Here is a 111,307-nt window from a genome sequence, read left to right as displayed (position 1 = left end):
TGCTTTAGCTGATAGTTGCCAGTGAGTACCGTTTTGCAAAACCTCACACATTTTCAGTGTTTTTTCAGCACCAAGCGTATCCATGTAATCTAGATATATACGATATTCATTGTCGACTTTTAAGAAGTCTCTCAAAGTGTAATAGAACATTTTGTAGTAGAAATCGCTATGAGAGCCTGCGTTATACTGGTTGTGATCAAGAGAGTTTTTATTTAGGACAACGGTAGATTTGAAGTTAACCTCCTGATCATCCAAGATTAAATCAATCAAGTCCTTATAGAGAGGCCACTGATGTTTGTTCAGTTTGCTCCATTTCAGCTCCGGTTTGTAGTTGTGTTTGTGCCTCAGGCTTTTGATACTTCGAGTTAAATTCTCTGCTTTTTCCGCACTGCAATGAAAAGCTCCCAGCACCATTACGTCACTGCCATCGTGAAGTAGGTGACAGCTTTCATCACAAAATATCTTGTAGACTGCCATTTCTAGGTTTGTACCGAAACATTATGATTGATGAAGAATAATCTCATAAAAAACGCAACATAATCAATTGCAGAGTTCTTTCATTTCTGTATGAGTGGAGGGGCAGTTTTTGCTCTTTACTATTGATGCTTCCCCCCTACTTTTTCTAAGTCAATTCATCAGAGAGAGGCTACTCCCTAGCTCAAATTGTCCAAAAATGAGTTAGCTCTACTCCTCGTATCCTTCTCTATCCCAATTTCTACTTATTTGTGATGGATGTCACGAAATGTGGGGTGTAGTTTCAAAGTAGCGGAAAGAATTCCAATGAAACTGAAACCTACACTTAAGCTGTTGATTCGAGATAAAACCTTGCTTCATTAATCATGCTGTATATACTAACAGTGTGCTGTATAAACTTACAGGTAGATTATGAAACCCTTAACGCCCCGTCAAACCGAAGTGTTTGAATTGATCCGTCGTAACATTCAAGACACAGGCATGCCGCCAACTCGCGCTGAAATCGCCAAAGAGCTGGGCTTTCGCTCGGCCAATGCTGCCGAAGAACATTTACGCGCCTTAGCTAAAAAAGGGGTGATTGAGATGATCCCCGGCGCTTCGCGCGGGATCCGTATTAGCGAAGACCATTTACCTGCTAATGCCGCGAATGACGAGCCAGAAGAAATCGGCTTGCCGCTGATTGGACAAGTGGCCGCAGGTGCCCCTATTTTGGCACAACAACATGTTGAGTCGCACTATGCGGTCGATGCTAATTTGTTTCATCCGCATGCCGATTATCTGTTGCGGGTGCAGGGCATGAGCATGAAAGACATCGGAATTATGGATGGCGATTTATTAGCGGTGCATAAAACCAACGATGTGCATAATGGTCAGGTGGTGGTGGCGCGCTTAGACGATGAAGTCACTGTGAAGCGCTTTCAACGTGACGGGAAAATGGTCTACCTTCATCCCGAGAACGAAGCACTTTCAACTATCGAAGTTGATTTAGAGTATCAAAGTGTTGATATTGAAGGTTTAGCGGTGGGGATCATCCGTACCGCAGACTGGATGTAGTTACTCCCTAAAACTAAGTTCCCTTCTTTTTAAAGCCCAAATTATAGCAATTTGGGCTTTTGTCGTTTACTTCACAGCTTTTATTTTAAATGTCTATATTTATAACATTCTATTTACAATTATTTAACTAAGCGTCTATTTTATAAGCAGTAAGGTATTTTAATTGCGAAGCCTTGCTGCTTTGGGAAGGGAGTTTTCCCTTATTTTGCGGCCACTTTATTATTGTAAGCAGCGATGTTTGCAATGAAGTGACCGGCCTTGGCTACGAGCAAAGGAGAGCGCTGTGGGCCGATGGATACCGCTAGTATTGCTGGCATGTTGGGTGAATCAAGCATGGGCGCAACAAACGATGTCGTTCAATTTACGCCCTGGTGTCACCGCCATTAGTGAGCAGGTTTACGGCTTGCACATGACTATTTTTTATATATGTTGTGTCATTGGGCTGGTGGTGTTTGGGGTGATGTTCTGGGCGATTTTTCATCATCGAAAGTCCAAGGGAGCCGTTGCCGCACAATTTCATGAGAGCACCAAAGTTGAAATTGTCTGGACGATAATTCCCTTCATCATTTTGATCGGCATGGCGATTCCTGCCACAAAAACCTTATTAGCGATGGAAGATCCTTCCGATGCCGATCTCACTATTCAAGTCACTGGTTCGCAGTGGAAGTGGCACTACCGCTATTTTGATCATGAGCTGGAATACTACAGCGTGTTGGCCTCGGATATGAAGCAAGTACAGGGCAAGCTTGCTAAGCGCGATAACTACTTATTGGAAGTAGATCATCCACTGGTGCTGCCAGTCGGCAAGAAGGTTCGTTTTTTAATGACTTCGGAGGATGTGATCCACTCCTGGTGGGTACCCGACTTTGCGGTCAAAAAAGATGCTAATCCGGGTTTTATTAACGAGGCCTGGACCAAAATTGACCAGCCGGGGATTTACCGCGGCCAATGTGCCGAACTTTGCGGTAAAGACCACGGCTTTATGCCGATTGTGGTGATTGCTAAACCTCAGGAGGAATACCTTGCTTGGTTGGCTCAGGCCGAAGCCGCTTACGTAGAAAAGCAGCAACAAGAGTTGGCCATGGTGGCGTTGACCATGGATAACGAGGAGCTGATGTCCTTAGGCAAAAGCGTTTATGAGAAGACTTGCGCCGCCTGCCACCAAGCCAATGGAGAAGGCCTGCCAGGGGTATTTCCAGCCTTAAAAGGCAGCCCAGTTGCGACCGGTGATGTGAACCAACATATCGACATGGTGGTGCATGGTGTGGCAGGAACCGCGATGCAGGCCTTTGGTAAGCAACTCGGTCTGAAAGAATTAGCGGCAGTTATTAGCTACGAGCGGAATGCTTGGGGGAATGATACGGGCGATATGGTGCAGGCTAAGGATGTCGCGGCAGTACAAGACGCGGCCAAGTAGCCACGGTTGGATAAATCGATTGGTGATAGCGGAACGACTAAGGACGTTGCCATGTTCAAGTACGACACGACGCGGCGCAATAGGCAATAGAAGGGAGAGTTAGATGAGCGCGACCACGGAGCTTAACCCGCAACAGGTAGAACATCACCACGCACCGCGTGGCCTATTGCGCTGGGTATTAACCACCAACCACAAAGACATTGGCTCAATGTATTTGTGGTTTAGCTTTGCCATGTTTATTACCGGCGGCGCGATGGCGATGGTGATCCGTGCAGAGCTATTCCAGCCGGGCCTGCAATTGGTGGAGCCAAACTTTTTTAATCAAATGACCACCATGCACGGCTTAATCATGGTGTTTGGCGCGGTGATGCCCGCCTTTACTGGCTTAGCTAATTGGTTGGTACCGATGATGATTGGCGCTCCCGATATGGCCTTGCCTCGTATGAATAACTGGAGCTTTTGGATCTTACCCTTCGCTTTTACCATGTTATTAGCCTCGTTATTTATGGAAGGGGGCGGGCCCAACTTTGGTTGGACGTTTTACGCGCCACTTTCCACCAAATATAGTCCCGATAGCACCGCCTTATTTGTGTTTTCAGTACATATCATGGGGATCAGCTCCATTATGGGCGCGATTAATGTGATTGTGACCATCATGAATTTGCGTGCCCCCGGTATGACTTATATGAAATTACCCTTGTTCGTTTGGACTTGGTTGATCACCGCCTTCTTGTTGATTGCGGTGATGCCGGTGTTGGCGGGAGCTGTGACCATGGTGCTTACCGATAAATACTTCGGCACTTCGTTCTTCGATGCCGCAGGCGGGGGCGATCCAGTATTGTTTCAGCATATTTTCTGGTTCTTCGGCCACCCCGAAGTGTACATCATGATTTTGCCTTCATTTGGCATTATTTCGGCGATTATTCCCGCTTTTTCTCGGAAGAAACTCTTTGGTTATGCATCGATGGTGTATGCCACTGCCTCGATTGCCGGTTTAAGTTTTGTGGTTTGGGCCCACCATATGTTTACCACGGGGATGCCGGTGGAAGCCGAGTTATTCTTTATGTTTTGTACCATGCTGATCTCGGTGCCAACCGGGGTTAAGGTCTTCAATTGGGTTGCCACCATGTGGCGCGGCAGCCTGACGTTTGAAACGCCGATGCTATTTGCCGTGGCCTTTATCGTACTTTTTACCATTGGCGGTTTCTCTGGTTTGATGCTGGCGATCACGCCAGTGGATTTTCAATACCATGATACTTATTTTGTGGTGGCGCATTTTCACTATGTGTTGGTGACGGGGGCTATCTTCTCGATTATGGCGGCCACCTATTATTGGCTGCCGAAATGGAGTGGCAAGATGTATGACGAGGGGCTGGGGCGCTTGCATTTTTGGTGCTCGCTGATATCGGTGAATGTATTGTTTTTCCCGATGCACTTTCTTGGTTTAAGTGGTATGCCGCGGCGTATTCCCGACTATGCGCTGCAATTTGCCGATGTGAATGCCATCGTCAGTATTGGTGGTTTCGCTTTTGGTTTGTCACAATTTATCTTCCTGTATCTGGTGATCAAGTGTATTCGCAGCGGTGAGCCTGCGCCAGCGAAGCCTTGGGAAGGCGCGGAAGGTTTAGAGTGGGATCATCTGCCATCCCCTGCGCCCTACCATAGTTTTACTACGCCGCCGGAGATTAAATAACATGGCTGCCCACCGCCGTTTAGTGCTTCGGCTGCTATTGGTGGTGGTGGCGATGTTCGGCTTTGGTTTTGCTTTGGTTCCGCTTTACGATGTGTTTTGTAAGGTGACAGGGATTAATGGTAAAACCGCCAATCAGGCCAGTGAGTTAAGTACTATTGCGCCTCAGAAACGCAGTGTCACGGTGGAGTTTATCACCTATGTACCACGCGCCTTAAATTGGCAATTTGGCCCGACGGTAAATCGAATTAAGGTTCACCCAGGGGAAAGCCTATTGGTTGACTTTAGTGCGACCAATCAGAGTGCTCAGACTACCACGGTGCAAGCGGTACCTTCGGTCAGCCCCGGTTTGGCGGCCAATCATTTTAAAAAGATCAGCTGTTTTTGTTTTCAACAGCAAACGCTTGCCCCGGGGCAGCGGCAAACGATGCCGCTGAATTTTTATATCGATCCAGAGTTACCCAGAGACATTACCACCATCACTTTGGCTTACACCCTATTTGCGCTTAGCGCGAATGAGCCGGAGCTGAGCAATACGGCGCAACAGCGTGCCGATGGAGAGCAGAGCAATGACGCAGCCTTATGAAAAATATTATGTTCCCGCCCAGAGCGTGTGGCCAATTATGGGGGCTGTGGGCTTATTTTTAACCGCGATGGGTGCGGGCTTTACAGTACAACAAATGGGCTCAGAACTTAACTATGGTTTGTGGATCTTGGGCTGTGGTTTTGTGGTGCTGATTAGCATGCTGTTTGGCTGGTTTGGCAATGTGATTAGCGAAAGCATGCAAGGCCACTATAGCGCGCAAATGGATCGCTCGTTTCGCCAAGGCATGAGCTGGTTTATTTTCTCTGAGGTGATGTTTTTTGGTGCCTTCTTTGGCGCTTTGTTTTATGCCCGAATGATTGCGGTGCCGTGGCTTGGCGGTGCCGGCAATAATGCCATGACCGCAGCGGTATTGTGGCCTGAGTTTGAAGCCATTTGGCCATTACTCGATACCCCTGGGGGGATCCAAACTGAGGCCATGGGTTGGTACGGCTTACCATTGTTGAATACACTTATTTTGGTGACATCTTCAGTTACCTTGCATTTCGCTCATGTCAGTTTAGAAAAAGATAAACGCACACCCTTGAAGTTGTGGTTAGCCCTCACCTTGGTATTGGGCTTTTCCTTTTTGTTTTTTCAAGTTGAAGAATACCTACATGCCTATCAAGAATTAGACTTGCGTTTAGACTCCGGTATTTACGGTAATACTTTCTTCTTGCTCACTGGTTTTCACGGTTTACACGTCACCCTTGGTGCCTTGATGTTAACGGTGATACTGCTGCGGGTTTTAAAGGGGCATTTTAGTGGCGATAAACATTTTGCGTTTATGGCGGCCAGTTGGTATTGGCACTTTGTTGATGTGGTGTGGTTGTGCCTATTTCTATTTGTTTACGTGTTGTAAGTGTCCGTTTAGTAGGGGCGAGGATGAGGTTGAATAAGGCCAGTGGCGAGGGCAAGTAAGATCAGGGCGATAATTAGCACGCTGAATAGCAAACGTCGCCCAAGGTAATGACTCATTGGTTTATCACCGCCTTTAAGCATTACCCGCAGCGCCATCAGCATATTAAGCATCACAATTAGGATAAATACGGTAATCACTATTTTTATGAACATCACTAAGCTCTCTTCATCGATGAATAAAAAACCAGTGTCTTATCGGCTACTGTCGTTTGTTTTGCTGATGGTGGCGCTCATCGCACTTATGCTCAAGCTTAGCTTATGGCAATGGCAACGGGCGGAGCAAAAGCAAGTTTTGTTAGATCAGTATCAGCAGCAATCACAGCAAATTATTAGTTTAGCTGAGGCGGTGGCGCAGGGCGGCAAGGCTTTTCAATTAGTGACCCCGGGCGAGCTTAAAGTGCTTGGTCCGCGCCTATGGTTAGACAATCAAATTCAGCAGGGCCGAGTGGGTTACGATTTATATTCATTGGCGCAAACTGCACAAGGTAAGGTTTTGATCCGCCAAGGCTGGCAACCAGCCAGTTATGATCGCCAGCAACTGCTGTGGCCAGTCGAGGGAGATCAGCAGGCCGAAGTTTATCGACTTCGTTATATTAGCTTACCGATATTGGCCAATTCACAGCAGTGGTTAGAGGTATTACCACAAGGTTTACGCGCTCAGCAGCTCAACCTCGCGGGTCTTGCCCAGCAATGGGGAATTCACTTACTGCCGTTTATCTTGGATCGCCAAATTGACACTTCGCCGCAACAGTTAATTGCAATGCCCGTGCAAAAGCATCAGGCCTATGCCTTGCAATGGCTATTGATGGCGGTAGTGGCGTGCGGCTTTAGTATTTACTTCCTTAAACGTAGCTACGGAAAGGAGTCGCGATGAGCAGCCAATCGCAAACTGTACTCAAGTTAGCGGCAGTATTCTTGTTACCTCTGCCTGTAAATGGCAGGGCTGACAGCTTGTTCAATATTGATTTCATCAAACGCAGTTATGTGAAGGAGTTGCGATGATCAGCCAACAGAAAACTATGCTCAAGTTAGTGGCGGTGTTTTTGGTGCCGATACTGTTGGCTTGGTTAGTGCTAAAAATGGGGTGGTTTGAGCGGGGTACCTTAAGCCATGGCGAATGGCTAGAGCCGCCAGTGCAATTGAGTGATTATCCGCAGGGGAAGTGGTCGATTGCGCAGGTGGTGGCCAAACCCTGTGAGCAGGATTGTCTGCAGCAATTCCAGCTGCTCTCCAAGGCTTGGATGGCTTTAGGGATAGCCAAGCAAAAGACCCAGCGCTTGGCCTTGCTGACCAAGGCCGCCGCTTTAGATGAAGCTTCGAGCTTGGTTGAGGAGACCCAGATTGCTGCATTGAGCTTGGCCAATAACCAGCAGCAAGCTTGGGCACAATACGATCAACGCTGGTTGGTGGTCGATCCTACAGGCTGGGTCATTATGAGCTATCAGCCACAGCAAGGTTATACGCAGGTAAAGGGGCTTATTTCCGACCTGCAGCGTTTGATTAAAAACTCCCGTTACCAATAAAAGAGAGGGGCTGAGCAGAGGAGGATGACAATGCAAAAAGGATTAATGGCTGCAATGTTATTGGCCCTAGTGGTGATTGGCCTTGGCGCTTTTACCCGTCTCACCGATGCGGGTTTGGGTTGCCCGGATTGGCCTGGTTGCTACGGGCATTTTGCGGTGCCGCAAACTGAAGCACAATTACAGCATGCAGCGGTCCATTTCCCCGAGCGTCCCTTAGAAAGACAGAAAGCTTGGCATGAAATGATCCATCGTTATTTTGCCGGTGCGCTGGGTTTATTAGTGCTGGCTTTAGCGGGCTGCGCTTGCTGGCGCAAACAACAGCGGGGCATCGCTTTGTTGGTTTGCTTGTTGATTGGTTTTCAAGCTATTTTGGGGATGCTCACCGTTACCAAGGGTTTAATGCCCTTAATCGTAATGGGTCATTTGCTGGGGGGCTTCTCGGTGTTAGCACTATTGTTTTGCTGGTATAACCGGGTTAAATATCCGCCTGCTAAATCGCGATCGCGGATCTGGCCGCTGGTTTTGGGCTTGGCAATATTGGTGCTGCAACTGGCCCTTGGTGGCTGGACTTCGGCCAATTATGCAGCTATTTCTTGTCAGGGCTTTCCGCTGTGTCATGAAGACTGGCAGCAGCTTTATCAGTTAAAGGCCTTCGATCCCCTGCCTCATTCCCCTACCGGCAATTATGAATTTGGTGTATTGAGTCATCCCGAGCGGGTCACAGTGCATGTAAGTCACCGAATATGGGCTGGCGTTACCGCCTTATATTGGTTACTGCTTGCCATGAGTTATTTGCTACGCCCGAGCAGCGCGCTAGAGCGTCGCCGCGCCTCGCGTTTACTGTTGGTATTATTCACTCAGTTGGGGTTGGGGCTGGCCAATGTTTGGTGGCAGCTCCCCTTGTTGGTGGCGGTGGCACACAACTTAGTGGCCGCGTTGTTGTTATTGAGTGCGCTGAGTCTGCTATTGGCGTGTTATCAAAAGGGCGGCGTGACTGCGCCGCGCGAGAAGGAGAGGCTTTATGGCGAAGTTGAATACCCTAAGCTGGTCTAAACCCTTAATCAATATTAATTGGCGAGCGCTGTATAAGCTGACCAAACCCAAGGTGGTGGCACTGATTGTATTAACGGCGGTGGTCGGAGCCTGTTTAGCGACTTCTGGTTTACCGCCCTGGCAGGCCTTATTGCTGGGGAATCTTGGGATCGGTTTAATGGCGGCAGGCGCGGCGGCTTTTAATCACTACATCGATAGTGAAGCCGACGCCAAAATGGGGCGAACTCAGGGACGTCCGCTGCCCACTGGCGCAGTATCCAATTATTTGGCGCTACTATGGGCTTCGGCTCTGTCGGTATTGGGTTTTGTACTGTTGTACTTTGGGGTTAATCCCTTGACCGCTTGGTTAACGGCCGCCAGTTTGGTGGGTTATGCAGTGGTTTATACCTTATGGTTAAAGCGTGCCACTCCACAAAATATCGTGATTGGTGGCTTAGCAGGAGCGATGCCACCTTTACTCGGCTGGACGGCGGTTAATAATAGTATTTCGGCAGAGCCTTTATTGTTGGTGATGTTGATCTTTACTTGGACACCGCCACATTTCTGGGCCCTTGCCATCGCTCGGCGTAAAGAATATGCCAAGGTGAATATTCCGATGTTGCCGGTGACCCATGGGGTGGCTTTTACCAAATTGTTGATCTTGATGTACAGCGTATTGCTGTTTGCAGTGGCTTGGTTACCATTTTTGGTCGGCATGAGCGGCAGCCTGTATTTGGCCTTCAGTTGTCTGTTGAACCTGCGCTTTATTCAACTCGCTTGGCGTTTATATGGCGGCGATAACCACACCGACGCGATGCGCCTATTCGGTTTTTCCATCGTGTATCTGATGTTGTTGTTTTTGGCCCTGCTCGCGGATCATTGGCTATTTTCCTTGTTATAGTCTGGGCTAAAGTCAAAGGCTGCCAGCCTTGATTTATCTTGGTTGAGTATTAGGACGGTTGGGTGGGTGAGCGCTTATTTGTCTTGATTCGGTTTTAAGAGTTGCTCCACTGCGGGGTAACTTTTACACTGAATTTTGGTTTATTAACGCTAAGTAGTCATGAGATCTGTCCGACTTAAGGCGATTGCCGCCATCGCTTTACCAATGATTTTATCGAACATTACTATTCCTTTGTTAGGCTTGGTGGATACCGCTGTAATTGGTCATTTAGACCAAGCGCATTATCTGGCAGGGGTTGCGCTGGGCTCAATGATGATCAGCCTCGTATATTGGCTATGTGGCTTTTTGCGAATGTCGACCACCGGGCTGGTTGCTCAGGCAGTGGGTTTGGCTGATATGACCGCGTTGCTGAAGGTCGCGTTGAGTTCGGTCTTACTGGCTGTGTTACTCGGCTGTTTATTAGTGTTGTTTCAGCAGCCAATTTTGTCTCTAGGTTTGAGTTTGGCTGGTGGTGGGGAACTTAGTTTGCACTACGCCGCCGAGTATTTCTCGACACGGATCTGGGGCGCCCCAGCGGCACTGCTAAATTTGGTGTTGTTAGGTTGTTTACTGGGCTTACAAAATGCCCGTGCTCCAATGGTATTACTCATCGTCGGGAATTCATTGAACATTGGCTTAGATCTTTGGCTGGTCTTGGGCTTGGATATGAAGGTGCAGGGCGCCGCCTTAGCCACTGTCATCGCCGACTACCTTAGTCTTGCTCTGGGCTTATATTTATGCCGTCAATCCTTAACCCGCTTGGGGCTGAGTATGACCGACGTTGCAGCGGCACTCAGGGGCTTAGCCTTCGATCAATTTAGTCGTTTACTGCGTCTTAATCTGGATATTTTCTTTCGCTCTTTAAGTTTGCAGCTCTGTTTTGCTTTTATGACGTTTCAAGGCAGCCGGCTGGGTGAAAATATTGTGGCCGCCAACGCGGTACTGCTCAATTTTCTGATGTTTGTCTCTTTTGCTCTCGATGGAGTCGCCTATGCGGTGGAAGCCTTAGCGGGGAAAGCCAAGGGAGCTCAAGATAGAGCCCAGTTTGTTGGGGTGATAAACGATTGTTTACTGTTAGCCGCAATATTCGCTTTGTTGTTTAGTCTTGGTTTCTATTTATTTGGTCCCAGCTTAATCAATCTTCTCACCGATATTAGCGAGATTAGAGCGACCGCTAATCAATACTTGGCTTGGATGTTCGTGCTGCCTGTGGCCGCGGTATGGTGCTTTATTTTTGATGGCATCTTTATTGCGACAGCGGAAGGCAAAATGATGCGTAATTCGATGTTGTTGGCCAGTGTTGGGGTATTTTTCCCAGTATGGTGGTTGAGCCAAGATTGGGGGAACCATGCTTTGTGGCTCGCCATGTGCAGCTTTATGGCTGCCCGGGGCTTAAGTTTAGCCTACACTTATCGACTGGCCTTAAATCGACATTGGTGGTTTAAAGCCACGCCAGTGGGATGAATCTTCGGGGCCTAGCGACAATGGGATTTGACCGGTCAATGTTAATCCAGCCATCAATTGATGAGTGAGCAAGACGAGGATTTTGCAGCACTGTTGCTGAGGGGAGTACAACAGCAATAAACCACTCTCTGGTTGATTGCTGTTGTTTATTCATTTTCATTTCGCAGGGTTGGTTTGCTAAACCGCGTTGTGATATCCCAACTGACGCCAAGCCTCGTAGGCAAATACTGAAACCGCATTCGACAAATTCATACTACGGCTGTTGGCTAACATCGGGATCCGTAATCGATAAGTGCTGTCAATTTGGCTTAAAATCGCATCGGGCAAGCCACGCGTTTCTGGGCCAAACATCAGATAGTCATTCTCGGCAAATTGAAAGTCACTATGAAACCCGCTGCCTTTGGTGGTGCAAGCCAACAAGCGTGCTGGTTGTTCGCTCTCTAGAAAAGCCTGATAGTTGGCATGGCGTTTCACTTCGGCAAATTCGTGATAATCCAACCCTGCGCGTTTTACTTTTTTGTCGTCCCAGGCGAAACCCAAGGGCTCGATTAAATGCAAACTACAGCCACTATTGGCCGCTAAACGGATAATTGCGCCAGTGTTTTGCGGAATTTCGGGTTCAAATAGCACAATATTAATCATGGTCGGTCCCAGTCGTTGCAAAAGCGCTATTGTAGTGGCAAGCGTAGGCTAACTTCCAGCCCTTTACCGGAATGATTATGCGCACTAATACTGCCACCATGCTGGCGAATCGCCGATTCGGCAATCGCTAAGCCGAGGCCAACACCACCACTATCTCGATCGCGCGCTTCGCCACAGCGATAGAAGGGTCGGAAAATATTGTCTAATTCATTCTCGTCAATCCCCGGACCATCATCCCGGATGACAATGACTAAGTACTGTTGCTCGATGTTGGCCTCAAGCGTAACTTGCTGTTCGGCGTATTTTAACGCATTGCGGCAGATGTTTTCTAAGGCGGAGCTGAGTAATTGCGGGTAACAAAGCAAACTTAAATGTTCAGGATATGTCGCCTTAAATTTCTTACTCAGTTGTTCCGCTTCGAAGTTGCAATCATCGACTAAATCAATCATGAGTTCATCGAGCTGAGCTTGCTGTCGTTGCGCGTTTACTTGCATTCTTGATAGGGATAATAAGGCGTTAATCATCTCGGCCAAACGCTGTGATTCACGTTCGATGCGTTCTACTTCGGCACTACTGCTTTGGCGTTTTTTGTGTAAAGCCAGCGCCATATTGAGACGGGTGAGTGGTGAACGCAGCTCGTGAGATATATCACTTAATAAACGTTGTTGGTTGCTAATCGCCTGATTCAGCGTGTCGACCATGCGTTGTAAACTTTCCGAGAGCTGACCAATTTCGTCACCGCGATTAATTTCTGGCAGCTGGGTGTCTAATTGCCCCCGTGACAGCTTGTTGGCAGCGCTCTGTAGCCGTTTGAGGGGACTCACAATATGTCGGGTCAGCAAGAAACACAGTGCCAGACTTAGCAGGATGGCAACTCCCGCGAGAACCCAGGGGGAAGAGCCGCGTAACGGGAGCAGGTTGTTCATGAGCTCTGGGCTTCGGCGGCGCTCGAGGTAAAGCAAGTAGGTTTTGTCATCCAAGGTGATTGCCCTTGGACCAATGAACACCCGCTCATGGTCGAGCATAATCCGTGGATTGTTGACCTGGTCGTGATTGGCAATAAAGCGGCGTATGGCGCGGTCCACTTGCGGATGATTAACCACCAAGCCTTGTTCATCGACCAGAAAAGGCATGGTAAAACGTCCGCCACTATGCGGGGCGGGGCGTTGATTGAAGGCTTTGTTCGGGTTGTTTTGGATCCGCTGTTCGAAGTCTTGTAAGTTTTTCAGTGCCCATTCCGGCGCCGCAAAGTTATCGGTGCTTACCAGTCGTGACATGTTAAATGCCACAAAGGCGGTTATCAGCAAAATTAACCAGAAGGACACGAATATTTTGACAAATAGATTATTGAGTAGTCGTTTCATGTTTACCACTCCAACCACATGTAACCTTTACCACGTACGGTTTTTATTCTTGGGAGTTGGTCTTTTCTTGGTGGGATTTTTTTTCTTAGATTGCTGATGTGCATATCTAAGCTGCGGTCGAAGGCCTGCAGCCGTTTACCTAATACGGTTTGATTCAGCTTATTCTTATCTAATAGTTGGCCTGGATGCTCCAGCAGTTGCTGCAACAACAGTAATTCAGTGCTGGTGAGGTCTAGTTCAACATCTTCACAATGCGCCTGTTGTTTGGCGACCGACAGTGTTAAGTCTTGATGGCAAATTAAATCGCCATGTGCTTCAGAGCTGGGTGCGTTTTGGGTGCGGCGCAAGATGGCTCGGATCCTTGCTAATAATTCCCGTTCACTAAATGGCTTGGCTAGATAGTCGTCGGCGCCAAGCTCTAAGCCAAGGACTCGGTCGATTTCATCGCCTTTAGCGGTGAGCATTAATACCGGCTGCTGGCTGTCTTTGCGAAGTTCTTTTAAAACTTCGAAGCCATTTTTCCCGGGCATCATCACATCTAGTAGTACTAAATCATAACTTGTTTGTTGCAGTTGCTTTAAGCCGCTCAGACCATCGTTGCATACTTCACAGTCAAATCCTTCTAAGGCCAATAATTCGCCGAGTAATTCGGTGAGTTCTTTGTCGTCATCAATTAAAAGCAGCTTCACAGTTGATTCCTAGGTGATCATTGATAGCTAAAGTGTACAAAAATTCCTTGGCTTTGCGGATCTATCATAGGCTCATTTACATAGCTTTACACTTCCTTGCCATTAGTTTGCATTGGCCGCTATATACTGAAAATGTCTGAAACATACGAGGATTTAAAAATGAAAAAGCTACTTGTGACTACCTTACTTGGAACCCTGATTCTTGCCCCTGCTGCTTTTGCTGCCAATGGCAATCGACACGATGGTGAAGGTATGCGTGATAGAGATGGCCATCCGCGAATGCATTTAATGCGCGAACTTGATTTAACTGCTGCGCAGAAAGCACAAGTTAAAGAAATTATGCAGGCCAATAAGCCAAGCGGCGAGACAAAGCAGCGAGATGGTGAGCGAGCTCAGCGTAACATGATGCATCAGCAACATATGGCGATTGTGACTTCGGCAACTTTTGATGAAAACGCAGCCAAAAACTTACTTAAAAAAGAGCAAGAGAAGCATCAACAACGCGCTTTACATATGATGCGTTCGCAGAATGCGATATACCAAATACTGACTCCGGAACAACAACAGAAGTTCCAGCAGTTAACAGAACAGCGTATGGAAAAACGCGGGCAAATGAAAAAAGATGGTAAACACCAAAATTACCAACAAGGTGAAAAGCAACACAAAAACGCTAAAGCTAGCACTTAAGGGAGCAGCTTCTATACTTTACAAAACTTTCCCGTGAATTTGTAAAGTGGAAAAACAAAATTACCAGCGTTTAGTGACCCGCGCTACACAGCTTGCAAGCTGTGTAGCTTTGTTTTTATTACTGATAAAAAGTGGTGCCTATTTATATACTGGCGCAATTAGTATTTTGGCGTCGTTGATTGATTCACTCATGGACATTGGCATGTCCTTGGTTAATTTATTGGCGGTGCGTTACGCACTACAACCCCCCGATAAAGAGCACCGTTTTGGTCATGGAAAGGCTGAACATCTCGCGAGTATCGTGCAAGCTGCCTTCATTGTGGGTTCGGCTTTCATGTTGCTATATAGCGGTACGACCGAGTTAATGCGCCCGCAAGCTTTACAGCACAGTCAGTTAGGTATTTGGGTCATGATCGTTTCTACGTTGATTACAATTGCCTTAGTGCTTTTCCAAAAATATGTCGTTAAGAAAACTAACAACAGTTTAATTAAAGCCGATTCGATGCATTACGCGATGGATGTTTTTATGAATGTGGCAGTGCTTGTGGCCTTATTTCTTAGTCAATATGGATGGTATTGGGCCGATGGATTGTTTGCAGTGTTGATCGCCCTATATATTTGCTATGGTGCTTTTGGAATTGGTAAAGATGCGGTACAAAATTTATTGGATAGAGAGCTTCCTCGGGCTTTCCAAGTTCAGGTTTATCAAATTGCTTTGAAGCTTGCTGGCGTGTTGGGAGTACATGATGTTAGAACTCGCCAGTCGGGTCAGACTAAATTTATTCAACTCCATCTGGAACTAGATGATAAACTCACCCTTTACCAAGCTCATGATATTGCCGATAAGGTAGAGGCGGCATTGTTAGCGCAGTGGCCAGAAGCCGATATCTTGATCCATCAGGATCCCCAGTCGGTGGTGCCAGAAGAAAAGAAACAACAGTTTTTGTAAGGTGAAGTAAGTGGCAAAGCTAAGGGACTATCAAATTAAACAAACGTTAGCCGAAACCGTTTGGTTGCAAATTCGTGATGAAGCGCACCGAATGGCTGAAGATGAGCCGATGTTATCCAGCTTCTTCTATTCGACGATTTTGAATCACCATACGCTGGCCTCGGCCTTGAGCTTCCAATTAGCAAGTAAGTTGGATAGCTCAACGGTACAGGCGATTTTGTTGCGTGAATTTATTGAAGAAGCTTTATTGGCTGATCCAAATATTTTGGAAGCAGTGGCGGCTGACATTGTGGCAGTGAAAGATCGTGACCCGGCAGTAAAATACTACGCGATCCCCTTGTTATATCTGAAAGGTTTCCATGCCTTACAGGGCTACCGTGTGGCAAATTGGTTGTGGCATCGTGGACGCTTGGCACTAGCGCGTTATATGCAAAACCAAATCTCGGCGGTGTTTGCTGTGGATGTTCATCCGGCGGCCACCATCGGTAAAGGGATCATGTTTGACCATGCCACTGGCATCGTGGTGGGTGAAACCGCAGTGATTGAAGATGATGTATCAATCTTACAATCGGTGACTTTAGGGGGAACCGGGAAAGACCGAGGCGATCGACATCCAAAAGTTCGTCAAGGGGTATTGATTGGTGCGGGTGCAAAGATCCTTGGCAATATTGAAGTGGGACGCGGCGCAAAAGTGGGGGCGGGTAGTGTCGTTCTCGAGGATGTGCCTGCGCATACCACGGTTGCTGGCGTACCAGCAAAGGTGGTGGGCAGACCCGGTTGTGAGATGCCAGCCATTGATATGGGGCAAAATATCTAATTTAGTCGGTGGCGGCGATATAAGCGAAGCGCGGCATTGTTTGGCCGTCCACAACGACCTCTTCAACAAACATATGATAGGGCCGAACCCACAGTTTACCTTCTCCGTATAAAGGTCGGTAAAGTACCAACTGTTCTTCGGTTTCAGAATGGGTCACGGTATCGATCACTTGGTATTCCGGACCTTTGTAATGTCGGTATCGACCTTTCTTTAATTTCATGTTTATAAATTCGACAACTAGTTAGGTAAATAGAGTTCTACCCTTGTTGGGCATAGATGACAAGAGTATGCTGCTTTAAAGTAAGTCTTTATCAATATGTGAACACGATTAGGGTTCATTTATCCATGAGGACTGACTTTAGATAGAATATCTAGAGTGAGGTTAACAACAGATTAACGGGAGTAGGTTGATGTCTTTTGACGTATTGGAAAAATTAGAAGCAAAGGTTCAAATTGCAGTCGATAGTATTGAATTACTACGTATGGAAATTGAAGAACTCAAAGAACAAAATAGTAAGCTGAGTGATGAGAATAGTCATCTGTTACAAGAACAACAAGCTTGGCAAGAACGCCTTACTGCCTTGTTAGGGCGTATCGAAGACGTTCAAGCCGAGTAAGCTTAAATTCGCTTGGACCTTATTCGATATCGAGTGGTTCAGGCGATAAAATCACGCCAGTGGTGTCGGCATAAATATGATCTTCCGGTAAAAAAGTGACGCCACCAAAATTGACCGGAATATTCACATCACCAGTTTCGTCTTCGGCGTCAGCACCAACAGGAATGGAAGCCAGTGCCTGGATCCCTATATCTAAATCTTCAAGCGCGTCCACATCTCGAACACAACCGTAAACAATAATGCCATCCCATTCATTTTCGGCTGCAGCTTCGGCGATGGTTACATCGAGTAAGGCGCGTCGCAATGAGCCGCCGCCGTCTATCAATAATACCCTACCGGTGCCAGGCTCCTGAACGACCTGAGCAATTAAGCCCGAATTTTCAAAACATTTGATGGTGGTAATTTCTCCCCCAAAAGAGTTTCTGCCACCATAACTGGCAAACATGGGTTCGACGACATCAACCGTATCTGCGTATAGGTCACAAAGTTCAGAGGTATTATATTCCATGGTCTGGATCCTAAATTGGCCCGAGTTATCGCTACCAGTATAAACACTAAGTCGCGGTTTTCAATTAAGAAATAATAACTAAGCTAGAAAAGCAAAATAACCCGGCTGCAGACCGCATTACGGGGCTTAAAGGGGATTAGCAGAGTCATCAAATTGATAACTCTGCGAGGTATTTATAAAATGAAACGACTTAAATCTTCGTCGGCGACTAATTCGTCTAAAGATTTATTGACGTAATCGGCGTCGATGATCTCTTTCTGACCTGAATTATCAGAGGCCACAAAGCTTAATTCTTCCATTAATTTTTCCATCACCGTGTGTAGCCGACGAGCGCCAATATTCTCGGTGCGTTCATTCACTTGCCATGCCGCATCGGCAATCCGACGGATCCCTTCTTTGGTGAACTCAACGTCTAGGCCTTCGGTGGCCATTAGCGCCTTGTATTGTTCGGTTAATGAAGCATTAGGTTCGGTGAGGATCCGCTCAAAATCATCTGCACTGAGTGCATTCAGACTAACACGGATCGGCAAACGCCCTTGTAATTCAGGGATCAGATCGGAAGGTTTCGCGACCTGAAAAGCGCCGGATGCAATAAACAGGATGTGGTCGGTTTTTACCATGCCATGTTTGGTGCTTACAGTTGAGCCTTCAACCAGTGGTAGTAAGTCGCGTTGCACACCTTCTCGGCTTACATCTGGGCCTGAAACATCGCCGCGTTTACAAATTTTATCGATTTCATCTAAGAATACGATGCCTTGGTTTTCAACCGCGTACAGGGCTTTTTCTTTGAGCTCTTCTGGGTTGACCATTTTAGCGGCTTCTTCTTCCACCAATAATTTGAAAGCTTCTTTAATTTTGAGTTTACGTTTCTTGCTATCTTTGCTGCCAGATAGGTTTTGAAACATACCTTGTAATTGATTGGTCATCTCTTCCATGCCCGGAGGGGCCATGATTTCGACACCTATCTGTGGCTGAGCCACATCAATTTCAATTTCTTTGTCGTCAAGTTGGCCTTCACGCAGTTTTTTACGAAAAGCCTGGCGAGTCGAGTTGTCTTCTTTCTTCTCATCATGACCAAAGCTGTCTTTTGCTGGGGGCAGTAGAGCATCGAGGATCCGATCTTCTGCTTGGTCTTCGGCTCGAAAACGAAATTTTTCGGTTTCTTGCTCGCGGGTCATTTTGAAGGCAACATCGGCGAGATCGCGAATAATCGTCTCAACTTCTTTTCCAACATAACCGACCTCGGTGAATTTTGTAGCTTCTACTTTAATGAATGGGGCGTGCGCTAGTTTCGCCAAGCGCCGTGCAATTTCGGTTTTACCGACGCCTGTTGGGCCTATCATTAAGATATTTTTAGGCGTAACTTCATGGCGCAATTCATCATTGAGTTGCATTCTGCGCCAGCGGTTGCGTAAGGCAATCGCCACTGCGCGTTTGGCTTCAGATTGGCCGATGATGTGGTTATCTAATTCGGAGACAATTTCTCTGGGGGTCATTTCAGACATAATTTTTTCCTGCAAAGCTTTAAGCTTTCGCGTCTAATTCTTCAATAGTATGGTACTGGTTGGTAAACACACAAATGTCACCGGCAATGCTCAGGCTTTTTTCAGCAATTTGACGTGCGCCTAAATCGGTGTTTTGTAATAGGGCGAGAGCCGCAGACTGAGCAAAAGGCCCTCCAGAACCGATGGCGATTAAGTCGTGCTCAGGTTGAACCACGTCACCGTTACCAGTAATGATTAATGATGCTTCGCTGTCTGCGACTGCCAGTAGGGCTTCTAGTTTACGTAGCATGCGATCGGTTCGCCAATCTTTGGCCAGCTCTACAGCTGCCTTGGTAAGGTGACCTTGATGCATTTCTAGTTTTGCTTCGAAACGTTCAAATAGGGTAAATGCATCGGCAGTGCCGCCAGCAAATCCGGCCAACACTTGACCGTGATAAAGGCGGCGAACCTTCTTTGCGTTGCCTTTCATCACGGTATTGCCAAGGGAAACTTGGCCATCGCCAGCAATGATCACTTTGCCGTTGCGGCGTACGGAGACGATAGTAGTCACGATATTTCCTCAGTTTATACAGCTAACCATAAGAGTTAACTTGGCTATCTCAATGAAGTGGGGGGGCGTCGATAATTTTTCAAGGTATAAGCCAAAAACTGTGGTGCTTTAGTTGTGATTAAATAATTTCAACAACTGTTGCTGTTGTTCATCGTTGAGTGATGTGAAGTGACTCAATAGTACCCGTAATAATTTGGATTTTGCCAGTTGATGCTGCTGAGAAGCGTATTGTAACTGGTTTATTGCGGAGGCATCAAAGGTGAAAGTACAGTGCCGAAAGGTGGTGCTAGGCTTGTCGGCGGGAGCCTTTTTTGGATTGAGGCTCGGTTTTCCTAGTGCATAGTTTTCGGCATCATCGATGAATTGTTCGACGCTTATCTTTTTGGCTTGGCGGCGGCGATGCGGTTGCTTTTTTAAATCAGTTAAACTCATGGGAGTCTTCTTGCTGGATGGCGAGTAATTCAGTCACTATCGCTTTGATCTCATTGGCAGCTTTACCTTCGGGCTCTATCTCTAACACCGAACGGCCACTTTCTTCACTATCATCGTAGAGATTGCGAGCGAAGGTCACGGAGTCGAGCACGTGTAAGCCGAAGGAGCGACAAACTTCTTTGGCGTCGAGGATCCGATTTGCTTGGTTGGGCAGAGATGGGCATTGGGTGATTACAAAACTAGCGACCATTTTAGGGTTGACCATTTTACAGGTACTGAGCATGTCTTCCATATGCGGAAGAGTTTTAAGGTCACGGCGTTTGGGTCGTAGTGGAATTAATACATATTTTGCGACTGACATTGCTGCACGCATGGCTAAGTTGTCTTGACCACCACAGTCCACAATCACAAAATCGTAGCCATTTTCTAGGCTGAGTAAGTCCTTGCGGATTTTTCCGTAGAGTTGAATACAGTTAATCCCTGGTAGGGATTCATCTTCGTTGCGGGCTTGGATCCAATCGGAGGTAGTGCGCTGCGGGTCGCAATCAACCATTAAGATATTTGCGTCAAATTCGGTTTTCAGGTGAACGGCAATATTTTGTGCTAAGCAACTTTTACCACTACCACCCTTTTCCCCACCAACAAGTATCAACATGGTTCATCCCTCTTCTGCAACTTGCGACCAATTATAATTACTGGCTTTGTGGTACAAGTTTATTAAGTATAAGACAAACTGACATGTTTGCTTATCTGGACGAGAATTTTACAGTATTAACAAAAACATATTATAGCTAGAGAAGTTCTTACGATGACAACGCGCTACCTTTACTTTCATTTCCGCTTCAGCGGAATGTTTCGCAGTAAATTTAACTTTAAGTTTGGTGCCAATCGCTAAATCTTTATCATGAACAATCAACATGCCACGGCGAGAGATGTCGATACAAGTGGCTTCAATCACTGCTTCATCGTCTTCGTTATTGGTCAAAATGAGCTGCACCGGTTCGTTTTCCAAATCGAGTCGCATTGAGCCTCGTCGCTCAAGTTGCTGTAGTTCCGTGTTGTTCATAGTATCGCGTTCCTATTTGAGTCACGGTCTTGGTCTTATTTTGCCGTTTTTAGTCAAAACTGATTTATTAGAATAGCTACATTTTTATAACATAGTTGGGATATAAGTCAAATAAGTAATATTTTTAAGCGCTTAGCACAGGCAGTAATTGAATAATTAGCTACTTTAAGGCCTTTATACAAGATTTTACGTTATGGTTAAAGGTTATGGCTGTTGGTGGATAAGGGCGTCTTTATTCATATATGCTTTAGTATCAATCAAAGCCAACATCTCTGTTGGCTTGTATATAGTTTGGATGTCTTAAAAGCTCCCTACTTAAAAGCTCCAATGCCAAATTTGGCAACCATTGATTTTGGCGCGTTGTAATATATGCCGATCTCGTTCAGCATCTCGCTTGGTGGGATAGGGGCCCAACACCACGCGATACCAGGCGCCATTTTCCCCTTCGGTGCGCTTAATTTGACTTTCCAGGCCTGCAAAGGCAATTAAGGCTTTACTCTCTTCGGCGCGGTCTCGGCTACGGAAAGAAGCACACTGCATTTGGTAAGGGATGGCCGGCTGGCTTGGTTTGGCGGCCGGCTCAACTTCTACTTGCTTGTGTTCTAGCTCTTTAACATAGCTCCGCTCTTTTGGTGGCTCTGGCAGACTTGCTTTGGCCTTTGGCTTTGCGATGGGTTGTGGGTTTACCAACTCGCTGAGCTCGGGAGCTGGCGTGGGCGCGCTACCTTTAATATTAAATAGCAATACCGAGAAACCCACGATCGCTGCGATCACCGCGAGAGCTAAGGCGAAGGGGAAGCGTTTTTGATGACTGACCGCGCGGCTAGATCTAGCCGCGGGTTTTTTCTTAGGCTTGCTGCGCCCTACATAGTCCTTTGCCATGTTTACATCCGATCCAAAGTCTCGATCCCTAATAATGAAAGACCTTGATCTAACACTTTCGCTGTTAAAGCTGCTAAGCGCAGACGACTATGTTTCACCTCGCTCTCAACATCGTCCTTAAGGATTGGGCAAGCTTCATAGAAAGTCATAAATGCACCCGCGAGCTCGTAGAGGTAATTACACATCATGTGTGGCATACCTTTATCGGCTACATTGTTGACCGCATCGCTAAACTGAATTAATTTTTGTGCGAGAGCGATTTCGGCTTCTTCAGCCAATATAATGTTTTGCTCAAGGCTGTCGAGGTCGATTGCTGAGCGACGAAGAATAGATTGGATCCGAGTATAAGCATATTGCAAGTACGGTGCGGTATTGCCGTTGAAGGCCAACATGTTTTCCCAATCGAAGATGTAGTCGGTGGTACGGTTCTTCGATAAATCGGCGTATTTCACCGCGCCCATCGCGATTGCTTTGGCGGCCTCTAGTTGTTGCTCCGCATCCAGATCTCGAGACTTTTCAGCCACAATAACTTGTGCTCGCTGTTCCGCTTCTTCTAGTAAATCGACCAGCTTCACGGTACCGCCACTGCGGGTTTTGAAGGGGCGGCCATCTTTGCCTAGCATCATGCCAAAGGCGTGATGTTCTAGTGGCACCGACTCTGGCACATAACCAGCTTTGCGCACAATGTTCCAGGCTTGCATTAGATGTTGATGCTGACGGGAGTCGATAAAATATAAAACTCGGTCGGCATTTAAGTCTTGGTAACGGTATTTAGCACAGGCTATATCGGTGGTGGTGTACAAAAAACCACCATCTTTTTTCTGAATGATCACGCCCATTGGGTCGCCATCTTTATTTTTGTATTCGTTGAGGTAAACCACGGTTGCCCCGTTGTCTTCAACTGCTAAACCTTGTTGCTTTAAGTCGCGAACCACATCATGCAGCATGGGGTTATACATGCTTTCGCCCATCACGTCGTTTTTAGTTAGCGATACATTTAAACGGTCGTAAACAGATTGGTTATGATTCAAAGTGATGTCGACCAGTTTGCGCCACATGGTATTACAGTATTCATCGCCACTTTGCAGTTTCACCACGTAGTTGCGCGCGCGCTTGGCAAAAGCTTCATCGCTGTCGTAACGCGCTTTAGATTCACGATAGAACACTTCTAAATCGGCTAATTCAATATCGCCTGCGTCAGTACCGCGTTTTTCAACTTCTTCCAAGTTGGCGATTAACATGCCAAATTGAGTTCCCCAGTCGCCGATGTGATTGGCTCTAACCACCTTGTGGCCTAAAAACTCTAGGGTGCGAACCACCGCATCACCAATGATGGTAGAACGCAGGTGGCCCACGTGCATTTCTTTCGCAACGTTTGGCGCAGAGTAGTCAACCACAACGGTTTGTGCTTGTTCTGCCAATTTTACATTCGCCGAAGGAGAGCTCGACATGGCTTCAATTTGAGAGACCAGCCAATCATTATTAAGATAGAAATTAATGAAACCTGGGCCGGCAATGCTGGTTTTATCGATGAGTGTCGAACTTGGTAAATTATCGACAATCAACTGAGCTAGTTCACGAGGATTTTTCCCAGCGGGTTTGGCGGCCATTAAGGCAAGGTTGGTCGCTAAGTCGCCGTGAGCTTTATCCTTGGTTCGGTCAACTTGGATCCGAGGTTCGAATCCTTCAGGGAGCACCTGTTGTTGTTTCAGGGCAATGACCGTTTGTTCCAGAAGTTGTTGAATAAGCTCTTTCATGTAGGTTGACACCAATCTCGCGTAAATAAAATGTACAAGGCGGGCATTTTACCGACAATTGCCGCTGAAAACTATCTCTTATCTAGGCTAATTCGGTGTGATTTGATTTGATTGGAGCAAATCGCTACGCGCTTGGTTGTTGATGTTGCTGCTTTGCGTAAAGAGGCGTGTGATTACTGCATATCATAAGGGTCTATATCTAAGGACCAACGAACTTTACGGCTGAGTTTTAAGTTCTCCAATTGTGGTAACAGCCGATGGATAAGCTGATGTAGGCTGGTGCGCTGTTCCGCTTGAATTAATAGTTGCATCCGAAATTTTCCTGCGCGACGTGCTTGTGGCGCTGGGCAGGGAGGAAAAACCCAGCTATTCGCCTGCTGTAGTGGCTGGGCTAGTTGATAGAGCTGCTGGCTTAAGTCATGCACCGCCTGACCATCCACTGCTTCTAAGCGAAATAGCGCTTGAAAGCTAAAAGGGGGAAGTTCGGTGTCTTTGCGTTCATTAAGGGCAAAGCGCGCAAAGTGTTGGTAACCATTATTAATCAAGTCTTGCAGCAGTTCATGCTCAGGGTGATGAGATTGCAACATCACTTTCCCTTCTAAGTTGGCGCGCCCTGCTCGGCCAGCTACCTGCACATATAGTTGGGCCAGGCGTTCTGGGGCCCGAAAGTCGGAACAGAACAAGGCATGGTCGATATCGAGTAGGGCAACTAAGGTTACATTAGGGAAGTGATGTCCCTTGGCCAGCATTTGGGTTCCCAGCAAAATTTGATAGTGATTGTTATGGATCTGTTCCAACAATTGCTCCAAGCTGCCTTTGCGTCGTGTACTGTCTCGGTCGATCCGTGCCACTTTATATTCTGGGAAGATCTCCAGTAAGGCCTCTTGCAGTTGTTCGGTACCAAGGCCAGTGGTGACCAGATTGGTGGAACCACACTGTTGGCATTGATGTGGCACCGGTTGTTGGCTGCCACAGTGATGACAGGCCAAGTGACGGGGCTGCTGATGGTAGGTAAAATATGACTCGCAGCGTTCACACTCACAGACGTGCCCGCACTCATGACAGAGCAGGGCTGGCGCGTAACCTCGGCGATTTAAAAACAGCATCACCTGACGACCAGCCTTTAGCTCCATGCGCATTGCTTTCACTAAGGCGGGAGAAAGCCCCGAGTTGAGCGGTTGATGGCGAATATCCAGCAATTGTTGCTTGGCTAATACTGCATTACCTGCTCGTTGTTTGAGTTGTAGATGAACATAACGGCCGCTCAGGGCATTGTGCAGGCTCTCTAACGAAGGTGTGGCCGAGCCTAAGATGATAGGAATTTGTTCTAATCGAGCGCGTACAATGGCTAAATCGCGGGCGTGGTAACGAAAGCTGTCTTGTTGCTTAAAGGAGCTATCGTGCTCTTCATCGATGATGATTACGCCAGGCTTGGCCATCGGAGTGAACACCGCCGATCGGGTGCCAATGATGATGCCAGCTTCGCCTTGCTTCGCCTTGAGCCAAGCACTAAGCCTTTCACTATCATTCAGGCCCGAGTGGATCGCATAAACTGGAACTTCGAAGCGTTCGGCAAAACGAGCCAAGGTTTGTGGCGTGAGGCCAATTTCGGGAACCAGAACTAAAGCCTGCTGGCCCTTCGCCAGAACTTCGGCAATTACATTGAGATAGATTTCGGTTTTACCGGATCCGGTAATACCTTCAATGAGAAAGGCCTGAAAGCTCGATAGGCTTTGGTTGATGGCCGCTACCGCAATTGCTTGCTCAGGATTGAGCTGCAAGGCTTGGCTTTTGTTGGTCTGTTGTTGAGTCCAATCTGGCACGGTTGCGCGTGCTGTGACTTTTTCTAGCAAGCCTTTTTGCTGTAAGGCGGTGAGCGCAGAACGCGAGAAGTCTCGTTGTTTGGCTTGTTCATCGTTTAATTGAAAATCGGCTTGTTGTTGCAGCGCGCCAATGACTACACCTTGCTTGGGAGCACGCTTAAATTCTGCGAGCTTAGCTTGCTTGCCTTGTTCACTAAGGCGCCAGGCGACAATCGCTTTGGCCTGTGCGGGTTCGCCTTTACGTAACAGGCTGGGCAAGGCCTGGCTCAGTACGTCACCCAAACTATGGTGATAGTAGCTGCTGGCCCAATTTAATAGTTTAAATAGACTCGCGGGAAGTAAGGCCTGTTGATCGACAATTTGGCTAATGGTTTTTAATTTGTCGCTATCGATGTCACTATCATCGGGATGCTCCACCACCAAGCCAACTTTTTCACCTTTACCAAAGGGGACTTTGACCCGGGCACCGATCACTGGTATTGCCGAGTCATCGGATACTCGATAATCAAATAGTCGACGCAATGGAATTGCTAAAGCAACACGAACAATTAACACAAATTTATGAACCCATGAAAAAACCTGCCTCATTCTAAAGCTTGACTATGCATGGGGCAAATGAAGTCGCTGGTGTTTTTTTATCCGCGAATAGACCTTGAATACTTGCTAAGCGCGGAGCCATCCTATATGATCCGCCACCTAAAATTTATAGGCTCTGATAGAGTTGCTTTCGTGTGGTGTTTGGTGCCAATCGTGGTGATCAAATGGCGACGCGGCCCAAGTATTGAGGTAATCCATGAAAACTGATATCCATCCAACTTACGAACTACTTACTGCGACTTGTTCTTGCGGTAACGTAATCGAAACTAAATCGACTCGTACTGGTACTATGTTCCTAGACGTATGTGACAAATGTCACCCATTCTACACTGGTAAGCAACGTAACGTTGATACTGGTGGTCGTGTTGATCGTTTCAACAAAAAATTCGCTGTATTGGGCAAAAAATAAGCCAGCCTTATTTAAGCTTTACAGTAAAGAAAAAGCGCCGAAAGGCGCTTTTTTTGTGTCTGGTCATGATGCGAATGAGATATAAAGCAATTTTGCTCATAGCAGATTTGTATTTATTTTCGCTCAAATCGTTTTTCAGAAAGTCGCTTTACCTTTTTTGAGTTTTAGGGTTTTGCCATATAGCTAGATCTATAATGCTTGTCGTTGCCATCCACCATTTTTGGGCAGGTATAGTTTTGTCAGTTCAATTTCTCTTTCTTAGACTTTTATTTCGAAACAGTAGTAAAAAGTTGTACCGATCTGTGCGGGAATATCAGTTGCTTGTAGGGTCACTTTACCTCTCTTCCCTGACAGCACTGCGTTATTTGGAATAGTTTTTCAGGGCGTTCCTTTGTAATTCTTGACTGTCCATATATTCCGTAATCGAGAATAGTTGAAGAGATTTCAGAGCTTGTTTCTGTGCTCGTGCATCCTGAGAGAAAAATCAGGGGCAGTGTAGAGTAGTATCATTCTTATACTTAAAACATAATTCCATTTTCGCTAAGAACCGTAGTTGCAAGTGAATAATAAGCAACTTGGTAGTTATGTCGAATGGATTACTGAATTGCATTGTCTAGACGACCTTGTAGCTCAGGGGTTATTACGAAGCTGTTTGCCCTGCAACAACGCCCTTTCTATCTAAGGTGATTGAGTAAAAGTAGTCGCCTCTATGTTTTTAAATTCACATAACCTTTCTTATTATAATGTTTTTATTGACATGCACTTTAAATTCAATAGGTTATGTTTTTTTGAGAATGTTTAAGCGGAATGAATCTGTAGATATAGTTTCTTTATTTAGAGGGAGAAAACCATATTGAATTTTTGAAGGATTGTGTTGGGACGTTATATAGCAGTGTCAACAGTCGTAATTTAGAATTAAACAATTAAAAGGAATTTTTGCAATGAAAATATATTTTCAATTTGTAGTTAAGGTTATTTTAATCTGGTCGATTGCTGGGTCAAGCATTGCGGCAGTCATATTTACAGATGATTTTGATTCTGCCGCATCTCCTTTATGGGGAAATGAACAGGGTAGCTGGAATGATAAAGGTGGTGCATACCAGTCTACATCAGGGAATCAAGCATTTAGCTTGTTACCGACAGATTTAAGGGATTTTTCTGTTGAATTGGATATTAATGATGTATGGGATGGCGGTGTAGTTCTTCGTAGTTCATACAATGGGGGGCTTTTTAACGGAATAGCCTTAATCACAGGAGGTCTTGGTGGTGGAGGTACCGGGGTTTACTGGCACGAATTCGTAAATGGTGGCAATTCACCAGTTTTAAAGCATTCTGGTGCATTATTCCCATCTAAAAGTGATATTCATTTAAAAATCGATGTGTTCGGAGATACCTACTCAGCATTTGTGAATGGTACTTTGGTCACTACCTTAACTAGCAGTTTGTACAGCCAAGGACAAGTTGGCTTGTTTAATAACAGACTCGGTCAAAGTTTCGATAACATTAGTGTTTCATCTGTTCCCGAGCCATCCACGATATTTCTTGCGGCATTTGGTATTGCTGGCTTATGTATGCTTAGACGAAATAAAAAGTCATATAAAGTACAAGCAAGTGCTTAACTCTCTGCCGTGGGCGGTTGTTCCTGCAAGATAAGTGAGCTTATTCAAAAGTGTTTGTCTAGTATTTAACAAAAAAGCCGCTCAATGAGCGGCTTTGCAAAATCTTAATCTTCTTTATCCAATTCAGCTTCGGTGGCTTTTTCTAAGGCCGGGTCGGGTCTATCTTTTTGTAGATCGGCATCATCGGGCAGGGGTTGCCCAGTGTAAGCGTGTAAAAATGCTTCGCAGAGCAACTCACTGTTGGTGGCGTGCCGTAGATTGTTAATTTGTCTACGGGTACGCTCATCGGTCAGTATTTTCAATACTTTTAAAGGTATTGATACCGTTATTTTTTTTACTTGTTCGCTTTTTTTTCCGTGTTCAGCATAAGGGCTGATCCACTCACCATTCCAATCTGTCGACATACTTGAATACACACCAAACCAAAGAAACCCTATTGTAACGGGGGAAAAGCCACTTAGCAATCCAAGAGCAAAGACATTTAGACGTCTAGAAGTGTTGACGTCTTTATGGGGAGTGGTAAAGTGGCAGCATAATTAGAGGGAGTCAGTGAACACATGTCATTAAAAGATCTTCACGCCGCCACCATTGCGGTTCGCAGTGGTATTGAGAGTGATAGCCAACACGGAGCGGTGGTTCCGCCAATTTATTTGTCGAGTAATTATAGTTTCGCCGATTTTAAGCAAAAGCGGCAGTTTGACTACAGTCGCTCTGGTAATCCAACCCGTCAAATATTAGCCGATGCGATTGCCAACCTAGAGCATGGTGCAGGGGCGGTGATCACCAATACCGGCATGTCGGCCGTTCATTTAGTGACCGCTTTGTTAGCGCCTGGCGATTTGTTGATCGCACCGCACGATTGTTATGGCGGAAGTTATCGCCTGTTTGACAGTTTGGCGAAGAAGCAGGCCTTTGAAGTCGAGTTTATCGATCAAAATGATAGCGAGAGCTTGCAAACCGCCCTCGCCAAGCAACCAAAGTTAATTTGGTTAGAAACTCCCAGCAACCCGTTATTGCGGATTGTGGATATTCAAAAAATAGCTCAACAAGCGCATGCTGTGGGGGCTTTGGTAGTTGTGGATAATACGTTTTTGTCGCCTGTATTACAGAATCCAATTTTACTGGGGGCCGATATTGTGGTGCATTCGGCGACTAAGTATATTAATGGTCACTCTGATGTGGTGGCGGGTATGGTTGTGGCAAAAACTGAGTTATTGGCAGAAAGCTTGAGCTGGTGGGCGAATTGTCTAGGTTTAACAGGCTCAGCCTTTGATTCCTATTTAACTCTGCGGGGCTTAAGAACTCTGAAAGCACGGATGAATGTTCACCAACACAATGCTCAAACTATTGTTCAATGCCTGCAGCAGCAGCCTTTGGTGTCTGCGATTTATTATCCCGGCTTAGCAGAGCACCCCGGTCATGCGTTAGCCCAACAACAACAATCTGGCTTTGGTGCTATGTTAAGCTTTGAAGTTGCGTTAGATGAAACTCAAATGGTGAAATTTTTGAAAGGCTTACAGTTGTTTTCTTTGGCTGAGTCTTTGGGCGGGGTAGAGAGTTTAATCGCTCATCCTGCAACTATGACCCACGCGGCAATGTCGTCTGAGGCATTGGCTGAAGCGGGAATATCGGCGCAATTGTTACGGGTATCGGTTGGTTTAGAAGAAGCTGAAGATTTAGTGAATGATTTACAGCAGGCATTTGCCAATCTTTCGGTTGGCTAAAAGTTGTACAGGAGAACTTCATGTCGGTAGTTAATAGACATGTCCATAAATTTGGTGGCAGTAGCCTCGCTGACGCTAGCTGTTTCAAACGAGTGGCGGGTATTGTTGCGCAGCATTCACAAGCGCAAGATCTCATTGTGGTATCGGCTGCGGGTAAAACCACCAATCGTTTGTTGAATATCATTGATTTGGCGAAACAAGCCGATAATGCCGCTGCGGAAGCCTTAGCTGCTTTGATTCAGTTTCAGGCGCAGCTAGTTAAAGATTTATTGAGTGAATCGAGGGCGCAAGTGATCGAGCGAGAGCTTGTCGCAGAGCATCGACAAATTGCTCATTTGCTAGAGGCGGAGATTAATGCCTTTATCATTAACGAACTACTCTCTTATGGTGAGCGTTGGTCAGCAAGATTATTGGCTGCTCTTTTAAGTGAACAAGACTGTGCTGCGGAATGGATGGATTCACGACAGTTTTTCAAAGCCGAATTAGCGGCCCAACCGCAGGTAGATGTTGCGCGCAGCACCCCCTTGTTGGCGGCGTGTTTAGCGGATAAACCCGCTTGCCGAATTGTGGTGACAGGTTTTATTTGCAGTGATAGCGAACAACGCACGGTGACGCTTGGGCGTAATGGCAGTGATTACTCTGCAACCGAATTGGCGGCTTTAGCCGATGCTGTCTCGACCACGATTTGGAGTGATGTTGCGGGAATTTACAGTGCCGACCCGCGCTTAGTGAAAGATGCTCATTTGTTAGATCATTTAGCTTTAAATGAAGCCGCTGAATTATCAAGGATTGGTACCTCGGTACTTCATGCTCGAACGCTAGAGCCGCTGGCTCGCTCTCGGCAACGCTTAAGCTTACGTTGTAGTTATGCTCCCAATGATGGACAAACTCAAATCCATCGGAAAGAAGCCAAAAAAACCGCCGCAAAAATAGTCACCTCGGTGGATGACGTGGTGTTGTTAGAGCTGACATTTACTGAACATTTCCAGCAAAATGCCAGCGCGCTGTTAAGTGCGTTGGCAAGTGTGCAGCTGGCCCCGACCACGCGTCATAAACATACTGAAACTGGCTCGCTACGGATGGCCTACACGCGCGAGCTAGTTGCGGAGGCATTGACCAAGATTGACCAGTTGGCGGTGCAGTATCAGGTGCAACAAGTCGAACGTACCGAAGGTTATTGTTTAGTGGCCTTAGTCGGCGCTGGGGTTTGTGATAATCCTCAACAATGTTACTTGTTCTTTCAGCAACTAGCCGAGCAACCTTTAGAGTTTATTCATTCCAGCTCCGATAAAATGAGCCTGTGTGCGGTAGTACGTAAAATTACCTTGGAGCCAGTATTAATCGAGCTTCATAGTAACTTATTTAAACAGCGCCGTAAGGTTGGTGTGGTGGTGTTTGGCAAAGGCAACATTGGGGCTCAGTGGCTGAGCTTGTTTAACGAGCAACAAAGTTTGTTGGAGCAACACTATAAACTCGAGCTTTGTCTCGCTGGAGTGTTTACTAGCCAATCAGGACTACTCGATTTTGCTGGCTTGAGCCTTGCGCAAGCCTTCGATGATAGTTTAGCTAAGCCCTTGTTATGGCCGGAAGTATTGGCGCAACTGAAGCGGCATCCTTTTAATGAACTAGTGGTGTTGGATATTACCGCCAGTGAATCCTTAAGCGCGTATTATCATGAGTTTGCCAAGCTTGGTCTGCATTTGATTACCGCCAATAAACTTGCCGGAGCCAGTGCTTCAGCGAATTTTGAGCAGCTCAGTCAGAGTTTTCGTGACCATGGCTGCAAATGGTTAGCCAATGCCACGGTTGGTGCGGGACTGCCAATTCAGTCTAGTATTCAGCAGTTGCGGCAAGCGGGGGATCAGATCCTTGCTATTTCTGGAATATTTTCCGGTACTTTAAGTTGGTTATTTCAACAATATGATGGTTCTAGTCCATTTTCTGAGTTGCTGGTGGATGCGCTCAATCAAGGGTTGACCGAGCCCGATCCTCGAGATGATCTTTCGGGTAAGGATGTGCAGCGAAAATTACTGATCTTAGCCCGAGAGGCTGGTCTCAAGCTTGAGTTAGCGGATATTCAATTAGCTTCTCTGGTGCCAGAAGCCTTAGCAGAATTAGAACTTGAGCAGTTTATTGAACAGCTGAGTGATTTAGATGAGCCGATGTTGCAGGCGGTGCAGGATGCCCAGCGTCAAGGCAAGGTGATCCGCTATCTCGCCAGAGTCGACCATCAGGGCAAGGCTGAGGTCGGTTTACAGGCGATAGATGCACGGCATCCATTTGCCAATCTCAAACCCTGTGACAATGTTTTTGCGGTTGAAAGTCAGTGGTACCAGCAAAATCCTCTCGTCATTCAAGGTCCCGGAGCAGGCAGAGCCGTGACCGCAGGAGCGCTGCAAGCCGATTTAGTGAGTCTTTGTCAGTATTTGGCTTAAGTGAATTTAGCGTTGTGGCTTTGCTCGAGCTGTTTCGCTTAGATTTGAGAATTGAAATCTCACATAAAAAAGGCCTCCTAAACAGGAGGCCAAACAGGGTATATAAGGGTGTACAAACGTGAGAAGGTAAAGTGCTATTTAACTAGCAGCAAGCGCCCACTCAATCCACTTACTGCTATTTCGAAATGGTCTATATCAATGACGATCTCTGCGCCTGTGATTAAGTCGATAAGGGTACGGGTATCATCCAGTAAATCAGCGGCCAGACGGACCTTTTTTTCATCTGATGAAACGTTTAATAAATACACAATTTGCTGTTCTTTAGTCGTTTTTAATACGGCTAATAGATCTTTGTCGGCGTAGAGGTTCTGTACGCTACCTTGATATAGTGCTGGATTATTTTGCCGAACTTCCATCAATTGACTAACATAGTCCATCAGCGCTTGCTGTTCACGACTTGGGGTGAAACCATCGGTGACCCCTTTTATATGAGCGCTGGAGCGAGCAACATGGTCGTCACATAAACCTTGTGCTGCGCATACGCTGTTGTCTACTTGCGCGGCAAAGTTGGCAACTTCATCACCAATCTCATCACCGTAGTACAAGGTAATCGGTCCGCTATAGGCGGCCATATAAGAGAAAGCCGCTTTATGTCTCTCCCAATAATGGCTTAAGCCACCACGCTGAATCAGATCGCCGAAGCGAACTAAATCATGGTTGCCGAGCATTAAATTAGCTTGGGCGTGATCAGGATAAGAATTATGATCGTTCCAGCTGGCGGTTAAGGTGCTGGCATCGTGATCCCCTGAGCCACTTTCTTCTACCGCTAAGGTCTGTACGAGCGCATAACGACGGTTAAAATCGAAGGCCGAGGGCAGGGCTGGAGACGAATTACTGCCATAAGCGCTAGCTACGATTTCACTATTCCCATTCCATACCTCGGCAACCATATAGCCTAGGGTGCCCCATTGATTTCCGTTGATCTGGCACTTGCTGGCCTTGGCATTGTTGGCACTGGCATCTTTGACGGTTTGATGAATTTGTTGCCAGGCACTGAGCGGGACTTGATAGGCTTGGTCTAAACGCCATCCGTCTAAACATAATTCGCTGGTCCAGTACTCCGCCACTTCCTGGTAAAAAGCGAGGGTATCGCTGTTGGTATAATCCACAGGGTTTGAGCCACCAGCAGGGCTGAGCCCTTTTGGAGAAGTGACAAGGTTGCCTTTATGGTGGCCAAAAACCCCATCAAAGAATACGTATAAGCCTTTTTCATGAGCTTTCGTGACTAACTCTTCAGCCAGCGCTTTGGTCCCGAAATTAGGATCAATCTTAAAGTAGTTACTGGCAAAGTAACCTGTAGCATCTAGTTTGTCTGTCCATTCATCTTGGCCGTTGGTCGCAATAGACTCAAAGATCGGGGTGAGCCAGATGGCATTCATGCCTAAGGCTTTAATGTAGTCAAGAGAATCAATAATTCCCTGCAAGTCGCCGTTGTGATGGCTGGTGCCATAACCAGCACCATAATCAAACGAGCTATCTCCATCAACAAAGGATTCGGTCATGACTTGATAAATGCGCAAATCACAAAATTCACCAGTGGCGTTTTCACAGGGCAGGCGTTGTTGAGCACTCTCGGCCGAGCTGGTGATGTTGATGGCGTCATTGGTTGGTGTGGTGCTATTTCCATTTCCAGCATCACTGCCACCACCACAAGCACTTAAGCCGACGATGATAGAGATCGATAAAATGCTTTTTAACCAACTCATTTTACTTCCTTGATAAATACCATAAGGGGATAGGGCAAGTTAATCACAGCTTTGCATGACTAGATACTCGGTAACGTTTTCAAGATAATAGAAAATTGAGCTGGCTCGCATCTTTTTTGTTATTGATAAATAAAGAATTTTTTGAAAGGGTTTTCATGTCAGGTAAACAAGTTACGCTTGTCTGTGGAGACGAAATGTGATGTTTTTAATCAGTTTCAACTTGGGTTTTTTTCAGTGCTAGGTATGATGCAGCATATAAGTAGAGGGGAAGCTATGAGTGGCGTTAGGGCACAGCAAAAAGAAAAAACACGCAGAGCGATTATCGAAGCCGCGTTTAGCCAATTAAGTGCGCAGCGCAGTTTTTCCAGTTTAAGTCTGCGCGAAGTCGCTCGAGAAGCGGGGATTGCACCGACTTCTTTCTATCGTCATTTCTCTGATATGGAAGAGTTGGGTTTAACCCTGGTTGATGAGGGGGGCTTAACCTTACGCCAGTTAATGCGCCAAGCCCGGCAACGCATTATTGCCACCGGAGGTAGTGTTATTGGAACCTCGGTCGCGACTTTCATGGAATTTGTCTACAATAACCCCAATGTATTCCGCTTGTTGTTACGTGAGCGTTCGGGAACGTCGCCAGCGTTTCGGGCTGCCGTAGCGCGAGAAATAGCGCATTTTATTGCAGAGCTGACTGACTATTTAGAACATCAATATCGCTGTCCAAGAGAAGACGCGCAGATGCAAGCCGAAGCGATGGTGATTATTGTGTTTAATGCTGGGGCTTCAGCTTTAGATTTAGCTGAGTTTGATCGACAACAATTGGCCGAGAAAACCATCAAACAACTTCGGATTGTGGCAAAAGGTGCCGCTTTGTATAATCGTTCTCAAACACTGAGTTAAGAGGTGCATATGCAAGTCAGTAAAACTTTATTATTGTTGTCGTTTATTGCTGGTGTGAGTGGTAATGCTAGTCTTGCTCTGTTTACTGTTGCCGAGCAAGCATTTTCGATATTTCCTATCATTGCGTTTATATTGGCGGTGACGCAACTGTACCAGATTTATCTACATCAAGATCTGAGTGAAGACTCTCCTCTAACGAGTGTGGCTGCATTTTTATTGGGGGCGTTGGCTTACTCTGCAATGTTACGAACTCAATTCCCGGAAATCGGGAGTAACTTGTTAGTATTGATTTTATGTCTTGCGATCGGTCTTTGGTTGATGTTTAGATTGGGCGGTTTTAAGCGCTAATCTACAGCAACTAATGGTTCAATTGTTGCTGCCAAGCTTTGTCTGCGGTGGCTTGATAGGTCTGCCAGTGTCCCTTTAGCCAACGTTGGCGGCCTTTCTCTGCATAAAATAAGTGCAGTTCGTCGTCAAAAAATTCCCAGACTTGCCCATTAGTGGCGACTAAACCTTCGCCCGTTGATAGGGCGTTAGCGCAAAAGCCATTGTAGCGAGGACGATATCGTTCTGGAGCTTCGGCAAATTTATTGGCACTTTGCTGACTTGCAAAATACCAATCGGCATTATTCCAACGGACTAAATAATCTTGTTTACCCTGTAAAATACGGCGCTCGCCAAGCTGGTGGGCGCGGTGTTGGCTTAGCACATCGACACCACCGATAGCCTTATCACTCCAAAAACTTTTACTTACTGGCTCGCCAGCATAGCAATTCAAGCTAATTACAAAAATAATTCCAGTAATAATTGAATGAAACATAAGCCCCCCTATCAGATCTATATCTGATAGACCGGGCTGCTTAAGAAGCGCTTTCATTAATATGCCTAACGACGCTGCAGATAGAGCCCCACTTCTATATGATCGGTGTAAGGAAATTGGTCAAATAGAGCCCAATGGCTAATCTGATGGGTACGATTTAAGACTTGTAGGTTGTTATATAGAGTATTGGGATTACAAGATACGTAGACGATGTTGTCGTAGTCTTGCACCATCCTTAAGGTGGCGTCATCTAAACCGGCACGAGGTGGATCAACTAATATGGTGTCGCACTGATAATCACTTAAGTCTACTTGGGCTTCTTTTAGGCGGCGAAACTCACGTTCACCTAACATGGCCTGAGTGAATTCTTCGGCGGATAGACGAAGAATTTTCACATTATTAATGTGATTGGCTTTGATATTGTATTGTGCGGCTTCAACTGAGGGCTTGGCTATCTCGGTGGCTAAAACGCGTTGGAAGTTTTTCGCAAGTGCCAGTGAAAAATTGCCGTTACCACAGTAGAGTTCGAGCAGATCGCCCTGGCTGTTGGCAGTTGCCTGTTGCGCCCATTCCAACATATGTTGGTTGACGACGGCATTTGGCTGGGTAAAGCTATTTTCGATTTGCTGGTAAATGAGCTGCTCACCGGCAACTTCAAGTACTTCGTTAACCCTATCTTGTTCCAAACATATTTTTTGCTTACGTGAGCGACCGATCAGTTGTAGTGAAAATAGCTTCGATAGTTCTGCTTTTAGTTGCTCGGCAGCGGTCCGCCATGCTTCATCAATCGGTTTATGGTAAAGCAAGCTCACGATTACCTCGCCACTAAGAGTGGAAAGAAAGTCGACTTGGAATAGTTTATGACGCAAAACTTGCTCAGATTTGAGCTGTTCGATTAATAGCGGCATTAGGCGGTTAATTAACGCGCTTGCCGGCGGAAAGCTGTCGACTCTGAATTTTTGTTTGGTTGCTGGATCAAACATGATGTAGTAGAGGTCATCACCTTCGTGCCACATTCTAAATTCGGCACGCATCCGATAATGTTTGCTGGCTGAGCTGAAAATGCTAGGTTCAGGAGGATTAAATTCAGCAAATTGTTCGCGGCGTTTAGCGACCTTTTCGGCCAACAGTTGTTGGTATTTTTCTGGATAGTATGCAATTGCGCTCATGACCGCTCCTCAAATTTAGCAAGGAGCGCAATTTAAAGGCGCATTGCTTGCTTGTCCAGTTTATCTACAATAATAGTGAGATTATTTCTAAAGTTTTAAATACAGTCGCCGATAAGTTGTGACTAGGGTAAATCCAGGGGGCGTTATGAACGAACTTAAAGGCATAGGCAATTCGCCAATCCAGCAATATGCTGAGCGCTTATTGCAGCAGTCCACGCCGACTATCGCAAAGGGCAATCAATTAGCTAATGATAAGGCTAGTTTTAATCAGCAGGACCTGGTGGCCAGCCATGTATTGTTGAGTTCGATTGAAAAGCATACCTTATCGATTGCTGGTGGTGGGGTTAGTTTAGCCAAACCACAACAACCCAGTATATTTGATGCCGAAGAAGTGGCGAAGAATGTGCTTAATTTTGTTGCAACGACCTTATATGGTGCCAAGCAGGCTGGGATGCCAGAAGACCAGTTACAAGAAATGATGGCTCAAGCGCGTAAGGGTGTGGATATGGGGTTTGCCGGAGCCCGTGAAGACCTTAGTGACTCAGGGATCCTTAATGAAGAGTTAGAAAAAGGCATTGATAAGAGTTATGACTTGATCCAAGACGGTTTAGAAAAAATCGAAGCGGGTGACTACGAGATACAAAATTCTCCAATATTTAGTCAACTCGCCATGGGAAATCGTCAATCGGCAAGCATGGAGTTGGAAACGGCAGAGGGTGACAAAGTTACCATTAGTTATGGGAGTCAGTTGGCAGCCAGTTACCGAGAAGAACAGTCATCTTTTCAGGCATCGTTTTCTTCACAGCAGCAGTTTAGTTTTTCCGTTGAAGGCGACCTGAATGATGATGAGTTGGCTGCGATCGCCGATTTAGTGAAACAAGTGGATAAAGTGGGGCAGCAGTTTTTCTCGGGGAATCTGGATCAGGCGTTTGATCAGGCCTTAAACATTGGGTTTGATGAGCAACAGTTAGTTGGTTTTGCGGTGAACTACCAGCAACAACAAACGGTGGCGGTGACTCAGGCCTACCAACAAACAGCGGAGAAAAGCGCCGAGAATAGCACTGCTGGTTCAGAGCTAGTCCCCGACTTAAGTGAGTTTTTAGGTGCTTGGCAGGACATTCAAGCCAAAATGAGCGCTTTGTTTGCTCAACCAGAATCCGCGACCGAAACCCTACTTAATGGGGTTTTACCTGTTTCTAGCCCTTCGGAAGGAGAAGCGAAACAAGCCGATGTTGAACGGTTTAAAGGTTTCGCTGAGCGTATGGCCGATGTGCTTGCTGAATATAATCAAAAACGCGCGGCGGATGAAGCGACATCCGGCACTATTAGTTAATTTCATGTTTGCATAAAGTAAATGAAATAGGCTGTTCATTCGCCAAGTGCTGGCTTATACTCTCGCCCGCAGTGGTGCCTGAGCTAGCGAAGTTCAGGCTTAATAGGGAATCTGGTTAAAGTCCAGAACTGACGCGCAGCGGTAAAGAGGAACGAAAGCTCAAGGATTGGCCTTTTCCAAGGATCTCCAGACACTGTTTGCCCCGCAAACGGGAAGTCGTAGCCGTAGTAAATAAAGTCCCCCCGCCTCTAAGTCCGAATACCTGCCACATCGCACATGCTATTTAGCAGCAAACTACGACGCGAGAATTAGGATTATATCGATGAAGAAGTTCATATTACTGGCCGCAGTAGCGCCAGCTTTCGGCTATGCCCAAGAAACCCCTCCAGAACAAACGACCATGGTGGTGACCGCCAACCGTATACAGCAAAGTGCTACTAGCGTAATCGCGCCACTCACGGTGATCAGTCGCGGTGAAATAGAAAGTAGTGGTGCGCAAGATATTGTTGGTATTCTCAACCAACAGGTTGGTATTAGTGTCAACCGTAATGGCGGTAAAGGACAAAACGAGAGTGTGTTTATTCGCGGCTCAAGCTCTGCACAATCTTTGTACCTCATCGATGGCGTACGTATTAATACTGCCACTAGTGGTGGCGCTCAAATGTCATTACTGCCATTAGAATTCGTTGAGCGCATTGAGATTATACGAGGGGCTCGTGCGTCAGTATATGGCGCAGATGCTGTGGGTGGGGTCATCAACATTATCACGCGGCCGGAGTTTGGTAGTCAGTATTTTGGGATAAAAGCTGCGCTTGGCAATCATGAGAGTCGACGTTTAGCTGGGCGAGTTAATACCCCGATTGGTGAGTCGACTCAGTTGAATGCGATCCTCAATGGTGAGCGTAGTGAAGGTTATAATTTTAGACCAAGCAGCGAACTGGACGAGGTTTATGGATATGAATCCTTCGGTGGCTTACTGAGCATCGAGCATCAGTTCAGTGAAGCTTGGTCGGGCGGGGCCATGATATTGATGAATGATGGCGAAAATGAGTATATCTCCACGCAGTACGATTCATCTTATAATCCCTACGATGAAAAATGGCAAACCAAACAAAGGCAGAAAGTATATGCTGTGAATCTTGATTACAGTGATGACGCTTGGTTTAGCCATCTAGCACTGAATTATACCGAAAACCGTTCCAATGACGGCCCCGCCGATCAATATGCGGTGGTTTATCGTTATGTGACGGAGCGGCACAGTGCGAATTGGTTGTTAGCGCGTCAATTGAACAACAACTGGTTGTTACAAGGTGGTTTAGATTATCAAAAAGATGATATCTCAGGTTCCAAAACTACATATTTAAAAAGTACTCGTAATAATAAAGCCGCCTACCTTGGGGTTCGTGCCGATTACATCCGCCATTTACTGGAAGCCAGTTTACGCCAGGATAACAATCAGCACTATGGTGAACACACCACCTATAACCTGGCTTGGGCTTGGCAGTTACAGGACAATTTACGTTTTAATGCCTTGCATGGCACTGCCTTTAGAGCGCCAACCTTTAACGATCTATACTACCCGGGCAGTGAAACCCCCAATCTTAAAGCCGAAACTTCCAGTAATTCGGAATTTGGTTTTGCTTTAGATTTAATTCAAAGTCAGTGGCAGTTTAATATCTTCCGTAATGATGTTGACGATTTGATTGCTTGGGCGCCGGGGGAGGGTGGTTTATGGAAACCAGGAAATGTCTCTGATGCTCGGATCCAGGGCATTGAAGTACAGGGAGATTTTTCGACCGCCTGGCTGAATCATCGGGTTATTCTGGAGCATCTTGACGCGAAAGATCGTCAAAGCGATAAATACTTGGTGCGTCGTCCACAGGAGCAAGTCAAGTACAAGCTAGATGCGCAGTGGCATGCTTTGCAAGTGGTGGTGGATTATCTATGGCGAGGCGAGTCTTATAATGACGACGCAAATACGCTTGTGTTGGATAGTTATAGTACTTGGGATATTGGTGCGAATTATCGCTTTGCGAACGGCTTTAAGCTCGATGCCAAGTTAGCCAATGTATTTAATAAGCAATATGCCACAGTGCGCAATTATCAAGCCCAAGGTCGCAGCTTTGAGTTAGCAGCAAGCTATCAGTTCTAAAGTAAACGACTAGTGCTTTGCTAAACACTTCGCATTGCCAGCCAGCGTTAGCGTGATTACACTAGCGCTGGTGATTTACGAATTGGGTTTATTTACGCGATGCATGTGCTTGTTTTCGATTCCGGAGTCGGCGGTCTCTCGGTCCTTGAGTCTGTTCAATTACTTAATCCACATCTGCAATATAGTTATTTGTTTGATAACCGTTATTTTCCTTACGGTGAACTGAGCGAGCCGGAGTTAATTGAACGGGTTTGTGAGCTAGTTGCGGTCGCAGTGGCGAAACTACAGATAGATATGGTGGTGATCGCCTGTAATTCGGCCAGTACCTTAGCGCTACCCAAATTGCGTTCGCAGCATGCCATTCCAATCGTTGGGGTGGTGCCAGCGATAAAATTAGCGGCAAGTATGAGTCAAACGGGACACTTTGGCATATTGGCAACGCCGGGAACGGTAGAGCGTCAATATACGGCACAGCTAATTCAGGACTTTGCAGCGAATTGTATAGTTGAACTGATTGGCAGCACTGAATTGGTGGTATTGGCAGAGCGTAAGTTAGCGGGAGAGTTCATCGACAGCAGAGCAGTGCATGACATTGTTGCTTCATGGTTAGCCATGGAAGATTTAGATACAGTGGTACTCGGTTGCACTCACTTCCCTCTACTAAAAGAAGAGCTAAGCCAAGTATTAGGTGAAAAGGTTCAATTAATCGATTCTGGTCCAGCCATCGCCAAACGAGTGCAACACTTATCTGATGATTGCAATCGCATTGTATTCGACCATAAAAAAGCGGAAGTTAGTGCTTACTGCACTTTAACTTCCGCTAATACAGGCCTAGTTGACCAATTAACTGCTTATGGGATCAATTCTTTACAGTTAATAGACTAAGCTTCTTTACGTTCGTTGGCTTCGCGAACTTTTAAGGTACGTTGTTGAAACTCGTATTCGTTTAAGGCTGCGACCGCTTTGCCTGCATCTTCGCTAGCCATTTCCACAAAACCAAAGCCACGACGTTTGCCAGTTTGTTTATCTTTCAATAATCGAACTGAGACTACTTGACCATACTCAGAAAATAACTTGCGGATAGCTGATTCGTTAGCACGATAAGGCAGATTGCCGACGTATAGCGTTTGGGTATCAATGGCTTCGCCTAAGTTGTCTTCAGTTGAATCAGTTTGTGGTTCACTGTTTGATGGGCCAGCGGAGCTTAATAATACAATGGCTCCTCCAACAATCACTGCGACTGACAAATATAAAGGTTGGAGAGGTGCTACCGCGCCAGCGACGAAATAGGCTGCAATTGCGACTGCAATTAGAAACACGATGGATAGACTAGGATTTTTCATAATAAATTCAATGCTCAATGTATTCGAAATAATGGAAAGCAACTTAATTTAACAAAATTGCGACATCATGTTAGCCAGCTTTTATCGGATAAGCTAGAAAATGTACAATTTCTCTAGCAGAAACATGCTAAATGACACAATTACTTTTAATTCATAGCCTTGTTTTACCCAAAAGGTGCAGTTTTGTGGATAAGTTTGTGGATATTCTGTGGCTTTGTTGGGGGCAATCAAAATATCTCAAAATAACTGCAATTTTCTTCAAAAAAGGCTTGCACCGTAAGCGCGGATCCCTATAATGCGACTCCACTGACACGGCGGGCAGCACGCAATAGCGCAGCAGCAAGCGGTCAGGGTTGATAAGGCCTGAGGCTTTATCAGCGACGGTTAAACGCTTCAAACTTTCCTTAGAAAAGTTCTTCGGAAAAGATTGAAAAAAGCGGTTGACAGTCACCGAGGATGGCGTAGAATGCGCACCTCGCTTCGCAAGAAGCAACGCTCTTTAACAATTTATCAAGCAATCTGTGTGAGCACTCACAGAGCACTAAGCGAAAAAAATTAGCTTAAGTGGACTGGAGTGACACACTGTTTTAACAGTAATAATTTCAGTATTTACTTTGAGCGAAAGAACTTTGATTGAAGAGTTTGATCATGGCTCAGATTGAACGCTGGCGGCAGGCTTAACACATGCAAGTCGAGCGGTAACATTTCTAGCTTGCTAGAAGATGACGAGCGGCGGACGGGTGAGTAATGCTTGGGAATATGCCTTTACGTGGGGGACAACAGTTGGAAACGACTGCTAATACCGCATAATGTCTTCGGACCAAAGGAGGGGACTCTTCGGAGCCTTTCGCGTAGAGATTAGCCCAAGTGGGATTAGCTAGTTGGTGGGGTAATGGCTCACCAAGGCGACGATCCCTAGCTGGTTTGAGAGGATGATCAGCCACACTGGGACTGAGACACGGCCCAGACTCCTACGGGAGGCAGCAGTGGGGAATATTGCACAATGGGCGAAAGCCTGATGCAGCCATGCCGCGTGTGTGAAGAAGGCCTTCGGGTTGTAAAGCACTTTCAGTTGTGAGGAAGGCAATATGCTTAATACGTATATTGTTTGACGTTAGCGACAGAAGAAGGACCGGCTAACTCCGTGCCAGCAGCCGCGGTAATACGGAGGGTCCGAGCGTTAATCGGAATTACTGGGCGTAAAGCGTACGCAGGCGGCTTTTTAAGCCAGATGTGAAATCCCCGGGCTCAACCTGGGAATGGCATTTGGAACTGGGAAGCTAGAGTTTTGTAGAGGGTGGTAGAATTTCAGGTGTAGCGGTGAAATGCGTAGAGATCTGAAGGAATACCAGTGGCGAAGGCGGCCACCTGGACAAAAACTGACGCTCATGTACGAAAGCGTGGGGAGCAAACAGGATTAGATACCCTGGTAGTCCACGCCGTAAACGATGTCTACTAGTTGTCTGTGGGTTTAACCCGTGGGTAACGCAGCTAACGCATTAAGTAGACCGCCTGGGGAGTACGGCCGCAAGGTTAAAACTCAAATGAATTGACGGGGGCCCGCACAAGCGGTGGAGCATGTGGTTTAATTCGATGCAACGCGAAGAACCTTACCTGCCCTTGACATACTAAGAACTTTCCAGAGATGGATTGGTGCCTTCGGGAACTTAGATACAGGTGCTGCATGGCTGTCGTCAGCTCGTGTCGTGAGATGTTGGGTTAAGTCCCGCAACGAGCGCAACCCTTATCCTTATTTGCCAGCACGTGATGGTGGGAACTCTAGGGAGACTGCCGGTGATAAACCGGAGGAAGGTGGGGACGACGTCAAGTCATCATGGCCCTTACGGGCAGGGCTACACACGTGCTACAATGGCATGTACAGAGGGATGCGAACTCGCGAGAGCAAGCGGACCCCAGAAAGCATGTCGTAGTCCGGATCGGAGTCTGCAACTCGACTCCGTGAAGTCGGAATCGCTAGTAATCGTGGATCAGAATGCCACGGTGAATACGTTCCCGGGCCTTGTACACACCGCCCGTCACACCATGGGAGTGGGCTGCAAAAGAAGTGGGTAGTTTAACCTTCGGGAGGACGCTCACCACTTTGTGGTTCATGACTGGGGTGAAGTCGTAACAAGGTAGCCCTAGGGGAACCTGGGGCTGGATCACCTCCTTATTATGAACGTTTATGTTTTGTGACGTGTTCACACAGATTGCTTGATAGAAAGTAGAGAGAAGTTGACACCTGTTTAGGTCTGTAGCTCAGCTGGTTAGAGCGCACCCCTGATAAGGGTGAGGTCGGCAGTTCAAGTCTGCCCAGACCTACCAAGGTGCAACTTTAGTAAGAAATGGGGCTATAGCTCAGCTGGGAGAGCGCCTGCCTTGCACGCAGGAGGTCTGCGGTTCGATCCCGCATAGCTCCACCACTTCTTACCTAAAAACCAAAGATAAGTCGCCAAAAGATGGCCATTTAGCTTTGGTTTTTTTGTGAACCAATGCTCTTTAACAATTTGGAAAAGCTGATAAAAAATATCTCAAAAATACGAGTTAAATAACAAGTGTTTTTGGTATTCAAAAAAATAAGGTGATCGTACTCGAGTGGCAGGATTTATACAGCCTGACCATTCAAGTGATTTAAGCGACAACATTTAGGTGTTGTATGGTTAAGTGACTAAGCGTATACGGTGGATGCCTTGGCAGTCAGAGGCGATGAAGGACGTGTTAATCTGCGATAAGCCATGTTGAGTCGATAAAAGACGTAATAGACATGGATTTCCGAATGGGGAAACCCACTGCATTTTATGCAGTATCGTAACGTGAATACATAGCGTTACGAGGCGAACCCGGGGAACTGAAACATCTAAGTACCCGGAGGAAAAGAAATCAACCGAGATTCTGGTAGTAGCGGCGAGCGAACCCGGATTAGCCCTTAAGCTTCTTATAATTTAGTGGAACAAGCTGGAAAGTTTGGCCGTAGCGGGTGATAGCCCCGTACACGAAAGGTGATTTGAAGTGAAAACGAGTAGGACGGCACACGTGATATGTTGTCTGAATATGGGGGGACCATCCTCCAAGGCTAAATACTCCTGACTGACCGATAGTGAACCAGTACCGTGAGGGAAAGGCGAAAAGAACCCCTGTGAGGGGAGTGAAATAGAACCTGAAACCGTATACGTACAAGCAGTGGGAGCCTCTTTGAGGGGTGACTGCGTACCTTTTGTATAATGGGTCAACGACTTAATTTCAGTAGCAAGGTTAAGCGAATAGCGGAGCCGTAGGGAAACCGAGTGTTAACTGCGCGCATAGTTGCTGGGATTAGACCCGAAACCCGGTGATCTAGCCATGGGCAGGTTGAAGATTGGGTAACACCAATTGGAGGACCGAACCGACTAATGTTGAAAAATTAGCGGATGACTTGTGGCTGGGGGTGAAAGGCCAATCAAACCGGGAGATAGCTGGTTCTCCTCGAAAGCTATTTAGGTAGCGCCTCGGACGAATACTAGTGGGGGTAGAGCACTGTTAAGGCTAGGGGGTCATCCCGACTTACCAACCCTTTGCAAACTCCGAATACCACTAAGTACTATCCGGGAGACACACGGCGGGTGCTAACGTCCGTCGTGAAAAGGGAAACAACCCAGACCGTCAGCTAAGGTCCCAAAGTCATAGCTAAGTGGGAAACGATGTGGGAAGGCTTAGACAGCCAGGATGTTGGCTTAGAAGCAGCCATCATTTAAAGAAAGCGTAATAGCTCACTGGTCGAGTCGGCCTGCGCGGAAGATGTAACGGGGCTAAGCTATGCACCGAAGCTACGGGTACTTGCTTTGCAAGTGCGGTAGAGGAGCGTTCTGTAAGCCGTTGAAGGTGAATCGTAAGGTTTGCTGGAGGTATCAGAAGTGCGAATGTTGACATGAGTAACGATAAAGGGGGTGAAAAGCCCCCTCGCCGAAAGACCAAGGTTTCCTGTTCAATGTTAATCAGAGCAGGGTGAGTCGGCCCCTAAGGCGAGACTGAAAAGTGTAGTCGATGGGAAACAGGTTAATATTCCTGTACTTCGTATAATTGCGATGGGAGGACGGAGAAGGCTAGGCCAGCGCGGCGTTTGGTTGTCCGCGTTTAAGGTTGTAGGCTGGACACTTAGGAAAATCCGGGTGTCTAAGGCTGAGGATTGATGACGAGTCACTAAGGTGATGAAGTGGTTGATGCCCTGCTTCCAGGAAAAGTCTCTAAGCTTCAGATTATACGAAACCGTACCCCAAACCGACACAGGTGGTTGGGTAGAGAATACCAAGGCGCTTGAGAGAACTCGGGTGAAGGAACTAGGCAAAATGGTACCGTAACTTCGGGAGAAGGTACGCTGCTGTTGGTGATGGGACTTGCTCCCTGAGCTGACGGCAGTCGCAGATACCAGTTGGCTGCAACTGTTTATTAAAAACACAGCACTGTGCTAAATCGAAAGATGACGTATACGGTGTGACGCCTGCCCGGTGCCGGAAGGTTAATTGATGTGGTTAGCGCAAGCGAAGCTATTGATCGAAGCCCCGGTAAACGGCGGCCGTAACTATAACGGTCCTAAGGTAGCGAAATTCCTTGTCGGGTAAGTTCCGACCTGCACGAATGGCGTAATGATGGCCAAGCTGTCTCCACCCGAGACTCAGTGAAATTGAAATTGCCGTGAAGATGCGGTGTACCCGCGGCTAGACGGAAAGACCCCGTGAACCTTTACTACAGCTTGACACTGAACATTGACCCTACATGTGTAGGATAGGTGGGAGGCTTTGAAGCGTTGTCGCTAGATGATGTGGAGCCGACCTTGAAATACCACCCTTGTAGTGTTGATGTTCTAACGTTGTCCCGTTATCCGGGATGCGGACAGTGTCTGGTGGGTAGTTTGACTGGGGCGGTCTCCTCCCAAAGAGTAACGGAGGAGCACGAAGGTTGGCTAAGTACGGTCGGACATCGTACGGTTAGTGCAATGGCATAAGCCAGCTTAACTGCGAGACAGACACGTCGAGCAGGTACGAAAGTAGGTCATAGTGATCCGGTGGTTCTGTATGGAAGGGCCATCGCTCAACGGATAAAAGGTACTCCGGGGATAACAGGCTGATACCGCCCAAGAGTTCATATCGACGGCGGTGTTTGGCACCTCGATGTCGGCTCATCACATCCTGGGGCTGAAGTCGGTCCCAAGGGTATGGCTGTTCGCCATTTAAAGTGGTACGCGAGCTGGGTTTAGAACGTCGTGAGACAGTTCGGTCCCTATCTGCCGTGGGCGTTTGAGAATTGAAGGGAGCTGCTCCTAGTACGAGAGGACCGGAGTGGACGAACCGCTGGTGTTTGGGTTGTTATGCCAATAGCATTGCCCAGTAGCTACGTTCGGAACTGATAACCGCTGAAAGCATCTAAGCGGGAAGCAGGCCTTGAGATTAATTCTCACTAGGACTTTAAGTCCTCTGAAGGGCCGTTGGAGACTACAACGTTGATAGGCAAGGTGTGTAAGTGCTGTGAGGCATTGAGCTAACTTGTACTAATTACCCGTGAGGCTTAACCATACAACACCTAAAGGGTGTTGCTTATAGATACTTTATTTTAGAACCAAGAGTGCTTGTTATGCTCGTGGGATATGTCAGTTTTTTCGAATGTTAAAGACAACAAGTTTTTGCCTGGTGGCAATAGCGTTGTGGAACCACCTGAACCCATGCCGAACTCAGAAGTGAAACGCAACTGCGCCGATGATAGTGTGGGGTCTCCCCATGTGAAAGTAGGTCACTGCCAGGCGCCTATTTTAAAAACCCAGCTATGTGCTGGGTTTTTATTTCGCTGATATAGCTCAGTTGGTAGAGCGCACCCTTGGTAAGGGTGAGGTCGGCAGTTCGAATCTGCCTATCAGCACCATATTCAGAAAAGCCCGGCATTAAGCTGGGCTTTTTTGTTTCTATCGGTTTAATTATTAACCGAGTTTAGCCGTTAGATAAATGTTTCTTGACAGGATATCTAGCGATTCAAGTGAAATTACGCCCATGAAACACCTTTTTTAGGTGGGTTTTTTGTTAGTAACCTATTGTTTTATATCTGTTTATTTATATTTTTAAACAAATTTTAGACAATCCTACCAATTCAAAATCTAGGGTGTTATAATTTCGCGCCCTTTAATTAGGCAGCCAGAGATCTCAGCGCTAATTGTTGGGATCAGTTGTAACATATAGCGGAGCACTGAAATGATCCAAATGCAATCTACTATGGACGTGGCGGATAATTCCGGCGCGCGCCGTGTACAGTGTATTAAGGTCCTAGGTGGTTCGCACCGCCGCTATGCACGAATTGGCGACATCATTAAAGTTACTGTAAAGGAAGCAATTCCACGCGGTAAAGTTAAGAAAGGTGACGTAATGAATGCAGTGGTAGTGCGTACTAGAAAAGGCGTACGTCGTCCTGATGGTTCTGTAATTCGTTTTGACCGCAATGCTGCGGTTATTCTGAATGCAAACAATCAGCCTATTGGTACTCGTATCTTTGGTCCTGTGACACGTGAACTGCGCAACGAACAGTTCATGAAAATTGTGTCTCTAGCGCCAGAAGTACTTTAAGGAGTCCAAAATGGCTAATAAAATCCAAAAAGGCGATGAAGTAATAGTTATTGCAGGTAAAGACAAAGGCAAACGCGGTAGCGTAACCAAAGTTTTACCAACCGGTAAACTATTCGTTGAAGGCGTCAACTTAATCAAGAAACACCAAAAGCCAAACCCTCAATTGGGTGTTGCAGGCGGTATTGTTGAGAAAGAAGCGGCCCTTGATGCATCAAACGTAGCGATTTTTAACCCAGCCTCAGGCAAGGGTGATCGCGTTGGTTTTCGATTTGAAGACGACAAAAAAGTTCGTGTATTCAAATCGTCTAATGAAATTGTAAAGTAACTGGAGTTAACGATGGCGAAACTGCATGACCTATATAAGGAAAGTGTGACGCCTGAACTCGTAAAGGAGTTCGGTTACAAATCCATCATGCAAGTCCCTCGGATTGAGAAAATCACCCTTAACATGGGTGTGGGTGAAGCGGTGAATGACAAGAAAGTACTAGAGCACGCGATTGCTGATCTAGCTGCTATCTCTGGTCAAAAACCACTTACTACCAAAGCTCGTAAATCTGTAGCAGGCTTTAAGATCCGTGATGGATACCCGATTGGTTGTAAAGTGACTCTACGCGGTGAGCGTATGTGGGAGTTTTTAGAGCGTTTGATTTCAATCGCAATTCCTCGTGTTCGAGATTTCCGTGGTTTGAATGCTAAGTCATTCGATGGCCGTGGTAATTACAGCATGGGTGTGCGTGAGCAAATCATCTTCCCTGAAATTGACTATGACAAAGTTGATAAGGTTCGTGGTATGGATATTACTATCACTACGACAGCCGAAACCAACGAGGAAGGCCGCGCTCTGCTGGCTGCCTTTAACTTCCCATTCCGTAAGTAAGGTAGAGTTAGTTATGGCTAAAAAATCAATGAAAGCTCGTGAAGCTAAGCGCACAGAAACTGTCGCTCGTTTCGCAGAAAAGCGCGCAGCGCTTAAAGCGATTATTAGCAGCGTGAACAGCTCAGATGAAGAGCGTTGGGACGCAGTTCTAAAATTGCAATCGTTACCTCGTGATTCAAGTCGGTCTCGTCAGCGTAACCGCTGTAACGTAACCGGTCGTCCTCATGGGTTCTTACGCAAATTCGGCTTAAGCCGTATTAAATTGCGTGAAGCTATGATGCGCGGTGAGGTTCCTGGTCTTAAGAAAGCCAGTTGGTAATCCACTTAATTACGGAGTAAACGATTATGAGCATGCAAGATCCTATTGCGGATATGTTGACTCGCGTTCGCAACGGTCAATCGGCAAATAAAGTATCTGTTGTTATGCCTTCATCTAAAGTAAAAGTGGCGATTGCTAACTTGTTACAAGAAGAAGGTTATATCACTGGCTACGCTGTGACTGGTGACGTGAAAAAGTCATTAGAAGTTACCCTCAAATATTTTGAAGGTAAAAAAGTTATTGAAAAGATTGAACGTGTAAGCCGTCCAGGTCTACGCATTTATAAAGGTGCTAAAGACCTACCTAAAGTTATGGGTGGCCTTGGTGTTGCAATCATTTCTACATCAAAAGGCGTGATGACTGACCGTGCGGCGCGTAAAGCCGGCATGGGTGGTGAAATCGTCTGTTACGTAGCTTAACCGGAGGTAGGTAATATGTCTCGCGTAGCCAAGGCTCCCGTTGCAATTCCTGCTGGCGTTGAAGTAACTCTCAACGGCCAAGAATTAACGGTTAAAGGTAGCAAAGGTACATTGACTCGCGTATTTAATGACGCGGTAGTTGTAACCAAAGAAGAGAGCGAACTTAAGTTTGCAGTTGTTGAAGGCGCTTCAACAGCTCAAGCTGGTACAGCTCGTGCTCTAAGCAACAACATGGTTGTTGGCGTTACAACTGGGTTTGAGAAAAAACTTACATTATTAGGTGTAGGTTACCGTGCTGCTGTTAAAAGCAACGTTGTAAACCTAACTTTAGGTTTTTCTCATCCTGTAGATTACACCTTACCAGAAGGTGTTACAGCAGAGTGTCCATCACAGACTGAAATCGTACTGAAAGGTGCTGATAAGCAAGTCGTTGGTCAGGTCGCAGCAGACATTCGTGCGTTCCGTCCACCAGAGCCTTATAAAGGTAAAGGTGTTCGTTACTCAGATGAAAATGTCCGCCGTAAAGAGGCTAAGAAGAAGTAGGTTAACACTATGGAAAAGAAAATTGCTCGTCTGCGTCGTGCAACACGCACTCGCAAAGCTATGCAAGAGTTGGGTAAAACCCGCCTGGTGATTCACCGTACTCCGCGCCATATTTACGCGCAGGTGATTGCACCTGATGCTAAGGTTCTTGCCACAGCATCTACAGTAGATAAAGCCGTTCGTGAAGGGCTTGAAAGTTTAGGTAATGTAGCTGCCGCTGCAGCAGTGGGCAAAGCAATTGCTGAGCGTGCTGTTGAGAAAGGCATTACAAGCGTAGCTTTCGACCGTTCTGGCTTTAAGTATCACGGCCGCGTTGCTGCGCTTGCAGAAGCTGCACGTGAAGCTGGTCTTCAGTTCTAAGGAGTGAGTCATGTCTAAATTTGAAGCACAGGCCGGTGGTGATCTGAACGAAAAGCTTATCGCCGTAAACCGTGTGTCAAAAGTAGTTAAAGGTGGTCGTATCTTCAGTTTCACTGCGTTAACCGTAGTGGGTGATGGTAACGGTCGCGTAGGGTTTGGTTATGGTAAAGCACGTGAAGTTCCAGCTGCGATTCAAAAAGCAATGGAAAAAGCGCGTCGTAACCTTACTAGTGTACAGCTGAGAGGCACTACACTGCAGCATCCTATTAAGGGTCGCCACTCTGGGTCGCGTGTTTACATGCAACCTGCATCAGAGGGTACTGGTATTATTGCCGGTGGTGCGATGCGTGCTGTTCTAGAAGTTGCTGGTGTGCAGAACGTATTGTCAAAAGCATACGGTTCTACTAACCCAATCAACATTGTTCGCGCTACTATCGACGCTCTTGAGAATATGCATTCTCCACAAGACGTTGCTGCGAAGCGTGGCCTAAGCGTCCAAGAAATTCTGGGGTAATAAAGCCATGTCGAACAAAATTAAAGTAACACAGACTAAAAGCAGTATTGGGCGTTTGCCTAAGCACCGCGCAACCTTAACTGGTTTAGGTCTTCGCCGTATTAATCATACTGTTGAACTTGAGGATACTCCTTGTATTCGCGGTATGATTAATAAAGTTTATTACATGGTTAAGGTTGAGGGGGAATAATCATGCGTTTGAATACTCTTTCTCCAGCGGCAGGCTCTAAGCCAGCTGCTAAACGTGTAGGACGTGGTATTGGTTCTGGTTTAGGTAAAACCGGTGGTCGTGGTCACAAAGGTCAGAAATCTCGTTCTGGCGGTAGTGTGCGTCCAGGTTTCGAAGGCGGTCAAATGCCATTGAAACAACGTTTGCCTAAATTTGGTTTTACTTCACGTAAATCAATGGTAACTGCAGAAGTTCGCACTAGCGAGCTAGCTAAAGTTACCGCTGACGTGGTAGATTTGGACGCTTTGAAGGCGGCTGGTCTTATTACTCGCAACATTAAGTTTGCAAAAGTAGTACTATCTGGCGAAGTAAAAGCACCAGTTACCTTACGTGGCCTGCGTGTAACTAAAGGCGCACTAGCAGCAATTGAAGCTGCTGGCGGTAAAATCGAGGAATAAGTACAAAACATGGCTAAGAATCCAGGAACAGCATCAGCAAGTGCACAAGGTGGCTTAAGCGAGCTTAAGAGTCGTTTACTATTCGTGCTCGGGGCCATTATTGTGTTCCGAACCGGCTCCTTTGTGCCGCTACCTGGGATTGATGCCGCTGTACTGGCCGCGTTGTTTGATCAGCAAAAGGGTACCATTCTGGAAATGTTTAACATGTTTTCAGGTGGTGCACTTTCACGTGCTTCTATTTTCGCGTTAGGAATCATGCCATATATTTCGGCATCGATTATTATCCAGTTATTGACTGTGGTTCACCCAACGCTTGCCGAACTTAAAAAGGAAGGCGAGTCGGGTCGACGTAAAATTAGTCAGTACACGCGTTATAGCACGCTGGTTTTAGCAACTTTCCAAGCTGTTGGTATTGCCACAGGCTTACCAAATATGATGGCGGGTCTGGTGATTCACCCAGGTCTACCATTCTATTTCACTGCGGTGGTTAGTTTGGTAACAGGAACAATGTTCCTGATGTGGTTAGGTGAGCAAATTACCGAACGTGGTATTGGCAACGGGATTTCGATTCTGATTTTTGCTGGTATTGTGGCAGGGTTGCCTGCAGCGATCGGTAAGACGGCTGAACAGGCGCGTCAAGGAGAGTTACACCTATTGTTACTCTTGTTAATCATTGCTCTAGTGTTCGCTGTGACCTTCTTGGTGGTGTTTATCGAACGTGGACAACGTCGTATCGTTGTTAACTACGCTAAACGTCAACAGGGTCGCAAGGTGTTTGCTGCGCAAAGTACACATTTACCACTTAAGGTAAACATGGCCGGGGTTATCCCAGCAATTTTTGCTTCAAGTATTATTCTGTTCCCTGGAACTATCGCTCAGTGGTTTGGTCAAAACGAAAGCTTGTCGTTTTTGTCTGAGATATCACTGACGCTACAACCCGGGCAACCGTTATATGTGTTCTTGTATGCATCAGCCATTATCTTCTTTTGTTTCTTCTATACTGCGTTGGTATTTAACCCTCGTGAGACAGCAGACAACTTGAAGAAGAGTGGCGCGTTTATTCCGGGTATTCGCCCTGGTGAACAAACATCGCGATACATAGACAAGGTGATGACTCGTTTAACCCTAGCTGGTGCTTTGTACATCACGTTTGTATGTTTAATTCCTGAGTTTATGATGCTTGGACTTAATGTTCAGTTTTACTTCGGTGGTACTTCGTTACTTATCGTTGTAGTGGTCATCATGGACTTTATGGCTCAGGTCCAGACCCATTTGATGTCTCATCAATATGGTTCGGTTCTGAAAAAAGCTAATCTTAAAGGTTACGGCCGTTAGGCTCCCTTGGGATTGGACTTTAACTTTTACGGAGATAGCAATGAAAGTACGTGCATCCGTTAAGAAAATCTGCCGTAACTGTAAAGTTATCAAGCGCAACGGTGTTGTGCGGGTAATTTGCAGTGAGCCAAAGCATAAACAGCGCCAAGGCTAGTTAGTAGATTTCAAGACAATATTATTTGCAATGTGGTCATCTGTTGAGTATCCTTACGGGCTTTTCACAGATGGCCTTCGTTTACACGAAAAAATAGGAGTGTGCCAATGGCCCGTATAGCCGGCATTAACATTCCTGATCAGAAGCATGCAGTTATCGCTTTAACTGCAATCTTCGGCATCGGCTTAACCCGTTCACAAAAAATTTGTGCGGCAGCTGGTATTGCTGAAGATGTTAAGATCAGAGAACTTGACGAAACACAGATCGACAAACTTCGTGACGAAGTGGCTAAATTCACCGTTGAAGGTGATCTACGCCGTGAAGTTTCCATGAACATTAAGCGCCTGATGGACCTCGGTTGTTACCGCGGACTCCGTCATCGTCGCAGTTTGCCCCTTCGCGGTCAGCGCACTAAAACTAATGCGCGTACCCGTAAAGGTCCTCGCAAACCTATTAAGAAATAAGGGGTGAGTGAAAATGGCTAAAACTCCGACTCGCGCTCGTAAACGCGTAAAAAAACAAGTTGCTGATGGCATGGCTCATATCCACGCCTCTTTCAACAATACTATCGTGACTATCACTGATCGTCAGGGCAACGCGCTTTCTTGGGCTACCGCAGGTGGTTCAGGTTTCCGTGGTTCTCGTAAGTCTACTCCGTTTGCTGCACAGGTTGCTGCTGAACGTGCTGCGGAAGCAGCTAAAGACTACGGCCTTAAGAACGTAGAAGTGTTTGTAAACGGCCCAGGTCCTGGTCGAGAGTCTTCAATCCGCGCATTACATGCTGCTGGTTTCCGCGTGACTAACATCACCGACGTGACTCCGATTCCACACAATGGTTGTCGTCCACCGAAGAAACGCCGCGTGTAGTTTCTGGATAGATTGGAGAAAGAAAAATGGCAAGATATTTAGGTCCAAAGCTTAAACTTAGCCGTCGTGAAGGTACCGATCTTTTTTTGAAAAGTGGTGTCCGTGCGATCGACACAAAGTGTAAGCTGGATACAGCACCTGGACAACATGGTGCTCGTAAAGCGCGTCTTTCAGACTACGGTTTACAGCTTCGTGAGAAGCAAAAAGTTCGTCGTTTATACGGCATTCTTGAGAAACAATTCCGCAATTACTATAAAGCCGCTGCTCGCTTAAAAGGCAACACCGGTGAAAACTTGCTGCAATTGTTGGAAAGTCGTTTAGACAACGTTGTTTATCGTTTAGGTTTTGGTGCAACTCGCGCTGAAGCTCGTCAACTAGTTAGCCATAAAGCTATCCTAGTTAATGGTAAAGTGGTTAATATTCCTTCTTACAAGGTATTAGCTGAAGACGTTGTTAGTGTTCGTGAAAAATCTAAGAAGCAAGCGCGTATTGTTGCTTCATTAGAAATCGCCGGACAACGTGAAGCGGCAACGTGGGTAGAAGTAGACGCAACTAAGATGGAAGGTGTTTTCAAACGCTTACCTGAGCGCGCTGACCTGTCTGCGGAAATTAACGAACAGCTGATCGTCGAACTTTACTCTAAGTAAAGTTGAATTATAGAGAGGACACAATGCAGGGTTCTGTAACAGAGTTTCTAAAACCAAGGCTAGTTGAGATCGAACAAGTTAGCCCAACTCGTGCAAAGGTTACGCTTGAGCCATTAGAGCGTGGCTTTGGCCACACTTTAGGTAATGCTCTTCGTCGTATTCTTTTATCTTCTATGCCTGGTTGTGCGGTAACGGAAGTGGAAATCGATGGCGTGCTGCATGAGTACAGCAGTAAGGAAGGCATTCAAGAAGACATCTTGGAGATCTTGCTAAACCTCAAAGGTATTGCTGTGAAGTTAGAAGGTAAAGACGAAGTTACCCTTAGTCTTACCAAGTCTGGAGCAGGTCCTGTGGTTGCAGGCGACATTCAGCATGATGCTGATGTCGAAATCACTAATCCTGAGCACGTTATTTGTCACTTGAGCAGCAACGCTGAAATCAGCATGCGAATCAAGGTAGAACGTGGTCGCGGTTACGTACCAGCTTCAGTTCGGGTTCATTCTGAAGATGAAGAGCGTCCTATCGGTCGTTTGCTTGTTGACGCGGCTTACAGCCCAGTTGAGCGTATTGCTTATACTGTGGAAGCTGCTCGTGTTGAACAACGTACTGATTTGGACAAATTGGTTATCGATATGGAAACCAATGGTACTCTTGATCCAGAAGAAGCCATCCGCCGCAGCGCAACAATTCTTGCTGAGCAGTTGGATGCCTTCGTTGACTTACGTGATGTAAGTGAACCAGAAGAAAAAGAAGAGAAGCCAGAGTTTGATCCAATCCTGCTTCGTCCTGTCGATGATCTAGAGTTGACAGTTCGCTCTGCTAACTGTTTGAAGGCAGAAGCGATTCATTACATTGGTGACTTGGTACAGCGTACCGAGGTTGAGCTACTTAAAACGCCTAACTTAGGCAAAAAGTCGCTTACAGAAATCAAAGATGTTCTAGCATCACGTGGTCTTTCTCTAGGTATGCGCCTAGAAAATTGGCCGCCAGCTAGTATCGCTGATAAGTAAAGTCACTAGTTTTAACGTCTTATTATAGAAGGATAAGGTCATGCGCCATCGTCAGAGTGGTCGTCAATTGAACCGAAATAGTAGCCATCGTCAGGCTATGTTCCGGAATATGGCCAGTTCATTGGTTCGCCATGAGGTTATCAAGACAACATTGCCTAAAGCCAAAGAGCTTCGTCGTGTTGTTGAGCCATTGATTACATTGGCTAAGAATGACAGTGTTGCCAACCGTCGTTTAGCTTTTGCTCGTACTCGTGATGCAGAAGTGGTTGGTAAGTTATTTGCTGAAATTGGTCCACGATTCAAAGAACGTGCAGGCGGTTATACTCGCATTTTAAAATGTGGTTTCCGTGCTGGCGACAATGCCCCTATGGCATACATTGAATTGCTAGACCGTCCAGAAGTTGAAGAAGTTGCTGAAGAAGCAGCTGAGTAAACTCGGACAACGCTTTAAAAGCCGGACTTAGGTCCGGCTTTTTTTTGCCTTAAATATGGCTGACACTCGAGCGAGTCACTCTGCCGATTGACAGTTTTTTAGCCTCTGTCTGCTATTGATTTTAAACGGCCGACATTCATCACAAATCTATTTCATACTAATTGATTACTTATATATTCAACTTATTGCGCTGAATAGCTCTGTCGATAATCAGACATAAAGTGCAGTTGTTCGTGACTCTAATTACAAGATAGATAACCCTATTCGCACTGATTTTGGCCAGCAACAATCAACAGATAATGGATTGGGCTGGTATTAGTCGTAAGCTGACAAATGTTAGCTTAGTTACAGACTCCAAAGGGACTTAGCAAAGCCATGTGTATATTTGCTGCGTCGTCTTCATCGCTTATCTCATGGTGTCTGCTCTATAGGTGCTTGTTGTTGTCAAAAAAGTAGGAGATCCGAGCACGTGGATTTAAGTATTCAAATATTTCTTCGGGTAATGCGCTAGGTTTTACCGCTTTTTCGATGGTGAGGCCCGCAGCTTCCAAGTCGATAATGGGGGCTTCGGTACGAGGAATATTGGCATCATATACTTGCACCGTTGGATACAATAAACGTTCTGAATTGACTGACATGACTAGACCAAACTGCCCAGAGCTTAATTGCACAACACTGCCTGGTGGATAGATCCCTAATAAACGGATCAACACCCCTAAATCAGCGTTGTTAAGTTGTTGTTTACGTTGCTTATACATATAAGCAATAACCGTAAATGGAATACGTGACAGTCGCGGATCTCGGGGATGACAGAGGCTGTCGTAATCATTGACGACCGCGATTAATTGGGCGAGACGATCGATTTCATCGCCCTTTAATTTCTGTGGGTAACCGCTGCCATCGAGATATTCGTGATGCTGGAAGGCAATTGTTTTTACTTGCGGAGGAAGGGTCGAAGATAGTTTTAAAAAATCGGCACCGTACTTGGTATGCAGTTTTAATAAATTTGCTTCTTGAGGGGTCAGTTTCCCGGGTTTACGTAGAATTTTATCAGGGATCTTCATTTTCCCGACATCATGAAATAAGCCTGCTATACCCAGAACTTTGATGTCTCGCTCAGAAAAACCCGCAGCTTTAGCTAGCATCATCGATAAAATGGAAACGTTGAGGCTATGATAATAGAAGCTATCAGCATCTTTGCTGTCATTCATTAAATGTAAGACGACGTTCTCACCAGAGAGTAGATCTTCCGCTAGATTGTCAATAAGCGCGGTGGCATCGTTCACCGCATTGAGCGGTCTATTTTTTAATTTTCCCATCACCGCTCGAACTTGAGCCATAGAACGGTCGAACTCGTTCTCCACCTTCATTAAATTTCGACGATAGTTTTTCAGCTCCTCGATACGAGAACGCTTTTCCTGCCAAAGTGCTTCCTGAGCTTTATTTGATGCGTCCTTGTTATCATTATTTCCCTGCTCTTTACTCTGGTCGACAGGTAAGGGGGCGTTATCGCTTTTTTCAGGAACTACGATGACATGTTTTAATCCCAGATTTCGAATCACTTCGATCTGGTCTTGGCTTTTTATTTTGAAACTAGTGAACATGAAAGGGTGTTCTCCCCATTTTACGGGAAGTTTAACGAAAACACCTGTTTGTAAACGTTCTACACTTAGTTTTATTTCGGCCATTTGCCTTTACAACTCAAAAAATACTTATTGCATTATGAATAAATATCAACACAAAAGCAGCTGATTTTAACAAGTTCTAGACTTATAGATAGATCCAATTACAATAGGCCTCTAGATGTCTAGACATTCAAACTTGTAGTTAAAGTGGAGTAAATCATGCCAATATGCATTCCGGACCAGTTGCCCGCCGCGGAGGTGTTGCGCAATGAAAATATTTTTGTGATGCCAGAGAGTCGCGCAGCGCATCAAGATATACGTCCTTTGGAGGTGCTCCTACTTAATTTGATGCCGAAGAAAATTGAGACTGAAAATCAGTTGCTACGTTTGTTATCGAACTCGCCGTTGCAAGTGAATGTAAGGTTATTGCGTATTGACCATCGCGTCTCTAAGAATACTCCGCAGGAGCACATCGATAGGTTTTATCGAGATTTTGATAAGTTAAGAGAACGTAATTTCGATGGCTTGATTATTACTGGGGCCCCTTTGGGCCAAGTTCCCTTTGAGGAGGTATATTACTGGGACCAAATCAAGGAGATTATCGATTGGTCTACCACCCACGTTACCTCGACTCTGTTTTTATGCTGGGCTGCACAAGCTGCCTTATATCATTTGTATGGTTTGGAAAAGCAAACTCGTGAAGACAAGTTATCGGGCGTTTATTGGCATCAGACCAAGCACAAACACAATCCTTTGGTTCGTGGTTTTGACGATGCTTTTCTCGCCCCGCTATCGCGTTTTGCTCATTTTGATTCAAATAGGATCACCGAAGATACAGATTTGCAGGTGTTAGGCGATAGTGAGCTGGCGGGAAGTTATCTATTTGCCAGTGAGGATTTTCGTCAAGTATTTATTACCGGACATCCAGAGTATGCCGCAGATACTTTACATAATGAGTATTTGAGAGATTTGCAAGAAGGGCTCGCGCCGATGTTACCAGAAAATTATTACCCTAATGATGATTGCCAAGCCACGCCTTGTGCGACTTGGCGTAGTCATGGGCATCTTTTATATAACAACTGGTTGAATTACTGTGTTTATCAAATCACCCCTTACAATTTGGCTGAACTGCAGCCTAAATCCGATAATATCTTGAAATAATTTCATATAACTTTAAGCCAGCAAAGCCCCGATAGGCAGTGTGCTACACTGCCTTTTTTTAAATCTCTGCAATACCAATAGGATGTTCCCGTGTCAGTAAGGCTTGAACTAGAAAAACAATTATTGCAACGAATCATGATTATTGATGGTGGTATGGGCACCATGATCCAGTCTTATAAGTTGCAAGAGGCTGACTATCGTGGGGAGCGTTTTGCTGATTGGCATACCGATGTAAAAGGCAACAACGACATGTTGGTGCTGACCCAAGCGAAGATTATTGCAGATATTCATCGTGAGTATTTGTTAGCGGGCGCCGATATTCTCGAAACCAATACCTTTAATGCCACCACTATCGCCATGGCTGATTATGATATGCAGGATTATTCTGCTGAAATCAATCGCGAAGCCGCACGTTTAGCTAGACAGGTGGCCGATGAGGTGACGGCCCTTCAGCCTGAGCGCCCACGTTTTGTAGCTGGGGTATTAGGGCCAACTAACCGTACTTGTTCTATCTCTCCTGATGTGAATGATCCCGGCTTTCGTAATGTCACCTTTAATGAGTTAGTCGAAGCCTATAAGGAATCGACTATCGCGTTAATTGAGGGGGGTTGTGACCTAATTCTTATCGAGACGATCTTTGATACCTTAAATGCCAAAGCTGCGGTATTCGCGGTTAAAACCGTCTTTGATGAATTGTCTATCGAACTGCCGATTATGATCTCTGGCACCATTACTGACGCCTCTGGTCGAACCTTGAGTGGTCAAACCACAGAAGCATTTTATAATGCCTTACGCCACGCAGAACCGATTAGTATGGGACTTAACTGTGCATTGGGGCCTGATGAGCTGCGTCAGTATGTGGAAGAACTTAGCCGGGTGAGTGAAAGCTATGTATCGGCTCATCCGAATGCCGGCCTGCCGAATGCTTTTGGTGAATACGATCTTGAAGCGACCGAAATGGCGGAACACATTGGTGAATGGGCTCGTGCCGGTTTCCTAAACCTTGTCGGTGGATGTTGTGGGACCACGCCGGAGCATATTAAGGCGATGGCTGAGGCTGTTGAAGGGGTTGCGCCGCGTCAACGACCTGAAATTGAAGTGGCCTGCCGTTTGTCTGGTTTGGAACCGCTCACGATCACGCCTGAAACATTATTTGTGAACGTTGGTGAACGGAATAACGTGACCGGTTCGGCGATGTTTAAACGGTTAATCGTCGAGGAAAATTACGATAAAGCGATTGAAATAGCACTGACCCAAGTGGAAAACGGCGCGCAAATCATTGATGTCAACATGGATGAGGGGATGTTGGATTCAAAAGCTGCGATGGTGCGCTTTTTGAATATGATCGCCGGTGAGCCTGATATCGCTAAGGTACCGGTGATGATCGACTCGTCTAAGTGGGAGATTCTTGAAGCGGGTCTGCAGTGTGTCCAGGGCAAACCCGTCGTGAACTCCATTTCCATGAAAGAAGGCGTGGAGCCCTTTATTCGTCAGGCTAAAATTTTACGTCGCTACGGTGCTGCGGTGATTGTTATGGCCTTTGATGAAGAGGGCCAGGCAGATACCCGTGAGCGTAAGTTTGAGATCTGTAGCAAGTCCTACGATATTTTGGTGAATCAGGTGGGTTTTCCACCGGAAGATATCATTTTTGACCCCAATATTTTTGCGGTTGCGACCGGTATTGATGAGCATAATAACTATGCCGTTGATTTTATCGAAGCGGTCAAAGATATTAAACAAAATCTACCCCACGCGATGATCTCAGGTGGAGTGTCTAACGTTAGTTTCTCCTTCCGCGGGAATAATCCAGTTCGAGAAGCGATTCATGCGGTGTTTTTGTATTATGCCATTAAAAATGGCATGGACATGGGGATTGTTAATGCAGGTCAACTGGCCATTTACGAAGACATTCCTAAGGAACTAAAAGATAAAGTCGAGGCAGTTGTTCTTAATACGCATAACAATGCGACTGAAGAACTACTCGAAATTGCCGAGAAGTATCGTGGTGACGGGAGTCAGCAAGAGAATAGTCAAGACCAAGAATGGCGGAGTTGGCCGGTTAACAAACGTCTTGAGCACGCCTTGGTGAAGGGGATCACAGAATTCATCGAAGATGATACCGAATTAGCCCGTCAAGCTGCAGAGCGCCCTTTACATGTGATTGAAGGGCCCTTGATGGATGGCATGAATGTGGTCGGCGATCTGTTTGGTGAAGGGAAAATGTTTTTACCGCAGGTGGTTAAATCGGCGCGAGTGATGAAACGAGCGGTGGCTTATCTGCAACCCTTTATTGAAGCGGAGAAAGGTGAGGGGAAGCGCTCTAACGGTAAAATTGTGATGGCCACCGTAAAAGGTGATGTGCATGATATTGGTAAAAATATTGTTGGAGTAGTGCTGCAGTGTAATAATTTTGAGGTTATTGATCTCGGGGTGATGGTGCCTTGCGATAAGATCTTAAAAGTCGCTAAAGAAGAAAATGTGGATATGATCGGTCTATCAGGGCTGATCACTCCGTCGCTAGATGAAATGGTGCATGTCGCTAAAGAAATGCAACGTACAGGCATGGATATCCCTTTACTGATTGGTGGTGCAACAACCTCCAAGGCGCATACAGCGGTGAAGATCGAGCAAAACTACCAACATCCGGTGGTCTATGTTTCCAACGCCTCACGAGCGGTTGGGGTATGTGCAAGTTTATTATCTGATGAACAGCGGCCGGATTTTGTTAAAAAGTTAGCCAAAGATTATGAGATTGTTCGAGAGCAACATGCGCGCAAACGTCCGCGTACCCCACCTGTCAGCCTTGAAGTCGCCCGCGCCAATAAGTTGCAGCTTGATTGGGAAAATTATACGCCGCCAGTGCCGAAGCAATTGGGGATCCAGCATTTCGAAGACGTCGCTATCTCAGAGATTGAACCTTACATTGATTGGACGCCATTCTTCATGACCTGGTCTTTGGCCGGAAAATATCCACGTATTCTAGAAGATAAAGTAGTTGGCGAAGAGGCCAAACGCTTATTTGCCGATGCCAAAGCAATGTTAGAGCGATTTAAACAAAAACGTGAGGTTAAAGTTTCTGGTGTATTTGGTTTGTTCCCAGCCAATAGTGTGGGTGATGATATAGAAATTTACCGTGATGAATCTCGCTCTGAGTTATTGGGGCTAAGCTGCCAACTTCGCCAGCAAACCGAGAAGGCGAAAGCGGCTAACTATTGTTTGGCTGATTTCATCGCACCTAAATCTAGCGGTAAAGCCGATTATTTTGGTGGTTTTGCGGTCACTGGTGGATTTGGTGAAGATGAATTGGCGGAGGCTTATAAAGCAGAAGGCGATGATTACAACGCGATCATGGTGAAGGCGATAGCTGATCGTTTGGCGGAGGGATTTGCTGAATACTTGCATGCTCAGGTACGTAAAAGGTTTTGGGGCTATGCGGCCGATGAAAGGCTCGCTTATGAAGAGCTAATCCGTGAAAACTATCAAGGGATCCGCCCTGCGCCGGGTTACCCTGCTTGTCCGGAACATACTGAAAAAGGCTTGATTTGGGAGCTGTTAGAGGTTGAGCAACGGATTGGGATGCAGTTAACGGATAGCTATGCGATGTGGCCTGGAGCCGCTGTGTCTGGCTGGTATTTCTCTCACCCTGATAGTCGCTATTTTGCAGTGGCTTCGATCCAACGCGATCAGGTAGAGGATTATGCGCAACGTAAAAATATGAGTTTAGAGCAAGCCGAGCGTTGGCTGGCGCCTAACTTGGGTTACTAGCGTTTAGTCATTTGTTTTCCTGCCGCTTATTTCGCCTGATAAGCGGCATAAATTCCTTGTATTAAAAGCATAACCCTCCTACAATTTGCGCCGATTTTGTCATCGAGATTTGTTTATGACCCCTGACCCCGACAGTCGACATTTAAATTCTTTTTCCTATTTTCTATCACCGTTTTTAATCGCGTAGTCGGTCATTTTTCGCCGAGCTCTATGCGATAGCTGGAGCAGTTAATGGCACATCTTCACCAAAAATTAGAGCTTGCCTTAGTTAGTCTTGATAAATCAAGTTTGCGTGCAACTTTAGACGATTACCACCTTGCCGATATTGGTAAAGCACTCGCTGAATTTGACCCTAAAGAAGCGCTTCCGTTAATTTCGATGTTCTCTTTGGCAGATCGAGCCAAAGTTTTTTCTTATTTTCCTCCTTATTTGCAAGCTGAAGTTGCAGGCTTGATGAAACGACATAAATTAGCGGCTTTGTTTTCCCGAATGGATGCTGATGAACGAGCTGATTTGTACAATGATCTAGATGAAGAACAACAGGCGATGGTGCTTCCTGGTTTAGCGCAGGCTGAACGTGAAGATCTACGTCAACTCGCCAGTTATGCGGAGGGAACGGTTGGTGCGATTATGACTTCTGACTACGCTACGCTGAAGGAGCATTGGTTAGTGAGCCGAGCGCTCAAGCAGTTGCGTTTAGAAGCGCCCGATAAGGAAACCATTTATCAAACCTACGTGATTAATGCGCAACGTCGCTTGTTGGGGACGATCTCCTTACGTGAATTGATTCTAGCCTCGCCAGATAAGCAGGTAAGTGAGTTGATGCGTACCGAAGTGGTTGCAATGGCGGTCGAGGATAGTCAAGAGCACGCCAGTCAGCAGATCCGTCATTATGATTTGCTGGCATTACCAGTGGTAGATGAGCAGCACAAACTGGTGGGTATTGTCACCTATGACGATGCCATGGATGCGGCTGTGGAAGAAGCCACCGAGGATGCGCAAAAGAGTGCTTCAGTGGGGAAGCTGGATCAAACCGTCGACCGAGTGAGCATCTGGGAACTGTACCGTAAGCGAGTGCTGTGGTTAGTATTATTAGTATTTGGTGCGATGTTTTCCGGCGCAGGAATTGCGCATTTCGAAGACATCATTGCCAGCCATGTGGCCTTAGTATTCTTTTTACCTTTATTAATCGGTAGCGGCGGTAACGCCGGTTCTCAAGCCGCAGCCTTAATGGTGCGAGCCTTAGCTACTGGTGAAGTCGATAAAAGTGACTGGGCGAAGTTATTTAGTCGCGAATTACTGGTTGGCTTGGCGCTTGGTATGACGATGGCGATTGCTGTCTATGGGGTGGGTATATATCGTGGCGGCCCAGAAGTGGCGTTGATAGTATCGATGTCGATGGTGGTTATCGTATTGGTCGGATCTTTGGTCGGTCTTAGTTTGCCGTTTTTATTAAACAAAATGAAGCTAGACCCTGCCACCGCTTCTGGGCCATTGGTTGCCACTATTGCCGATGTCTCTGGGGTATTAGTGTACTTTAGCTTAGCCAGTGTTCTGTTGCATTGGTAGCAAAAGAAAATCTGGCGGGTCACGATGACCTGCCAAAGAGAAGCCGTTTAGTTTTTATCTTTACTGGTTTGCGGTTGAGGTCGAATCAGGCTCACCCCTTCTTTTATAATTAATAAGCCAATACTGACTAGTTTTAAGCAAACATATAAAAATACGATGAGCACAATCACCTTAATAAATGTTTGAAATATTTCGAAAAACTCTTCACTCACTTGACTGTTAATCGCATTTGTATCGGCCATTAACCAGCTAAAGAAATGCTGCATAAAGGGGGCATCTTGCGGTAGGGTGATGAGGTTGACGGCCTGCGGTAGTACGTAAGCAATTACCCCAATACCGACAATGATCAGCAATAAACCAATCAATAAACTGGGGCGATCTTGCGTGGCATTCATAGACATCCTTGATTTATTATTAATAGTATTGTTGTTAACCTTACCTGAGTGGTGTAATCGGTCAAGTAAAGTTATTCCTCGGCACTGATCCCAAAGGCTTGTTGTTGCTGTTCCAACTGTTCTTGTAGATCAAACCATTGCAGCTCCGTTTCTTCTAATTCAATTTTTAGTGTTGCCTGTTGTTGTAAGCACTGTTGCAGTTGTTGTTTGTTGTCGGCGGTGTACAGTTCAGGATCGGCCATCCGTTGCTCTATTTCAGTTAGGGCTTGCTGGGCTTTATGACTGCGTTTTTCAAGCACTTCCAACTGTTTGCGAATACCGCGGGTTTGCTGGCGAAACTCAGCCTCTTTACGTTTTTGTTCTTTGCGTTGAGCAATCGAATTCGTCCCAGCGGTGCCGGTACTACTGGTGTTCTCTGCGCGGTTGGCTTGGCTTAGCCATTGCTGATAATCGTTTAAATCGCCAGCAAAAGGAGAAACTCGTTGGCTATCGACTAAGTAAAATTCATCGGTTGTGGCTCGTAGTAGTGCCCGATCGTGAGAGACGATGATCATTGCCCCATTGAATTCTTGTAAGGCGAGGGTGAGCGCATAACGCATCTCTAAATCGAGGTGGTTGGTGGGCTCATCGAGTAGTAACAAATTTGGCTTTTGCCATACGACTAAAGCGAGAACCAAGCGGGCTTTTTCGCCGCCGCTAAAGGGAGCTACAGGCTCTAGGGCTTGGTCGCCTTGAAACCCAAAACTACCTAAATATTTACGCAGATCGGCTTCGGTGGTGGTGGGCGCGAGTCGTTGTAGATGCTGCATTGGGGTATCGTTGGGGCGCAATGTTTCTAATTGGTGTTGGGCGAAATAACCCACTTTAGCTGCTTTGTTAATTTCAACATCGCCAGCTAAAGCTTTAAGCTCACCGGATAACAACTTGATAAAGGTGGATTTACCAGCACCGTTGCGCCCCAGTAGGCCGATCCGGCTGCCCGGTACTAAATTGAATTCGACTTGTTCAAGAATGGTTTTGTCGGCATAACCGGCACTTACTTTTTCCATCGTTAACAAGGGTAAAGGTAGGCTGTCGGGCTCTCTAAAGCGAAAACTAAACTGTGAATCCACATGCGCTTGGCTAATCAGTTCCATTTTTTCTAAGGCTTTTAGTCGGCTCTGTGCTTGTTTGGCTTTACTGGCTTTGTAACGGAATCGGTCCACAAAACTTTGCATGTGGGCGCGCTCACGTTGTTGCTTTTCAAACATTGCCTGCTGTTGAGCCAAGTGTGTTGCTCGCATTTGTTCGAAATCAGAATAACTGCCGGTATATTCATTTAGCTGGCGATTTTCAATGTGCACAATTCGGTTAATGATGTTGTCTAGAAAGTCACGGTCATGCGAGATTAAGATGAGGGTGCCGGGGTAGCGCTTTAACCACTGTTCTAACCAGACAACGGTATCTAGATCAAGGTGGTTAGTTGGTTCATCGAGTAGTAATAAGTCTGAGCGTACCAATAAAGCTTGAGCCAAATTGAGTCGCATTCGCCATCCACCGGAGAAATCGCTGACACTCTGCTGTTGTCCTGCTTCGCTAAATCCTAAGCCGGCCAATAATTCGGCCGCTCTGGCGCGGATTTGATAACCACCAATAGTATCTAATTTATTGTGTAGGGTCGCGATGAGTTCACCATTCCCGGCAGATTCGGCATCGGCAATTTGTTGCTCCACTTTGCGGAACTCAAAATCACCATCAATTACGTAATCGATGGCTTTGCGGTTTAGCGCAGGGGTTTCTTGCGCAACGCTGGCAATTTGCCATTTGCTGGGGACACTCAATTCTCCAGCATCGACATGCAGTTGCTGCTTTAGCAAAGCAAATAAAGACGATTTACCGCAACCATTTTGGCCGACTAAACCTACTTTTTGTCCGGGATGGATGGTGAGATTGGTTTCCTCTAAAAGAAATTTGCTACCGCGTTGAAGGCTAATACTGTTGGCTACGATCATGGTTGTTGCTATGCGCTACTAAAAATGTGCAATAATGCCGCTATGATACCTGATGCAGCTTATGGCGCATAGCGACAGCGCAGAACAAAGTAGAGTGAATTATGGCAAAACATCGTTTTATCGCGGGTGCGGTATGTCCCGAGTGCGGAGAACTCGATTCCTTAAAACTGGTCATCGTGGAGCAGCAAGGGCTCACGTTAGAGTCGGTGGAATGTGTTAGTTGTGGCTATCATGCCGAGCGTCCAGAAGGGCAAGCGAGTGAGTCGACAGATGCTGAGCTAATTGGTTTGTTTAAGCCCTAAGCATCCTAGTGGCAAACCGATTTATAATTGTTTACCCAAAATTGTGAGGTTATAGGTTTGCTGGTCCATCCTCGCGACGCTGGGTAGCTGGCCCCAAAGTTGGTAAGCGAGTTTATCGAATAAAGCCAGGCTTGGTGTGTTATGGCTAAAAATGAAAGCCAGTAAAATTTCAATCTCCAATGTTTTGGCGATCGGTTCGGCGGCTTGTAATATGGCTTTTCCTAAGCCTTTACCGCGATGCTGCTCGGCTAAATAAAGGCTAATTTCGGCGCTGTGTTGATAGGCGGGGCGGCCATAGAAATCACTAAAACTTAACCAGGCAATGGTTTCACCATGCTGTTCTATTACATACAAAGGACGTTGAGGTTTTTGGTGTTGCTTAAACCAGTCTAAGCGCGAAGCTACCGTTTGTGGTTTGGTATCGGCGGTGACTTGGCGCGATTCAATGATCGAATTGTAGATATCAACAATACAGGGAAGGTCACTTTCTAGCGCTAAACGAAATTGAAAAGACATGCTCAAATCCAAACCTAGGGCTTAGTAATGAGGCGGCGGAGTTTCTTGTTCTAGCGGTGCCACCGCCGAGCCATTGTCGGTCTCGAAGAGTTTGCCGCGGATCAGCTTAAATTGGTGCTGTAGGGTATCCAACTGTTGCTGTTGACTTTGCAACGCAAGATTGAGCTGTTCAATGGTGTCTTCCTGAAAGGCCAATTTTGTTTCGAGACGCTCAATCATGTTAAATAGCTCTTGCTGATCCATAGTGCTAATTCTTTATATCCCAAATTTCAACGAAACCACTAGAGCTTGCGCTCACCAGCTGGCTATTATCAAGCATCGCCGCGCTATACACAACAGCGCTTTTCGGTCGGGTTTTTTGTTTCGCAGTGACCAACCATTGCTGCAGGGCTTGGCCGCTGGCTACATGCCAGAGGCTCAGTTTTCGGGCCGCAGAACCTGTGATAAGCCATTCGCCTTGTTTGGCAAAACGAACATAGGAAAATAGGCTTTGTCGGGCGGTGAGTTTCAGTTGACTGACTCGCTCACCGCTGGGAAGTGCCCATATTCGGGCAAGTTTGCCATTGTCTGCGGTGAAGGCATATTTTCCATCGGGTTCTAGAGCGACCATCGATACGCGCCCCTGTTGAGGAAAGCGCAGTAATACCTGCGCCGTTTGGGTATCCCAAAACAAGGCTTGATAATCGTTACCACCAGTCAAGGCGTAGCGGCCGTTAGCCGATAAGGCAACTGAGTTGATTTTTTCGCTATGCCCTAGAAACTCTAACCGTCGGCCAGTGACTAGATCAAGGTGAATCACTTTACCATCACCAAGGCCGATCAGGACCTGCTTGCCGTTGCTGGATAGGGCAATATCTCTGATACTAGATTCACTGATCTTCCAATAGCCCTGAGCCTGGCCAGTGGCGATGTCCCAAATCACAAAATCATCGCGACTGGCACTAATCGCATAGCGATTACCATCGGCGATTTTGACTAAGAATACTTGATTATTCTCTTGGTTTTGATGGTTCCACTGAAACAATTGGCGTTGTTGTTTAATATTCCAAAGAGTCAAACCATGGTGTATTGAAGACACTAGGCTCAGTTGCCCATCCGCTGAAATATCGGCGGCATAGGCTCCATCCAGCGCTTGTTGCCAACTCGCCGAAGGCGGAGCCTCTTCGCTACAAGCCGCTGTCAGGATAGAAAAGCTGAAAATCACAAACCACTTAAGTAATGTCATTTTTTGTTTTTTACGGAACTGTCGCTAGGTTGTGTTGACTAATAGGGTTAGTATAAGAGTTTTGTAGGCTAAGTGTTTAATAATTCATAGTGATCTTGTTCGCTAAGCCGCAGATTAATGCGATTCTATTGGAGAAATTGAATGAAAAAGTATTTTGCCGTGTCGGTTTTGGCCGCCTCTATTTTTGCTGTTACTGGTTGTCAAGACGAAAAAGCTGAAGCGCCCGCGGTAGAGCAAGTTTCCCTCGAGAAAACTGACGCGGGCACGGTAGCTAAAGCTGCCTTTGAAAGTGCCGAGCAGCGACAAGCCTACGCGATCGGTGCATCAGTATCACGCTATATTGCGAGTACTTTAGAGCAGCAGAAAGAGCTAGGCCTTGAGTTAGATAACGCTTTAGTGCTCAAAGGAATGCAAGATGGTTTAGGCGGTGAAGTTTTGATGTCTGAAGAAGACATTCAAACTACTTTAAAAGAATTAGACGAAAAACTAGCCGGTTTAGTCGAGAAGAAGACGGCAGCAGACGCTGCTGTGGCAAAAGCTGAGAGTGATAAGTTTTTAGCTGACAATGCCGCGCGTGAAGGCGTGACTGTGACCGAGTCTGGTTTGCAATATGAAGTTTTGACCGCCGCTGAAGGTGATAAACCGAGCGCAGAAGATACGGTGACTGTGCATTACAAAGGGACGCTAACCGATGGCACGACTTTCGATAGCTCTTATGATCGTGGCGAGCCAGCAACCTTCCCATTAAACCGAGTGATTCCTGGTTGGACCGAGGGTGTTCAATTGATGTCTAAGGGTGCGAAATACAAGTTCTTTATCCCTTCCGACTTAGGTTATGGTGAAAATGGTGCAGGCAGTATCCCGCCAAATTCTACTTTAATATTTGAAGTTGAGTTGCTTGATATTGAAAAAGCTGATGCTCCTGCTGCGAAAGAGCAACCAGCAAGTTAAGTTTAATTAAGCATTGAGCAATACTAAAAATGCAGTGCCTAGCACTGCATTTTTGTTTTTAGCGTTAAAGCTTGTCGTATTTAAATCGTGAGCAACTTGATTATTTGGCCGCAGCACTTTGCTGACTATGCTGATATAAATGGTCCAGTAACTGGTCTTCAATGGCAAAACGCTCTTCCATTTCCTGCCCAAGTTCTGATAAATCTCTATCAAAGCTGGCAAACTCTAAGTCTTCATTGACCTCGGCATACTGATCATTAAAACGGAGCGCGGTTTCGGTGGTTGCGCTGATCTGTGGCAGTAATTTTTCAGCGGGTTGGCTATCGCCTTCACCAGCACATCCACTCACAATTTGCTCATAAACTTCGAAGTGGCCCGTGGAAACATAATCAACGAGTTGTTCGCAAAAATGACTAATTGTTTCGGGACTCGGCAGTGAACGCTCCTTACTTTCATAGGGAGGTAGCCCCGCGAGATTACAATAAGTGATAAGTAATTGCTTTCTGGCGAGTAACCAAGCATCAATGACTTGACTCGCACCGCCCCATTTGGCTTGGGCTTGTTCTAGTTTTCTTAGCATTGGCATGGCTCCTGAAACTATTAACGTTAGCTCTATAACTAAAGAAAATCGAAGCTTTCGTCAACTGATATTTAGTTTAACTGCGGAGTGGCTAAACATTTGCTGCAGGGAAAGCTTGTTAAGTTGTTTAAGCTTGTTCATTATTTGCTAATAAAGCAAATTTAAGAGCAAGGAACGTGGTGTGAGTAAGCAATTTGGCTGGTGGTTTTTCACCTGTGGTGAGCAAATTTTGGTGATTGCGCAGGGTGAACGCTTGCCCTATGGAGATATTGATGATTTGCCGTTACCTGCATTAGAGTTTAGTCGAGTAGAGCAATTTGCTAGCTATAAAGGTGAGCCCTGCTTGCGTTTAGAACTCGAGCATCCTCAGGACCTCGGGATGGGCGAGTGGGTTGATCTGCGTAGCAGCATGTCGCTGCTTAACTCGCAACTATTTAACCTCGTCGGTAAGGCGCAGCAGTTTGCTTTGTTTTTAAAAACTCATCAATTTTGCGGTTGTTGTGGTCATGCGATGACACGAGTAGATTGGGAGTTAGCCATGTTATGCTCGGCGTGTGGATTTCGCGCCTATCCGCGGGTTTCGCCCTGCATTATCGTATTAATTAGTCATGGTTCTCAGTTATTACTGGCTAATCATCGTCGTCACCAAAAACAAGCACAACCGATTTATACCGCGATTGCAGGTTTTGTCGAAGCGGGAGAAACCTTAGAACAAACTGTACATCGTGAAACTCATGAGGAAACCGGGCTTAAACTTAAAAATTTGCGTTATTGGAAGAGTCAGCCTTGGGCATTTCCTCATTCATTGATGGCGGCTTATTTTGCAGAATATGCCGATGGTGAGTTAAAGATTGATCGCCGAGAATTAGCTGATGCCCAGTGGTTTGAGGCGAACGATTTACCTCATTTGCCGCCTCTTGGAACGGTTGCTCGCGATATGATTGAACATTGGTTAGCCCAAACTTCACTTTAAATGTGATTCATGGGAGTGTTTGAATTGTTAAACTAATGTCTTGAGTTGTTAAAGTAGCTCGTTACAATGCTCTAGCTAAAAATTATAAGGAATCAGAAAAGCCAATGTCGCCATTGAAAAACGATCGCTATTTAAGAGCTCTGTTGAAGCAACCTGTCGATACCACCCCTGTGTGGATGATGCGTCAAGCGGGTCGTTATCTGCCAGAGTATCGCGCAGTACGAGCGGATGCTGGTGATTTCATGACGGTTTGCCGTGATGCAGATTTGGCCTGTGAAGTGACGTTGCAACCTTTACGTCGTTTTGCGCTGGATGCTGCGATCCTATTCTCCGATATTCTAACCATTCCTGATGCGATGGGTTTAGGTTTGTATTTTTCCAGTGGTGAGGGGCCGAAGTTTGAACGGCCAGTGACCAGCCTTGCCGCTGTTCAAGCCTTACCGATCCCCGATCCTGAGCAAGAGCTGGTTTATGTAATGAATGCAGTTCGTACCATTAAGCGTGAGCTAAAGGGTGAGGTGCCGTTGATTGGCTTTTCTGGTAGCCCTTGGACGCTCGCCACTTATATGGTGGAAGGTGGTACAACTAAGTCTTTCAGTGGTATTAAAAAGATGGCCTTCAGTGAGCCACAAACTCTACATTTGCTACTCGACAAACTAGCCGATTCGGTGATCTTGTATTTGAATGCCCAAGTGGCGGCCGGAGCTCAGTCGTTAATGATCTTTGATACTTGGGGCGGCGTATTATCGGAGCGCGACTACCATGAATTTTCATTGCGTTATATGCATAAAATTGTCGATGGTTTGACCCGTCAAGCCGACGGCCGGGCGGTTCCTGTGACTCTCTTTACCAAAAATGGTGGGCAGTGGTTAGAGCAGATCGCGGCGACTGGTTGTGATGCAGTTGGTTTAGACTGGACGATTAATATCGCCGATGCTAAGCGACGTGTGGGAGATAAGGTCGCTTTACAAGGCAATATGGATCCATCGATGTTATATGCTCCGGTTTCTCGTATTAGACAAGAGGTTCAGCATATTTTAGACGGTTTTGGTGAAGGTTCTGGGCATGTATTTAACTTGGGACATGGTATTCACCCAGATGTTGATCCCGAGCATGCGGGGGCGTTTATCGATGCGGTACACGAACTGAGTCGTGGTTATCACCAATAACGGTTTGTGTTTGATTCGCGGGAATGAATCAGCCAATAGCAGATGCGCTTCGCGCAGCTGCTATTTTGTTTCGCTATGCCATAGTAACGGATTTTGCTATAGTAGCCGCTGTCGTGGAACTCTTTACGGATGAAGTGGTTTATAGGTCGTAATAGAGAATTTGTTGTTATGAAATCACCCTTTCAATTAATCGTCGTACTGATGCTGGTGTTACTCGTGATTGCCATGGTAAAACTGAAAAGCATTGGTGAGCCTCAAGTATTATCTTACCTACCAAAATATTTAGATCAGGAACCTATCGATCTGTCGAGATAGGCTCTGGGTTGATTTGATATTAAAACCAGATCGCGATGCGCGACTTATCCAAACGAATATGGGTAAGATGAAGTTGGTTAAGGTTGCAAAACAGCGAGTACATCGCGGCAACGATGCTCAAAATTCATTCCGAACGCTCACTTCGCTCCGAAATCTTTAGAAAACTTTGCGCCACTGCATTGTTTCAAGCAGACTATGCGGCATTATCAGGTGGAGTGTTGGTTAGGTCGTGACGTTCATTAGTTTTTTATTGATTGGTGCGGTTGCTGGGCTGATGTCGGGGTTGTTTGGGATCGGTGGTGGCTTGGTGATTGTGCCAGTGCTTATCAGTAGTTTTGCTGCGATGGGCTTTGCTAGCGAATCGGCAATTCATTTAGCGATAGGCACCTCCTTGGCGACGATTTTGTTTACCGCGAGTAGCGCTAGTTATGCTCACTATCGTCGAGGTTCGATTGATTGGTTGATCGCTCGCCGTTTAATGCTGGGGCTGCTGCTTGGTGCTGGCGCGGGGGCGTGGCTTGCCGGGCAGCTTCAAGCTCGGCATTTAAGCTATTATTTTGCCGGATTTCTGTTACTCATGGCATGGTATATGGGCTTTGGGCGTTTACCGAAGGCACAACGAAGTCTTCCTCAGCAGTGGGGGACCAGTGTGCTGGGTGCGCTTGTTGGCGGCATTTCTGCGATGTTTGGCATCGGCGGGGGGACTATTTTGTTTCCTTGCTTAAGCTGGTACGGCTTAGCTGCGCCAAAAGCGGTAGCGATTTCTGCGATATGTGGTATTCCTATTGCCTTGGTCGGGGCTTCAGCCTATATCTACAACGGTTGGGGACTGGCTGAACTACCGCCTGGAAGCATTGGCTATGTTTATTTACCGGCGTGGTTGGGCATTGTATTGACGAGTTCGGTGTTTGCTCGAGTGGGGAGTCGCTTGGCGTATCGATTGCCAGCGAAGCGATTAAAACAAGCTTTTGCTGTGTTATTATTACTGATGGCAATCAAACTATTGAGTACTTAGCTTTGGCTGAGCAATCAGATGACGTTATTCCCGCCTAGTCACGAATGGTTTAGAGATACGTTATGGTGTATTTGTCTGTCGTTGGATTTATTGTGAGCCGTAATTACTCGTCTAGCAATTGCAGTTGCATCCCTAAGATATGATGGCCAGCCCATGTTCGCAAATCGTGATAGAGTGACGTCAACAAATTGATTTAGAATGCGCTGGGTCAATCACAATCAGCGCGAGTATTATGATAAACGTTTCAAATTGAAAATAGAGGAATCACAATGTCATTGTCATTGCTAATCGCGATGCTGATTTTAATCGGCGACGTGTTCGCTATCATTCGTACATTAAAAAGTGGCGCCGAAGTCGGACGCAAATACTTGTGGGTATTTTTAATTTGCTTATTACCGATACTTGGCTTGCTACTGTGGCTGTTTAAAGGCCCCAAGGATTAGCGCTTAACGATTTGTTTCAATAGAGTCTGCATGCTCTTATTGTTATGTTCTAATAAGATCAGCTCGGCTCTAAATAATGCTGGAAGTTCAATTAGACTGACCAGCAACAATAGACTCACCCCCCATATCCAGTAGGGACTAAACAATATACTTAGTCCCATTAATGATATCGTTAAATTGATTAGGCCTCGTTGCCATTTACCCAAATAGAAATGATGTAAACCCGCGATAAATAGATAGTTGAGAACAGCATAGCTGTCGGGATCTTTTACTTGTTTTTCCCACAATTGGTAAAATTGTTGGCGTAAGGGGGCGGGCAGCTGACGTATTTCTGCGCGTAGTTGTTCTTGTTGTACTTCTAAATCATCACGTCGGGTCATTCGTTTAGCGACCTAAGGTGACGATCACTGTTTCTCTAGACCAAAATAGCCAAAATCGTCTATTTTCAATTACTTGAAATACTAATTGCCAGCCATTGCTGGCTTCTTTGTTAAGCGTTGCCTCTACTTTTTGCAAGGGCATACCGGAAGCGCCAAGAAATAAGGTCCCTAAGGCACCTTCGGTAATAGCGATAACTTTGTATTCTTGATAAGCCATGATGATTCCTAATCTAAAATAGTAATTGGCTGACTATAAGCTAAGCTTATAGTCAAAACCATAGTTATAGTTCAATCACAAGTGTGGGTTAAGTTTGCTCGAAAGGGGGCCTTTGTGCCGTGAAGCAGGGCGAGAGAATGAGACTACTTTGGTTGACGTTACATATTTGTTATATAATACTGCGATTGCCATATGGGGTTTCAAATTGAATTCATTAACCCTCAATTGTTAGGGATAAGCTATGAAAGTAACGATGCTGTATTACGACGAAGATAATCCCTTGTTGTTACAGCAGCAGGTTTTGTCTGATTTAGGTCAGAGTGAAAAAGGTCGAGTGGTTATCCCTAACGAAAAGAAAGCTGGGAAGATTATTATCGCTATTTTGGAAGGTGAGGTGAAGGTTCTGAACTCTTTAGGAGACCGGGCTTTCGCGGCTTTTGACTTAGAGAAGCAAATTGCCTTTGATGATGGAGGGGAATAAATCTATTCCACCGTAGATGAACCGCGAGTGACTATCGCGGTTCATTGTTTTTTATACTCTTGCAAAAACTAGCAATTTACCAAATAGTCGCTCTCAATATTTGGTCTGAGTTGTTAAGTTAATCTCCTAGCCATTTATTCCGTTCAGTTACGAGCGGGCTTGCTGCATATAAGGGGCACATCGCAAAAAATTACGCTTTCAGAAGTGGCTAGGTCAATTCCTCTGCGGATGATTTTCAGCTCATATTTTCTTATTGTCATCTGTATTATCCAGCCTCACCGGGGGCTCAAAATTTAGTGAACCAGGGCGGTTGATGGTAAGCTAATCAGCATTTGATGACCTTAATCGTTTTACTTAGTGTGGAGCAAATAATGCTAACCCCTTGTGATCTCGACCGCTTAGCGAAGTTATCGACTAAGCAGCAATCCTTATATTGTTTGGCCCTACTTCAGCGAATGTCGCCTAATTATTTATTGTTTTGTCAGGCGACAGAACAAGTTCATGAGGCTGATTTTCGTCGTTTACTGGCGTTATTTTGGGAAAGTGCTTTGCACCCGCAAACTAAAATTAACTTTTCGGTTCAGCGAGAGCGCTTCGAAACGCTGATCCCAGATCCTCAATTGTTTGACATGTATGGAGTATATCCAGCGTTAGATTGTTGTGTGGTGGTTGAATGCTTATTGAGTTGTTTACTTGAGCCGACAGGCCAGGAAGCAGAACAAGCTAGTCAGACTTCCTTAGCGAGTGTTTTGAGCCTCTTAGAATTGCAGTTGGGGGAACTCGATGAAGATGCGATGCTGCGGCAAGACTTAGTCCAACAAGAGCTAGAATTTCAAACTGATTTACTGGATATGATCGACCATTTAGAGAAAGGGAAATCGGGGGTAGAAATTTTGAAAACCTTCGCGTTGAACCAAGGTGTGAGTAATCTGGGGATCTGTTTAGAAGACAATTAAATGGTGTCGTCGCCAAGATTATGGATGATTTTGTGACTATTTACGCATAAATTGGTTAAAGCCCCGTCAAATAAGGCGTGAAAGTGGAAAAATTCTTTGCGCAGGGTTTTTTTTTCTCTTAAAGTGAAGCTGGATTATTTAAACGAACGTAAAGGATTTAGATATTATGAATAAAACTGAACTCATTGATGCGATTGCAGAAAAAGCTGACCTATCAAAAGCTCAAGCTAAATTGGCTTTGGAATCAACTTTAGGTGCTGTGACCGACGCACTTAAAGAAGGCGATCAAGTTCAGCTAATCGGCTTTGGTACATTCAAAGTTAACCACCGTGCAGCACGTACCGGTCGTAATCCTCAGACTGGTGCTGAGATCCAAATTGCTGCTGCTAATGTACCTGCGTTCGTCGCTGGTAAAGCTTTAAAAGAAGCTGTTAAATAATAGCGCTTTGACACTAGGGCATGTTGAGCTTTCGTGCTTGATTTTTGTTCGAGATAAAAACATTTTCGTCACGACGAGCGGTATCTAGCTTAGGCCGCTAAGCCAATAGCGCTCCATAAAGCTTTAAGTGCTGATTATGGTTCTCGAAAGTTTAACCCCTAGCTCTAGCCCTTTAAGGGCTAGTGTTTCTTTTCTCACCGCTCTCCTTTAGACTTTCCTCTCCACGACCTTTTCCAATATAGTCATGCTGTCTTAGCTGTCTTAGCTGCATTGGCATTTCTGTTTATTTCAGTGAAGGCTTATATCAATCTAAGTCATTATCTGTTGATTTTTGCTGGCCTAAATCACCGCTAATTGCGTCATGTATTTTGTAATTAGAGCCACTAGTTACTGCATTCGATGCCTCGTTATCGGCAGATTTATTCTACGCAATAAGTTGTTCATATAGTGAATCAGATTGGTATTATTGGGTATCTCTTTCTGGCGGTGATGAATCTTTGCCATCGTTGAATTCTAAATTAAGGAAGTATATGAAAGCGTTATTAGTTGTCGCTCATGGCAGCCGCCGTCAGCAATCGAATCAAGAAGTGATTGACTTAGCGGCTCAAATGGCAGGGCAGCTGCCTAGCTATCAGCAAACTCATGCGGCATTTTTAGAATTAGTCGAACCATCAATTAGTCAGCAGATCAATATGTGTGTCGCTGCCGGTATTGTTAACATTACCTTATATCCTCATTTTTTGGCTGCGGGTACGCATGTGGTGAATGATTTACCAAGAATTATTCAGCAAGCTGAAGCAAGTCATGCGGGCTTAAACATCACCTTGTTACCACACTTGGGAGGGTTTGATGGCTTAGCTACATTTGTGTGTCAATCCCTAGAACAATCCGTGGCAAATTGACGTAAGCGTGCCAGTAACTGCGGAACATAATGAGGATGTGCCATTTGTAATAAGTTGTGCCAATGGCGATGACCTAAGGTTTCTTTAAGCAACAAAATTACTTGAGTCAGTGGCGCATTCAGCAATAGCTCTGGGCGATATAAATAGTCGGCACCTTCTTGAAAAAACCAAGGACTAGCAGTGAAGCACTTAAATAGTTGTTGTTGCTCTGCTGCATGATGCAGTCGCTTGAGCTGCTTTACTGGGCTTAATTGTTTGACTTGTAAACTCAGTTGAGCCAATTCATCGATATTCGCTTGGCTAGGGAGGGAATGTAGAGAAAATAGGGCTTCAGCTAACTCGTTAGATGTAGAGCACTGAAATTTGTAATCGTCTGGGGTGTTTATGCTGCTATCTATACTCACAATCAACTTCTCTCGGTAGTAACCTCCTTGTTGATTTACGACATTGTATAGGCTTCCTATGAATATACTGGCTGATCGGTGAATGCTGGTCAATAGTTATACATTAATTTGTTGAGCTGTACACAAATACGTTTCGCTATTGTTTACTTCCATTTTCCCTAAGATAACTATAATACTTGGCAAACTCCGCCGATTCTGCTGTAGTAGCGCAACATTTCCATCTTGAGAGAAGACCATGAAAGTTGTAAAAGATAGTGTGGTGCGTTTTGAATATACTCTGCATGAAACCGACGGCGCGTTATTGGAAGCGACCGACCAAGATGCGGTCGCTTACCTGCACGGCCATAATTCGATGATTCCTGCGATTGAACAGGCCTTAGAAGGCCTAGAAGCTGGCGCAGAAATCAAGCTAAGTTTGGCGCCTGAAGATGGCTACGGTGTGCGTGATGAAAATGCAGAGCAGCGCGTGTCGGTAAAACACTTGCAAGGCGCTAAGCATTGGAAAGCTGGGATGGCTGCGCTCTTGGAAACTGAGCAAGGCCCTCGTCAGGTAACCGTGGTTAAGGTTGGGAAGTTTATGGCGACCGTTGATACCAACCATCCCTACGCGGGTAAACATCTCGACTTTGCTATCAAATTAATTGAGGCTCGTCCAGCAAGCGCTGAAGAATTGGCGCATGGTCATGCCCACGGTGCGGGTGGGCATCACCATTAAGTCTTATGGCTGAGCGTACATCAGATGGCGCAGCTAACTAGACCATTTCCAGCTGAGCGGATATGCTCAGCTCTTGATTTAAGGCACATAACATCGCTTTTAAGCTTGCGGTGAGAATGTCTTTATCGATGGCGACCCCAAGATAGCGTTTATTCGCGATCTTAGTTTGAATGTAACATACCGCTTCCGCTTCAGCTCCTCTACTTAAGGCATGTTCAGTGTAGTCGAGAACCTCGATAGTGAAGCCAAATTCCTGCTGTAGTCCGTTGACAAAGGCGGCCAGTGCGCCATTGCCATTGGCTTCAATCCTGCAGGTTTGCTCATCCCGTTGTAATACAACCTGTAAATGTTCTTGCTGTTGGTAGCTGATTTGGTAGTGGCCAAGTTGATAGGCATGGCTTTGCTTTAAATAAGTCTGCTGGAATAGCTGCCATATTTTTTCTGGGGTGATTTCTTCACCCGTTTTCTCGGCGTCTTGTTGTACCACTGCACTAAACTCAATGAGCGCCCAACGAGGCAGTTGAATGCCGTAGTCTCGCTCAAGGATATAGGCGATCCCGCCTTTGCCTGATTGGCTATTGATACGGATCACTTCCTGATAATCTCTACCTAAGTCACTAGGATCGATCGGTAAATAGGCCACATCCCAAGGCGCGCCAGTTTGCTGCTGTTCTAAACATTTCTTAATGGCATCTTGATGGCTGCCAGAGAAAGCGGTAAATACCAATTCACCAACATAGGGATGACGCGGATGTACTGGCAACTGGGTACAGTGTTTGACCACTTGTACTATTTCATCGATATTGGCCAAGTCCAACTCCGGATTTATCCCTTGACTGTATAGGTTCATTGCCATCGTCACGATATCCATATTTCCGGTGCGCTCGCCATTGCCGAGTAAGGTGCCCTCCACTCGGTCGGCTCCGGCAAGTTGCCCCAATTCAGCTGCGGCGATCCCACAGCCGCGGTCATTGTGGGTATGCTGGCTAATCACGAGATCTTGGCGATGGTCGATGTGCTGGATAAACCATTCTATTTGATCGGCGTAAACATTAGGCATCGACATTTCAACTGTGGCTGGAATATTAATGATTATTTTATTGTTGGTGTAAGGACGCCACTGGGCAACCACCGCATTACAAATTTCCACCGAGAAATCGAGTTCGGTTCCAGTAAAGCTTTCTGGTGAATATTGAAATTGCCAATTAGTCTCTGGGTAACATTCGGCCTGCCGCTGTAGTTCTTTTGCACCAGTGACGGCTATGTTAATGATACCCGCTTTATCCAGTTTGAATACCTTCTCGCGCTGTGTTCTCGAGGTTGAATTATAGAGGTGCACAATCGCGTTTTTCGCTCCGGCTAGTGCTTCAAATGTGCGCTCGATTAAGCCCGAACGGGCCTGAGTTAATACTTGAATGGAGACATCTTCCGGGATCTGATTGGTCTCGATTAACCATCGCACAAAATCGTAGTCGGTGGTTGATGCGGCAGGAAAACCAACCTCGATCTGTTTAAAGCCGAGCTTCACCAGAAGCGCAAACAAGGTTTTTTTCTGTTCCACCGACATCGGTTCAATCAAGGCCTGATTGCCATCGCGAAGATCCACACTACACCACTGTGGTGCTTGACTGATACTGTTATTGGGCCATTGTCGATTAGGTAAGTGAACCTTCTGAAAGGCTTGGTATTTTTTATAATTAAAAGTGGACATGATTTATCTCTACAGTTGAATTGAATGAATTTAGCCCAACGGACCGCCAGCGCGAGGCAAGAGAGTGCGCTGACGGCTAATTAATCGAAATATGGCAAATGGTAATTTCATTTAAAATTCTCAAGTGGAGAGTGATGAACAAAGTATAAGGAGATCTGCTGAGTGAGTGTTTGCGAGTTATGGTTTAATAAAGTTAATTTAGGGTTATTTATTTCAATTTATAACGCTTTTTTGATTTTATTATCCCTTCTAGAAGCTTTTGATTGAATTTTAAAGCTATGGCATTTGTTTTTGGGGGCTCTGCTTCACTGTCGACGCTGAAAAGAGCTAGGCGCTGTGGCTAGATAGATACGGACTAGATGGTGAATCAAGAAACATCAGGAATGGCGTCGCACTTGGCCTGTTTTTCATCTCAGAGCTGAACATAACAGGCCTCTGAGGACTAGAACTTAATTACTGCGCCGATATAGAAACCTTTATTAAAGCTTAAATCGTTTGCAGAACGATAGTGAAACTGAATGCTACGGTAACCTAAGTACACGTTAGCATGGGGCATCAGCGAATAAGCCACTCTTGCATCTAAGTTGTAGTAACGACTTAATTCATGACTGGCTAACACCGAAGGTGCGTAGTAAGCACTTCCTGAAATTGTTAAATCTGGGGCAATGAGAATGGCGTAGTTTCCTCCAATGGTTACGGCATGCGCGTTCGCGTGATGATTTGCCCACAATGTGTTGAACTTAGTGCCAATTGCAAATTTATGATTGTCCTGCTGGTGGGTTGCCTTGATCCCTAGCTCTGCTAAATCGCCTTCAGGTCGAGAGTACATATAGTTTGCCGACACCTCAGCTGCAGGCCCTATCGCGCTGGTAAAACCAGCTCTGAAGGCATCATCATTCAGTTCAAAGTTAAATTCACTCGCATAGACAGTAGGAATAGTGAGTATGGTGATGTAAACCGCTAAAATATAAGTTCTAAACATGAACGTCCTATTAATGAATTATTTTCGGATTAAAGTGTGGCAATGGTAGCTATATTTTTTATATTTGTCTTTACTATTGTGTTTTTTAGTTCTTTGTATTTATTTCGATTTCTCTCGATTTCTCTCGTCTTGTATCTGTTAAGCGAGAAACTGTATCGAACTGAACGGGCAAGGGAGTAAAAACTCGGTAGGCTTGGCAGGAGTGGCCTATATTTAGGCGACAGTGGCAAGTTGCTACTGTGAAGCCTATGTTTGAAAAGGAGAGCAAACATGCCGTTATTCAATCGTTTAGTTGCAGAAGGGATTGGTACTTTTTGGTTGGTTTTAGGGGGCTGTGGTAGTGCTGTATTAGCGGCGACTTTTCCTGAGGTAGGGATTGGCTTGGTTGGGGTATCACTAGCCTTTGGTCTGAGCGTTCTCACCATGGCTTATGCCATTGGGCATATCTCTGGTTGTCACCTTAATCCTGCGGTCACCATCGGTTTAATGGTGGCAGGGCGTTTTTCTAAGTTTGATGTATTCCCTTATATTTGTGCCCAGTTACTTGGCGGATTTGTGGGCGCAATTATTTTGTACTTGATTGCCAGTGGTAGCGCTGATTATGATTTGGCTAGCCATGGTTTGGCGAGTAATGGTTACGGCCTGCATTCACCAGGAGGCTATAGTTTAGTCGCAACCTTTATTTGTGAAATAGTGATGACCTTTATGTTTTTATTCATCATTTTAGGGGCTACTGATCAGCGTGCACCAGTGGGGGGCGCCCCCTTGGCGATTGGTTTGGGATTAACTTTAATCCATTTAATATCTATTCCGGTGAGTAATACCTCGGTGAATCCGGCTCGTAGCACTGCGCCTGCCTTAATCGAAGGGGGGATTGCCTTAAGTCAATTATGGTTGTTTTGGCTTGCACCACTCGTTGGGGCGGTTTGTGCTGGTTTGATGTATAAACAAATTGCCGCGAAGAAAGAATGAACTTGATTTGGGCTGTTGATCCTTCATCACTCATGTTATTCCAAGGATCAACAGATTTTGGTTGTCGAGGGAGTAGGGGAAGCAATATTTCTTAGGCTTACTTTTTCGCCTCACGCCTCGAGTCTATAAAATAGCCCTCAAGGTTTATCTTATTTCTAGAGCCGCTGCGCATCGAGAGTGGTCGCAGCGGGACCAATTGAGAGACGGGCTATTTATGTCGTCGAGTTACTGGTGACTAACGGTATCCTTAGTCTGCTGGGTGTCGATCACAATATTGCCGTGAGCGCCTGCTTGCATCACGGCTTGATGAGCGGCGCTGGTTTCGGCCAAAGCAAAACTTTGTCCTATCACAGGGCGAACAAATCCCGCTTCGGCACCTGCATAAAGGGCCGTATGGATCTGTTTTAGCTGTGCGCTATCGGCGTGCGCTAAGGCCATTCCCATAATACAAGCATCTCGAGCCATGAGATCTCGAGGATTAATCTCTACACTGCCTCGGCTACCGATCACAACCACGCGTCCTCTTGCATTGAGTAGCGGTAGATCATCGCCTAAGTTTTGATTCGCTAGCATCTCTAATATTACATCCACCCCACCGGCTTGTTGCAGTTGTTGGTAGTGTTGCGTTTGATGGTGGTTTACTACCACATCGGCACCTTGTTGTTTGAGTAGTGCCAAACCGGCTTCGCTGCCAGCGCTGGCAAAAACCCGACAACCCGCAGCTTTGGCGAGTTGAATTGCGGCGAGTCCGACGCCTCCGCTCGCGCCGTGAATAAACACCGTTTCTGCGGCTTGAGCATGGGCTCGAATAAACAGAGCTCGCCAAGCTGTAGCATATGGTGTACCTAAACAGGCACCTTGTTCGAAGCTTAAGTGATTCGATAGAGGATAAACCTGTTGCGGGCTGGCCAAGCACTGTTCAGCGCTGGCACCGCTGAGTGTTCCTGCGCAATAAACTCGTTGTCCGAGACTTAGGCCTGTGACGTCAGCACCCACGGCAATGATCACGCCTGCGGCATCTTTTCCAGGCGTGTGTGGGAAGTTGGCGGTGTAGTTATTACTACCGGCTACGATATAAGTATCTACTGGGTTGACCCCAGCAGCCTTGACTGAGATTAGCACTTGTTGTTGATTTGCAACGAGGTCTGGCAGTTGATTGAGCTTCAGTTGGTCGCCATGGAATTGCGCTTGTATTGCCTGCATCGTTTCTCCCTTATATAGCAGTGACGGTTAGTGGATTAGCATACCGCAGTTTTCTCATTTGTAACGGTTTAAGAAAATACTTGCGAAATTTTTTATCAAACAATAGTTAACAATTTTCACAAATTCGCTCTGCGCTGTGGTTTGGAAAGCCTTTCAAATGATTTTTTGGTAATTTAATTACTTAAAGTGAAATTTAGTAAGACTAAAATGAAAAAACGTAATGTTAATTGTGTGCTGTGTCGCATAATATTAATCCCAAGAGAGAAAGTTACTAACAAAAACACTTTACATAGTTAGCGACTTTTAAGATTGAAGCAAACAAAACAATAGGTGAACATATTATGGAATTATTTGGTTTATTTTACGCATTACAATCACAGGCAAACAATAATCAACAAAGCCAAGCGCAACGTAATCGCTAGTCATTTACAAGCAAAAGGAAAATATTATGTACGATTTATTTGGATTGGTCGCCCTTAGCTACCTAGGTTACAAAAAACACGATGACGCCAGTGTTAAGCAACTGAATCGTTAATCTGATTGATCAACTGAGTTAAACTTTTACTAAAGAGAGAAAAATTATGATGGAATTAATGGGTTTGGTGGCATTAAGCTACTTACAAAACAAAAAGACTGAAGAACAACGTTTCGCGGAGTTAACTCGTTAATTTGTAAGACTTCGTTCAGTTATACTAACACTCAATAATTGTCACACAGAGATCATCGCCGATCAGGCGAAAGCTTCCCCGTTTAGGGTGGCCTAAATCACCTTCTATTTAGATTGACTGCAACCAGTCACATGCGCTCAACAGCGAGCGAATAAGGCCCTTGGTCGAATCACTTACGACTCACCGTATTGATGACTGATGAGCAGCCCATCGAATACTAATCTAACCATTACTGGTTTATTTTTGCTAGCCTAGATCACCGCTAACTGCGTGATGTATCTTGTCATTAGAGCCACTAGCTACTGCACTTCCTGGCTGATTATCGGTAAATTAATTCTGCGTAATAAATTGCTCATCTAATTAATTAGATTGCTATAACATCTTCTGGCCAGTATGAAGCAGCTTAACGTTTGGCTAACTCGACACACTCTCGATAGACATGGCAATCCACCAGGTGATCGTTCACCATACCCACCGCTTGCATAAAGGCATAACAAATCGTGGGTCCAACAAAATTAAATCCTGCTTTTTTTAAGGCTTTCGACATTGCTTGTGATTCTGGGCTTTCAGCTGGAATGTCTTGCATATGGGTATAGCGATTTACAATGGTTTTGCCGTTTACAAAGCTCCAAATATAGTCGCTAAAAGTTTGGCCTTGTGCCTCTATCGCTAAATAGGCTCTGGCATTCTTAATAATGGAATTAATCTTAAGCTTATTGCGTACGATCCCTTTGTTTTCCATTAAGCGGGCGCAGTCTTGGTCTTGGTATTGAGCGATTTTGTCTGGTTGGAATTGAGCAAAGGCTTGATAGTAGTTTTGCTGTTTACGCAGAATGGTTATCCATGACAAACCGGCTTGTTGTCCATCTAAACAGAGCTTAGCAAATAGTTCTTTTGAGTCATAAACTGGCCGCCCCCAGCTATGGTCGTGATAATGTTGATAATCTGGGGCGTCACCACACCATGTGCAGCGTTTGATTAAAGCCTCTTGGGTCATCGTGATTACTCCTTAAAAGAATTCTTGGCTATTGCTCGCCTTGATAAGGCTTGGCTAATCTTCTGGAACATCATCCATATCGGGGATTTGATGCCCCGTTGGTGTTGGCCGCGAGGGGCTCTCGGGTTTAGGTGGCAGCGTGGTCGCCTCATCATCTGTAACTTGGGGGGTGGCATCATTCTGGTTTAGGCTGGGTGTTAGCCCCATCTGTTCCGCATTATTCTCGACAACTTTTTTCTTCACTTGTTCACCCTGTTGTTCAAGAGCTTCTATGCTTCGGCGTTCACCAAGGTTAAACACAGCGTAACCAGCGCTGACAAATTGGTCCTGAGCACGGCCAAGAACGACGGCATTGAAAGGTGCGTATAGATTCTCGATTTCATTATTAATCGGGTTGCTAATTTCACCTAACAGTTGCCCCTTGTTTACTTTTTGCCCTAGGTTGACTTTGTTTATCAGGATCCCGCCTTGGCGAGAGCGCAGCCACTCGGAGGCATAAAATACCGGTTGTGGTGAAGACCAAAAGAAAGAGCGCGGCAACATACCGATGGAACTTAAATAACTGCGTAGCGCTTTGACGCCAGTTTCAACCATTTTTACATCAACGGTGAAAGGACCTCCCACTTCCATCACCACCGCGGGGATCCCAGCGGCGGTTGCTGCGCCACGTAAGCTGCCTGGGGGAGCAATGCTTTGTAGTACCGAAACCGCACCAAATTGTTTGGTTAATTCCGCAACCGAAGTTAGAGTGATATCGGCCCGTAATTGAGTCACATTTTCCCGAAACATTGAGCCAGAATGCAGATCAATGACACTGTCACAGTGACGGATAATGCTGGTAAATAAGCTATAAGCGACGCGAGAGGCGGTTGAGCCGTTAGCATTACCAGGAAAGGCGCGGTTAAGATCACGTCGGTCTGACATATAGCGATCTTTGCGCCATAGTCCGTCAATATTGACCACTGGAACCGAGATAATGCTGCCTTTGAGATTTTCTGGTTTTAGGTTTTGTACGACTCGGCGGGCAATTTCAACCCCGTTGACCTCATCACCATGGATCGCGGCAGTTAAACATACGGTTGGCCCTGCTTCTTTACCATGCAATACCACGACCGGGGTGGCCATTTCGAAGCCACCAGGCAGGTGACCGGAAAACCAATCTAGGGTGGCTTTGCTGTTCGGTGAGAGCTCGGTATTGAGTAAATGAAGCGGTCCCCATGTCGCTTGCTCTGGGGGCGGCTCGGCTAAATTTTTCTGAGTTTTGCTCGAGAGCGGATCGTTGCCAACAACTATCGGAATAATGTTTTCGGGTTGGGCCGGCAAAGCTTGTTTGTCATCGCCTGACTTTTGTTGCAGGTCCAGCTCGGTAGGGTTTGCTTCGACTGACTTTCCCTTCGACTCGGTTTCTGGGAGGATGTTTGGTTTAGGCTCGGGGATTGGTTGTGGTTCACTCGATGCCGTGTCGTTTTCAATAAGTGCGGGATTGAGCGCTTCTTCATATTGTTCTTCTTGTTCGGTGGCAAACAGCATAGAACTAACGCAAAGCAAGGTGAAGCATAGCGGGATACGAAGCAACATAAAGTTTCCAGTTATCAATGAGTCAAGGATAGATACCTATCCAATATTGGTAAGTGTAACAATTATCACAGTAAAAGGCCTTATTGCTTATTAGATCAGAGGCTATATCGCAAGGGTTAAAAACCAATAAACAGTACTTAAGGTATTGATTAGAGCCTTACGGTTGAAGCGCCCTAAGGCAACTCGGCTTGAATGAGTACATTACGTGGACTAGTTTGAAAGGGGAAAAGTTCCACGAGTTTTAGCTGATAGCCATGCTTTTGTAAAAATAAGCAACGGTCCAGAATCAGCCAGCGCTCTAAGATGGGTCTAAATAGTTGTTGTATCAGTTCACTTTTACGTACTTGAAGATGGCGCTCTCGTCCTAGGTTTAAATAATCTGCCCAGTCGATGGACTCTGGCAGCGCCAGTTGGTGTTGTTGACTCGCCCATTGGGCAAAATCGGCAAAGCTACTCCCTTGAGCAAACCAGTGTTTCGCCACCGACGGCAACGCTTGGTAGTCGCTTTGCCCAGTCACTTGCTCGCGTAAACATTGGTAACTTAAGCGCCAATGGATCTCGGTTTGACGTAGGTTTTGCACCCGCTGACCCGAGGTAACCGACTGAGCCACGGCCAAGCGTAAGTCCGCTTTACTCAATTGAAGGGAGCTTTGTTGAGCCTGCTCGGAGAGCGGCTGATAGTAAGGGGTGCTAATGAGGTGATAGCAGCAGGGGCATAGGCTGAGTCGTTGTGGTCGCTGCTGACTGGCTAAGCGAAGTAGCTGTAGGTGCAACTCACCGCAAGCGTGTAAGGCCACTACATGTTGTTGCTTGTTGAGCGTGGCTTGGGGAGGCTCAGCTAATACATCACAGTGTTCAAAATGTTGGCTTAAGTTTAATTTTTGGGCCAACTGTTGCCCCTCTTCACAGAGCGGTGCCTGCCACTCTAGGCTGGTGACGGGCAGCTGGTGATGGTAACTAATGAAGCGCCCCAAGTGACCTTTGCCTGCACACCACTCCAATACTGGTCTTGTCTCGCCGTGTAATTGTTGGCAAAAGGCTGCAATTTGTTCCAATTTACGGCCTTTAATACCGTTACTCAACCAAAATGGGCTGATTAAACTGCGCGTTTGAGGAACCGTTAAGGGCCATGATTCTTGGTTTTGCGTTAGTTCTGGGAAATACTCAGCAAAATAGCTTCTAGCCAGCGTGGGCTGTTGTTCAAATTGGGTCAGCTGCTCAAGGCTTAGTTGTTCTAAGCGGTGTTTGAGTGAGGGCTTTGGCCAAGGGAATGTGTGATGGGCAAAAGGACTGAATTGCCAATAGTCTTGGTAATCTGTAAGCCATTGATCATAGCAAGCAAACAAACGCTGAGTTTGTTTTACCGAGATGAACGCAGAAGTAAATGTCATTGGTTTAATTAAGATAGACCTTGGTAGCGTCCACTTTTGTGATTCAATGATATCACGATATTGAGCGCGACCGCGCCAACAATGGACCATAGTAAAACGCTTAATGGGACGAGGAAGTAAGAGGCAGCAACAATCATAATATCGAGCCCCATTTGCACCTGACCTGCACGAATATTAAAACGTTGTTGTAAATATAAGGCTAGAATATTCACCCCGCCTAAGCTGCCTTTATGGCGGATCAGGATCAACATACCAGTGCCAATTAAGAAACCGCCACAGAGTGATGCATAACTTCTCTCAATATGTGAAACACTGAGGACCAGATGCATATAATCGGTAAACAAAGAGACCAGCAATACACAAGCGACGGTGCGAAAAGTGAAGCTTTTGCCCATCTTGGCAAAACCCAAAATAAAAAAGGGTAAGTTAATGAGTAAAAATATTTGACCAAAGCTTAACTTAAAAAATTGACTGGATAACAGAGCCAAACCCGCGGTACCACCAGTGAGTAATTGAGTCTGTTTAAAGAAAAATAGTCCTAAGGAAACCATCAGGCTGCCAATTAATAGGGCTAAACCATCTTCTAATAAATTATGCTTTTCCATGTTACGCTCTTCGCAATGATGACAGTGAATAATAGCACTGCTTGAGTAATATTGAGATTAAGCTTTGCATCATGTGAAAAATACAAAAAAAACCACTAAATATCGATCATTTAGTGGTTTTATATGTTATTAGCATTCAGCTTAAGGCTTAGCCTTGGCTTTTTTCTCGGGCGATAGCGCGGTAGCCGATGTCGTGACGATAGAACATACCGTTCCAAGACACTTTTTTGACTAAGGCGTAGGCATTGGCTTGAGCCTCTGTCACGCTGTTGCCTAAGGCGGTAGCACACAGCACTCGACCACCACTAGTCAGGAGCTGACCGTCTTTTTCGCTAGTCCCTGCGTGGAATACTTTGGCGTCTAGGCTTTCTTCGCTCAAGCTGGGTAGGTTAATCACATCCCCTTTCGGGTAATCACCTGGGTAGCCTGCAGCGGCGAGGACCACACCCATGGCTGCACGAGAGTCAAATTCGGCAGTTTTACTATCGAGTTTACGATCAACGGCGGCTAAACATAGCTCAACGATATCAGATTGCATTCGCATCATTATCGGTTGGGTTTCTGGATCTCCGAAGCGACAGTTATATTCGATGATTTTTGGCATGCCATCAGCCATGATCATCAAACCAGCATATAAGAAACCAGTGTATTCGTTGCCTTCAGCAGCCATGCCTTTTACTGTCGGCATGATCACTTGATCCATAATGCGTTGGTGAATTTCAGGAGTTACTACCGGTGCGGGTGAGTAAGCCCCCATGCCGCCGGTATTTAAGCCGCTGTCACCGTCGCCAACTCGTTTATGATCTTGGCTGGTGGCCATGGCTAATACGTTGCTGCCATCCACCATCACGATGAAGCTAGCTTCTTCGCCATCTAAGAACTCTTCAATTACCACGCGTGAACCTGCTTCACCAAAGACGTTATCGGCGAGCATATCTTCGATTGCCGCGATTGCTTCGGCTTCGGTCATCGCCACAATCACGCCTTTACCTGCTGCTAAGCCATCGGCTTTTACCACGATGGGGGCGCCCTGCTGCTTAACATAAGCAATGGCAGGTTCAACTTCGGTAAAGGTTTGGTAGTAACCCGTTGGGATGTTGTGACGGGCTAAAAAATCTTTGGTAAAAGATTTAGAGCCTTCAAGCTGTGCTGCTTTTTCGGTGGGGCCGAAGATCTTTAGACCCGCAGCGCGAAAAGCATCCACCACGCCAATCACTAAGGGGCCTTCAGGGCCGACAATGGTCAGTTCAACTTGGTTCTGTTGCGCAAAGCTCAGTAGGCCGGCAATATCTTCAACATTAATTGCAACATTTTCCAGCTTTGGCTCAAGCGCCGAACCAGCGTTGCCGGGGGCCACAAAGACTTTATCAACTAAAGGAGACTGGGCGGCCTTCCAAGCCAGCGCATGTTCACGGCCACCGCCGCCAATCACAAGTACGTTCATTTTTGTTTATCCAATACTGAGCAAACCCGGCTTGGTCAGGCCAAGCCACAATATAAAACAGCCAGCGTAAGGCTGGCTGTTATTCGTTTAGTGGTAGAAGTGGCGCATGCCGGTGAATAGCATGGCCATGCCGTGTTCATCCGCAGCCGCGATGACTTCGTCATCACGCATTGAGCCACCGGGTTGAATGACGCAGGTGATGCCCGCTTCGGCAGCGGCATCGATGCCATCGCGGAACGGGAAGAAGGCATCGGATGCCATCACGCTTCCGGCGACTTCCAGATTTTCATCGGCGGCTTTAATACCAGCGATTTTAGCACTGTATACACGGCTCATTTGGCCAGCACCGACCCCAATCGTCATGTTCCCTTTGGCGTAAACGATGGCATTCGATTTCACGAATTTAGCCACTTTCCAGCAGAATAGCGCGTCACGTAGTTCTTCTGCTGAGGGTTGACGTTTGCTGACGACGCTTAGCTCTTCTTGACCGACCATGCCTTGATCGCGGTCTTGCACCAATAAACCACCATTTACCCGTTTCAGTTGTAAACCGGTGGTTTTAGTTGACCACTCGCCACATTGCAGCAGACGCACATTCTTCTTCGCGGCAACAATTTGTGCTGCTGCTTCAGAAACTTTAGGCGCAATGATCACTTCCACAAATTGGCGAGAGACAATGGCTTCGGCGGTATCGGCATCGAGTTCTCGGTTAAAAGCGATAATGCCACCAAAGGCTGAAGTTGGATCGGTTTGATAAGCGCGCTGGTAAGCTTGCAGAATGTCATCTCCTAAAGCAACGCCGCAAGGATTGGCGTGTTTCACGATGACACAACATGGCTCAGCAAATTCTTTTACACACTCAAGGGCGGCGTCTGTATCGGCGATGTTGTTGAATGACAAGGCTTTACCCTGTAGCTGAGTGGCAGTCGATACCGAGGCTTCTTCAATGTTTTTTTCTACATAAAAAGCGGCTGCTTGGTGGCTGTTTTCGCCATAGCGCATATCTTGCTTTTTAATGAATTGGCTATTAAATGTTCGTGGAAACTTACTTTCTTCATCACCTTCGGTGTTGTCGCCGTAGCTTGGGACCATGGTACCGAAGTAGTTTGCAATCATCCCGTCGTAGGCGGCGGTGTGTTCGAAAGCGGCAATGGCGAGGTCGAATCGAGTGGCTTGAGTTAACGATTTATCGTTATTAGCCATTTCTGCCAATACACGGTCGTAATCCGAAGCGTTCACCACGATGGTCACGTCTTTATGGTTTTTCGCTGCACTGCGCACCATGGTTGGTCCGCCAATGTCGATGTTTTCTACCGCATCGGCCAGGCTGCAATCTGGGTTTGCCACGGTTGCTGCAAATGGGTAAAGGTTGACCACCACCATATCAATGGCATTGATGTCGTGTTCAGCCATGACTTGGTCATCGGTGCCGCGTCGACCTAAAATGCCACCGTGTACTTTAGGATGGAGTGTTTTTACCCGTCCATCCATCATTTCTGGGAAGCCTGTGTAGTTTGAGACTTCAATCACGGCGATGCCGTTATCAGCCAGTAATTTAGCGGTGCCACCAGTAGATAAGATCTCTACGCCTTGGTGGGCTAAAGATCGAGAGAATTCGATGATGCCTGTTTTATCTGAAACACTGATCAGTGCACGTCGAATCGGTCGAGCGTTTTCCATTGGGGTTTTATCCTCATTAGCAGTTATGTGCGCTAGCGGTACAAGTTGCCCGAAAAATAAACAACTTAGGTTTGAGGCGCGCATTTTACAGGAAAAGTCTTAAGAATGTGCAATTTTTAGTAGATTAATCATCCGTAGGTAGCATTGTTTAGTCCTTATTTTTTATTGAAATTTATGTGAAAACAGCAACTTCGATTGCTGTTCAAGGTGGTGATTAATGGACGGATTGGTTTATTTTAGCTTGGGGGAGCCGCTCAGTTGCACTATTGGGGGAGTTTCAGGTGATAGCGATTACGTCCAGTTTGTTTACTGATGTACAGCGCTTGGTCAGCTAAACTCACAACTTTTTCAAGGCTGGTGTCGATGTTTTCTGCAATGGATACCCCAATACTGATGGTCAGCATGGTTTGATCTTCAACTAAAGTGAAATTATGGGGGATGGCAGCTTTACGGATGGCTTCAAGTAAGTTGTTCGCGGCAAGTGTGGCATATTGTTGATCGCTATTACTTAATATGGCGATAAATTCTTCGCCACCATAGCGTGCAATTAGATCCCCCGGACGTTTACAAATTTGGCTGTCGATTAGGGTTCTAGCGACAAGCTCCAGGCAAATATCGCCCGCGGGATGACCATAGTGATCGTTATATTGCTTAAAATGGTCGATGTCGATCAGCATAATAGTGATCGGATATCCATCGCGTTGTGCGCGGCGCCACTCACTATTTAAAAAAGTATCGGCGCAGCGTCGATTGGGGATGCCGGTGAGGCTATCAGTGATAGATACTTGCTCGAGTTCTTGGTAGGCGGCGCGCAGTTGCTGCTGAGCCGCCTCTAGGTTGGCGGTTCGTTGTTTAACCCTATCTTCTAATACCAGTTGGGCTTGATATAAGCTGCGCTTGCCGTTACGGAGGCTGATATACAGCAACATAAATAGGCTAAAAGTCACCACTAAAGAACTAATGATGCCAATTAATACGATGTTTTTGGTTCTACCATAAACGTTATATGCCTCGGATTTGTCGATTTCGGTGGCAAGGCCAAAGCCATAGTTGGCTTGCCAACTCCAAGCGCCTAATACCAATATACCTCGGTAGTCTCGGTAACCTTCTATATTGAAGTCCGTTTGCCCTCGAGTGGCGCTTTGTGCCATCAGTGTGAGTGGTAGTTTAGATAGTTTTTGGTCTCGCCTCTCCAAGATATTGCTACCGGGATCGGTGATTCGAATGGTGTTGATGGCACTTTGTGCGGGCGCTAACAAACCGACTCGATGAAGTTGCTCGTCGGAACGAGAATTTGAAAGCATTACACCATTTTGATCAAAGGCATAAGTTGCACCGCTGTCCCAGATGTTGCCAAGTTGGGTGATCGTATTAAAGTGTTTATGTTGATCGGCACCGATGATCAGAACGGCAATCACCTGTCGTTGTTCATCGAACACTGGTGAACAAAAGTAAATGTGACTTTGGGGGGCGCGCTCGGTTTTGACTGAGCCTGTGATAAAACGAGTTTCACCAGCTAATACCCGTTGTATCGCTTGTGAGCTTAATTCAAATAAAGGGTGGCGTGTGGTTTGCTGCGTGAGGTTCGAACTGAGGATTTGGCCATTGCGGCGCGTCAGCCAATAGTTCTGATCTTGATAACTTTCCATAATAAAACGCAGACTTTGTGCCAGCTGTTGTTCTGCTTTGGCAAACTGCGATGGACTAGGTTTACTGCGAGTGAAGGTCTGCGCAATGCTGCGCAGTGATTGAGAGCGGGTGATGTTATCTAATTCTGTCAGTCGGTGTTGTAGCCAAATATGCTGAGCTTGTTGGGTGGTATGCAGAGTGGTTAATAGAGATTTTTTTACCTTGTTTTTAATTTCACGATCAACATTGTTTAGCGCAGTAAATACAATGGCGAGGATCGCGAGGCTGAAAAAGGCTAATAAGGCAGCACCCAAGCCGAGCTTAACCACGTTGGGCTTCGTTCGCTTGTTGATAACTTGACTGACTTTATTTGGCATGTTCGTCGCTAATTTGGCCGGCGTTCATTAAGTATGGACGCCGACTCTGTTTAGCTCAAATTACTGATATTTAATAATTTTCCTGTCAATAGCCTGATGCTTTAATGATTTACTTGTCACTTTTCACTTGGTGTATTGGGCAACTGATTTTTCAACTCTAACTCTTTGATTTCTTTCCATAGTTGCTCCGCATCGGCACTTAGCATCGAATAGCTCATAATGTCGCCTCGTCTTTGCGCGAGCATTGCCGATTCCAGTAAAACATCATATTTTTTTCGTTTACGTTTCAATGGATTTACTTTTAAAAAATTAAACATAGTTACTCCTCGGTTAAAAGGAATAACGTTGCAAGTATTAAAAAAGTTCTTTGGGCATGCTTATTTTTATCGATAAAGGGCGCTTTTGATTCAAGCTGCGATTTTGGTCGCTATGGTGCAAGTTTATGCTCGGTCTAATAGAACAGGTCCTTGCGCTTGTTCAGCTAGGATGTCATCGGGATTGTAGAGCGGACAATTCTGCATGGAGAGGCAACCACAACCAATACAGCCGTTGAGAGAATCCCTAAGCTTTTCTAGTTGATGGATCCGTTGATTTAATTGTTGGCGCCAGACCTTTGACAGCTGCTGCCAGTCTTGTTTGGTTGGAGTGCGTTGATCGGGCAGGCTGGCGAGGGCCAGCTTAATGTCTTGTAAACTGATCCCCAATTTTTGTGCGGCTTTGATCACCGAGACCCGTCGTAGTACATCGGCCCGATAACGGCGTTGGTTGCCCTGGTTACGCCAACTTTGGATCAGCCCTTTACTTTCGTAAAAATGCAGTGTCGATATTTTCACGCCACAGCGTTTGGCGACAAAACCTACCGATAGGGCTTTTGGTGGAGTGCTGGTCATCGCTTTTCCTCAAATGAATATTGTTTGAGGATAAGAAAAAAACTCCTTTACCTCAAGTTAACTTGAGCTTTTATGCTAAACACAAATATCACCGAGTCGTCGATTCGCTGGTGTTCACAGCAATGATCAATAACGAAGGAAATCACAATGTATTTAGAACATTTGAATTTAGTGGTGAGCGATCTTGATGCTACGCTTAAGTTTTACGGGGCCGCTTTTCCCCACTGGTATATTAGAGGACAAGGTCATCAGTTATGGCATGGAACCCCAAGAAATTGGGTTCACTTTGGTGATGAAACGCATTACTTAACTTTTAACGATAGTGGTCGAGGGGAAAATCGGTCTTTGACAAGTAACCAACTGGGCTTGGCACATTTCGCTTTTGTTACCGATAATATCGAGGCGTTGAGCCAGCGTTTGCTGCAAGCTGGTTTTCCGATTCACAACCAGGGCGCGGCGACACAATATCGTAAAAATGTATACTTCCTAGATCCCGATGGTTTTGAGCTTGAATTTGTACAATATCTGTCCGATATTCCCGCAGAGCGAAATCAATATTTATAAATCTGTCAGCTGTGGGCGGAGACTCTCATCACTTGGTTTATTTGGATGATTTGTCTAGCCGTAGATGTAGGCTTAGCTGGCGGCAATTCTCGGTTGATTGCCTACATCCCAGACTAACTGAAATAAAATGCTATCGTCCTATGTGGCGTAAATATGAACTCTGTTTAAACACTAGAGTTTGGTATTGGCATTGCTTTATTTAGTATCAATGGTTTTTTAAATAAGCTCGGCAATGCTCGCCGGATTTTCCACGAACACTCAAATGTGGGGACGAGCCCCCTCTGATTGTGGCAAGGAATGTATTGGGTGCAGCCAGCCTACAGATATTACTTATATTCTTGTTTTCTGATAGCCAACTCCTAAGCCATGTAACTTTAGATACGATTCTTTTTATTATCTATCTGGGGCTATGTGGGCCGGAGTTGTTTACTTTCTTTATATGCTTCTCATATCGGAAACAGGCCAGTATGTACCTCACTCACCAACGATCTAGTCCCCACATTCGGTGTCTTGATCGGTGTTATCTTTGCTAACGAAAATGTGGCTCTGAATACTTGGATTGCCTTAGCATTGATACTAATTGCAGTGGCCCTTAATTAAGAGAAGGCAGCAAAGTAACAGCTTGAGCATGGTCACTCTGGCAGATATTTGTATGTGCCACTTTAGCTGGTGCACTAAAAGTCATCAACTTGCATCATATACTGTAATAAAATTATCCCGTCAGCAGGCTTAGACTCTGCATTGAACCAAGAGATTTTTATCATTCCAGAAAAAAAAGGTTGACCCTAAACCTAGCTATAGGGTTTATCCTGTAGTGAATGGGAGGTATTTATGTATCGGATCGGGGAATTAGCCAAGCTAAGTGGCTTAAGTGTCGAGGCCTTGCGTTTTTATGAGCGCAAGGGGCTACTGAAAACGCCCGCGCGCGAGGCCAACCAATATCGTATTTATAGTGAGACAGATGTAGCTCGATTGCGCTTTGTGCAGCGGGCAAAGCAATCTGGTTTATCAATTAAAGATATCGCTGAATTACTGAACCTGCGAGAGCGAGCCGAGCAGGTGAGTTGTCACGATGTGAGCGTCCTTATCGAACAAAAGTTGGTCAAGGTACAGCAGCAACTCGCTCAGCTACAGGCTTTTGAAGCGACTTTGCGCCAATTACATGAGACTTGTTGTGGTGGCAGTGAAAGTGCTGCCCAGTGTTCAATATTAAAGGCTTTAGAAGATGTTATTGACTAATTTTATTGGATTATTTCTAAGTGCTGCGCCTTGGTTATTACTAGGCTTTGTGATTGCCGCCAGCTTGAAACTGGGCTTACCGAGTCGTTGGTTGGCTAAGCATTTAGGTAATAACCGACCGAGTACAACAATAAAAGCAGCGTTTATTGGCGCGCCTTTGCCATTGTGCTCTTGTGGGGTGATCCCCGCTGCGCTGGGTCTACGCCGTGCTGGGGCTTCGAATAGTGCCACCACCTCTTTTCTAATCGCAACACCGGAAACTGGAGTTGATTCGGTGGCCATTTCCTATGCGCTGTTGGGGCCGGTGATGGCAATTATTCGTCCTATTGCGGCGATTGTGAGTGCCATCGTAGCGGGCCTTTTAGTTGGTAATAGTGAAGCTGGTCAAGCGCCAAAAACTGTGGTTAAGAGTTGCTGCAGCGGTGGTCAGTGCGCTAGTCAATCATCGCCCGCCGAGACTCCCACAGCAGACTGGCGTAGCAGTTTACGGCGCTGGGCAGATGCCTTGCTTGAGATGGTACGGGATAGCTACCTATGGTTGTTTGTGGGTTTGGCATTTGCTGCATTGATTCAAACTTATTTGCCAGAAAGCTTTATGACCCGGTGGGGGCAGGGGTGGGGCACCATGGTGGTGATGGTCTTAGTCGGGATCCCTATGTATATCTGCGCAACGGCCTCGACACCGATAGCCGCGGGCTTGATTATCGCTGGCATTTCACCGGGGGCAGCTTTGGTGTTTATGTTAGCCGGGCCAGCGACCAATATTGCAACGCTGATGTTAGTGCGCCAGGAGATGGGCATGCGAGCCTTGGTCGCCTATTTAAGTGGGGTGATTGTGACAGCGATGGCCTTTGGTTGGAGCCTGGATTGGGCTATTGGCTATTGGCATTGGCCGGTGGATCCGGTGGCTTGGCAACAACAACAGTTCATTGCCACCACTTGGGTACTCGCTAGCAGTAGTATGATTGCGGCACTGGTGGCTTATGCGAGTTGGCAAGACTTACGGCAAAGCTGGTTTAGAAAAAGGGCTTAACGAGTAAGCGAAGTGCTTCGCTTACTGATGGTGGTTAGGATTTGTTTGGAATGCGCTTAAATACCGCGCCATTAGTTAAGCGCAGTGTTTCGCCATCTCTGATGATTGGCTGCTCTACGGCTTGCATAAATTCCATTTCAATCTTGTTCAGAGGAGCAGCACAGATCATCCGTGTCATCGCAATCGGTTGGGTGAGGCTGAGTTGCTTGCCATCCCAACTTGCGCTGGCAAAAAAGTTATTGCAACCCGTGGTTCCAGAAATTTTGTAGCCTTGTTGGGTTTCTTCTAAGTGAAAGGCGGGCAGTTTGATATCGGCTATTTGGTAGTCGTCGGCGCTCATATACCAGCGGCTATTGGCCAAGTTCATATTTCCTTCCGATTGATGACTGACACAGCCACTTAAACCCAGTAATATCGCTACATAAATAACACGCAGATTTTTCATTGTTACTTCTCTGGCTAAAATAATTCTACTGATTGTAGAACAGCGGCTTATAGACATGCTAATGATTCATTTGTTTATGGTTTAAATCGGTGGATTGTTGCGTTTTAGATCAGCTTACAAAGGTGAAAGTTATTTCAACATAAGCGGTGATAATGAGCTGTTTTTAGCTTCACTTACAGCTAAATGCGAGATGTTTCACACTTATTCAGCAGTTCAGCCCCTATGCTCAGGGCATTAATTATTCGACTCAATTAGGGAAGTCAGCATGAATCAAGCCGCAAGTGTATTTCATTTAGGGTTAAACCCTGAGATGTTAAAAGGAGCCAGCTTGGCGATTATTCCCGGTGATCCTCAGCGGGTCGAGCGGATCGCTTCGTTATTAGATAATCCGCAGTTATTAGCCTCTCAGCGAGAATTTACCTCTTATCTGGGTGAATTGGATGGAACCCCCGTGGTGGTATGCTCCACCGGGATTGGTGGGCCTTCTACCTCTATAGCTGTGGAAGAGTTAGCACAATTAGGGGTGCGAACTTTTTTACGTGTGGGCACCACTGGCGCGATCCAGAACCACATCAATGTGGGGGACGTCATTGTCACCACGGCTTCGGTTCGTTTAGATGGCGCCAGCCAACATTTTGCGCCGATGACGTTTCCCGCCGTGGCCGATTTTTCGTGTATGCAAGCTTTGCATAGTGCAGCCTTAGAAGCCAAGGCAAACTGTCATGTGGGGGTTACTGCATCCAGCGATACCTTTTACCCGGGCCAAGAGCGCTACGACACTTTTTCTGGTCGAGTAACCAAAGCCTTGCAGGGTTCGATGGAAGAATGGCAAGCCATGGGGGTACTTAACTTTGAAATGGAGAGTGCGACCTTATTTACCATGTGTGCCTCGCAGGGTCTTAAGGCTGGCTGTGTTGCTGGGGTGATTGTGAATCGGACTCAACAAGAAATTCCCGATGAAAGCTTAATGAAAAACACCGAACATAAAGCGGTTAGTATTGTAGTAGAGGCCGCGCGTAAGTTACTCGCTACGGTTTAATACTTCAGCCGTTTGAAGACAGTCATTTGCGGCTTATTCAGCAAGGCCGAACCGATGCGATTGAGATCCATTGGGGGTTAAAACGATGAGCCACAAATGCGGCTTAAAGGTGGGCTCAGATCATTTGGGCCTTTCATCTTTGAGTGGAAGGCTAAGTTGTATTTGCTTCACTCACAGGGGCGCTATTTGTTACCACAATAAAAAACTCTCATCTGGAGCAACATCTGTTGCTTAAATGTTCACTAAGCCGAGTGTTCCTGCATATTGGTTTGCTTCTAAGTTCCACCGTAGAAACACCGCTAGTGGTATGTTCTTCACCATCGTGACATGTTTACAAGCCTCATTTTTGCAACACGCTGACTTGAACAATGGTCTGCATATGCTCGCCTAATCGTTTTCTGGCCACTCATTGGATGGCTCGGTTTAGCTCATCAATCTTCCTATGTATGCCGATAACAAGCGTCGATCCTGAACCAATTTTATAATTTGTAGCTCTTTTATTGAGCTCTGGTTTTCAGTTGGAGTTAGTCATTATGGGGGCTGTCGGTTGGCTATAACCTAAGGGTTATACCCTTGCCACATATTAGCATTCGTCATGGCCTTGAGGGCTATGGAACAATCAAATTCATTCAATGAGCAGCGTGATTGTGAGTGAACGAGAATGCAAATACCGCAACCCTATCTTTTATTTATTGGTGATGTTACCGACCCTTTGGCGGCGAAAACGGCACGAGGTATTTTTGCCTGGCGCCCCGAGCAATGTATTGGTCAATTGCGTTTAGCAAGTGCGACCGTCGCCTTAGACCTTCCCGATGTGAGCATCGAACAAGCGAAGAGCGCAGGCGCCAAAACCCTAGTTCTGGGAACTGCCAATGCGGGCGGATTTTTGCCTGAGCACTGGCAACAGACGATTCGCCAAGCGATTTGTGCCGGTATGAATGTGGCCAGTGGTTTACATCAGCGCTTAAACGATATTGCTGAATTACGGGACCTAGCCAAGACCCATCAGGTGCAGTTATTTGATGTGCGCCATAGTGAACAGGCGCTCCGGGTGGGGACTGGATTGCCACGGACTGGTCATCGTGTACTCACCGTGGGGACCGACTGTGCTGTTGGCAAGATGTATACCTCGTTGGCTTTAGAAAAAGCCATGCTTCAACTAGGAATGAAGGCGCAATTTCGTGCGACCGGTCAAACCGGGGTATTGGTTTCTGGTGAAGGTTTGTCGATTGATGCGGTGGTAGCCGATTTCATTTCCGGTGCGGTGGAACAAATCGCACCCGCGAACGAGCCGGATCACTGGGACATTATCGAAGGGCAGGGCTCGCTGTTTCACCCTTCTTATGCAGGCGTGAGCCTCGGTTTATTGCATGGCGCTCAACCACAGTGGTTGGTGATGTGCCATGAAATGGGGCGTCCTCACACGCGTCATCTGCCGCATCACCCCTTGGTCGACATCGCAGAATGTGTTGCTGAAAACCTACGAGTTGCCAAAGTCACCAGTCCTGAGATTCAACTCGCTGGTTTTGCGATTAATACTTCGCAGTTTTCGGACCAGGAAGCTCGAGAGTTCTGTCAGCAACTGAGTGAACGTTTTGGTGTGCCTGCGACCGATCCGGTGCGTTATGGGATTGACGATATCGCTTGTTACTTACGCAACGCTCATGAATAAATTGACTCGCAGCCTACAAATCGAGGTCGTGGAATTGCCGCTGGCGAAGCCCTTCGCGATTTCACGCGGAACTCGTAATGCCGTCACGGTGGTGAGAGTCGCCATCGAAGAAGGAGGCCTGATTGGCTTGGGGGAATGTACGCCCACAGCCCACTATCAGCAGTCGGCAGAAACCGTGGTGGCACAGTTAAAAGGAGTGCAAGCCGCAATTGAAGCGGGGGCGACTCGGCAACAGTTAGCCGATTTATTACCCCGAGGTTCGGCGAGAAATGCTCTTGATTGTGCATTATGGCGGCTAACTGCGGCTCAATCTGGCACTTCCCTATGGTCTTTGACTCAACGGGCTCAGCCTCGATTGATTGTGGCGGCCGAGACCTTAAGCCTCGCTTCGCTGGAGGCGATGGTGGAGGCCGCTCGTGAAGCCGTGGCTCGTGGCGCCAAACTACTAAAAATTAAGCTGGATGCTCAACAGGTCTTGGAAAAAGTGGCGGCAATTCGAGCGGTCGCTCCTCTCACGGTATTAATTATTGATGCTAACGAAGCTTGGGGCAGTCTGGATTTAGAGCCATTGCTGGTGGCGCTTCAATATCATCAGATTGCAATGGTTGAACAACCATTGCCCGCAGGGCAAGACCAAGCCTTAAGTAAGTTTCAGCATCCAATCCCGCTATGTGCCGACGAAAGTTGCCATGATCGTCACGACATTGCGGGGCTTAGTGGTCGTTATGAGCTGATTAATATCAAGCTGGATAAATGTGGCGGCCTCAGTGAAGCCTTGGCAATGGTTAAAGTTGCCCAGCGGCGAGAAATGGGGGTGATGGTGGGATGCATGTTGGGATCATCGCTGGCCATGGAAGCTGCATTGCCAGTGGCTACCGATGCTGAATTTGTCGACCTCGATGGCCCGCTTTGGTTAGCCGCCGATAGCGCGCCCCACTTAGTTTATCAAAATGGCTGTATATACCCGTAACACAATCAAGGAGTGATGAAGATGCCGCAAGCGAAGCAAACACCACCACTATTAAGTATTCAAGATCTCAGCGTTAGCTTTCGCAGTCGCAGTGGAAATCAGCAAGCTTTGAGCCGCGTTTCCTTTGAGTTATATCGAGGGGAAGTGGTGGCTGTGGTAGGAGAGAGTGGCTCCGGTAAGTCGGTGACCTCCTTATCGTTGATGGGTTTATTGGCCGATAACGCCGAGATAGAGCAAGGTAAAGTGATTTACCAACCACACCTGGATAAGCCTGGCTACGATCTACTGACCCTCGGTGAAGAACCGCGTCGCAAGTTACGAGGTCAATCTTTGGCAATGATTTTTCAAGAGCCAATGACCTCCTTAAATCCCGTGTTAAAGGTGGGGGATCAGCTCACCGAAGCGCTGCGTGATCATCAGCTATGCGATCAAAGCAGTGCTTATCAAAAAGCCTGTGAGTTATTACAGCGAGTACGGATTGCCGATGTGGAACGGGTGATGAAAAGCTATCCGCAATCGCTCTCTGGCGGCATGCGGCAACGGGTGATGATTGCGCAAGCACTGGCTTGTGACCCCAGTATCTTAATTGCCGACGAGCCAACCACCGCCTTAGATGTCACGGTGCAAGCGAGAATATTACAGATATTACGCGAGTTACAGCAGCAGCGAGATATGGCGGTGATGTTTATTACCCATGATATGGGGGTGGTGGCAGAAATCGCTGATCGGGTGGTGGTGATGCTACGCGGTAAAGTGGTTGAAACGGGTACGGTTGAACAAATTTTTAAGGCACCGCAGCATCCTTATACCCAGTCTTTGCTGGCCGCAGTGCCCAAATTGGGGGATATGAGTAAGCGCGCTTGGCCTGCTCGTTTCCCGATAGTTGGTGATGCCGCGCAGCAAGCCCCGGAAGATCACCGTACTGCAGACTATTCGCAAAAACCCTTACTGGATGTGCGAGGCCTAAAAGTCTATTACCCACTCCGTCATGGCTGGTTGTCTGCGGTGACTCACCATATTCATGCTGTTGAGCAAATTGACCTCAAAATATATCCCGGGGAAACCTTAGCCATCGTGGGGGAGAGCGGTTGTGGGAAGTCGACCACAGGTCGGGCTTTGTTGCGGCTGGTGGATGGTAATAGTGAAACGATTCATTTTCAGGGGAAAGAGATCTCCTTACTAAGCGATGCCGCCTTTAAGCCCTTGCGTCGTGAGATGCAGATGGTGTTTCAAGATCCCTATGCCTCGTTAAATCCTCGTTTAACGGTTGGTTTTACGATTGCTGAACCGCTGTTAATTCATGGCTTGGTCAAGTCATTGGCCGAAGCGACGCCTCAGGTAGAAGCCCTATTGGTGAGTGTTGGCCTTAAGGCTGAACATGCTCGTCGTTACCCACATGAGTTTTCCGGTGGACAGCGGCAACGGATAGCGATTGCCCGAGCCATGGCGCTGAAGCCGAAGGTGATTATAGCAGACGAGGCGGTATCGGCTTTAGATGTCTCGATTCAAGCTCAGGTGATCAATTTGATGATGGACTTGCAACAGCAAACTGGCGTGTCGTGGATTTTTATTTCTCACGATATGGCAGTGGTTGAACGTATCGCCAACCGAGTTGCAGTGATGTATTTGGGGCAAATTGTTGAGCAAGGGAGTCGCCAAGCGGTATTTAACAATCCTCAACACCCTTATACCCAACGTTTATTAGCTTCTGTTCCAGTTGCAGACCCGGCACGCCGAGGTTTGCGTCTGTTGGACGATACCGAATTGGCCCCTTCCCCGATGCGTCCGGTGGGCGCGGAAGTGGCCAAATTATGCTACCGAGAGGTAGTGCCACAACACTGGGTGGCTGAAGGATCTTAGTGAGGGAAAAACTGAGATTGTAGGTTGCTACTTGTTTGAATAATGAACGATCAGGAGAAATATGATGACACCACTAGTTCGCCATACTGCTGTGGCTTTGGGCTTAGCGCTAAGTTTAGGCTCTGTTGCCCATGCTGAGGACTTAAAAATTTCAATGTACGCCGATATTACCGGCCTCGACCCACATGATACCTCTGATAACGTCAGTTACTCGGTACAAAGTGGTATTTTTGAACGGCTCTTCCAATTTGACGCTAGCATGAAGTTAGTCTCCCAGTTGGCGACCAGTTACACCAGTAACGAGGATGCAACTGAGTTTGTGTTGCATTTGCGTCAAGGGGTGACCTTTCAGGATGGGACGGTTTTTGACGCGGCTGCGGTTAAGGCTAACTTGGAGCGTTTAGCCGATCAGTCGCTTGGGCTGAGAAGAAATAGCCTATTCAAAATGGTCAAGCAGGTGAATGTACTGTCACCAGATACCGTAAGTGTGGTGCTCAATCAATCCTTTGGTGCCTTTATCAATACCTTGGCTCACCCGTCTGCAGTGATGTGGAGCCCCGCAGTATTGGCTAAATATGACAAAGAAGCCGATTTGCGTAAACACCCTGTAGGGACTGGGCCGTTTGAGTTTAAAGACTGGCAACCGGGTAAAGAAGTTTTGTTAGTGAAAAACCAACATTACTGGAAGGCGGGTTGGCCAAAGGTCGACAGTGTGACTTTCTATCCAGCGCCGGAAGACGCCACCCGGGTCGCAGCGCTTAAATCGGGACAAGTCAATGCGATTTATCCTTTGCCTGCCGATTTGGTAAAAACCGTTGCTGACGATAGTCAATTAGCGGTACAGCGTGACCCAAGTATTTACATGTACTACATGGCGCTAAATACCCAGCATAAACCCTTGGCGAAGTTAAAAGTACGTCAAGCGATAAACTATGCAATCGATCGTCAACTGTGGTTAAAAGTTGGTTTTGCTGGAATGGGTGTGGCGGCACAATCGGTGATTGCACCTAATGTGCAGTTCTTCGCGAAGCAAAGCTCACCGGATTACAGCTATAAATTAAGTACTGCCAAACAACTACTCAAAGAAGCGGGTTACGCGGATGGTTTGAACTTAAAACTATGGGTATCGAATGCCACTGCCTCGGTTCGTAGCGCTCAGTTCTTAAAACAGCAGCTAGGCCAAGTCGGTATTAAAGTGACCGTAGTTCCGATGGACTCCGGTACTCGTAACGACAAGTTATGGAGTGTGAGTGATCCGAAGAAAGCCGAGTACGACCTCTACTATGGTGGCTGGTCGCCTTCAACGGGTGATGCCGATTGGGCGTTACGTCCACTATTTGCCACAGAATCTTGGGTCCCAACAGCCTATAACGTGTCTTACTACAGCAATGCCGCTGTGGACAAAGCCATCATGGGTGGATTAGAGACCGCTGATCCTGAGTTACGCGCCAAGGCTTATGCGTCTGCTCAGCAGCTAATTTGGCAGGATGCGCCAATTGCCTTTTTGGGCACCCCAGATAATTTAGTGGGTAAACAGAAAAACCTACAAGGGGTGTCGATGTTAGCCGATGGCTCGTTGTTGTTTGCACAAGCGCAGTATAAGTAAGAGATAGAGGGAGAACACGATGTTAGCTTATGTGGTCCGCCGAATTCTGGAAATGATCCCTGTGCTGCTGGTGGTCTCCCTTCTGGTGTTTGCTTTTATTAAGCTCTTGCCTGGCGACCCGGCACGGATCTATGCCGGGATAGACGCCCCGATCGAAGCGATTGAAGAGGCTCGGGTGCATCTTGGTTTAGATAAACCCTTAGCCACCCAGTATGTGAACTGGTTGGGTGATTTATTCCATGGCGAACTGGGGGTGACTTTCCGAACTCAGCAACCGGTGACCGAAGTGATTGGCAGAAGCTTTATGCCTACCTTATGGTTGGCCTTAGCTGGCTTTGTTTGGTCGGTGATCTTGGGCTTGCTGGTTGGCGTATTGTCGGCGCTGAAGCGCGGTAAATGGCAAGATTGGACCTTAATGAGCCTGGCGATTGGCGGGATCTCGTTGCCGCCATTTTGGCTGGGTTTATTGCTGATCCAATTTGTGGCGATGCCCTTTGGGATCTTTTCGGTGAGTGGGTTTAATCAACCCTCGGATATCATTTTGCCTGCCTTTACCTTAGGTGCCTCGGTTGCCTCGGTGATGGCGCGTTTTACTCGTTCAGCCTTTTTAGAAGTGGCCCAAGAAGACTATGTGCGTACTGCGAAATCGAAGGGGCTACGGGCCCGCTTGGTGACGTGGAAGCATATTATGCGTAATGCCTTGATCCCGGTGGTAACGATGCTGGGACTACAGTTTGGATTCTTGCTGGGCGGCTCGATAGTGGTGGAAAGTGTTTTTAGCTGGCCTGGTTTAGGTTGGCTATTGATTCAATCGATCCAGACCCAAGACCAACCGGTGATTCAAGCATTGGTGATGCTGTTTGTATTGGAATTTATTGTGATTAATTTGTTGGTTGATCTGCTTTATGCGGTGATTAACCCAGTCATTCGTTTGCGTTAGGAATCAGTGATTGAAGTATTAACGGAGCTAGAGCAGCAGGGACCTATTCGCTCCCCCTGGCGAGATTTTTGGCAACGCTTTTTTAGCAATCCGATGGCCTTGTTTTCGGGTGGTTTTGTTGCAATCTTAGTGCTGATTGCTCTGTTTGCCCCTCTGTTAGCACCTTGGGATCCGATGCAGTCGGACTGGTCGGCTCTATCCACGGGGCCTAATTTTCAGCACTGGATGGGCACCGATGACCTTGGCAGAGATGTGCTCAGCCGGATTATTTATGGGGCTCGGATCTCCCTTTATATTGGCCTGCTGTCGGTCACTCTCGGGATGATTTTTGGCATTTTGCTTGGCCTGTTTGCGGGGTATTATGGTGGCTGGCTGGACATGTTTATTATGCGGGGCGCCGATGTATTATTTGCTTTTCCTGGGATGTTGCTCGCGATAGCTGTGGTGGCTATTTTAGGTCCCGGATTGAATAATGTGATTGTGGCAGTTGCGGTGTTTAGTGTGCCAGTGTTCGCTCGAATTGTACGAGCTTCCACCCTGGCCTTGAAAGAAGCGCCTTATGTTGAAGCGGTGCGTTGTGCAGGAGCCAATGATCGGCTAATCCTGCTACGTCATATCTTACCGGGTACTCTGGCCAACGTGATTGTGTTTTTTACGATGCGCATAGGCTCCAGTATTTTAACTGCAGCTAGCTTGAGTTTTATTGGTTTAGGGCCCGAACCAGATGTGCCTGAATGGGGTAATATTCTGGCGATGGGGCGCAGTATGATGATGGCTGGCGTATGGCATGTGAGTATGTTCCCTGGTCTGGCTATTTTCCTCAGCGTTTTAGCATTTAACCTGTTGGGGGATGCCTTGCGTGATACTCTCGACCCCAAATTGAAGGTTTAGCCAGAGATCGCTTTAAATCTGAGCGTCGGGTGATGAGTGGGCCGACTCGTGGCGTCGCCAGAGCAGAGTGCGGCCAAGTAATAAGTGAGTGAATGAATTATGGATCAATATCAAGCCCAACGAGTCGCACTATTGTTACAGCGTTGGCAAACGGAGCGGACCATCGGTCATCCGCGTTTACCCTGTGGCCAGTATAACCGCATCAGCGATGTGCCGGGGGTGAGTGTAGGGCATCAGACCCTGGCTCAAGCAGAGTTGCAAACCGGGGTGACGGCGATCGTCCCCAGTTCTGATAATCTATTTACCCATCCTTTGCCCTGTGGCGCGGCGGTATTGAATGGTTTTGCTAAACCAGCAGGTTTGACCCAAATAGAAGAGTTAGGTCAGTTACAAACCCCAATTTTGCTGGGGAATACTTTGGCGGTGGGGCGGATGTTTAGCGCTTTGGTGGCGCATTGTAAACGCGCCAATCCGCAATTAGGTCGCCAGCAAGCCACGGTGAATCCAGTGGTGCTCGAATGTAACGATGGTTTCTTAAACGATATTCAAAACATCGCGGTGAGTGAGGCATTTGCCGAGCAAGCGATTTACCAGGCCAGTGCCGAATTTGCGAGAGGTAGTGTGGGTGCAGGGCGAGGCATGAGCTGTTTCGGCCTGAAAGGTGGGATCGGCACCAGTTCGCGTCGACTTGAATCGCTGGCGGCCACTTTGGGGGTGTTGGTATTGGCCAATTTTGGTAGCTTATCCTCGCTGACCCTGGATGGGGTTGTGATGGGGGAGGCGATTGCCCCGCATTTACCCGATTTAGCGGCGCAACGCGACGCAGGTTCAATCATTATTATTATGGCGACCGATGCGCCGCTCAGTGCTCGCCAATTGAAGCGCGTGGCAAAACGAGCTGGAGCAGGTTTAGGTCGTTTAGGCAGTTATTGGGGGCATGGTTCCGGGGATATTGCATTGGCGTTTTCTACCGCCCATTCGCTTGGTGAATCGATCGCCGATCAAGAGCTGGAACAAATGTTGTGTGCTGCGGCAGATGCCACTGAGTTTGCCGTTTTAGACGCCCTCATGCAGGCCACTTCAGTCGTTGGATTTGAGGGGCATTTTCGCCCCGCACTGGCTCAGCTCTTAGATGAGCTAGCGGCGCAGTTTCAGGAGCAGTCATGAAAATTTTTATTTCAGCAGATATTGAAGGGATTGCCGGGGTGGTCAGCCCCGAGCAATGTAGTCCGGGTCATCGCGAGCATGAGTTGGCTCGGGCATTGATGGAGCAAGAAGTGAATGCGGCGATTGCTGGCGCATTTGACGGTGGGGCCAGCGAAGTGGTGGTGGCTGATAGTCACGCCAGTATGACAAATCTGCGGGCTGCCCAGATCGATGCTCGCGCTCGATTAGTGCAGAGTAAACCACGGCCACTCTCGATGGTTGACGGACTGGAACGGCATCACTATGATGGCGCTTTTTTCATTGGTTTTCATAGCGGCGCAGGTCAGGCTGGCGTATTGGCGCATACCATCAATGGTCGCGCTTTTTATCAGCTTAAGATCAACGGTGAAGCGATGGCTGAGGCCGATATCTATGCCGCTGCTGCGGCTGAGCATAATACACCGCTGTGGTTAGTGAGTGGCGATGATCAGCTACAAACATGGGTCCAACAGTATTATCCCACGGCCCATTACGCTTGCGTGAAACGGATGATTTCAAGTACCGCTGCGGACTCGTTGAGCCCGCAAACCGCCCAAGCCTTGATCCGTGAACAGGCTCGGTTAGCGGTTATCGAGGCTAATTCAAGTCAGACCTCACGGCTATCTGCTCCTTATTGTTTGGAGTTGGCGACTAGCAGACCGGTATTTGCCGATCTATTTAGTTTAGTTCCAGGAGTTAAAATGTTGGATGCGCGCACGGTGTCATTTACCAGTGATTCAATGGGCGAGCTAGTGAGCTTACTGAGTGCGTTTTCGTATATGGCAAGCAGCCAAAATTAGTTGAAGTAGAAATGACAAGGTTGAGGAAGACGGTATGACAACACCAGTGATTGTTATCCATGGTGGCGCAGGCGCTTTATCGCGTAACAGCATGAGCTCGCAAAAAGAGCAAACCTATCGGCAGTCGCTGGCGCAGATAGTAGCCGCCGGACAAGCCATACTCGCAGCGGGCTGTAGCGCGCTCGATGCAGTGACCGAAGCGGTGCGTTTACTGGAAGAAGATCCCTTATTTAATGCCGGTTACGGCTCGGTGTTTACCCATCAGCAAACCCATGAACTAGACGCTTGTGTGATGGATGGACGAAATCTGCAAGCCGGAGCGGTGTGTGGTGTGGCGCGTATTCGTCATCCTATTTTAGCCGCGAGGGCGGTGATGGAACACAGTCCTCACCTGCTGCTGAGCGCTCAAGGTGCAGAAGACTTCGCCGCTGCGCAAGGTCTGGCAATGGTCGACGAAAACTTTTTTTCTACAGATGAGCGCTTGCAACAGCTCATTCGAGTGCAAGCCAGCGATACATATCAAATCGCTTTAGATCATGATGGTCAGCGCCTCAGTGAGAGCCCTATTCGTGGTTTGGACGATCATGATGAGCCTTTAGACCCAGATAAGAAATACGGTACGGTGGGAGCCGTGGCGATTGATGCCAAGGGAAATCTCGCAGCGGCAACCTCCACTGGGGGCATGACCAATAAAATGCTTGGGCGGATCGGCGATTCACCAATCGTGGGGGCGGGGTGTTATGCAAACAATCAAACGGTGGCGGTTTCCAGTACCGGTACCGGAGAAGCATTTATGCGAGCTGTTGCCGCCTATGATGTGTCGGCCTTGATGGAATATGCGGATTTGTCTTTGGCTGAGGCAACGCAGCGAGTGGTGATGGATAAATTACTTAAACTGGATGGAAGTGGCGGGATGATCGCGGTTGATGCTGCTGGCAACATCGCCTTACCGTTTAATAGTGAGGGGATGTATCGTGGCTATGGTTATGTTGGTGGCTTACCGAAAGTAGGGATCTATGGCGATCCTGAAAGCTAGCTTATTTAAGGGCCTTGAATATCTCGAAGGCGGATATTCCGCCTTTAATCGCGTGTCGTATTAATAACAAAATCACGTTTTATCGGTCTAATTATTGCTTTAACAAACCATTGATTGTGAGTGGTATTCCCTGCCGTTGAGGGTAAAGCAATATGAGATTACGCCAAATTGAAATTTTTCAGGCTATTGTTCAGGCTGGAACTATTAGCGGGGCAGCCCGTTTACTTAATGTCTCTCAGCCCAATGTGAGTCGCATCTTGAATCATACCGAACAGCAATTGGGCTTCAGCTTGTTTGAGCGGCATGCCCAAGGGATGCGCATGACGGAAGAAGGGCAGATGTTGTTGCCCGAAATTGAACAGGTTTACGATAAGCTACAATCAATTTCTGAATTAGCACTGTCATTGCGCAAAAATAAGGTGCAGACGGTCAAAATTGGTGCAGCGCATGCTTTTGGTCAAATGGTGGTTGCACCCAGTATGGTTGCCTTTTGTAAGCAAGATCATGCGGTGCAGGTTAACTTAGTAACCGAGCATTTTGCCGCGCTCAGCCAATTGGTACTCTCGAAGGAATTAGATTTTGCGCTGGTATTTGGCCAGCATGTGGCACCGAAGCTGTTTGCTGAGCCCTTGTTTCAGTCGGTGATGGTTGCGGTATTGCCAGAGGAGATGCCTTCGCCTCCAGTGGTCAGTTTATCTTGGTTGTGTGAACATGACTTAATCATGATGCAACGTGATGACCCCTTAGGTCGAGTATTGCATCGTGCCCTCGATGATAAAAAACTTACCCCGCGTTCGGCACTACACGTGAAAACCTATTCGGTGATTGCTGACATGGTGTTATCAGGCGGAGGGGTTGGGATCGTGGATGTGTTCACTGCCCGCTGTTATGAACAAAAATTAAAGATTGTACCAATAGCGCAAGCCTTACCCTTTGAAGTGATGTTTCTTAGCCGTGTGGGGAGCCCGCAATCTCCCGCTACGCTTAAGTTGAAACAGCAACTCAAAATGCAGTGCCAATTGGTGGCACAGCAAGCCTTAGCTAGCGTATTAGAACTTGCCAGTTAAGGTTTTTCAATT

General features: G+C 46.5%; 114 protein-coding genes, 3 tRNA genes, 3 rRNA genes and 1 riboswitch (1 of these 121 only partly in view). Of the genes, 77 read left to right on the top strand and 43 right to left on the bottom strand.

Annotation, left to right across the window (positions count from 1 at the left end):
• Nucleotides 1–477: the 5' portion of a DUF3800 domain-containing protein gene (locus ACRRSW_RS20320; protein ID WP_432460280.1), read on the bottom strand. Its footprint begins 228 nt before the window's first position; the window shows 477 of its 705 coding nt (coding positions 1–477); the start codon lies at nt 475–477; its stop codon lies beyond the left edge, outside the window.
• Between the two features lie 408 nt (nt 478–885).
• On the opposite strand from ACRRSW_RS20320, the gene lexA reads away from it, so the two are divergent.
• From lexA to ACRRSW_RS20295, 5 genes are all read left to right on the top strand, one after another.
• Nucleotides 886–1,527 carry a transcriptional repressor LexA gene (lexA, locus tag ACRRSW_RS20315; protein ID WP_432455754.1) on the top strand — a complete coding sequence of 214 codons (642 nt, stop codon included), beginning with the start codon at nt 886–888 and terminating at the stop codon, nt 1,525–1,527.
• Nucleotides 1,528–1,876: 349 nt separating this feature from the next.
• Nucleotides 1,877–2,944, top strand: a complete 1,068-nt coding sequence (gene coxB, locus ACRRSW_RS20310) for a cytochrome c oxidase subunit II (protein WP_432456132.1) — start codon at nt 1,877–1,879, stop codon at nt 2,942–2,944.
• A 103-nt stretch (nt 2,945–3,047) separates the two neighbouring features.
• Nucleotides 3,048–4,637 carry a cytochrome c oxidase subunit I gene (ctaD, locus tag ACRRSW_RS20305; protein WP_432460279.1) on the top strand — a complete coding sequence of 530 codons (1,590 nt, stop codon included), beginning with the start codon at nt 3,048–3,050 and terminating at the stop codon, nt 4,635–4,637.
• 1 nt (nt 4,638) lies between these two features.
• Nucleotides 4,639–5,220 (top strand): cytochrome c oxidase assembly protein, encoded by a 582-nt coding sequence (locus tag ACRRSW_RS20300; RefSeq protein WP_432455756.1) that lies wholly within the window; start codon nt 4,639–4,641, stop codon nt 5,218–5,220.
• On the top strand, nt 5,204–6,079 hold the full coding sequence (locus tag ACRRSW_RS20295) for a cytochrome c oxidase subunit 3 (protein WP_432460278.1): 876 nt from the start codon (nt 5,204–5,206) through the stop codon (nt 6,077–6,079). The genes ACRRSW_RS20300 and ACRRSW_RS20295 overlap by 17 nt, the downstream gene beginning before the upstream one ends.
• Before the next feature lie 8 nt (nt 6,080–6,087).
• Here ACRRSW_RS20295 and ACRRSW_RS20290 read toward each other — a convergent pair whose 3' ends face one another.
• On the bottom strand, nt 6,088–6,291 hold the full coding sequence (locus ACRRSW_RS20290) for a DUF2909 family protein (protein ID WP_432455758.1): 204 nt from the start codon (nt 6,289–6,291) through the stop codon (nt 6,088–6,090).
• On the opposite strand from ACRRSW_RS20290, the gene ACRRSW_RS20285 reads away from it, so the two are divergent.
• The 6 genes from ACRRSW_RS20285 (at nt 6,284) to dinF (ending at nt 11,097) form a co-directional block, all read left to right on the top strand.
• A complete protein-coding gene (locus ACRRSW_RS20285; protein WP_432460277.1) occupies nt 6,284–7,012 on the top strand; it encodes an SURF1 family protein in 729 nt (242 codons plus the stop codon). The two genes, ACRRSW_RS20290 and ACRRSW_RS20285, sit on opposite strands and share 8 nt — an antisense overlap.
• Nucleotides 7,009–7,140 carry a hypothetical protein gene (locus ACRRSW_RS20280; RefSeq protein ID WP_432460276.1) on the top strand — a complete coding sequence of 44 codons (132 nt, stop codon included), beginning with the start codon at nt 7,009–7,011 and terminating at the stop codon, nt 7,138–7,140. Before ACRRSW_RS20285 ends, ACRRSW_RS20280 begins: the two co-directional genes overlap by 4 nt.
• Nucleotides 7,137–7,661, top strand: coding sequence for a hypothetical protein (locus tag ACRRSW_RS20275; RefSeq protein ID WP_432460275.1), 525 nt, complete (start codon nt 7,137–7,139; stop codon nt 7,659–7,661). The genes ACRRSW_RS20280 and ACRRSW_RS20275 overlap by 4 nt, the downstream gene beginning before the upstream one ends.
• Before the next feature lie 30 nt (nt 7,662–7,691).
• Nucleotides 7,692–8,714 (top strand): COX15/CtaA family protein, encoded by a 1,023-nt coding sequence (locus tag ACRRSW_RS20270; RefSeq protein WP_432460274.1) that lies wholly within the window; start codon nt 7,692–7,694, stop codon nt 8,712–8,714.
• The gene (gene cyoE / locus ACRRSW_RS20265; RefSeq protein WP_432455763.1) at nt 8,683–9,594 is read left to right on the top strand and encodes a heme o synthase; all 912 of its coding nucleotides are present in this window, start codon (nt 8,683–8,685) and stop codon (nt 9,592–9,594) included. Before ACRRSW_RS20270 ends, cyoE begins: the two co-directional genes overlap by 32 nt.
• 159 nt (nt 9,595–9,753) lie before the next feature.
• Nucleotides 9,754–11,097, top strand: a complete 1,344-nt coding sequence (gene dinF, locus ACRRSW_RS20260) for an MATE family efflux transporter DinF (RefSeq protein WP_432460273.1) — start codon at nt 9,754–9,756, stop codon at nt 11,095–11,097.
• Nucleotides 11,098–11,274: 177 nt separating this feature from the next.
• On the opposite strand, the gene trmL is transcribed toward dinF, so the two are convergent.
• Genes trmL through ACRRSW_RS20245 form a run of 3 tightly spaced genes read right to left on the bottom strand, consistent with a single transcriptional unit; the run spans nt 11,275 to nt 13,792 of the window.
• The gene (gene trmL / locus ACRRSW_RS20255; protein ID WP_432455765.1) at nt 11,275–11,739 is read right to left on the bottom strand and encodes a tRNA (uridine(34)/cytosine(34)/5-carboxymethylaminomethyluridine(34)-2'-O)-methyltransferase TrmL; all 465 of its coding nucleotides are present in this window, start codon (nt 11,737–11,739) and stop codon (nt 11,275–11,277) included.
• Between the two features lie 26 nt (nt 11,740–11,765).
• Nucleotides 11,766–13,103 carry an ATP-binding protein gene (locus ACRRSW_RS20250; RefSeq protein ID WP_432460271.1) on the bottom strand — a complete coding sequence of 446 codons (1,338 nt, stop codon included), beginning with the start codon at nt 13,101–13,103 and terminating at the stop codon, nt 11,766–11,768.
• Between the two features lie 2 nt (nt 13,104–13,105).
• Nucleotides 13,106–13,792 carry a response regulator gene (locus tag ACRRSW_RS20245; RefSeq protein WP_432460270.1) on the bottom strand — a complete coding sequence of 229 codons (687 nt, stop codon included), beginning with the start codon at nt 13,790–13,792 and terminating at the stop codon, nt 13,106–13,108.
• Nucleotides 13,793–13,951: 159 nt separating this feature from the next.
• Between ACRRSW_RS20245 and ACRRSW_RS20240 the strand changes: the two genes are divergently transcribed.
• The 3 genes from ACRRSW_RS20240 to cysE all read left to right on the top strand — a co-directional run bounded on the left by ACRRSW_RS20240 (nt 13,952) and on the right by cysE (nt 16,245).
• Entirely contained in the window at nt 13,952–14,479 is a 528-nt protein-coding gene (locus tag ACRRSW_RS20240) for a Spy/CpxP family protein refolding chaperone (protein WP_432455768.1), read from the top strand.
• 46 nt (nt 14,480–14,525) lie between these two features.
• Entirely contained in the window at nt 14,526–15,428 is a 903-nt protein-coding gene (locus ACRRSW_RS20235) for a cation diffusion facilitator family transporter (protein WP_432455769.1), read from the top strand.
• 91 nt (nt 15,429–15,519) lie between these two features.
• Nucleotides 15,520–16,245: a serine O-acetyltransferase gene (gene cysE, locus ACRRSW_RS20230; RefSeq protein ID WP_439033359.1), complete on the top strand. Its 726-nt coding sequence runs from the start codon at nt 15,520–15,522 to the stop codon at nt 16,243–16,245.
• 1 nt (nt 16,246) lies between these two features.
• Here cysE and ACRRSW_RS20225 read toward each other — a convergent pair whose 3' ends face one another.
• Nucleotides 16,247–16,465, bottom strand: a complete 219-nt coding sequence (locus tag ACRRSW_RS20225; protein WP_432455770.1) for a DUF1653 domain-containing protein — start codon at nt 16,463–16,465, stop codon at nt 16,247–16,249.
• A 190-nt stretch (nt 16,466–16,655) separates the two neighbouring features.
• On the opposite strand from ACRRSW_RS20225, the gene zapB reads away from it, so the two are divergent.
• Nucleotides 16,656–16,862, top strand: coding sequence for a cell division protein ZapB (gene zapB, locus ACRRSW_RS20220; RefSeq protein ID WP_432455771.1), 207 nt, complete (start codon nt 16,656–16,658; stop codon nt 16,860–16,862).
• A gap of 19 nt (nt 16,863–16,881) precedes the next feature.
• Here the strand turns inward: zapB and rraA are convergent, their stop codons facing one another.
• The 9 genes from rraA to priA form a co-directional block, all read right to left on the bottom strand.
• Nucleotides 16,882–17,370, bottom strand: a complete 489-nt coding sequence (gene rraA / locus ACRRSW_RS20215; protein WP_432455772.1) for a ribonuclease E activity regulator RraA — start codon at nt 17,368–17,370, stop codon at nt 16,882–16,884.
• A 173-nt stretch (nt 17,371–17,543) separates the two neighbouring features.
• Nucleotides 17,544–18,875 (bottom strand): HslU--HslV peptidase ATPase subunit, encoded by a 1,332-nt coding sequence (hslU, locus tag ACRRSW_RS20210; RefSeq protein ID WP_432455773.1) that lies wholly within the window; start codon nt 18,873–18,875, stop codon nt 17,544–17,546.
• Between the two features lie 19 nt (nt 18,876–18,894).
• The gene (hslV, locus tag ACRRSW_RS20205; RefSeq protein WP_432460268.1) at nt 18,895–19,425 is read right to left on the bottom strand and encodes an ATP-dependent protease subunit HslV; all 531 of its coding nucleotides are present in this window, start codon (nt 19,423–19,425) and stop codon (nt 18,895–18,897) included.
• Between the two features lie 108 nt (nt 19,426–19,533).
• Nucleotides 19,534–19,857, bottom strand: coding sequence for a replication protein RepA (locus ACRRSW_RS20200; RefSeq protein ID WP_432460267.1), 324 nt, complete (start codon nt 19,855–19,857; stop codon nt 19,534–19,536).
• On the bottom strand, nt 19,844–20,512 hold the full coding sequence (locus tag ACRRSW_RS20195; protein WP_432455776.1) for an AAA family ATPase: 669 nt from the start codon (nt 20,510–20,512) through the stop codon (nt 19,844–19,846). The genes ACRRSW_RS20200 and ACRRSW_RS20195 overlap by 14 nt, the downstream gene beginning before the upstream one ends.
• 108 nt (nt 20,513–20,620) lie before the next feature.
• The gene (locus tag ACRRSW_RS20190; protein ID WP_432455777.1) at nt 20,621–20,923 is read right to left on the bottom strand and encodes a PilZ domain-containing protein; all 303 of its coding nucleotides are present in this window, start codon (nt 20,921–20,923) and stop codon (nt 20,621–20,623) included.
• A gap of 315 nt (nt 20,924–21,238) precedes the next feature.
• A complete protein-coding gene (locus ACRRSW_RS20185) occupies nt 21,239–21,805 on the bottom strand; it encodes an SPOR domain-containing protein (RefSeq protein WP_432455778.1) in 567 nt (188 codons plus the stop codon).
• 2 nt (nt 21,806–21,807) lie between these two features.
• Nucleotides 21,808–23,562: an arginine--tRNA ligase gene (gene argS / locus ACRRSW_RS20180; protein WP_432460266.1), complete on the bottom strand. Its 1,755-nt coding sequence runs from the start codon at nt 23,560–23,562 to the stop codon at nt 21,808–21,810.
• Between the two features lie 173 nt (nt 23,563–23,735).
• Nucleotides 23,736–25,973, bottom strand: a complete 2,238-nt coding sequence (gene priA, locus ACRRSW_RS20175) for a primosomal protein N' (RefSeq protein ID WP_432460265.1) — start codon at nt 25,971–25,973, stop codon at nt 23,736–23,738.
• Between the two features lie 205 nt (nt 25,974–26,178).
• Between priA and rpmE the strand changes: the two genes are divergently transcribed.
• Nucleotides 26,179–26,391, top strand: a complete 213-nt coding sequence (rpmE, locus tag ACRRSW_RS20170; protein ID WP_432455781.1) for a 50S ribosomal protein L31 — start codon at nt 26,179–26,181, stop codon at nt 26,389–26,391.
• 941 nt (nt 26,392–27,332) lie between these two features.
• A complete protein-coding gene (locus ACRRSW_RS20165) occupies nt 27,333–28,010 on the top strand; it encodes a PEP-CTERM sorting domain-containing protein (RefSeq protein WP_432460264.1) in 678 nt (225 codons plus the stop codon).
• A gap of 104 nt (nt 28,011–28,114) precedes the next feature.
• Here the strand turns inward: ACRRSW_RS20165 and metJ are convergent, their stop codons facing one another.
• Nucleotides 28,115–28,414 (bottom strand): met regulon transcriptional regulator MetJ, encoded by a 300-nt coding sequence (gene metJ / locus ACRRSW_RS20160; RefSeq protein WP_432455783.1) that lies wholly within the window; start codon nt 28,412–28,414, stop codon nt 28,115–28,117.
• A 153-nt stretch (nt 28,415–28,567) separates the two neighbouring features.
• Between metJ and metB the strand changes: the two genes are divergently transcribed.
• Both metB and metL read left to right on the top strand, forming a co-directional pair.
• On the top strand, nt 28,568–29,734 hold the full coding sequence (metB, locus tag ACRRSW_RS20155; protein WP_432460263.1) for a cystathionine gamma-synthase: 1,167 nt from the start codon (nt 28,568–28,570) through the stop codon (nt 29,732–29,734).
• Nucleotides 29,735–29,754: 20 nt separating this feature from the next.
• A complete protein-coding gene (gene metL, locus ACRRSW_RS20150) occupies nt 29,755–32,169 on the top strand; it encodes a bifunctional aspartate kinase/homoserine dehydrogenase II (protein ID WP_432460262.1) in 2,415 nt (804 codons plus the stop codon).
• A 134-nt stretch (nt 32,170–32,303) separates the two neighbouring features.
• On the opposite strand, the gene ACRRSW_RS20145 is transcribed toward metL, so the two are convergent.
• Nucleotides 32,304–33,935 (bottom strand): alpha-amylase family glycosyl hydrolase, encoded by a 1,632-nt coding sequence (locus ACRRSW_RS20145; RefSeq protein WP_432460261.1) that lies wholly within the window; start codon nt 33,933–33,935, stop codon nt 32,304–32,306.
• Nucleotides 33,936–34,208: 273 nt separating this feature from the next.
• On the opposite strand from ACRRSW_RS20145, the gene fabR reads away from it, so the two are divergent.
• Both fabR and ACRRSW_RS20135 read left to right on the top strand, forming a co-directional pair.
• Complete coding sequence (gene fabR, locus ACRRSW_RS20140) at nt 34,209–34,829, top strand: HTH-type transcriptional repressor FabR (RefSeq protein WP_432455787.1); 621 nt, start codon at nt 34,209–34,211, stop codon at nt 34,827–34,829.
• A 9-nt stretch (nt 34,830–34,838) separates the two neighbouring features.
• A complete protein-coding gene (locus tag ACRRSW_RS20135; protein WP_432455788.1) occupies nt 34,839–35,177 on the top strand; it encodes a DUF1422 family protein in 339 nt (112 codons plus the stop codon).
• A gap of 10 nt (nt 35,178–35,187) precedes the next feature.
• On the opposite strand, the gene ACRRSW_RS20130 is transcribed toward ACRRSW_RS20135, so the two are convergent.
• Together ACRRSW_RS20130 and trmA are read right to left on the bottom strand one after the other, a co-directional pair.
• Nucleotides 35,188–35,649 carry a YHS domain-containing (seleno)protein gene (locus ACRRSW_RS20130; protein ID WP_432460260.1) on the bottom strand — a complete coding sequence of 154 codons (462 nt, stop codon included), beginning with the start codon at nt 35,647–35,649 and terminating at the stop codon, nt 35,188–35,190.
• A gap of 65 nt (nt 35,650–35,714) precedes the next feature.
• Nucleotides 35,715–36,818 carry a tRNA (uridine(54)-C5)-methyltransferase TrmA gene (gene trmA, locus ACRRSW_RS20125; RefSeq protein ID WP_432460259.1) on the bottom strand — a complete coding sequence of 368 codons (1,104 nt, stop codon included), beginning with the start codon at nt 36,816–36,818 and terminating at the stop codon, nt 35,715–35,717.
• 145 nt (nt 36,819–36,963) lie between these two features.
• Here trmA and ACRRSW_RS20120 point away from each other — a divergent pair, with 145 nt between their 5' ends.
• The 3 genes from ACRRSW_RS20120 to murI all read left to right on the top strand — a co-directional run bounded on the left by ACRRSW_RS20120 (nt 36,964) and on the right by murI (nt 41,188).
• Nucleotides 36,964–38,151: a DUF5610 domain-containing protein gene (locus ACRRSW_RS20120; RefSeq protein ID WP_432460258.1), complete on the top strand. Its 1,188-nt coding sequence runs from the start codon at nt 36,964–36,966 to the stop codon at nt 38,149–38,151.
• Nucleotides 38,152–38,206: 55 nt separating this feature from the next.
• A riboswitch (cobalamin riboswitch) is annotated at nt 38,207–38,435 on the top strand.
• A gap of 38 nt (nt 38,436–38,473) precedes the next feature.
• Nucleotides 38,474–40,303 (top strand): TonB-dependent receptor domain-containing protein, encoded by a 1,830-nt coding sequence (locus ACRRSW_RS20115; RefSeq protein WP_432460257.1) that lies wholly within the window; start codon nt 38,474–38,476, stop codon nt 40,301–40,303.
• Between the two features lie 99 nt (nt 40,304–40,402).
• The gene (murI, locus tag ACRRSW_RS20110; RefSeq protein ID WP_432460256.1) at nt 40,403–41,188 is read left to right on the top strand and encodes a glutamate racemase; all 786 of its coding nucleotides are present in this window, start codon (nt 40,403–40,405) and stop codon (nt 41,186–41,188) included.
• Here murI and ACRRSW_RS20105 read toward each other — a convergent pair.
• Entirely contained in the window at nt 41,185–41,646 is a 462-nt protein-coding gene (locus tag ACRRSW_RS20105) for an RNA recognition motif domain-containing protein (RefSeq protein ID WP_432455794.1), read from the bottom strand. The two genes, murI and ACRRSW_RS20105, sit on opposite strands and share 4 nt — an antisense overlap.
• A 630-nt stretch (nt 41,647–42,276) precedes the next feature.
• On the opposite strand from ACRRSW_RS20105, the gene ACRRSW_RS20100 reads away from it, so the two are divergent.
• From ACRRSW_RS20100 to rplQ, 23 genes are all read left to right on the top strand, one after another.
• Nucleotides 42,277–43,819, top strand: a 16S ribosomal RNA gene (locus tag ACRRSW_RS20100).
• 75 nt (nt 43,820–43,894) lie between these two features.
• Nucleotides 43,895–43,971: transfer RNA gene (locus ACRRSW_RS20095), tRNA-Ile, on the top strand.
• Nucleotides 43,972–43,993: 22 nt separating this feature from the next.
• Nucleotides 43,994–44,069, top strand: a tRNA-Ala gene (locus ACRRSW_RS20090).
• A gap of 235 nt (nt 44,070–44,304) precedes the next feature.
• Nucleotides 44,305–47,192, top strand: a 23S ribosomal RNA gene (locus ACRRSW_RS20085).
• A 110-nt stretch (nt 47,193–47,302) separates the two neighbouring features.
• A 5S ribosomal RNA gene (gene rrf, locus ACRRSW_RS20080) occupies nt 47,303–47,418 on the top strand.
• The 16S, 23S and 5S rRNA genes sit together here with 3 tRNA genes alongside, the layout of an rRNA operon.
• Nucleotides 47,419–47,459: 41 nt before the next feature.
• Nucleotides 47,460–47,535, top strand: a tRNA-Thr gene (locus tag ACRRSW_RS20075).
• A gap of 323 nt (nt 47,536–47,858) precedes the next feature.
• Nucleotides 47,859–48,227: a 50S ribosomal protein L14 gene (gene rplN, locus ACRRSW_RS20070; RefSeq protein WP_137673757.1), complete on the top strand. Its 369-nt coding sequence runs from the start codon at nt 47,859–47,861 to the stop codon at nt 48,225–48,227.
• Nucleotides 48,228–48,237: 10 nt separating this feature from the next.
• Nucleotides 48,238–48,552, top strand: coding sequence for a 50S ribosomal protein L24 (gene rplX, locus ACRRSW_RS20065; protein WP_432455795.1), 315 nt, complete (start codon nt 48,238–48,240; stop codon nt 48,550–48,552).
• Between the two features lie 12 nt (nt 48,553–48,564).
• Complete coding sequence (gene rplE, locus ACRRSW_RS20060) at nt 48,565–49,104, top strand: 50S ribosomal protein L5 (protein ID WP_432455796.1); 540 nt, start codon at nt 48,565–48,567, stop codon at nt 49,102–49,104.
• Between the two features lie 13 nt (nt 49,105–49,117).
• Nucleotides 49,118–49,423, top strand: coding sequence for a 30S ribosomal protein S14 (rpsN, locus tag ACRRSW_RS20055; protein ID WP_432455797.1), 306 nt, complete (start codon nt 49,118–49,120; stop codon nt 49,421–49,423).
• A 26-nt stretch (nt 49,424–49,449) separates the two neighbouring features.
• The gene (rpsH, locus tag ACRRSW_RS20050) at nt 49,450–49,842 is read left to right on the top strand and encodes a 30S ribosomal protein S8 (RefSeq protein WP_137673761.1); all 393 of its coding nucleotides are present in this window, start codon (nt 49,450–49,452) and stop codon (nt 49,840–49,842) included.
• A 15-nt stretch (nt 49,843–49,857) separates the two neighbouring features.
• Complete coding sequence (gene rplF, locus ACRRSW_RS20045; protein ID WP_432455798.1) at nt 49,858–50,385, top strand: 50S ribosomal protein L6; 528 nt, start codon at nt 49,858–49,860, stop codon at nt 50,383–50,385.
• A gap of 9 nt (nt 50,386–50,394) precedes the next feature.
• Nucleotides 50,395–50,745, top strand: a complete 351-nt coding sequence (gene rplR, locus ACRRSW_RS20040; protein ID WP_432455799.1) for a 50S ribosomal protein L18 — start codon at nt 50,395–50,397, stop codon at nt 50,743–50,745.
• Nucleotides 50,746–50,755: 10 nt separating this feature from the next.
• Complete coding sequence (gene rpsE / locus ACRRSW_RS20035; protein ID WP_432455800.1) at nt 50,756–51,259, top strand: 30S ribosomal protein S5; 504 nt, start codon at nt 50,756–50,758, stop codon at nt 51,257–51,259.
• Nucleotides 51,260–51,266: 7 nt separating this feature from the next.
• Nucleotides 51,267–51,449 (top strand): 50S ribosomal protein L30, encoded by a 183-nt coding sequence (gene rpmD, locus ACRRSW_RS20030; RefSeq protein WP_248713125.1) that lies wholly within the window; start codon nt 51,267–51,269, stop codon nt 51,447–51,449.
• A 2-nt stretch (nt 51,450–51,451) separates the two neighbouring features.
• Entirely contained in the window at nt 51,452–51,886 is a 435-nt protein-coding gene (rplO, locus tag ACRRSW_RS20025) for a 50S ribosomal protein L15 (RefSeq protein WP_248713124.1), read from the top strand.
• A gap of 9 nt (nt 51,887–51,895) precedes the next feature.
• On the top strand, nt 51,896–53,221 hold the full coding sequence (gene secY / locus ACRRSW_RS20020; RefSeq protein ID WP_432455801.1) for a preprotein translocase subunit SecY: 1,326 nt from the start codon (nt 51,896–51,898) through the stop codon (nt 53,219–53,221).
• 40 nt (nt 53,222–53,261) lie between these two features.
• On the top strand, nt 53,262–53,375 hold the full coding sequence (rpmJ, locus tag ACRRSW_RS20015; protein WP_000868186.1) for a 50S ribosomal protein L36: 114 nt from the start codon (nt 53,262–53,264) through the stop codon (nt 53,373–53,375).
• Between the two features lie 107 nt (nt 53,376–53,482).
• Nucleotides 53,483–53,839 (top strand): 30S ribosomal protein S13, encoded by a 357-nt coding sequence (gene rpsM / locus ACRRSW_RS20010; protein WP_016402132.1) that lies wholly within the window; start codon nt 53,483–53,485, stop codon nt 53,837–53,839.
• A 13-nt stretch (nt 53,840–53,852) separates the two neighbouring features.
• Nucleotides 53,853–54,242 carry a 30S ribosomal protein S11 gene (gene rpsK / locus ACRRSW_RS20005; RefSeq protein ID WP_016402131.1) on the top strand — a complete coding sequence of 130 codons (390 nt, stop codon included), beginning with the start codon at nt 53,853–53,855 and terminating at the stop codon, nt 54,240–54,242.
• Between the two features lie 26 nt (nt 54,243–54,268).
• Complete coding sequence (gene rpsD, locus ACRRSW_RS20000) at nt 54,269–54,889, top strand: 30S ribosomal protein S4 (protein ID WP_432455802.1); 621 nt, start codon at nt 54,269–54,271, stop codon at nt 54,887–54,889.
• A gap of 23 nt (nt 54,890–54,912) precedes the next feature.
• Nucleotides 54,913–55,899 (top strand): DNA-directed RNA polymerase subunit alpha, encoded by a 987-nt coding sequence (locus ACRRSW_RS19995; protein ID WP_432455803.1) that lies wholly within the window; start codon nt 54,913–54,915, stop codon nt 55,897–55,899.
• A 40-nt stretch (nt 55,900–55,939) separates the two neighbouring features.
• A complete protein-coding gene (gene rplQ / locus ACRRSW_RS19990; protein ID WP_221075767.1) occupies nt 55,940–56,332 on the top strand; it encodes a 50S ribosomal protein L17 in 393 nt (130 codons plus the stop codon).
• Between the two features lie 425 nt (nt 56,333–56,757).
• On the opposite strand, the gene ACRRSW_RS19985 is transcribed toward rplQ, so the two are convergent.
• Nucleotides 56,758–58,020, bottom strand: coding sequence for an HD-GYP domain-containing protein (locus ACRRSW_RS19985; protein ID WP_432455804.1), 1,263 nt, complete (start codon nt 58,018–58,020; stop codon nt 56,758–56,760).
• Nucleotides 58,021–58,176: 156 nt separating this feature from the next.
• Here ACRRSW_RS19985 and metA point away from each other — a divergent pair, with 156 nt between their 5' ends.
• The 3 genes from metA to mgtE all read left to right on the top strand — a co-directional run bounded on the left by metA (nt 58,177) and on the right by mgtE (nt 64,452).
• Nucleotides 58,177–59,118 (top strand): homoserine O-succinyltransferase MetA, encoded by a 942-nt coding sequence (gene metA, locus ACRRSW_RS19980; protein WP_432455805.1) that lies wholly within the window; start codon nt 58,177–58,179, stop codon nt 59,116–59,118.
• A gap of 135 nt (nt 59,119–59,253) precedes the next feature.
• The gene (gene metH, locus ACRRSW_RS19975) at nt 59,254–62,883 is read left to right on the top strand and encodes a methionine synthase (RefSeq protein WP_439036019.1); all 3,630 of its coding nucleotides are present in this window, start codon (nt 59,254–59,256) and stop codon (nt 62,881–62,883) included.
• Between the two features lie 231 nt (nt 62,884–63,114).
• Nucleotides 63,115–64,452, top strand: coding sequence for a magnesium transporter (gene mgtE, locus ACRRSW_RS19970; protein WP_432460254.1), 1,338 nt, complete (start codon nt 63,115–63,117; stop codon nt 64,450–64,452).
• Between the two features lie 47 nt (nt 64,453–64,499).
• On the opposite strand, the gene ACRRSW_RS19965 is transcribed toward mgtE, so the two are convergent.
• Nucleotides 64,500–64,847 (bottom strand): hypothetical protein, encoded by a 348-nt coding sequence (locus tag ACRRSW_RS19965; RefSeq protein ID WP_432460253.1) that lies wholly within the window; start codon nt 64,845–64,847, stop codon nt 64,500–64,502.
• A gap of 71 nt (nt 64,848–64,918) precedes the next feature.
• The gene (locus ACRRSW_RS19960) at nt 64,919–66,838 is read right to left on the bottom strand and encodes an ABC transporter ATP-binding protein (protein WP_432460252.1); all 1,920 of its coding nucleotides are present in this window, start codon (nt 66,836–66,838) and stop codon (nt 64,919–64,921) included.
• 101 nt (nt 66,839–66,939) lie between these two features.
• Between ACRRSW_RS19960 and ACRRSW_RS19955 the strand changes: the two genes are divergently transcribed.
• Nucleotides 66,940–67,140 (top strand): YheV family putative zinc ribbon protein, encoded by a 201-nt coding sequence (locus ACRRSW_RS19955; protein ID WP_432460251.1) that lies wholly within the window; start codon nt 66,940–66,942, stop codon nt 67,138–67,140.
• 21 nt (nt 67,141–67,161) lie between these two features.
• Here ACRRSW_RS19955 and ACRRSW_RS19950 read toward each other — a convergent pair whose 3' ends face one another.
• Genes ACRRSW_RS19950 through ACRRSW_RS19940 form a run of 3 tightly spaced genes read right to left on the bottom strand, consistent with a single transcriptional unit; the run spans nt 67,162 to nt 68,881 of the window.
• Nucleotides 67,162–67,656, bottom strand: coding sequence for a GNAT family N-acetyltransferase (locus ACRRSW_RS19950; RefSeq protein ID WP_432460250.1), 495 nt, complete (start codon nt 67,654–67,656; stop codon nt 67,162–67,164).
• A 21-nt stretch (nt 67,657–67,677) separates the two neighbouring features.
• Nucleotides 67,678–67,899, bottom strand: coding sequence for a SlyX family protein (locus tag ACRRSW_RS19945; protein WP_432455811.1), 222 nt, complete (start codon nt 67,897–67,899; stop codon nt 67,678–67,680).
• Between the two features lie 4 nt (nt 67,900–67,903).
• On the bottom strand, nt 67,904–68,881 hold the full coding sequence (locus tag ACRRSW_RS19940; RefSeq protein WP_432455812.1) for a WD40 repeat domain-containing protein: 978 nt from the start codon (nt 68,879–68,881) through the stop codon (nt 67,904–67,906).
• A gap of 141 nt (nt 68,882–69,022) precedes the next feature.
• Between ACRRSW_RS19940 and fkpA the strand changes: the two genes are divergently transcribed.
• Nucleotides 69,023–69,832, top strand: a complete 810-nt coding sequence (fkpA, locus tag ACRRSW_RS19935) for an FKBP-type peptidyl-prolyl cis-trans isomerase (RefSeq protein WP_432455813.1) — start codon at nt 69,023–69,025, stop codon at nt 69,830–69,832.
• Between the two features lie 100 nt (nt 69,833–69,932).
• Here fkpA and rsd read toward each other — a convergent pair whose 3' ends face one another.
• Nucleotides 69,933–70,412, bottom strand: coding sequence for a sigma D regulator (gene rsd / locus ACRRSW_RS19930; protein ID WP_432455814.1), 480 nt, complete (start codon nt 70,410–70,412; stop codon nt 69,933–69,935).
• Between the two features lie 181 nt (nt 70,413–70,593).
• On the opposite strand from rsd, the gene nudC reads away from it, so the two are divergent.
• From nudC to ACRRSW_RS19905, 5 genes are all read left to right on the top strand, one after another.
• Entirely contained in the window at nt 70,594–71,385 is a 792-nt protein-coding gene (gene nudC / locus ACRRSW_RS19925) for an NAD(+) diphosphatase (protein WP_432455815.1), read from the top strand.
• Nucleotides 71,386–71,489: 104 nt separating this feature from the next.
• Complete coding sequence (gene hemE / locus ACRRSW_RS19920) at nt 71,490–72,554, top strand: uroporphyrinogen decarboxylase (RefSeq protein ID WP_432460249.1); 1,065 nt, start codon at nt 71,490–71,492, stop codon at nt 72,552–72,554.
• Between the two features lie 168 nt (nt 72,555–72,722).
• Nucleotides 72,723–72,869, top strand: coding sequence for a hypothetical protein (locus tag ACRRSW_RS19915; RefSeq protein WP_432455817.1), 147 nt, complete (start codon nt 72,723–72,725; stop codon nt 72,867–72,869).
• Between the two features lie 229 nt (nt 72,870–73,098).
• The gene (locus ACRRSW_RS19910) at nt 73,099–73,884 is read left to right on the top strand and encodes a sulfite exporter TauE/SafE family protein (protein ID WP_432455818.1); all 786 of its coding nucleotides are present in this window, start codon (nt 73,099–73,101) and stop codon (nt 73,882–73,884) included.
• A 269-nt stretch (nt 73,885–74,153) separates the two neighbouring features.
• Nucleotides 74,154–74,327, top strand: a complete 174-nt coding sequence (locus ACRRSW_RS19905; RefSeq protein ID WP_432455819.1) for a PLDc N-terminal domain-containing protein — start codon at nt 74,154–74,156, stop codon at nt 74,325–74,327.
• Here the strand turns inward: ACRRSW_RS19905 and ACRRSW_RS19900 are convergent.
• Nucleotides 74,324–74,707, bottom strand: coding sequence for a TM2 domain-containing protein (locus ACRRSW_RS19900; RefSeq protein WP_432460248.1), 384 nt, complete (start codon nt 74,705–74,707; stop codon nt 74,324–74,326). The two genes, ACRRSW_RS19905 and ACRRSW_RS19900, sit on opposite strands and share 4 nt — an antisense overlap.
• A gap of 4 nt (nt 74,708–74,711) precedes the next feature.
• Nucleotides 74,712–74,924, bottom strand: a complete 213-nt coding sequence (locus ACRRSW_RS19895) for a DUF4177 domain-containing protein (protein ID WP_432455821.1) — start codon at nt 74,922–74,924, stop codon at nt 74,712–74,714.
• Nucleotides 74,925–75,165: 241 nt separating this feature from the next.
• Between ACRRSW_RS19895 and ACRRSW_RS19890 the strand changes: the two genes are divergently transcribed.
• The 4 genes from ACRRSW_RS19890 to ACRRSW_RS19875 all read left to right on the top strand — a co-directional run bounded on the left by ACRRSW_RS19890 (nt 75,166) and on the right by ACRRSW_RS19875 (nt 77,702).
• A complete protein-coding gene (locus ACRRSW_RS19890) occupies nt 75,166–75,405 on the top strand; it encodes a TIGR02922 family protein (RefSeq protein WP_432455822.1) in 240 nt (79 codons plus the stop codon).
• A gap of 371 nt (nt 75,406–75,776) precedes the next feature.
• A complete protein-coding gene (locus ACRRSW_RS19885; RefSeq protein WP_432460247.1) occupies nt 75,777–76,361 on the top strand; it encodes a YjaG family protein in 585 nt (194 codons plus the stop codon).
• 166 nt (nt 76,362–76,527) lie between these two features.
• Nucleotides 76,528–76,800 (top strand): nucleoid-associated protein HU-alpha, encoded by a 273-nt coding sequence (gene hupA / locus ACRRSW_RS19880; RefSeq protein ID WP_432455825.1) that lies wholly within the window; start codon nt 76,528–76,530, stop codon nt 76,798–76,800.
• A gap of 530 nt (nt 76,801–77,330) precedes the next feature.
• Complete coding sequence (locus ACRRSW_RS19875) at nt 77,331–77,702, top strand: sirohydrochlorin chelatase (protein ID WP_432460246.1); 372 nt, start codon at nt 77,331–77,333, stop codon at nt 77,700–77,702.
• On the opposite strand, the gene ACRRSW_RS19870 is transcribed toward ACRRSW_RS19875, so the two are convergent.
• Nucleotides 77,672–78,106, bottom strand: a complete 435-nt coding sequence (locus ACRRSW_RS19870) for a hypothetical protein (protein ID WP_432455827.1) — start codon at nt 78,104–78,106, stop codon at nt 77,672–77,674. The two genes, ACRRSW_RS19875 and ACRRSW_RS19870, sit on opposite strands and share 31 nt — an antisense overlap.
• A 235-nt stretch (nt 78,107–78,341) precedes the next feature.
• Here ACRRSW_RS19870 and ACRRSW_RS19865 point away from each other — a divergent pair, with 235 nt between their 5' ends.
• A complete protein-coding gene (locus ACRRSW_RS19865) occupies nt 78,342–78,821 on the top strand; it encodes an FKBP-type peptidyl-prolyl cis-trans isomerase (protein ID WP_432455828.1) in 480 nt (159 codons plus the stop codon).
• A 37-nt stretch (nt 78,822–78,858) separates the two neighbouring features.
• Here the strand turns inward: ACRRSW_RS19865 and leuA are convergent, their stop codons facing one another.
• Both leuA and ACRRSW_RS19855 read right to left on the bottom strand, forming a co-directional pair.
• Nucleotides 78,859–80,532: a 2-isopropylmalate synthase gene (gene leuA, locus ACRRSW_RS19860; RefSeq protein ID WP_432460245.1), complete on the bottom strand. Its 1,674-nt coding sequence runs from the start codon at nt 80,530–80,532 to the stop codon at nt 78,859–78,861.
• A gap of 442 nt (nt 80,533–80,974) precedes the next feature.
• Nucleotides 80,975–81,514: a YfaZ family outer membrane protein gene (locus tag ACRRSW_RS19855; RefSeq protein ID WP_432460244.1), complete on the bottom strand. Its 540-nt coding sequence runs from the start codon at nt 81,512–81,514 to the stop codon at nt 80,975–80,977.
• 270 nt (nt 81,515–81,784) lie between these two features.
• Between ACRRSW_RS19855 and aqpZ the strand changes: the two genes are divergently transcribed.
• Nucleotides 81,785–82,486 (top strand): aquaporin Z, encoded by a 702-nt coding sequence (aqpZ, locus tag ACRRSW_RS19850; RefSeq protein ID WP_432455831.1) that lies wholly within the window; start codon nt 81,785–81,787, stop codon nt 82,484–82,486.
• Nucleotides 82,487–82,711: 225 nt separating this feature from the next.
• On the opposite strand, the gene ACRRSW_RS19845 is transcribed toward aqpZ, so the two are convergent.
• The 10 genes from ACRRSW_RS19845 to soxR form a co-directional block, all read right to left on the bottom strand.
• Entirely contained in the window at nt 82,712–83,689 is a 978-nt protein-coding gene (locus ACRRSW_RS19845; RefSeq protein ID WP_432460243.1) for an NADPH:quinone reductase, read from the bottom strand.
• Nucleotides 83,690–84,760: 1,071 nt separating this feature from the next.
• Nucleotides 84,761–85,354: a DNA-3-methyladenine glycosylase I gene (locus ACRRSW_RS19840; RefSeq protein ID WP_432455833.1), complete on the bottom strand. Its 594-nt coding sequence runs from the start codon at nt 85,352–85,354 to the stop codon at nt 84,761–84,763.
• A 54-nt stretch (nt 85,355–85,408) separates the two neighbouring features.
• Nucleotides 85,409–86,932 (bottom strand): succinylglutamate desuccinylase/aspartoacylase family protein, encoded by a 1,524-nt coding sequence (locus ACRRSW_RS19835; RefSeq protein ID WP_432455834.1) that lies wholly within the window; start codon nt 86,930–86,932, stop codon nt 85,409–85,411.
• 173 nt (nt 86,933–87,105) lie between these two features.
• Complete coding sequence (locus ACRRSW_RS19830) at nt 87,106–88,323, bottom strand: class I SAM-dependent methyltransferase (protein WP_432460242.1); 1,218 nt, start codon at nt 88,321–88,323, stop codon at nt 87,106–87,108.
• Between the two features lie 8 nt (nt 88,324–88,331).
• Nucleotides 88,332–88,928 carry a YitT family protein gene (locus ACRRSW_RS19825; RefSeq protein WP_432455836.1) on the bottom strand — a complete coding sequence of 199 codons (597 nt, stop codon included), beginning with the start codon at nt 88,926–88,928 and terminating at the stop codon, nt 88,332–88,334.
• A 148-nt stretch (nt 88,929–89,076) separates the two neighbouring features.
• On the bottom strand, nt 89,077–90,372 hold the full coding sequence (gene purD, locus ACRRSW_RS19820) for a phosphoribosylamine--glycine ligase (protein WP_432460241.1): 1,296 nt from the start codon (nt 90,370–90,372) through the stop codon (nt 89,077–89,079).
• Nucleotides 90,373–90,459: 87 nt separating this feature from the next.
• Nucleotides 90,460–92,052 carry a bifunctional phosphoribosylaminoimidazolecarboxamide formyltransferase/IMP cyclohydrolase gene (gene purH, locus ACRRSW_RS19815; RefSeq protein WP_432455838.1) on the bottom strand — a complete coding sequence of 531 codons (1,593 nt, stop codon included), beginning with the start codon at nt 92,050–92,052 and terminating at the stop codon, nt 90,460–90,462.
• 263 nt (nt 92,053–92,315) lie between these two features.
• On the bottom strand, nt 92,316–94,058 hold the full coding sequence (locus tag ACRRSW_RS19810; protein WP_432455839.1) for a diguanylate cyclase: 1,743 nt from the start codon (nt 94,056–94,058) through the stop codon (nt 92,316–92,318).
• Between the two features lie 116 nt (nt 94,059–94,174).
• The gene (locus ACRRSW_RS19805; RefSeq protein WP_432455841.1) at nt 94,175–94,375 is read right to left on the bottom strand and encodes a DUF6435 family protein; all 201 of its coding nucleotides are present in this window, start codon (nt 94,373–94,375) and stop codon (nt 94,175–94,177) included.
• A 123-nt stretch (nt 94,376–94,498) separates the two neighbouring features.
• Nucleotides 94,499–94,948, bottom strand: a complete 450-nt coding sequence (gene soxR, locus ACRRSW_RS19800) for a redox-sensitive transcriptional activator SoxR (protein WP_432455842.1) — start codon at nt 94,946–94,948, stop codon at nt 94,499–94,501.
• Between the two features lie 147 nt (nt 94,949–95,095).
• On the opposite strand from soxR, the gene ACRRSW_RS19795 reads away from it, so the two are divergent.
• The 3 genes from ACRRSW_RS19795 to ACRRSW_RS19785 all read left to right on the top strand — a co-directional run bounded on the left by ACRRSW_RS19795 (nt 95,096) and on the right by ACRRSW_RS19785 (nt 97,784).
• Nucleotides 95,096–95,512, top strand: coding sequence for a VOC family protein (locus tag ACRRSW_RS19795; RefSeq protein ID WP_432455843.1), 417 nt, complete (start codon nt 95,096–95,098; stop codon nt 95,510–95,512).
• Nucleotides 95,513–96,343: 831 nt separating this feature from the next.
• The gene (gene zntR, locus ACRRSW_RS19790) at nt 96,344–96,751 is read left to right on the top strand and encodes a Zn(2+)-responsive transcriptional regulator (protein WP_432455845.1); all 408 of its coding nucleotides are present in this window, start codon (nt 96,344–96,346) and stop codon (nt 96,749–96,751) included.
• A complete protein-coding gene (locus tag ACRRSW_RS19785; RefSeq protein WP_432455846.1) occupies nt 96,738–97,784 on the top strand; it encodes an SO_0444 family Cu/Zn efflux transporter in 1,047 nt (348 codons plus the stop codon). The genes zntR and ACRRSW_RS19785 overlap by 14 nt, the downstream gene beginning before the upstream one ends.
• Before the next feature lie 34 nt (nt 97,785–97,818).
• On the opposite strand, the gene ACRRSW_RS19780 is transcribed toward ACRRSW_RS19785, so the two are convergent.
• Nucleotides 97,819–98,229, bottom strand: coding sequence for an META domain-containing protein (locus tag ACRRSW_RS19780; RefSeq protein ID WP_432460240.1), 411 nt, complete (start codon nt 98,227–98,229; stop codon nt 97,819–97,821).
• Nucleotides 98,230–98,494: 265 nt separating this feature from the next.
• On the opposite strand from ACRRSW_RS19780, the gene udp reads away from it, so the two are divergent.
• The 11 genes from udp (at nt 98,495) to ACRRSW_RS19725 (ending at nt 111,295) form a co-directional block, all read left to right on the top strand.
• Nucleotides 98,495–99,268, top strand: coding sequence for a uridine phosphorylase (gene udp / locus ACRRSW_RS19775; RefSeq protein WP_432455848.1), 774 nt, complete (start codon nt 98,495–98,497; stop codon nt 99,266–99,268).
• Nucleotides 99,269–99,929: 661 nt separating this feature from the next.
• A complete protein-coding gene (dgcN, locus tag ACRRSW_RS19770; protein ID WP_432460239.1) occupies nt 99,930–100,940 on the top strand; it encodes an N-acetyltransferase DgcN in 1,011 nt (336 codons plus the stop codon).
• Nucleotides 100,933–101,910: an N-acetyl-D-Glu racemase DgcA gene (dgcA, locus tag ACRRSW_RS19765; protein WP_432455850.1), complete on the top strand. Its 978-nt coding sequence runs from the start codon at nt 100,933–100,935 to the stop codon at nt 101,908–101,910. Before dgcN ends, dgcA begins: the two co-directional genes overlap by 8 nt.
• Before the next feature lie 21 nt (nt 101,911–101,931).
• Nucleotides 101,932–103,770, top strand: coding sequence for an ABC transporter ATP-binding protein (locus ACRRSW_RS19760; RefSeq protein ID WP_432455851.1), 1,839 nt, complete (start codon nt 101,932–101,934; stop codon nt 103,768–103,770).
• A gap of 61 nt (nt 103,771–103,831) precedes the next feature.
• Nucleotides 103,832–105,376 (top strand): glutathione ABC transporter substrate-binding protein, encoded by a 1,545-nt coding sequence (locus ACRRSW_RS19755; protein ID WP_432455852.1) that lies wholly within the window; start codon nt 103,832–103,834, stop codon nt 105,374–105,376.
• A gap of 19 nt (nt 105,377–105,395) precedes the next feature.
• A complete protein-coding gene (locus tag ACRRSW_RS19750; protein WP_432455853.1) occupies nt 105,396–106,316 on the top strand; it encodes an ABC transporter permease in 921 nt (306 codons plus the stop codon).
• Between the two features lie 6 nt (nt 106,317–106,322).
• Complete coding sequence (locus tag ACRRSW_RS19745) at nt 106,323–107,207, top strand: ABC transporter permease subunit (RefSeq protein ID WP_432460238.1); 885 nt, start codon at nt 106,323–106,325, stop codon at nt 107,205–107,207.
• Between the two features lie 99 nt (nt 107,208–107,306).
• A complete protein-coding gene (locus ACRRSW_RS19740) occupies nt 107,307–108,374 on the top strand; it encodes a P1 family peptidase (RefSeq protein ID WP_432460237.1) in 1,068 nt (355 codons plus the stop codon).
• Nucleotides 108,371–109,192 (top strand): M55 family metallopeptidase, encoded by an 822-nt coding sequence (locus ACRRSW_RS19735; RefSeq protein ID WP_432455856.1) that lies wholly within the window; start codon nt 108,371–108,373, stop codon nt 109,190–109,192. The genes ACRRSW_RS19740 and ACRRSW_RS19735 overlap by 4 nt, the downstream gene beginning before the upstream one ends.
• Before the next feature lie 34 nt (nt 109,193–109,226).
• Nucleotides 109,227–110,228 carry an isoaspartyl peptidase/L-asparaginase family protein gene (locus tag ACRRSW_RS19730; RefSeq protein ID WP_432455857.1) on the top strand — a complete coding sequence of 334 codons (1,002 nt, stop codon included), beginning with the start codon at nt 109,227–109,229 and terminating at the stop codon, nt 110,226–110,228.
• Nucleotides 110,229–110,380: 152 nt separating this feature from the next.
• Nucleotides 110,381–111,295 (top strand): LysR family transcriptional regulator, encoded by a 915-nt coding sequence (locus ACRRSW_RS19725; RefSeq protein WP_432455858.1) that lies wholly within the window; start codon nt 110,381–110,383, stop codon nt 111,293–111,295.
• Nucleotides 111,296–111,307 lie beyond the last annotated feature (12 nt).

It is taken from the genome of Agarivorans sp. QJM3NY_25 (genome assembly GCF_050870875.2).
In the GTDB taxonomy this organism is placed as follows: domain Bacteria; phylum Pseudomonadota; class Gammaproteobacteria; order Enterobacterales; family Celerinatantimonadaceae; genus Agarivorans.
Note: the sequence above shows the minus strand (reverse complement) of the source record. Positions and strands in the feature narration are given on the sequence as shown.

What these genes read in the sequence shown, in the direction of transcription:
- ACRRSW_RS19755 (WP_432455852.1), top strand. Translation starts at nt 103,832, where the DNA reads ATGATGACACCACTAGTTCGCCATACTGCTGTGGCTTTGGGCTTAGCG.
- ACRRSW_RS19950 (WP_432460250.1), bottom strand. Translation starts at nt 67,656, where the DNA reads ATGTCTTTTCAATTTCGTTTAGCGCTAGAAAGTGACCTTCCCTGTATT.
- ACRRSW_RS19735 (WP_432455856.1), top strand. Translation starts at nt 108,371, where the DNA reads ATGAAAATTTTTATTTCAGCAGATATTGAAGGGATTGCCGGGGTGGTC.
- ctaD (WP_432460279.1), top strand. Translation starts at nt 3,048, where the DNA reads ATGAGCGCGACCACGGAGCTTAACCCGCAACAGGTAGAACATCACCAC.
- ACRRSW_RS19890 (WP_432455822.1), top strand. Translation starts at nt 75,166, where the DNA reads ATGAAAGTAACGATGCTGTATTACGACGAAGATAATCCCTTGTTGTTA.
- lexA (WP_432455754.1), top strand. Translation starts at nt 886, where the DNA reads ATGAAACCCTTAACGCCCCGTCAAACCGAAGTGTTTGAATTGATCCGT.
- priA (WP_432460265.1), bottom strand. Translation starts at nt 25,973, where the DNA reads ATGAGGCAGGTTTTTTCATGGGTTCATAAATTTGTGTTAATTGTTCGT.
- hupA (WP_432455825.1), top strand. Translation starts at nt 76,528, where the DNA reads ATGAATAAAACTGAACTCATTGATGCGATTGCAGAAAAAGCTGACCTA.
- ACRRSW_RS20195 (WP_432455776.1), bottom strand. Translation starts at nt 20,512, where the DNA reads ATGTTGATACTTGTTGGTGGGGAAAAGGGTGGTAGTGGTAAAAGTTGC.
- rplX (WP_432455795.1), top strand. Translation starts at nt 48,238, where the DNA reads ATGGCTAATAAAATCCAAAAAGGCGATGAAGTAATAGTTATTGCAGGT.
- ACRRSW_RS20135 (WP_432455788.1), top strand. Translation starts at nt 34,839, where the DNA reads ATGCAAGTCAGTAAAACTTTATTATTGTTGTCGTTTATTGCTGGTGTG.
- rpsH (WP_137673761.1), top strand. Translation starts at nt 49,450, where the DNA reads ATGAGCATGCAAGATCCTATTGCGGATATGTTGACTCGCGTTCGCAAC.
- ACRRSW_RS19995 (WP_432455803.1), top strand. Translation starts at nt 54,913, where the DNA reads ATGCAGGGTTCTGTAACAGAGTTTCTAAAACCAAGGCTAGTTGAGATC.
- ACRRSW_RS19855 (WP_432460244.1), bottom strand. Translation starts at nt 81,514, where the DNA reads ATGTTTAGAACTTATATTTTAGCGGTTTACATCACCATACTCACTATT.
- rpsM (WP_016402132.1), top strand. Translation starts at nt 53,483, where the DNA reads ATGGCCCGTATAGCCGGCATTAACATTCCTGATCAGAAGCATGCAGTT.
- rpsN (WP_432455797.1), top strand. Translation starts at nt 49,118, where the DNA reads ATGGCTAAAAAATCAATGAAAGCTCGTGAAGCTAAGCGCACAGAAACT.
- trmL (WP_432455765.1), bottom strand. Translation starts at nt 11,739, where the DNA reads ATGATTAATATTGTGCTATTTGAACCCGAAATTCCGCAAAACACTGGC.
- trmA (WP_432460259.1), bottom strand. Translation starts at nt 36,818, where the DNA reads ATGAGCGCAATTGCATACTATCCAGAAAAATACCAACAACTGTTGGCC.
- ACRRSW_RS19780 (WP_432460240.1), bottom strand. Translation starts at nt 98,229, where the DNA reads ATGAAAAATCTGCGTGTTATTTATGTAGCGATATTACTGGGTTTAAGT.
- ACRRSW_RS20165 (WP_432460264.1), top strand. Translation starts at nt 27,333, where the DNA reads ATGAAAATATATTTTCAATTTGTAGTTAAGGTTATTTTAATCTGGTCG.
- ACRRSW_RS19985 (WP_432455804.1), bottom strand. Translation starts at nt 58,020, where the DNA reads ATGGCCGAAATAAAACTAAGTGTAGAACGTTTACAAACAGGTGTTTTC.
- rplF (WP_432455798.1), top strand. Translation starts at nt 49,858, where the DNA reads ATGTCTCGCGTAGCCAAGGCTCCCGTTGCAATTCCTGCTGGCGTTGAA.
- ACRRSW_RS19740 (WP_432460237.1), top strand. Translation starts at nt 107,307, where the DNA reads ATGGATCAATATCAAGCCCAACGAGTCGCACTATTGTTACAGCGTTGG.
- murI (WP_432460256.1), top strand. Translation starts at nt 40,403, where the DNA reads ATGCATGTGCTTGTTTTCGATTCCGGAGTCGGCGGTCTCTCGGTCCTT.
- ACRRSW_RS19795 (WP_432455843.1), top strand. Translation starts at nt 95,096, where the DNA reads ATGTATTTAGAACATTTGAATTTAGTGGTGAGCGATCTTGATGCTACG.
- ACRRSW_RS20185 (WP_432455778.1), bottom strand. Translation starts at nt 21,805, where the DNA reads ATGGCAAAGGACTATGTAGGGCGCAGCAAGCCTAAGAAAAAACCCGCG.
- dinF (WP_432460273.1), top strand. Translation starts at nt 9,754, where the DNA reads ATGAGATCTGTCCGACTTAAGGCGATTGCCGCCATCGCTTTACCAATG.
- ACRRSW_RS20105 (WP_432455794.1), bottom strand. Translation starts at nt 41,646, where the DNA reads ATGAAAAATCCTAGTCTATCCATCGTGTTTCTAATTGCAGTCGCAATT.
- metH (WP_439036019.1), top strand. Translation starts at nt 59,254, where the DNA reads ATGATTATTGATGGTGGTATGGGCACCATGATCCAGTCTTATAAGTTG.
- rplQ (WP_221075767.1), top strand. Translation starts at nt 55,940, where the DNA reads ATGCGCCATCGTCAGAGTGGTCGTCAATTGAACCGAAATAGTAGCCAT.
- coxB (WP_432456132.1), top strand. Translation starts at nt 1,877, where the DNA reads ATGTCGTTCAATTTACGCCCTGGTGTCACCGCCATTAGTGAGCAGGTT.
- ACRRSW_RS19750 (WP_432455853.1), top strand. Translation starts at nt 105,396, where the DNA reads ATGTTAGCTTATGTGGTCCGCCGAATTCTGGAAATGATCCCTGTGCTG.
- hemE (WP_432460249.1), top strand. Translation starts at nt 71,490, where the DNA reads ATGTCGCCATTGAAAAACGATCGCTATTTAAGAGCTCTGTTGAAGCAA.
- ACRRSW_RS20145 (WP_432460261.1), bottom strand. Translation starts at nt 33,935, where the DNA reads ATGAGTTGGTTAAAAAGCATTTTATCGATCTCTATCATCGTCGGCTTA.
- rpmE (WP_432455781.1), top strand. Translation starts at nt 26,179, where the DNA reads ATGAAAACTGATATCCATCCAACTTACGAACTACTTACTGCGACTTGT.
- rpmD (WP_248713125.1), top strand. Translation starts at nt 51,267, where the DNA reads ATGTCGAACAAAATTAAAGTAACACAGACTAAAAGCAGTATTGGGCGT.
- ACRRSW_RS19940 (WP_432455812.1), bottom strand. Translation starts at nt 68,881, where the DNA reads ATGACATTACTTAAGTGGTTTGTGATTTTCAGCTTTTCTATCCTGACA.
- ACRRSW_RS19945 (WP_432455811.1), bottom strand. Translation starts at nt 67,899, where the DNA reads ATGGATCAGCAAGAGCTATTTAACATGATTGAGCGTCTCGAAACAAAA.
- metL (WP_432460262.1), top strand. Translation starts at nt 29,755, where the DNA reads ATGTCGGTAGTTAATAGACATGTCCATAAATTTGGTGGCAGTAGCCTC.
- ACRRSW_RS20120 (WP_432460258.1), top strand. Translation starts at nt 36,964, where the DNA reads ATGAACGAACTTAAAGGCATAGGCAATTCGCCAATCCAGCAATATGCT.
- purH (WP_432455838.1), bottom strand. Translation starts at nt 92,052, where the DNA reads ATGGAAAACGCTCGACCGATTCGACGTGCACTGATCAGTGTTTCAGAT.
- ACRRSW_RS20280 (WP_432460276.1), top strand. Translation starts at nt 7,009, where the DNA reads ATGAGCAGCCAATCGCAAACTGTACTCAAGTTAGCGGCAGTATTCTTG.
- ACRRSW_RS19810 (WP_432455839.1), bottom strand. Translation starts at nt 94,058, where the DNA reads ATGCCAAATAAAGTCAGTCAAGTTATCAACAAGCGAACGAAGCCCAAC.
- purD (WP_432460241.1), bottom strand. Translation starts at nt 90,372, where the DNA reads ATGAACGTACTTGTGATTGGCGGCGGTGGCCGTGAACATGCGCTGGCT.
- ACRRSW_RS19905 (WP_432455819.1), top strand. Translation starts at nt 74,154, where the DNA reads ATGTCATTGTCATTGCTAATCGCGATGCTGATTTTAATCGGCGACGTG.
- ACRRSW_RS19805 (WP_432455841.1), bottom strand. Translation starts at nt 94,375, where the DNA reads ATGTTTAATTTTTTAAAAGTAAATCCATTGAAACGTAAACGAAAAAAA.
- ACRRSW_RS19845 (WP_432460243.1), bottom strand. Translation starts at nt 83,689, where the DNA reads ATGCAGGCAATACAAGCGCAATTCCATGGCGACCAACTGAAGCTCAAT.
- rplO (WP_248713124.1), top strand. Translation starts at nt 51,452, where the DNA reads ATGCGTTTGAATACTCTTTCTCCAGCGGCAGGCTCTAAGCCAGCTGCT.
- argS (WP_432460266.1), bottom strand. Translation starts at nt 23,562, where the DNA reads ATGAAAGAGCTTATTCAACAACTTCTGGAACAAACGGTCATTGCCCTG.
- zntR (WP_432455845.1), top strand. Translation starts at nt 96,344, where the DNA reads ATGTATCGGATCGGGGAATTAGCCAAGCTAAGTGGCTTAAGTGTCGAG.
- metA (WP_432455805.1), top strand. Translation starts at nt 58,177, where the DNA reads ATGCCAATATGCATTCCGGACCAGTTGCCCGCCGCGGAGGTGTTGCGC.
- ACRRSW_RS20240 (WP_432455768.1), top strand. Translation starts at nt 13,952, where the DNA reads ATGAAAAAGCTACTTGTGACTACCTTACTTGGAACCCTGATTCTTGCC.
- ACRRSW_RS20200 (WP_432460267.1), bottom strand. Translation starts at nt 19,857, where the DNA reads ATGAGTTTAACTGATTTAAAAAAGCAACCGCATCGCCGCCGCCAAGCC.
- secY (WP_432455801.1), top strand. Translation starts at nt 51,896, where the DNA reads ATGGCTAAGAATCCAGGAACAGCATCAGCAAGTGCACAAGGTGGCTTA.
- metB (WP_432460263.1), top strand. Translation starts at nt 28,568, where the DNA reads ATGTCATTAAAAGATCTTCACGCCGCCACCATTGCGGTTCGCAGTGGT.
- rsd (WP_432455814.1), bottom strand. Translation starts at nt 70,412, where the DNA reads ATGCTAAGAAAACTAGAACAAGCCCAAGCCAAATGGGGCGGTGCGAGT.
- rpmJ (WP_000868186.1), top strand. Translation starts at nt 53,262, where the DNA reads ATGAAAGTACGTGCATCCGTTAAGAAAATCTGCCGTAACTGTAAAGTT.
- dgcA (WP_432455850.1), top strand. Translation starts at nt 100,933, where the DNA reads ATGAATAAATTGACTCGCAGCCTACAAATCGAGGTCGTGGAATTGCCG.
- leuA (WP_432460245.1), bottom strand. Translation starts at nt 80,532, where the DNA reads ATGTCCACTTTTAATTATAAAAAATACCAAGCCTTTCAGAAGGTTCAC.
- ACRRSW_RS19875 (WP_432460246.1), top strand. Translation starts at nt 77,331, where the DNA reads ATGAAAGCGTTATTAGTTGTCGCTCATGGCAGCCGCCGTCAGCAATCG.
- ACRRSW_RS19830 (WP_432460242.1), bottom strand. Translation starts at nt 88,323, where the DNA reads ATGACATTTACTTCTGCGTTCATCTCGGTAAAACAAACTCAGCGTTTG.
- ACRRSW_RS20130 (WP_432460260.1), bottom strand. Translation starts at nt 35,649, where the DNA reads ATGTTTCATTCAATTATTACTGGAATTATTTTTGTAATTAGCTTGAAT.
- ACRRSW_RS19900 (WP_432460248.1), bottom strand. Translation starts at nt 74,707, where the DNA reads ATGACCCGACGTGATGATTTAGAAGTACAACAAGAACAACTACGCGCA.
- dgcN (WP_432460239.1), top strand. Translation starts at nt 99,930, where the DNA reads ATGCAAATACCGCAACCCTATCTTTTATTTATTGGTGATGTTACCGAC.
- ACRRSW_RS20270 (WP_432460274.1), top strand. Translation starts at nt 7,692, where the DNA reads ATGCAAAAAGGATTAATGGCTGCAATGTTATTGGCCCTAGTGGTGATT.
- udp (WP_432455848.1), top strand. Translation starts at nt 98,495, where the DNA reads ATGAATCAAGCCGCAAGTGTATTTCATTTAGGGTTAAACCCTGAGATG.
- rplR (WP_432455799.1), top strand. Translation starts at nt 50,395, where the DNA reads ATGGAAAAGAAAATTGCTCGTCTGCGTCGTGCAACACGCACTCGCAAA.
- ACRRSW_RS20190 (WP_432455777.1), bottom strand. Translation starts at nt 20,923, where the DNA reads ATGAACAACACGGAACTACAGCAACTTGAGCGACGAGGCTCAATGCGA.
- ACRRSW_RS19895 (WP_432455821.1), bottom strand. Translation starts at nt 74,924, where the DNA reads ATGGCTTATCAAGAATACAAAGTTATCGCTATTACCGAAGGTGCCTTA.
- ACRRSW_RS20295 (WP_432460278.1), top strand. Translation starts at nt 5,204, where the DNA reads ATGACGCAGCCTTATGAAAAATATTATGTTCCCGCCCAGAGCGTGTGG.
- ACRRSW_RS19960 (WP_432460252.1), bottom strand. Translation starts at nt 66,838, where the DNA reads ATGATCGTAGCCAACAGTATTAGCCTTCAACGCGGTAGCAAATTTCTT.
- soxR (WP_432455842.1), bottom strand. Translation starts at nt 94,948, where the DNA reads ATGACCAGCACTCCACCAAAAGCCCTATCGGTAGGTTTTGTCGCCAAA.
- rplN (WP_137673757.1), top strand. Translation starts at nt 47,859, where the DNA reads ATGATCCAAATGCAATCTACTATGGACGTGGCGGATAATTCCGGCGCG.
- ACRRSW_RS20290 (WP_432455758.1), bottom strand. Translation starts at nt 6,291, where the DNA reads ATGTTCATAAAAATAGTGATTACCGTATTTATCCTAATTGTGATGCTT.
- ACRRSW_RS19865 (WP_432455828.1), top strand. Translation starts at nt 78,342, where the DNA reads ATGAAAGTTGTAAAAGATAGTGTGGTGCGTTTTGAATATACTCTGCAT.
- ACRRSW_RS19885 (WP_432460247.1), top strand. Translation starts at nt 75,777, where the DNA reads ATGCTAACCCCTTGTGATCTCGACCGCTTAGCGAAGTTATCGACTAAG.
- fabR (WP_432455787.1), top strand. Translation starts at nt 34,209, where the DNA reads ATGAGTGGCGTTAGGGCACAGCAAAAAGAAAAAACACGCAGAGCGATT.
- ACRRSW_RS20250 (WP_432460271.1), bottom strand. Translation starts at nt 13,103, where the DNA reads ATGAAACGACTACTCAATAATCTATTTGTCAAAATATTCGTGTCCTTC.
- hslU (WP_432455773.1), bottom strand. Translation starts at nt 18,875, where the DNA reads ATGTCTGAAATGACCCCCAGAGAAATTGTCTCCGAATTAGATAACCAC.
- rpsD (WP_432455802.1), top strand. Translation starts at nt 54,269, where the DNA reads ATGGCAAGATATTTAGGTCCAAAGCTTAAACTTAGCCGTCGTGAAGGT.
- ACRRSW_RS19730 (WP_432455857.1), top strand. Translation starts at nt 109,227, where the DNA reads ATGACAACACCAGTGATTGTTATCCATGGTGGCGCAGGCGCTTTATCG.
- ACRRSW_RS19955 (WP_432460251.1), top strand. Translation starts at nt 66,940, where the DNA reads ATGGCAAAACATCGTTTTATCGCGGGTGCGGTATGTCCCGAGTGCGGA.
- ACRRSW_RS20300 (WP_432455756.1), top strand. Translation starts at nt 4,639, where the DNA reads ATGGCTGCCCACCGCCGTTTAGTGCTTCGGCTGCTATTGGTGGTGGTG.
- ACRRSW_RS19840 (WP_432455833.1), bottom strand. Translation starts at nt 85,354, where the DNA reads ATGACCCAAGAGGCTTTAATCAAACGCTGCACATGGTGTGGTGACGCC.
- rraA (WP_432455772.1), bottom strand. Translation starts at nt 17,370, where the DNA reads ATGGAATATAATACCTCTGAACTTTGTGACCTATACGCAGATACGGTT.
- ACRRSW_RS19915 (WP_432455817.1), top strand. Translation starts at nt 72,723, where the DNA reads ATGAAATCACCCTTTCAATTAATCGTCGTACTGATGCTGGTGTTACTC.
- ACRRSW_RS20115 (WP_432460257.1), top strand. Translation starts at nt 38,474, where the DNA reads ATGAAGAAGTTCATATTACTGGCCGCAGTAGCGCCAGCTTTCGGCTAT.
- cyoE (WP_432455763.1), top strand. Translation starts at nt 8,683, where the DNA reads ATGGCGAAGTTGAATACCCTAAGCTGGTCTAAACCCTTAATCAATATT.
- ACRRSW_RS19760 (WP_432455851.1), top strand. Translation starts at nt 101,932, where the DNA reads ATGCCGCAAGCGAAGCAAACACCACCACTATTAAGTATTCAAGATCTC.
- fkpA (WP_432455813.1), top strand. Translation starts at nt 69,023, where the DNA reads ATGAAAAAGTATTTTGCCGTGTCGGTTTTGGCCGCCTCTATTTTTGCT.
- ACRRSW_RS20275 (WP_432460275.1), top strand. Translation starts at nt 7,137, where the DNA reads ATGATCAGCCAACAGAAAACTATGCTCAAGTTAGTGGCGGTGTTTTTG.
- ACRRSW_RS19725 (WP_432455858.1), top strand. Translation starts at nt 110,381, where the DNA reads ATGAGATTACGCCAAATTGAAATTTTTCAGGCTATTGTTCAGGCTGGA.
- mgtE (WP_432460254.1), top strand. Translation starts at nt 63,115, where the DNA reads ATGGCACATCTTCACCAAAAATTAGAGCTTGCCTTAGTTAGTCTTGAT.
- ACRRSW_RS19965 (WP_432460253.1), bottom strand. Translation starts at nt 64,847, where the DNA reads ATGAATGCCACGCAAGATCGCCCCAGTTTATTGATTGGTTTATTGCTG.
- rpsK (WP_016402131.1), top strand. Translation starts at nt 53,853, where the DNA reads ATGGCTAAAACTCCGACTCGCGCTCGTAAACGCGTAAAAAAACAAGTT.
- rpsE (WP_432455800.1), top strand. Translation starts at nt 50,756, where the DNA reads ATGTCTAAATTTGAAGCACAGGCCGGTGGTGATCTGAACGAAAAGCTT.
- aqpZ (WP_432455831.1), top strand. Translation starts at nt 81,785, where the DNA reads ATGCCGTTATTCAATCGTTTAGTTGCAGAAGGGATTGGTACTTTTTGG.
- zapB (WP_432455771.1), top strand. Translation starts at nt 16,656, where the DNA reads ATGTCTTTTGACGTATTGGAAAAATTAGAAGCAAAGGTTCAAATTGCA.
- metJ (WP_432455783.1), bottom strand. Translation starts at nt 28,414, where the DNA reads ATGTCGACAGATTGGAATGGTGAGTGGATCAGCCCTTATGCTGAACAC.
- ACRRSW_RS19785 (WP_432455846.1), top strand. Translation starts at nt 96,738, where the DNA reads ATGTTATTGACTAATTTTATTGGATTATTTCTAAGTGCTGCGCCTTGG.
- ACRRSW_RS19835 (WP_432455834.1), bottom strand. Translation starts at nt 86,932, where the DNA reads ATGTTGCTTCGTATCCCGCTATGCTTCACCTTGCTTTGCGTTAGTTCT.
- ACRRSW_RS20225 (WP_432455770.1), bottom strand. Translation starts at nt 16,465, where the DNA reads ATGAAATTAAAGAAAGGTCGATACCGACATTACAAAGGTCCGGAATAC.
- rplE (WP_432455796.1), top strand. Translation starts at nt 48,565, where the DNA reads ATGGCGAAACTGCATGACCTATATAAGGAAAGTGTGACGCCTGAACTC.
- cysE (WP_439033359.1), top strand. Translation starts at nt 15,520, where the DNA reads ATGGCTGAAGATGAGCCGATGTTATCCAGCTTCTTCTATTCGACGATT.
- ACRRSW_RS19825 (WP_432455836.1), bottom strand. Translation starts at nt 88,928, where the DNA reads ATGGAAAAGCATAATTTATTAGAAGATGGTTTAGCCCTATTAATTGGC.
- ACRRSW_RS20285 (WP_432460277.1), top strand. Translation starts at nt 6,284, where the DNA reads ATGAACATCACTAAGCTCTCTTCATCGATGAATAAAAAACCAGTGTCT.